Annotated in this window: 103 protein-coding genes, 3 tRNA genes and 2 pseudogenes (1 of these 108 only partly in view); 36 read left to right on the forward strand and 72 right to left on the reverse strand. The window is 30.3% G+C overall.

The features are described from left to right. Positions 1-105: the final stretch of a GTPase ObgE gene (gene obgE / locus Q0L44_RS10615; RefSeq protein ID WP_296638296.1), read on the forward strand. It extends 885 nt beyond the left edge of the window; only the last 105 of its 990 coding nucleotides appear in the window; the start codon falls outside the window, past its left edge; its stop codon occupies positions 103-105. Position 106: 1 nt separating this feature from the next. Here the strand turns inward: obgE and Q0L44_RS10620 are convergent, their stop codons facing one another. The 5 genes and pseudogenes from Q0L44_RS10620 to ade all read right to left on the reverse strand — a co-directional run bounded on the left by Q0L44_RS10620 (position 107) and on the right by ade (position 4,023). Beyond that, on the reverse strand, positions 107-577 hold the full coding sequence (locus Q0L44_RS10620; RefSeq protein ID WP_296638298.1) for a hypothetical protein: 471 nt from the start codon (positions 575-577) through the stop codon (positions 107-109). A 58-nt stretch (positions 578-635) separates the two neighbouring features. Then, entirely contained in the window at positions 636-968 is a 333-nt protein-coding gene (locus Q0L44_RS10625) for an energy transducer TonB (RefSeq protein WP_366085438.1), read from the reverse strand. Between the two features lie 75 nt (positions 969-1,043). Then, positions 1,044-1,355, reverse strand: a pseudogene (locus Q0L44_RS10630) (BlaI/MecI/CopY family transcriptional regulator); the annotation flags it as partial. 158 nt (positions 1,356-1,513) lie between these two features. Next, on the reverse strand, positions 1,514-2,104 hold the full coding sequence (locus Q0L44_RS10635; RefSeq protein ID WP_296638299.1) for an alkylphosphonate utilization protein: 591 nt from the start codon (positions 2,102-2,104) through the stop codon (positions 1,514-1,516). Positions 2,105-2,400: 296 nt separating this feature from the next. Next, positions 2,401-4,023 carry an adenine deaminase gene (gene ade / locus Q0L44_RS10640; protein ID WP_296638301.1) on the reverse strand — a complete coding sequence of 541 codons (1,623 nt, stop codon included), beginning with the start codon at positions 4,021-4,023 and terminating at the stop codon, positions 2,401-2,403. Between the two features lie 79 nt (positions 4,024-4,102). On the opposite strand from ade, the gene Q0L44_RS10645 reads away from it, so the two are divergent. Next, complete coding sequence (locus Q0L44_RS10645) at positions 4,103-4,816, forward strand: peptidoglycan DD-metalloendopeptidase family protein (RefSeq protein ID WP_296638303.1); 714 nt, start codon at positions 4,103-4,105, stop codon at positions 4,814-4,816. A 9-nt stretch (positions 4,817-4,825) separates the two neighbouring features. Here the strand turns inward: Q0L44_RS10645 and Q0L44_RS10650 are convergent, their stop codons facing one another. After that, complete coding sequence (locus tag Q0L44_RS10650) at positions 4,826-5,374, reverse strand: 5-formyltetrahydrofolate cyclo-ligase (protein WP_296638306.1); 549 nt, start codon at positions 5,372-5,374, stop codon at positions 4,826-4,828. Between the two features lies 1 nt (position 5,375). Next, entirely contained in the window at positions 5,376-5,744 is a 369-nt protein-coding gene (locus Q0L44_RS10655) for an MmcQ/YjbR family DNA-binding protein (protein WP_296638308.1), read from the reverse strand. Positions 5,745-5,791: 47 nt separating this feature from the next. On the opposite strand from Q0L44_RS10655, the gene Q0L44_RS10660 reads away from it, so the two are divergent. Then, positions 5,792-6,772, forward strand: a complete 981-nt coding sequence (locus Q0L44_RS10660; RefSeq protein ID WP_296638311.1) for a CorA family divalent cation transporter — start codon at positions 5,792-5,794, stop codon at positions 6,770-6,772. 57 nt (positions 6,773-6,829) lie between these two features. Here Q0L44_RS10660 and Q0L44_RS10665 read toward each other — a convergent pair whose 3' ends face one another. From Q0L44_RS10665 to Q0L44_RS10690, 6 genes are all read right to left on the reverse strand, one after another. After that, a complete protein-coding gene (locus Q0L44_RS10665) occupies positions 6,830-7,774 on the reverse strand; it encodes an alpha/beta hydrolase (protein WP_296638313.1) in 945 nt (314 codons plus the stop codon). Next, positions 7,775-8,524 carry a cyclase family protein gene (locus Q0L44_RS10670; RefSeq protein WP_296638316.1) on the reverse strand — a complete coding sequence of 250 codons (750 nt, stop codon included), beginning with the start codon at positions 8,522-8,524 and terminating at the stop codon, positions 7,775-7,777. Between the two features lie 37 nt (positions 8,525-8,561). Then, a complete protein-coding gene (hemW, locus tag Q0L44_RS10675; protein ID WP_296638319.1) occupies positions 8,562-9,695 on the reverse strand; it encodes a radical SAM family heme chaperone HemW in 1,134 nt (377 codons plus the stop codon). Then, positions 9,692-10,246: a crossover junction endodeoxyribonuclease RuvC gene (gene ruvC / locus Q0L44_RS10680; RefSeq protein WP_053973234.1), complete on the reverse strand. Its 555-nt coding sequence runs from the start codon at positions 10,244-10,246 to the stop codon at positions 9,692-9,694. The genes hemW and ruvC overlap by 4 nt, the downstream gene beginning before the upstream one ends. A gap of 146 nt (positions 10,247-10,392) precedes the next feature. Then, positions 10,393-11,064: a tRNA (5-methylaminomethyl-2-thiouridine)(34)-methyltransferase MnmD gene (gene mnmD / locus Q0L44_RS10685; protein ID WP_296638324.1), complete on the reverse strand. Its 672-nt coding sequence runs from the start codon at positions 11,062-11,064 to the stop codon at positions 10,393-10,395. A gap of 6 nt (positions 11,065-11,070) precedes the next feature. Continuing rightward, positions 11,071-11,580 (reverse strand): DUF4920 domain-containing protein, encoded by a 510-nt coding sequence (locus tag Q0L44_RS10690; protein WP_296638327.1) that lies wholly within the window; start codon positions 11,578-11,580, stop codon positions 11,071-11,073. Between the two features lie 118 nt (positions 11,581-11,698). On the opposite strand from Q0L44_RS10690, the gene Q0L44_RS10695 reads away from it, so the two are divergent. Then, on the forward strand, positions 11,699-12,754 hold the full coding sequence (locus tag Q0L44_RS10695; RefSeq protein WP_296638329.1) for a branched-chain amino acid aminotransferase: 1,056 nt from the start codon (positions 11,699-11,701) through the stop codon (positions 12,752-12,754). 78 nt (positions 12,755-12,832) lie between these two features. Here Q0L44_RS10695 and Q0L44_RS10700 read toward each other — a convergent pair whose 3' ends face one another. Beyond that, a complete protein-coding gene (locus Q0L44_RS10700) occupies positions 12,833-13,225 on the reverse strand; it encodes a nucleoside triphosphate pyrophosphohydrolase family protein (RefSeq protein WP_296638332.1) in 393 nt (130 codons plus the stop codon). A gap of 156 nt (positions 13,226-13,381) precedes the next feature. On the opposite strand from Q0L44_RS10700, the gene Q0L44_RS10705 reads away from it, so the two are divergent. Then, positions 13,382-13,588, forward strand: a complete 207-nt coding sequence (locus Q0L44_RS10705) for a hypothetical protein (RefSeq protein ID WP_053973240.1) — start codon at positions 13,382-13,384, stop codon at positions 13,586-13,588. Here Q0L44_RS10705 and Q0L44_RS10710 read toward each other — a convergent pair. Beyond that, positions 13,585-14,160, reverse strand: a complete 576-nt coding sequence (locus tag Q0L44_RS10710) for a hypothetical protein (protein ID WP_296638336.1) — start codon at positions 14,158-14,160, stop codon at positions 13,585-13,587. The genes Q0L44_RS10705 and Q0L44_RS10710 overlap by 4 nt on opposite strands. 178 nt (positions 14,161-14,338) lie before the next feature. Further along, the gene (locus Q0L44_RS10715) at positions 14,339-14,896 is read right to left on the reverse strand and encodes a DNA-3-methyladenine glycosylase I (protein WP_296638339.1); all 558 of its coding nucleotides are present in this window, start codon (positions 14,894-14,896) and stop codon (positions 14,339-14,341) included. 87 nt (positions 14,897-14,983) lie between these two features. On the opposite strand from Q0L44_RS10715, the gene Q0L44_RS10720 reads away from it, so the two are divergent. Next, complete coding sequence (locus Q0L44_RS10720; RefSeq protein WP_296638341.1) at positions 14,984-15,421, forward strand: DUF6146 family protein; 438 nt, start codon at positions 14,984-14,986, stop codon at positions 15,419-15,421. Here the strand turns inward: Q0L44_RS10720 and Q0L44_RS10725 are convergent. From Q0L44_RS10725 to Q0L44_RS10755, 7 genes are all read right to left on the reverse strand, one after another. Continuing rightward, a complete protein-coding gene (locus Q0L44_RS10725) occupies positions 15,414-15,908 on the reverse strand; it encodes a dihydrofolate reductase (protein ID WP_296638344.1) in 495 nt (164 codons plus the stop codon). The two genes, Q0L44_RS10720 and Q0L44_RS10725, sit on opposite strands and share 8 nt — an antisense overlap. Positions 15,909-15,990: 82 nt before the next feature. Beyond that, entirely contained in the window at positions 15,991-16,815 is an 825-nt protein-coding gene (locus Q0L44_RS10730; protein WP_296638346.1) for a thymidylate synthase, read from the reverse strand. A gap of 138 nt (positions 16,816-16,953) precedes the next feature. Next, positions 16,954-18,357, reverse strand: a complete 1,404-nt coding sequence (locus Q0L44_RS10735) for a nucleoside transporter C-terminal domain-containing protein (RefSeq protein ID WP_296638348.1) — start codon at positions 18,355-18,357, stop codon at positions 16,954-16,956. Positions 18,358-18,377: 20 nt separating this feature from the next. Next, entirely contained in the window at positions 18,378-18,986 is a 609-nt protein-coding gene (locus Q0L44_RS10740; protein WP_296638563.1) for a bifunctional nuclease family protein, read from the reverse strand. Between the two features lie 158 nt (positions 18,987-19,144). Beyond that, positions 19,145-20,104, reverse strand: a complete 960-nt coding sequence (locus Q0L44_RS10745; protein ID WP_296638351.1) for an electron transfer flavoprotein subunit alpha/FixB family protein — start codon at positions 20,102-20,104, stop codon at positions 19,145-19,147. 98 nt (positions 20,105-20,202) lie between these two features. Further along, positions 20,203-20,949: an electron transfer flavoprotein subunit beta/FixA family protein gene (locus tag Q0L44_RS10750; RefSeq protein ID WP_296638354.1), complete on the reverse strand. Its 747-nt coding sequence runs from the start codon at positions 20,947-20,949 to the stop codon at positions 20,203-20,205. A gap of 146 nt (positions 20,950-21,095) precedes the next feature. Beyond that, positions 21,096-21,632 (reverse strand): polysaccharide lyase family 7 protein, encoded by a 537-nt coding sequence (locus Q0L44_RS10755; RefSeq protein WP_296638356.1) that lies wholly within the window; start codon positions 21,630-21,632, stop codon positions 21,096-21,098. Between the two features lie 447 nt (positions 21,633-22,079). Between Q0L44_RS10755 and Q0L44_RS10760 the strand changes: the two genes are divergently transcribed. From Q0L44_RS10760 to Q0L44_RS10770, 3 genes are all read left to right on the forward strand, one after another. Continuing rightward, a complete protein-coding gene (locus tag Q0L44_RS10760) occupies positions 22,080-23,057 on the forward strand; it encodes a pyruvate dehydrogenase complex E1 component subunit beta (RefSeq protein WP_296638358.1) in 978 nt (325 codons plus the stop codon). A gap of 175 nt (positions 23,058-23,232) precedes the next feature. Continuing rightward, entirely contained in the window at positions 23,233-23,766 is a 534-nt protein-coding gene (locus Q0L44_RS10765; protein ID WP_296638361.1) for an inorganic diphosphatase, read from the forward strand. A 262-nt stretch (positions 23,767-24,028) separates the two neighbouring features. Then, entirely contained in the window at positions 24,029-26,416 is a 2,388-nt protein-coding gene (locus tag Q0L44_RS10770) for a sodium-translocating pyrophosphatase (protein WP_296638363.1), read from the forward strand. A gap of 47 nt (positions 26,417-26,463) precedes the next feature. Here the strand turns inward: Q0L44_RS10770 and Q0L44_RS10775 are convergent, their stop codons facing one another. From Q0L44_RS10775 to Q0L44_RS10800, 6 genes are all read right to left on the reverse strand, one after another. Beyond that, complete coding sequence (locus Q0L44_RS10775; RefSeq protein WP_296638365.1) at positions 26,464-27,312, reverse strand: biotin-dependent carboxyltransferase family protein; 849 nt, start codon at positions 27,310-27,312, stop codon at positions 26,464-26,466. Continuing rightward, positions 27,305-28,036 (reverse strand): 5-oxoprolinase subunit PxpB, encoded by a 732-nt coding sequence (gene pxpB, locus Q0L44_RS10780; RefSeq protein ID WP_296638367.1) that lies wholly within the window; start codon positions 28,034-28,036, stop codon positions 27,305-27,307. The genes Q0L44_RS10775 and pxpB overlap by 8 nt, the downstream gene beginning before the upstream one ends. Further along, complete coding sequence (gene pxpA / locus Q0L44_RS10785; protein WP_296638371.1) at positions 28,029-28,760, reverse strand: 5-oxoprolinase subunit PxpA; 732 nt, start codon at positions 28,758-28,760, stop codon at positions 28,029-28,031. Before pxpA ends, pxpB begins: the two co-directional genes overlap by 8 nt. A gap of 1 nt (position 28,761) precedes the next feature. Further along, positions 28,762-29,988, reverse strand: coding sequence for an Nramp family divalent metal transporter (locus Q0L44_RS10790; protein WP_296638375.1), 1,227 nt, complete (start codon positions 29,986-29,988; stop codon positions 28,762-28,764). A gap of 96 nt (positions 29,989-30,084) precedes the next feature. Next, the gene (gene pckA, locus Q0L44_RS10795) at positions 30,085-31,695 is read right to left on the reverse strand and encodes a phosphoenolpyruvate carboxykinase (ATP) (protein WP_296638378.1); all 1,611 of its coding nucleotides are present in this window, start codon (positions 31,693-31,695) and stop codon (positions 30,085-30,087) included. An 84-nt stretch (positions 31,696-31,779) separates the two neighbouring features. Then, entirely contained in the window at positions 31,780-32,160 is a 381-nt protein-coding gene (locus Q0L44_RS10800) for a DUF423 domain-containing protein (RefSeq protein ID WP_296638381.1), read from the reverse strand. A gap of 72 nt (positions 32,161-32,232) precedes the next feature. Between Q0L44_RS10800 and Q0L44_RS10805 the strand changes: the two genes are divergently transcribed. Beyond that, entirely contained in the window at positions 32,233-33,600 is a 1,368-nt protein-coding gene (locus tag Q0L44_RS10805) for a saccharopine dehydrogenase C-terminal domain-containing protein (RefSeq protein ID WP_296638382.1), read from the forward strand. On the opposite strand, the gene Q0L44_RS10810 is transcribed toward Q0L44_RS10805, so the two are convergent. The 3 genes from Q0L44_RS10810 to Q0L44_RS10820 all read right to left on the reverse strand — a co-directional run bounded on the left by Q0L44_RS10810 (position 33,601) and on the right by Q0L44_RS10820 (position 35,544). After that, positions 33,601-34,326: a methyltransferase gene (locus Q0L44_RS10810; RefSeq protein ID WP_296638384.1), complete on the reverse strand. Its 726-nt coding sequence runs from the start codon at positions 34,324-34,326 to the stop codon at positions 33,601-33,603. Between the two features lie 127 nt (positions 34,327-34,453). Continuing rightward, positions 34,454-34,984: a ribosome maturation factor RimM gene (rimM, locus tag Q0L44_RS10815; RefSeq protein ID WP_296638386.1), complete on the reverse strand. Its 531-nt coding sequence runs from the start codon at positions 34,982-34,984 to the stop codon at positions 34,454-34,456. Positions 34,985-34,998: 14 nt separating this feature from the next. After that, positions 34,999-35,544 carry a 30S ribosomal protein S16 gene (locus tag Q0L44_RS10820; protein WP_296638388.1) on the reverse strand — a complete coding sequence of 182 codons (546 nt, stop codon included), beginning with the start codon at positions 35,542-35,544 and terminating at the stop codon, positions 34,999-35,001. Between the two features lie 310 nt (positions 35,545-35,854). Between Q0L44_RS10820 and dnaE the strand changes: the two genes are divergently transcribed. The 3 genes from dnaE (at position 35,855) to Q0L44_RS10835 (ending at position 42,321) form a co-directional block, all read left to right on the forward strand. Next, on the forward strand, positions 35,855-40,192 hold the full coding sequence (dnaE, locus tag Q0L44_RS10825) for a DNA polymerase III subunit alpha (RefSeq protein ID WP_296638391.1): 4,338 nt from the start codon (positions 35,855-35,857) through the stop codon (positions 40,190-40,192). Between the two features lie 154 nt (positions 40,193-40,346). Beyond that, positions 40,347-41,675 (forward strand): D-arabinono-1,4-lactone oxidase, encoded by a 1,329-nt coding sequence (locus Q0L44_RS10830; protein WP_296638393.1) that lies wholly within the window; start codon positions 40,347-40,349, stop codon positions 41,673-41,675. Then, positions 41,662-42,321 carry an HAD family phosphatase gene (locus tag Q0L44_RS10835; RefSeq protein ID WP_296638396.1) on the forward strand — a complete coding sequence of 220 codons (660 nt, stop codon included), beginning with the start codon at positions 41,662-41,664 and terminating at the stop codon, positions 42,319-42,321. The genes Q0L44_RS10830 and Q0L44_RS10835 overlap by 14 nt, the downstream gene beginning before the upstream one ends. Here Q0L44_RS10835 and gldA read toward each other — a convergent pair. From gldA to Q0L44_RS10860, 5 genes are all read right to left on the reverse strand, one after another. Then, positions 42,311-43,201 (reverse strand): gliding motility-associated ABC transporter ATP-binding subunit GldA, encoded by an 891-nt coding sequence (gene gldA, locus Q0L44_RS10840; RefSeq protein WP_296638398.1) that lies wholly within the window; start codon positions 43,199-43,201, stop codon positions 42,311-42,313. The two genes, Q0L44_RS10835 and gldA, sit on opposite strands and share 11 nt — an antisense overlap. Positions 43,202-43,248: 47 nt before the next feature. Next, positions 43,249-44,010 (reverse strand): hypothetical protein, encoded by a 762-nt coding sequence (locus Q0L44_RS10845; protein WP_296638400.1) that lies wholly within the window; start codon positions 44,008-44,010, stop codon positions 43,249-43,251. Positions 44,011-44,072: 62 nt separating this feature from the next. Continuing rightward, positions 44,073-46,823, reverse strand: coding sequence for a TonB-dependent receptor (locus tag Q0L44_RS10850; protein WP_296638401.1), 2,751 nt, complete (start codon positions 46,821-46,823; stop codon positions 44,073-44,075). A 45-nt stretch (positions 46,824-46,868) separates the two neighbouring features. After that, the gene (locus Q0L44_RS10855) at positions 46,869-47,699 is read right to left on the reverse strand and encodes a GLPGLI family protein (protein WP_296638404.1); all 831 of its coding nucleotides are present in this window, start codon (positions 47,697-47,699) and stop codon (positions 46,869-46,871) included. Between the two features lie 98 nt (positions 47,700-47,797). After that, entirely contained in the window at positions 47,798-48,640 is an 843-nt protein-coding gene (locus Q0L44_RS10860; protein WP_296638407.1) for a GLPGLI family protein, read from the reverse strand. 244 nt (positions 48,641-48,884) lie between these two features. Between Q0L44_RS10860 and Q0L44_RS10865 the strand changes: the two genes are divergently transcribed. The 5 genes from Q0L44_RS10865 (at position 48,885) to Q0L44_RS10885 (ending at position 54,279) form a co-directional block, all read left to right on the forward strand. Continuing rightward, complete coding sequence (locus Q0L44_RS10865) at positions 48,885-49,499, forward strand: deoxynucleoside kinase (protein ID WP_296638411.1); 615 nt, start codon at positions 48,885-48,887, stop codon at positions 49,497-49,499. Positions 49,500-49,895: 396 nt separating this feature from the next. Then, the gene (locus Q0L44_RS10870) at positions 49,896-50,759 is read left to right on the forward strand and encodes a sigma-70 family RNA polymerase sigma factor (RefSeq protein WP_296638414.1); all 864 of its coding nucleotides are present in this window, start codon (positions 49,896-49,898) and stop codon (positions 50,757-50,759) included. A gap of 216 nt (positions 50,760-50,975) precedes the next feature. Then, complete coding sequence (gene rpe, locus Q0L44_RS10875) at positions 50,976-51,632, forward strand: ribulose-phosphate 3-epimerase (RefSeq protein ID WP_296638417.1); 657 nt, start codon at positions 50,976-50,978, stop codon at positions 51,630-51,632. Then, positions 51,633-53,018, forward strand: coding sequence for an exonuclease domain-containing protein (locus tag Q0L44_RS10880; RefSeq protein WP_296638419.1), 1,386 nt, complete (start codon positions 51,633-51,635; stop codon positions 53,016-53,018). Next, positions 52,999-54,279: an FAD-dependent oxidoreductase gene (locus Q0L44_RS10885; RefSeq protein ID WP_296638420.1), complete on the forward strand. Its 1,281-nt coding sequence runs from the start codon at positions 52,999-53,001 to the stop codon at positions 54,277-54,279. Before Q0L44_RS10880 ends, Q0L44_RS10885 begins: the two co-directional genes overlap by 20 nt. 151 nt (positions 54,280-54,430) lie before the next feature. Here the strand turns inward: Q0L44_RS10885 and Q0L44_RS10890 are convergent. The 3 genes from Q0L44_RS10890 to Q0L44_RS10900 all read right to left on the reverse strand — a co-directional run bounded on the left by Q0L44_RS10890 (position 54,431) and on the right by Q0L44_RS10900 (position 55,452). Continuing rightward, positions 54,431-54,504 (reverse strand) — tRNA-Arg (locus tag Q0L44_RS10890). Positions 54,505-54,541: 37 nt separating this feature from the next. Next, positions 54,542-54,991, reverse strand: a complete 450-nt coding sequence (locus tag Q0L44_RS10895) for a GatB/YqeY domain-containing protein (RefSeq protein ID WP_296638422.1) — start codon at positions 54,989-54,991, stop codon at positions 54,542-54,544. Next, a complete protein-coding gene (locus Q0L44_RS10900; protein ID WP_296638423.1) occupies positions 54,988-55,452 on the reverse strand; it encodes a retropepsin-like aspartic protease in 465 nt (154 codons plus the stop codon). Before Q0L44_RS10900 ends, Q0L44_RS10895 begins: the two co-directional genes overlap by 4 nt. A 140-nt stretch (positions 55,453-55,592) precedes the next feature. Between Q0L44_RS10900 and Q0L44_RS10905 the strand changes: the two genes are divergently transcribed. Further along, positions 55,593-56,069 carry a Na(+)-translocating NADH-quinone reductase subunit F gene (locus Q0L44_RS10905; protein WP_296638426.1) on the forward strand — a complete coding sequence of 159 codons (477 nt, stop codon included), beginning with the start codon at positions 55,593-55,595 and terminating at the stop codon, positions 56,067-56,069. Between the two features lie 71 nt (positions 56,070-56,140). Here the strand turns inward: Q0L44_RS10905 and nqrF are convergent, their stop codons facing one another. Genes nqrF through Q0L44_RS10935 form a run of 6 tightly spaced genes read right to left on the reverse strand, consistent with a single transcriptional unit; the run spans position 56,141 to position 62,177 of the window. After that, positions 56,141-57,448 carry an NADH:ubiquinone reductase (Na(+)-transporting) subunit F gene (gene nqrF / locus Q0L44_RS10910; protein ID WP_296638429.1) on the reverse strand — a complete coding sequence of 436 codons (1,308 nt, stop codon included), beginning with the start codon at positions 57,446-57,448 and terminating at the stop codon, positions 56,141-56,143. Between the two features lies 1 nt (position 57,449). Beyond that, positions 57,450-58,184 carry an NADH:ubiquinone reductase (Na(+)-transporting) subunit E gene (gene nqrE / locus Q0L44_RS10915; RefSeq protein WP_296638432.1) on the reverse strand — a complete coding sequence of 245 codons (735 nt, stop codon included), beginning with the start codon at positions 58,182-58,184 and terminating at the stop codon, positions 57,450-57,452. A 45-nt stretch (positions 58,185-58,229) separates the two neighbouring features. Continuing rightward, positions 58,230-58,877, reverse strand: a complete 648-nt coding sequence (locus Q0L44_RS10920) for an NADH:ubiquinone reductase (Na(+)-transporting) subunit D (protein ID WP_296638433.1) — start codon at positions 58,875-58,877, stop codon at positions 58,230-58,232. 3 nt (positions 58,878-58,880) lie between these two features. Further along, positions 58,881-59,627 carry a Na(+)-translocating NADH-quinone reductase subunit C gene (locus Q0L44_RS10925; RefSeq protein ID WP_296638436.1) on the reverse strand — a complete coding sequence of 249 codons (747 nt, stop codon included), beginning with the start codon at positions 59,625-59,627 and terminating at the stop codon, positions 58,881-58,883. A 2-nt stretch (positions 59,628-59,629) separates the two neighbouring features. Continuing rightward, positions 59,630-60,829, reverse strand: a complete 1,200-nt coding sequence (locus tag Q0L44_RS10930; protein WP_296638439.1) for an NADH:ubiquinone reductase (Na(+)-transporting) subunit B — start codon at positions 60,827-60,829, stop codon at positions 59,630-59,632. 4 nt (positions 60,830-60,833) lie between these two features. Continuing rightward, the gene (locus Q0L44_RS10935; RefSeq protein WP_296638441.1) at positions 60,834-62,177 is read right to left on the reverse strand and encodes a Na(+)-translocating NADH-quinone reductase subunit A; all 1,344 of its coding nucleotides are present in this window, start codon (positions 62,175-62,177) and stop codon (positions 60,834-60,836) included. A gap of 182 nt (positions 62,178-62,359) precedes the next feature. On the opposite strand from Q0L44_RS10935, the gene Q0L44_RS10940 reads away from it, so the two are divergent. The 4 genes and pseudogenes from Q0L44_RS10940 (at position 62,360) to Q0L44_RS10950 (ending at position 65,165) form a co-directional block, all read left to right on the forward strand. Then, positions 62,360-63,577 (forward strand): DUF5103 domain-containing protein, encoded by a 1,218-nt coding sequence (locus Q0L44_RS10940; protein ID WP_296638444.1) that lies wholly within the window; start codon positions 62,360-62,362, stop codon positions 63,575-63,577. A gap of 50 nt (positions 63,578-63,627) precedes the next feature. Then, complete coding sequence (apaG, locus tag Q0L44_RS10945) at positions 63,628-64,014, forward strand: Co2+/Mg2+ efflux protein ApaG (protein WP_296638445.1); 387 nt, start codon at positions 63,628-63,630, stop codon at positions 64,012-64,014. A 146-nt stretch (positions 64,015-64,160) separates the two neighbouring features. Then, positions 64,161-64,307, forward strand: a pseudogene (locus Q0L44_RS11595) (DUF3667 domain-containing protein); the annotation flags it as partial. A 171-nt stretch (positions 64,308-64,478) separates the two neighbouring features. Next, a complete protein-coding gene (locus Q0L44_RS10950; RefSeq protein ID WP_296638449.1) occupies positions 64,479-65,165 on the forward strand; it encodes a hypothetical protein in 687 nt (228 codons plus the stop codon). A 21-nt stretch (positions 65,166-65,186) separates the two neighbouring features. Here the strand turns inward: Q0L44_RS10950 and Q0L44_RS10955 are convergent, their stop codons facing one another. The 3 genes from Q0L44_RS10955 to Q0L44_RS10965 all read right to left on the reverse strand — a co-directional run bounded on the left by Q0L44_RS10955 (position 65,187) and on the right by Q0L44_RS10965 (position 68,731). Beyond that, entirely contained in the window at positions 65,187-67,151 is a 1,965-nt protein-coding gene (locus Q0L44_RS10955) for a YgiQ family radical SAM protein (protein WP_296638452.1), read from the reverse strand. A 172-nt stretch (positions 67,152-67,323) separates the two neighbouring features. Next, entirely contained in the window at positions 67,324-68,148 is an 825-nt protein-coding gene (folP, locus tag Q0L44_RS10960; protein WP_296638455.1) for a dihydropteroate synthase, read from the reverse strand. A gap of 1 nt (position 68,149) precedes the next feature. Next, the gene (locus Q0L44_RS10965) at positions 68,150-68,731 is read right to left on the reverse strand and encodes a TIGR00730 family Rossman fold protein (RefSeq protein WP_296638457.1); all 582 of its coding nucleotides are present in this window, start codon (positions 68,729-68,731) and stop codon (positions 68,150-68,152) included. A gap of 82 nt (positions 68,732-68,813) precedes the next feature. Here Q0L44_RS10965 and Q0L44_RS10970 point away from each other — a divergent pair, with 82 nt between their 5' ends. Genes Q0L44_RS10970 through Q0L44_RS10985 form a run of 4 tightly spaced genes read left to right on the forward strand, consistent with a single transcriptional unit; the run spans position 68,814 to position 71,425 of the window. Then, positions 68,814-69,347, forward strand: a complete 534-nt coding sequence (locus tag Q0L44_RS10970; protein ID WP_296638460.1) for a DUF1599 domain-containing protein — start codon at positions 68,814-68,816, stop codon at positions 69,345-69,347. A gap of 34 nt (positions 69,348-69,381) precedes the next feature. Next, entirely contained in the window at positions 69,382-70,344 is a 963-nt protein-coding gene (locus Q0L44_RS10975) for a DoxX family protein (protein ID WP_296638464.1), read from the forward strand. After that, complete coding sequence (crcB, locus tag Q0L44_RS10980; RefSeq protein WP_296638467.1) at positions 70,344-70,709, forward strand: fluoride efflux transporter CrcB; 366 nt, start codon at positions 70,344-70,346, stop codon at positions 70,707-70,709. Before Q0L44_RS10975 ends, crcB begins: the two co-directional genes overlap by 1 nt. 14 nt (positions 70,710-70,723) lie before the next feature. Beyond that, the gene (locus tag Q0L44_RS10985) at positions 70,724-71,425 is read left to right on the forward strand and encodes a crotonase/enoyl-CoA hydratase family protein (protein WP_296638470.1); all 702 of its coding nucleotides are present in this window, start codon (positions 70,724-70,726) and stop codon (positions 71,423-71,425) included. Here Q0L44_RS10985 and Q0L44_RS10990 read toward each other — a convergent pair. Then, on the reverse strand, positions 71,422-72,036 hold the full coding sequence (locus Q0L44_RS10990; RefSeq protein ID WP_296638475.1) for a DUF1684 domain-containing protein: 615 nt from the start codon (positions 72,034-72,036) through the stop codon (positions 71,422-71,424). The two genes, Q0L44_RS10985 and Q0L44_RS10990, sit on opposite strands and share 4 nt — an antisense overlap. 10 nt (positions 72,037-72,046) lie before the next feature. Further along, a complete protein-coding gene (locus tag Q0L44_RS10995) occupies positions 72,047-72,979 on the reverse strand; it encodes a calcium/sodium antiporter (protein WP_296638477.1) in 933 nt (310 codons plus the stop codon). A gap of 187 nt (positions 72,980-73,166) precedes the next feature. On the opposite strand from Q0L44_RS10995, the gene Q0L44_RS11000 reads away from it, so the two are divergent. From Q0L44_RS11000 to Q0L44_RS11010, 3 genes are all read left to right on the forward strand, one after another. After that, positions 73,167-73,319, forward strand: a complete 153-nt coding sequence (locus tag Q0L44_RS11000; RefSeq protein ID WP_296638480.1) for an SsrA-binding protein — start codon at positions 73,167-73,169, stop codon at positions 73,317-73,319. Positions 73,320-73,325: 6 nt separating this feature from the next. Then, positions 73,326-73,556 carry a DUF2007 domain-containing protein gene (locus Q0L44_RS11005; protein ID WP_296638482.1) on the forward strand — a complete coding sequence of 77 codons (231 nt, stop codon included), beginning with the start codon at positions 73,326-73,328 and terminating at the stop codon, positions 73,554-73,556. 58 nt (positions 73,557-73,614) lie between these two features. Continuing rightward, positions 73,615-73,688: transfer RNA gene (locus Q0L44_RS11010), tRNA-Arg, on the forward strand. A 452-nt stretch (positions 73,689-74,140) separates the two neighbouring features. On the opposite strand, the gene Q0L44_RS11015 is transcribed toward Q0L44_RS11010, so the two are convergent. From Q0L44_RS11015 to Q0L44_RS11045, 7 genes are all read right to left on the reverse strand, one after another. Beyond that, positions 74,141-74,509 carry a hypothetical protein gene (locus Q0L44_RS11015; RefSeq protein WP_296638485.1) on the reverse strand — a complete coding sequence of 123 codons (369 nt, stop codon included), beginning with the start codon at positions 74,507-74,509 and terminating at the stop codon, positions 74,141-74,143. A 275-nt stretch (positions 74,510-74,784) separates the two neighbouring features. After that, positions 74,785-75,102, reverse strand: coding sequence for a T9SS type A sorting domain-containing protein (locus Q0L44_RS11020; protein WP_296638487.1), 318 nt, complete (start codon positions 75,100-75,102; stop codon positions 74,785-74,787). A 424-nt stretch (positions 75,103-75,526) separates the two neighbouring features. Next, complete coding sequence (locus Q0L44_RS11025) at positions 75,527-75,799, reverse strand: hypothetical protein (RefSeq protein ID WP_296638490.1); 273 nt, start codon at positions 75,797-75,799, stop codon at positions 75,527-75,529. 2 nt (positions 75,800-75,801) lie between these two features. Next, positions 75,802-76,077: an ATP-dependent Clp protease adaptor ClpS gene (locus Q0L44_RS11030; protein WP_296638492.1), complete on the reverse strand. Its 276-nt coding sequence runs from the start codon at positions 76,075-76,077 to the stop codon at positions 75,802-75,804. 10 nt (positions 76,078-76,087) lie between these two features. Further along, the gene (prmA, locus tag Q0L44_RS11035) at positions 76,088-76,924 is read right to left on the reverse strand and encodes a 50S ribosomal protein L11 methyltransferase (protein ID WP_296638493.1); all 837 of its coding nucleotides are present in this window, start codon (positions 76,922-76,924) and stop codon (positions 76,088-76,090) included. A gap of 75 nt (positions 76,925-76,999) precedes the next feature. Next, positions 77,000-77,758 (reverse strand): triose-phosphate isomerase, encoded by a 759-nt coding sequence (tpiA, locus tag Q0L44_RS11040; RefSeq protein ID WP_296638498.1) that lies wholly within the window; start codon positions 77,756-77,758, stop codon positions 77,000-77,002. 86 nt (positions 77,759-77,844) lie between these two features. Beyond that, on the reverse strand, positions 77,845-78,336 hold the full coding sequence (locus tag Q0L44_RS11045; RefSeq protein ID WP_296638500.1) for a TlpA disulfide reductase family protein: 492 nt from the start codon (positions 78,334-78,336) through the stop codon (positions 77,845-77,847). An 82-nt stretch (positions 78,337-78,418) separates the two neighbouring features. Between Q0L44_RS11045 and pyrF the strand changes: the two genes are divergently transcribed. Continuing rightward, entirely contained in the window at positions 78,419-79,231 is an 813-nt protein-coding gene (gene pyrF / locus Q0L44_RS11050) for an orotidine-5'-phosphate decarboxylase (RefSeq protein ID WP_296638502.1), read from the forward strand. Positions 79,232-79,419: 188 nt separating this feature from the next. Here the strand turns inward: pyrF and Q0L44_RS11055 are convergent, their stop codons facing one another. The 4 genes from Q0L44_RS11055 to Q0L44_RS11070 all read right to left on the reverse strand — a co-directional run bounded on the left by Q0L44_RS11055 (position 79,420) and on the right by Q0L44_RS11070 (position 83,595). Further along, a complete protein-coding gene (locus tag Q0L44_RS11055; RefSeq protein ID WP_296638504.1) occupies positions 79,420-79,608 on the reverse strand; it encodes a Lacal_2735 family protein in 189 nt (62 codons plus the stop codon). Positions 79,609-79,693: 85 nt separating this feature from the next. Further along, on the reverse strand, positions 79,694-81,322 hold the full coding sequence (locus Q0L44_RS11060; protein WP_296638506.1) for a family 16 glycosylhydrolase: 1,629 nt from the start codon (positions 81,320-81,322) through the stop codon (positions 79,694-79,696). Positions 81,323-81,462: 140 nt separating this feature from the next. After that, a complete protein-coding gene (locus Q0L44_RS11065) occupies positions 81,463-81,627 on the reverse strand; it encodes a DUF5522 domain-containing protein (RefSeq protein ID WP_296638508.1) in 165 nt (54 codons plus the stop codon). Positions 81,628-81,684: 57 nt separating this feature from the next. After that, complete coding sequence (locus tag Q0L44_RS11070; protein ID WP_296638510.1) at positions 81,685-83,595, reverse strand: CocE/NonD family hydrolase; 1,911 nt, start codon at positions 83,593-83,595, stop codon at positions 81,685-81,687. Between the two features lie 173 nt (positions 83,596-83,768). Between Q0L44_RS11070 and Q0L44_RS11075 the strand changes: the two genes are divergently transcribed. Both Q0L44_RS11075 and cdaA read left to right on the forward strand, forming a co-directional pair. Next, the gene (locus Q0L44_RS11075) at positions 83,769-84,122 is read left to right on the forward strand and encodes a dihydroorotase (protein WP_296638512.1); all 354 of its coding nucleotides are present in this window, start codon (positions 83,769-83,771) and stop codon (positions 84,120-84,122) included. Between the two features lie 84 nt (positions 84,123-84,206). Continuing rightward, positions 84,207-84,983, forward strand: a complete 777-nt coding sequence (gene cdaA, locus Q0L44_RS11080; protein ID WP_296638513.1) for a diadenylate cyclase CdaA — start codon at positions 84,207-84,209, stop codon at positions 84,981-84,983. Here the strand turns inward: cdaA and Q0L44_RS11085 are convergent, their stop codons facing one another. Beyond that, positions 84,984-86,750 (reverse strand): ABC transporter ATP-binding protein, encoded by a 1,767-nt coding sequence (locus Q0L44_RS11085; RefSeq protein ID WP_296638515.1) that lies wholly within the window; start codon positions 86,748-86,750, stop codon positions 84,984-84,986. Between the two features lie 3 nt (positions 86,751-86,753). Then, on the reverse strand, positions 86,754-87,479 hold the full coding sequence (gene truA / locus Q0L44_RS11090; protein ID WP_296638518.1) for a tRNA pseudouridine(38-40) synthase TruA: 726 nt from the start codon (positions 87,477-87,479) through the stop codon (positions 86,754-86,756). Between the two features lie 100 nt (positions 87,480-87,579). Between truA and Q0L44_RS11095 the strand changes: the two genes are divergently transcribed. Further along, the gene (locus tag Q0L44_RS11095) at positions 87,580-88,080 is read left to right on the forward strand and encodes a metallophosphoesterase family protein (RefSeq protein WP_296638521.1); all 501 of its coding nucleotides are present in this window, start codon (positions 87,580-87,582) and stop codon (positions 88,078-88,080) included. 85 nt (positions 88,081-88,165) lie between these two features. Here Q0L44_RS11095 and Q0L44_RS11100 read toward each other — a convergent pair whose 3' ends face one another. Next, entirely contained in the window at positions 88,166-88,597 is a 432-nt protein-coding gene (locus Q0L44_RS11100; protein ID WP_296638524.1) for a DUF4293 family protein, read from the reverse strand. A 198-nt stretch (positions 88,598-88,795) separates the two neighbouring features. Between Q0L44_RS11100 and rho the strand changes: the two genes are divergently transcribed. Then, complete coding sequence (gene rho / locus Q0L44_RS11105; protein ID WP_296638525.1) at positions 88,796-90,460, forward strand: transcription termination factor Rho; 1,665 nt, start codon at positions 88,796-88,798, stop codon at positions 90,458-90,460. Positions 90,461-90,610: 150 nt separating this feature from the next. On the opposite strand, the gene Q0L44_RS11110 is transcribed toward rho, so the two are convergent. From Q0L44_RS11110 to Q0L44_RS11140, 7 genes are all read right to left on the reverse strand, one after another. Beyond that, positions 90,611-92,698 carry a peptidylprolyl isomerase gene (locus Q0L44_RS11110; RefSeq protein WP_296638528.1) on the reverse strand — a complete coding sequence of 696 codons (2,088 nt, stop codon included), beginning with the start codon at positions 92,696-92,698 and terminating at the stop codon, positions 90,611-90,613. Positions 92,699-92,818: 120 nt separating this feature from the next. Next, positions 92,819-94,081: a hemolysin family protein gene (locus Q0L44_RS11115; protein ID WP_296638530.1), complete on the reverse strand. Its 1,263-nt coding sequence runs from the start codon at positions 94,079-94,081 to the stop codon at positions 92,819-92,821. 15 nt (positions 94,082-94,096) lie between these two features. Continuing rightward, positions 94,097-94,297 carry a hypothetical protein gene (locus Q0L44_RS11120; protein ID WP_296638533.1) on the reverse strand — a complete coding sequence of 67 codons (201 nt, stop codon included), beginning with the start codon at positions 94,295-94,297 and terminating at the stop codon, positions 94,097-94,099. 3 nt (positions 94,298-94,300) lie between these two features. Further along, a complete protein-coding gene (lptC, locus tag Q0L44_RS11125; RefSeq protein ID WP_296638535.1) occupies positions 94,301-94,867 on the reverse strand; it encodes an LPS export ABC transporter periplasmic protein LptC in 567 nt (188 codons plus the stop codon). 2 nt (positions 94,868-94,869) lie between these two features. After that, the gene (locus tag Q0L44_RS11130) at positions 94,870-96,195 is read right to left on the reverse strand and encodes a hypothetical protein (RefSeq protein WP_296638538.1); all 1,326 of its coding nucleotides are present in this window, start codon (positions 96,193-96,195) and stop codon (positions 94,870-94,872) included. Positions 96,196-96,211: 16 nt separating this feature from the next. Beyond that, positions 96,212-97,498, reverse strand: a complete 1,287-nt coding sequence (locus tag Q0L44_RS11135) for a hypothetical protein (protein ID WP_296638540.1) — start codon at positions 97,496-97,498, stop codon at positions 96,212-96,214. Further along, entirely contained in the window at positions 97,495-98,223 is a 729-nt protein-coding gene (locus tag Q0L44_RS11140) for a type III pantothenate kinase (RefSeq protein ID WP_296638543.1), read from the reverse strand. The genes Q0L44_RS11135 and Q0L44_RS11140 overlap by 4 nt, the downstream gene beginning before the upstream one ends. A 99-nt stretch (positions 98,224-98,322) precedes the next feature. Between Q0L44_RS11140 and Q0L44_RS11145 the strand changes: the two genes are divergently transcribed. Beyond that, positions 98,323-98,395, forward strand: a tRNA-Phe gene (locus tag Q0L44_RS11145). The last annotated feature ends 532 nt before the right edge of the window (positions 98,396-98,927 follow it).

The following is a 98,927-nucleotide window of genomic DNA, read 5'->3' on the forward strand; positions in this document are numbered from 1 at the left end:
ATTAAAGCTGATTTACCAAAAGGTGTAAATGCTTTATTTATTTCTTCTGTAGCTCAAAAAGGCTTGCAAGAGCTAAAAGACAAACTTTGGAAAATGCTAAACTAATTCAGTTTTTTAACTGAATTTTTATAGGCAACTGATATCTTGTAGTAACTGGTATACCTCTTTTTATGGCAGGATAAACTTTGCTTAATTTATTTACAGAAGCTTGTACTAGACTATCAAATTTAGGTAACTCTTTTTTTAATAAATTTGAAGCTTGCAAACTTTGATAGTTTATAACACCGTTTTTATCTATTAGTAAATCTACCAAAACAGTTTCATTTATAGAATCTTTAATAATAAAGGTGTGTTTTTTTAGCTCCTCTCCTATTTTGGTATATATTGAAGTTCTAAAGCAATTTTGTTTGTTAATCTTCTGTATGATTGAATCACAATTTGTAAATGAAGGATAAGTATCTACTGAAGTAAAATCTACTATAGTATCTAAGCCTTTTATGTTACTATCTGAAGTAAGCGCAATTTTATTGCAAGAAGTAATAAAAAACAGAAATATCAAAAAAATAAAAACACGCATATATAGCTCTCTAAATGTAGTGTGAATTTACTAAAAATTACTGAACTTTATTTTAAATTTATTCTACAAACAAAGTAAAAGGTATAGAATATTTAACACTAACTTTTTTACCTTTATTCTCACCTGGCTGTATTTTAGGTAAAGTTTCCATTACTCGAATAACTTCTTTCTCAATCTCAGGATGTGGAGCTCTAGAAATTACATCTACTACATCACCTTCTTTATCTATTTTAAAACCAATAAAAACACGCTTTTTACCAGGGCTTAATCCTAAAGTTTTTGGTATTTTACTATCGAAATTTTTAACAAAATGTTTCTGAACCATTCTAGAAAAACAGGCTTTATCTCCATCTTCACAGCCAGGAAAAACAGGGACTTTATCAATAGTCATAAAAGATACAGTTTCTGTCCCTACAACTGTTCTTTCGTTAATTCTATTTAAGAAACCTTTTTTTCGTAAAACCTTTATCTCATTTTCTTTTACAAAAAACGAAACCATACTTTTAAATGATCCTTGAAAATACCAATTCATTAACTTGTGTAAACTTTCATTGCTATAGGTATCTTTATCAATTATTGGATAATAAACATACCCTCTACCTTCTTCTTTGTGTGCAACAAATTCTTTTGTTTCTAAAATTCTAATTATTGTAGAAACTGTGTTGTATGCAGGTTTTGGTTCTGGTAACTTTTCGATAACTTCTTTAACAGAGGTTTCTTCTAAATCCCATAAAACTTGCATTATTTGTTCTTCTGCTTTTGTTAATTGTTTTGCCATAATTTTCAACTAATATTTTAGTTCAACAAAACAAATACAACTAAATATTTAGTTTAAACTAATTTTTTAGTTGAAAAATCTAATAATACTTGTAGTTCAAAATCAAAAAAGCCTTTAATCATAAGGATTAAAGGCTTCTTATTATAATTTAAAAAATACTATTCTTTATCAGCGATTTTTTTTACGTAATCTGTTATAATCACTATTTGTGTTGGACCAACTTTACCTTCTATGTATTTTGCATTTTCATGATCTAAAGAAATTCTACGAACTGCTGTGCCTTGCTTTGCCACCATACTAGAACCTTTAACTTTTAAGTCTTTAATCAGTACTACATTATCTCCTGCTTGTAATATTGTACCATTAACATCTCTATGAATTATTTTTTCACTTTCAGATAAGTGATCTCCAGATTCTTTAGCATAAGCCAATTCAGTATCTTCCATATACATCATGCCTAATAAATCTGTAGGCCAATCCTCATTTTTTAAACGATGTAACATTCTCCAAACAACAACTTTTACTGGGGTAAACTCAGACCACATTGCATCATTTAAACAACGCCAATGATTTACGTTTACCTCTTCTGGGTTTTCAATTTGATTAATACAAGTTTCGCAAGCTAGAATACTGCCGTCAAAACCACCTGTAGAAATTGGTTTTACCTCATAAATAGATAAATTCTGCTTTGCTGCACATAATTCACATTGATTCCCACTTCTCTTTTCTAAATCTTGCTGTAAATTCATTATTGTTTTTTGGTTGCTGATGGCAAATTTAGGATTTTATTTGAAGCTATTTCCTGCTTTTCGCACTCGCTTTTTTATTCTGAAAAAGAATAAAAAGAGCTCAAACAACTGCTACAAAAAGGGCTAAACTCGTTTGCTTAATTTCTAATTCTATTTTTATAATGTCAGTTTTGTCATTCCTATATAAAGAATACCTCTAATTTTACTAGCTAAAACATCTACATAATATTGGTGTATGTTTTTCAAATCTACTATTAAATTATGGATTCTCACTTTCGTTGGAATAACAAAAGTGGTTACTCAACCTCCAAAGATGTAAATTCAAAATTTGCCCCATCAAACAATCCTTTGTCAGATAGTTTTAAAGATGGTATTACTAGTAACGCCATAAAAGACAAACTCATGTAAGGTGCTTTTAATTGGCTACCCATTTCTTTAGCCATTTTATCTAATGATACATAAGCAACTCCAATTTCTTTTGCTGGTTTATCAGACATAATCCCTGCGACTGGTAAAGATACTATTTTTTGTTGGGTTGATGTTACAGCACAAACTCCACCTCTATTTTCGATAATTAAATTTACAGCTTTACATATCATTTCGTCAGAGACTCCAATTGCGATGATATTATGAGAATCATGACCAACAGAGCTTGCAATTGCACCTTCTTTTAGTCCGAAATTTTTAATAAATCCTATTGACGGTTCAGCGTTTTTATAACGATTAACAACAGTCATCTTTAAAATATCAGTATCAATATTCGAAACTAAATTTCCATTTTCAATTAAAGAATCTACTTCTATTTTATTGGTAACTAACTCCCCATCTAAAGCTTTAATTACTTTAATTTTTGCTGATGAAGATTCAAATTTAAAATCTTCTATTTTCTTTTTATCAGTATTAAAATTATTCAATACTTCAAAACTCACATCTCTTACAAATGATTTACGATCCTTAGCAACCAATTCACCATTAATATAGGTTTCTAAAACATTGAATTTCTCTAGATTATCAATAACAATAAAATCAGCAAAATCATCTTTTTGCAATAAACCAACATCCAAATCATAATGCTTTACAGCATTGATACAGGCTGCTTGTAACACTTTAAAAACATCTATTCCTTTTGCAACTGCCCTTTCACACAATTGATTAATGTGGCCCAACAATAAATCATCTGGATGTTTATCATCAGAACAAAACATCATGTTTTCGAAATTATCTGGCAAAAGCTCAATTAAAGCTTCAAAATTTTTGGCAGCAGAACCTTCTCTAATAATTACTTTCATTCCTTTTTGTAATTTCTCTTTGGCTTCATCAAAAGAGAAACATTCGTGATCTGTAGAAATACCTGCTGCAATATATTTGGTAATCTCGTTACTTCTTAAACCTGGCGCATGCCCATCAATAGGTTTGTTGTTGTTTTTTGCATGCTGTATTTTTGCTAAAACTTCTGTATCATCAAAGAGAACTCCAGGATAATTCATCATTTCTGCTAAATATTTAATATCTGGACTTTCCATCATTCTTTTAATATCACCAGCATTAATAATTGCTCCTGCACTTTCAAAAGAAGTTGCTGGCACACAACTTGGCGCTCCAAAATTGAATTTCAATGGAACTTTCTTCCCATTTTCTATCATAAAATCTACACCTGCCAACCCTAAAACATTCGCAATTTCGTGAGGATCTGAAACGGTTGCAACTGTACCATGGGTTACTGCAATTTTTGCAAACTCAGAAGGCACTAACATAGAACTTTCAATATGGATGTGTGCATCTACAAACCCTGGTAAAATGAAAGTTTCTATAGAATGATTAGATTCACGGATTTCTACAATTTTCTCACCTCTAACCTCAACTTCTCCTTTAGAAATAGTACGATTTTGTATGTCTACTATATTTCCCTGAATTATCATTTTTATTGCTTTTACACAAAACTACAAATAATAGAAAGAGGATTTCTTAAAATGTAAATAGAATATTCTATTTTTGAATATGGATAGAAAAATACAGTATAAAGAATTTAAGAACTGGGCAGAAAAACACCAATTCTCTCTTAACGATTTGTTTCCAACTATTAGGAAAACTAAGGTATATCATATAGATTTAAGTAAAGAAAATACCACTGTAAGAACTGAAGCTGAATTTAATAACCCTGTATCTTTTAAAGGTAAATTAGCTGAAATTCAAGAAAAAAATGCGGATACTATTATTACTGGTGGTTATTTAGAAAAACGATCATTATATACTTCAGATATTTACAATTCAGAGAACTCTACAGAGAAGAGAAATATACATTTAGGGATAGATTTTTGGTTGGCAGGAGGTACTGCAATTCATGCTTTTTTAGAAGGGGAAGTAGTGTGTGCTGTTCATCAAAAATCTCATAAAGGTTATGGAGGTTTTATGATTTTAAAACATAAAATTGATAATCTAGAATTTTATACTTTATATGGCCATCTTTCTGAAGAAAGTATAAATAAATGTACTGTTGGCAATCCATTAAAAAAAGGGGATAAAATTGGTATTCTTGGCACCTATGAAGAAAATGGGTCTTGGGTACCTCATTTACATTTTCAAATAATGCTTTCTTTATTAGATTATAAAGATGATTTTCCAGGCGTGGCATTAGAAAGTGAAATTGATTTTTGGAGAGAAATGTGCCCTAATCCTAATTACCTCATTAAAAGCAAAGCTTTGAACCAATAGCATAATTTATTATTTAGGATAAAGAACTAGATCTAACGAAATATCAAATTGATTTTTATCTGCTATATGTCTTATAGGTGTAAAAAAATTAAGGCCTATTTTTTTGCAATCTTTTCTACAATTAGATAAAAATCGATCATAAAAACCCTTGCCATAACCAACTCTGTAGTTGTTTTTATCTGAAATTAAAAGCGGAACAAAAACTATATCTAAATCTATCTCTTTTGCTTGAACTGCATTTTTAGGTTCTGGAATTCCATATTTATTCAATTCAATCTGAGTGTCGTTTTCTAAATAAAAATGAGTTAAAGTGTTGTTTATAAAATTACTTTTAGACACTACGATTTGAATATTTTTACTTCTAAAATAATCGATAATTGGTTTTGTATCAATCTCTTTAAATTTTTCTAATGTTAAAAAAACATGAATGATTTTAACGCTTGATATATCTAAATCATAAATTTGCTGATAAATATTTTGTTGCAAATTCTGAGTGTCAGAAAAAGATAAATCTTGCCTTTTTTGTTTGAATATTTTTCGAAGTTCTGTTTTTAGCATCTTACAAACTTTCTAATTCAGTTTTTGCTTTTTTAGTAAGACCTTTTACAACTAAATCATAAGAATGATTTATCAATTGATAAACCATTTCAGTAGAAACATCAGCATTGTTTATAATAACAGAGTTCCAATGTTTTTTATTCATATGATATCCCGCTGAAATACCATCATATTCAGACCTTAAATTTATTGCTTTTTCTGGATCACATTTTAAGCCGATAGCAAATTCTCCTTTTTCCCAAGCATTTAGGTTTACAACAGCAAATATTTTTTGCTTTACTTTAAAAACCAAAGTAACATCATCGAAAGGAAAATGTTCTGTAACTCCTTTCTTACTAATGCAAGAATCTCTTAATTGCGCTATGTTCATTTTTAATAATGTATCTTTATAATACCAAATTTACAATTATTTTGCACATGAAAAGTGAATTTTTAAAGCAGACTTCGTTGATCAGCTATTCTAAAAAAAACTATGAAAAATTAAGCTACATAGCTATTTCTGATATTATTCTTAGTAATACAACACCATTTACTGAATGGCTAAATACCTATGGAATAACATATAGAGAAGATTATAAAAAAGTAATAACTAATAATAAATTAGATGATTTTTTAATAAAGTTATTTATGGATAAAGAACATTCTAATAAAGTAATTTTATTGAATGATTTGGTTTTTATAAGTACAAGAGTTTTAAAAACGGAAAGCAGAGCATTAGATTCTGAACAAATGTTCTTTATTATATCTTCTGGTTTTTTGTGGAGTATTCAAGAAAAAGAAGGTGACTATTTTAATTGGATTCGCGAAAGAATTGAGAGCAATAGTGGCATTGTTCGTAGAAAAAAAGCAGATTATTTGTTGTTTTTAATTTTAGAATCTATTGTTGACAATTACGAAGAAACCTATCAAAAAAATGCAGAACTAAGTACTTCTATTTTAGAAGCAGAAAATATAAAACCAACACCAGATTTTACAGCTAAAGTTGAAAAAAGAAAACAGGAATTATTTAATTTTAAAAAAGCTACTTTAAGTCTAAAAGACACAATTATTAAACTAGAAAAAATAAAAATTAACAATTTTGATATTAAATATTTTAGCGAACTAAAAGAGCAAACAAATAATTTGATCTCTAATATCGATTTTGAATTGCAAGAGCTCGAAAGCAAAATAAATTTGATTTTTAGCATACAAGGCCATCGTTTAAATGAAGTAATGAAAACGCTTACAATATTATCTGTAATATTTATTCCGCTTACTTTTTTAGCAGGAATTTACGGAATGAATTTCGAACACATTCCAGAGCTTAAATTTAAATATGGTTATTTTATGTTACTTGGAATTATGGTCTTAGTAACCATTATTTCTATTTGGTATTTTAAGCGTAAAAAGTGGTTTTAAATTTTATGGGTATATAATTTCAAAGAATTTAATAAATTAAGAGAATAGCTTTTATTTCTAGTTACTTAAAAAAGATCTTAAAACATCCAAACTCTCTTTTGGATTTTCTTCCATAGGCACATGACCAGAATTTTCTAATACTACTAATTTAGAGTTTTGCATTATACTATCCATACGTTTTCCATTATATAAAGGAATCCAATTATCTTGTGCACCCCAAATTAATAATGTTGGTGTTTGCACATTTTTTAGTTTCTCAAAATTTGCTTTTGAGCCTTGTTTAAAATCCATTCTTGCTCTATCTATAAAGGCTTGTCGGTTTCCTTCTCTTAAAGCCATTTTATGGTATCTACTAACTAAATTATCTGTGATTTTTTTGTAATCTGCATAAACCTCTTGCATATTTTTATTGATAAAAAACTTTGGAGTTATGTGTAAAAATAAGTTACTTAAAACTGGCATTTTTGCCATTTTAAAAACAGCTGGCTGTGGCTTATTTGTTGGCAAGCCACTAGAGGCTACCAAAATTAATTTATTAACTTTAATGGGATGTTCTGCTGCATAATTCCAAGCAATATTACCTCCTAAAGAATTACCTGCCAAATGAAAACTATCAATAGCTATTTCGTTTAAAAATTGATCTAAAAAGGTTGTGTATGTGTTTATGGAATAATCTGCAGTTTCATTTGGACCTGTTAAACCAAAAGCAGGCAAATCCATTCTAATTATAGTGTTGGTTTTCTTTAATTCTTTAGTCCAATCATCCCAAGTATGCAAAGAAGATGCTGTTCCATGAATTAAAACAATTGGAAAACCTTCTCCTTCAATTCTGTAATGCACTTGCATACCATCAACTTCTATAAACTTAGAGTATTGATTAGCATATTCTACCTTTAAATCATCAACAGAAATATCTGAATATACTATACTATTTATTGCTAAAATTAAAGCAATTAGAATCGTATATAACCAATATTTTCTTTTAGACGATTTGGATTTCATTTACTTATTAATTTTATACAAAATAGGTTTACTTGGTGTAGCATCATTCTCAAAAGGTGCAACCATTAAGTTTAATAAATACTCACCATCTGTAACATCATTTGGTACGTAAATGAATTCTGTAATTGTAGCATCCATTCTTAAAGGTCCATTAGTATTCCAAAAGGCATTATGTGCTAATAACTTTCCTTCATCTTTTTCTTTATCTACAGAAGGAAGGTCTACCAATAAATGCTTTATGTTTTTCTGTTTTAAAAATTCAGCGGTTTCCTCTAATAAATACGTAGGGTTTGTATTTGAGTACTGCATGCTTTTTTTATCGGATAAATTTGGTAATGTTCTAATAATCACAGCATCTCTTTTCTTATTTCTTAAGGCCATTTTTAGCTGTTTTGTTGCTATAACCATATCACCATCAACCTCTATAGGTGCAATTGTAATTAACTCTGCTAAATGAAAGTAATGCTTTAGATTTTGATTTACAGAATGTACTTTCTTTGTGATATGACCAACACATTCTGTGTGTGTTATATGAGAATGAGGGTTAAAATGTATAGAGTTGAAATTAACAACTGCACCATTTTCTACAGAAATATTTTCGCCTTCAGACTCTTCAGGAAAAATCTTTGGCTCTTTTAAATACCAAGCATTTACATTTTGCTTAGTAGCATTTATTGCAATTGAAATATCTATAGGTTTAGAAACATCTATTTCTATTTTTCTTGAATTGTATTCTATTATTGCTTTCATAATTACTGCTTGTAATTCTGTATTTTTTAATTGATAATTATTTTAAGTTTAGCATAAATAAATCTGAAGCCAAACCATCTGATAAAAATTTACCTTTTCTAGTTGTTTTTAAAACATCATTTTCAATACACAGCAATTCTTGATCTATATATTTCTGTACTTGCATTTTAAGGTATTTTGCATAATTACCTCCAAAATCTGATTCAATTTTAGAAAAAGAAACACCCCAAATTGTGCGCAAACCAGTCATAACATATTCGTTATACCTATCTATAACGGAGAGTGTTTCTCTTTGAATTGGTAATTTATTTTCTACAATATCTTTAATGTATTTTGTATTATTCTGAACATTCCAACTACGTTGTATACCATCAAAAGAATGAGCTGCTGGACCAATACCTAAATATGATTTACCTAACCAATATGCTGAATTATTCTTACTAAAAAAATTCTCTTTACCAAAGTTAGAAAGTTCATAATGTATAAAACCAGCTGCATTTAATTCGTCTGTAAGAATTAGAAATTGTTCTTCTGCTTTATCATCGTCTACATTTTTAATGACACCTTTATCTATAAAACGTTCTAGAGCTGTATTTGGCTCTACAGTTAGTGCATAACTAGATATATGAGGCACACCAAAACTAAGTGCTGTTAAAATATTACTTGTCCACTGCTCATTAGAACAATCAGGTATTCCGTAAATTAAATCTACAGAAATATTAGAAAAATATTGAGTAGCAATTTGCAGACATTTTTTAGATTCCTCTGCATTGTGTGCTCTATTCATTAGCTTTAAATCTCTCTCAAAAAAAGACTGCACACCAATACTTAATCTATTAATTTTTGATGCTGCTAATTCTTTTATTTTTTCTTCTGATAAGTCATCAGGATTGGCTTCTAACGTAATTTCAGGATACTCAACAACATCGAAACTACTGTAAACAGCTTCAATTAACCTATTTATCTCTTCAGTTGATAAAATACTAGGAGTTCCACCTCCAAAATAAATGGTTTCTACAACATCATTATTCAATTCAGATTTACGCAACTCAATTTCTTTAACCAAACAATCTAAAAGTTCTTTTTTCTTTTTTAAGGATGTAGAAAAATAAAAGTTGCAGTAATAACAAGCTTGTTTACAAAATGGGATATGTATGTATATTCCAATCATTTTTTTACCCTTTTTTCATTCTGTTTTACAAAGCTTGCCCAGCCAGAATAATTTTTACCACCAACTACTTTACCTGAATTATAATAGTGACAAACTGCTGCTGCTAAACCATCTGTTGCATCTAAATTTTTGGGCAATGTTTTAAGGTTTAAAAGAGATTTTAGCATTAAAGCCACTTGCTCTTTACTAGCATTACCATTCCCTGTAATTGCCATTTTAATTTTTTTGGGCAGATATTCTGTTATTGGCACTTCTCTAGATAAACCAGCAGCCATTGCTACACCTTGTGCTCTACCTAACTTTAACATAGATTGCACATTCTTACCAAAAAAAGGCGCTTCAATTGCAATCTCGTCTGGATGATAGGTATCTATAAGTTCTATAGTTCTTTCAAATATTAATTTCAGCTTTAAATAATGATCATCGTACTTTTTTAGAATTAATTCGTTCATTTGAATAAATTCCATTTTTTTACCCACAATTTTTATGAGACCAAATCCCATAATTGTTGTTCCTGGATCAATACCTAAAATAATTTTTTCAGTTGCCAAATATTAATTGAATAATGAATTTAAAAGAGATTCTGCATTAAACCATAAAAATAGAATGACAGCTAATAATAATACTAAAAACAATCCTTTTTTAGGTTTCGATTCTTTTTTTCTACCAAATTTTCTTTTAAACTCCATTGTTTTATTTAGCTTTTAGTTGCTCTAAGCATTTCTCTTTTTCCTGGTGGCCCTTCTAATCTTTCTACTGTAAAACCTACAACTTGCATAGCTCTTCTAACACTGCCCTTTGCAGAATAAGTAGTTAAAATTCCGCCTTTTTTTAAAGCAATATACATTTTCTTAAAAATGCTTTCAGTCCATAATTCTGGTTGATTTTTAGCACCAAAAGCATCAAAATAAATTAAGTTAAATACATCTACGTCATTAATATGCTCAAAAAACTGCTTTCTCTTTAAAAGTTGAAAGTTGGAAGAAATTGTATGTTTTTCTTCCCAAGCAACTTCATGCATTTGTTTAAAATCTTTTTTAAAAGCTAAGGCATTTAATTCAGACACATAATTTAAACTTTCTATTTCGTTTTCAGATACAGGATAGGCTTCTACCCCAACATATGAAACAGATATATTTTTCTTCTTAGTCTCTAAATACGTTATAAATGAATTTAAACCAGTACCAAAACCAATTTCTAAAATTGATAATTGCTTTTCTGATTTTTCTAAATATTTATACAAACCCGTTTTTATAAAAACGTGTTTTGCCTCTTGTATTGCACCATGTTTGGAATGATATTGTTCATCCCAATCTGGAAGGTGAATACTAGTTGAACCATCAGATGTTATAAAAACTTCTCTCTTCAATAGTAATTATTTCTTCATTAAAACACCATTTGCTTCAAAAGCAAATTCATTTTTTGGCTCTGTAATTAATGCAATTTCTTCTTCAGTTTTACCTGCATCCTCTGCATAATGTCTTAATTCATCTACAGAAGTTTCTTTTACAAATGCTTTACCAGCTACTATAACTTCTTTCTCTTTTGAATCTAAAGGTATGAAAAATCCGTAATCTTTAAAACGAACCATAGTTTCAGTTTCTGAATCTAAAGGTAACTTCATCCAACACCCTTTTTTAGAACAAACTTCATTAATTTTTGATGCAAATTTTGCGTCAATAGTGTCTCCAACATTCATGTTTTCGAACTTAGCTAACATCTCATCAGAAGTCATTACTGCATCATCACTTATTTTATCACCAAAAGAATTGTAACTTTCTGCGATAACCTCTACATTTTTTGTTTCAGATTTATCTGTTTTTTCACTCTTACAAGCAGTTGCTACCAACAAAAAAACAACACATAATTGAATTATATTTTTCATATTATAATTATTTAACATATTTATTACAAAAGTAATAAATTTAACAACAAAACTAGGTCTTTGTATAAGAATTGGATAAATAAATTATGTACATTTGCAGTCTAAAATTCAACTTAAAATGACTTCAAATATAGAAATTCAACGTGTAAAAAAATCAAAGATTGACGCTGTTGATTTTAACAACTTACCTTTTGGAAGTGTATATTCTGATCATATGTTAACCTGTGATTTTGTGGATGGTAGATGGCAAACTCCAAAAGTTGAGCCTTTTGCCCCAATTTCATTAGATCCTTCAGCCAAGATTTTTCATTATGGACAATCTATTTTTGAGGGAATGAAAGCCTACAAAGATGCTGATGGAAACATGATGCTTTTTAGACCTTTAGAAAACTGCAAGCGTTTAAATAAATCTGCTGAACGTTTGGTTATACCTCAAATTCCTGAGGATATTTTCATGGATGGTTTAAAGAAACTTTTAGAAATAGATAGTGCTTGGATACCTACATACGAAGGTAGTTCATTATATATTAGACCATTCATGTTTGCAACTGGTAATGGTTTTCATGCATCTCCTGCAGATGCTTACAAGTTTGTTATTTGTACTGCACCTTCTGGTGCTTATTTTGCTGGTAAAGTAAAAGTATTAATTGAAGAAAAATATGCTAGAGCTGCAAATGGTGGTGTTGGTTATGCTAAAGCAGGTGGTAACTATGCTGCACAATTTTATCCAACTCAATTAGCAATAGAAAAAGGATACAACCAAGTAATTTGGACAGATGATAACACACACCAATTTATAGAAGAAGCTGGTGCAATGAACATTTTTATCAGAATAAATGACACTTTAATTACCAGCCCAACTAGTGATAGAATATTAGATGGTATTACTCGTAAAAGTATTTTACAGATTGCAGAAGATAATGGTATACAAACAGAGGTAAGAAAAATTTCTGTTGGTGAAGTTGTGGATGCTGCTAAAAATGGTAACTTAAAAGAAATGTTCGGTGCAGGAACTGCTGCTGTTATTTCACCAATTGCTGGTTTTGGATATCAAGAAAATGATTTTGATTTACCTGAATTAGAAAATCCTTATGCACAACAGCTAAAAAAATTAATTACAGATATTCAAACTAACAAAACTGAAGATCCTTATGGATGGAGAATTATGGTTTAAGATAATTTGATTTATAAAAAAAGCATCACTTAAGTGATGCTTTTTTTATGATTTAAAATGGTTTTTATTCAGTAAAAACTAAGTATTAGAATTTAAAATTTTTTCGATATTGGGTTTAAAATAGTTTGGTCCTTTTAACACTTTACCATCTTCTCTGTAAATTGGTTCTCCATCTTCACCCAATTTACTCATGTTTGAGTTTTGTATTTCGTTAAAAACCTCTTCAATTTTATTTTGCATTCCATGCTCTATAATTGTACCACATAAGATATAAAGCATATCTCCTAAAGCATCTGCAACCTCTACCAAATCGTTATTTTTAGCAGCCTCTAAGTACTCTTCATTTTCTTCTTTCATTAATTCATATCGCAATTGTTTTCTATCATCAGAAATACCTACAGTTGGTGAATTTTGAATATTTAATTTAAATGCACTATGAAATGCGTGTACAGCAGCTATTTTATTTTTCATTTTAGTAGTTTTTTTTAAAGTTCTGTATCCTTAAAAGATTAGAATTGGTATATAATTTTGTAATTTTGCAATTTTGCAATTAACAATATAGAAATTCTTCTTATATAAGAAACTCTAAATTATTTATTATTTACAAAACTTATAAAGATAAACCTCATGATTTTTAATGCTTACTTTACTACTGGCAGAATTATGTTTATGGTATTTTTTGTGTTAGCTTTTGGTATTTTAATTTACCTAAGCTACAAGAAAGATACAGGAAACCACAATCGTTATTATAAAGGTGCAGGGAAAAAAGTATTAATATATGGAGGTCTTATCATCGCTATTTTTACTGCAATAAGATTAATTTTCGGAAACTAATTTTTACGAAATATTTTTAAACGATTCCAAACTTTTTTATTTATTTGAGTGTAAATAAAGAAACAGCTTATGTCTAACAAAAAATAAAACAAACTTATTCCACTTGGAGGATTGTTACTAGGCAAAAAATCAAAAAAACCAAATGCAGTTTCTGGCCATTTCCAGCAACTAAATGCAGTACCTCCTATTTCTAAAATAGCCACTAAAATATACATAGCGTAAAAGAACAATCTATCTTTAGGCCTTTTTAGAAGCAACAGAAATACACAAATTGTCATTACAAAACCAAAGAGATCTGTAAAAAAGGCCAGGTAAATAGTTGCAAAAATACCAATTGCAATTGCAAACAATTGTTCTATAGCTTTATGATGTTTTCTTACCACTGATTCTTTACTAAACATAAATATTCTACCGTATAAAGCTGCATGACCAATAGGGACATATAAAGGCACATTCTCTAGTCTGTAAGTATACATTCCTAAAAACCTCGAGAAAAAATATTCACCTAAAAAACCTAGTATTACTGCATAAATCATTAATTCTTTTACTTTTGGTATAGATCTAAAATACATTTTAAAAAAACCAGCAAGCATCAAAATATTTATCCAAATTTGAGAATCTGAAATATTTTCAGCAAAATAAATACTATCAAAAAAAATACAAAAACAAAAAATATAAATCGACCAATTTCTCTATTAAAGATTGCTACAATCTCTTTTAAATCTTGTTTAGGTATTTGGAATATTTGCATTAATTGGAATATTTAAAACAATTTCTGGTATGATCATTAACCATACCTATTGCCTGCATAAAAGCATACACAACTGTTGATCCTACAAATTTAAAACCTTTTTTCTTTAAATCTTTAGAAATTATATCTGATAATTCTGTAGTTGCAGGCACCTCTTTTTTACTGTGAAACTTATTTAAGATAGGTTTGTGATTTACAAAGCTCCATATATACTTAGAGAACGAACCATACTCTTTTTTAATTTCAATAAATAATTGAGCGTTTATAATAGCACTTCTAATCTTTAGTTTATTTCTAATAATACTAGCATTTTTAAGCAACTCATTATACTTAGTTTCTGAATATTTTGAAATTTCATAATAGTCAAATCCATCAAAAGCGGCCCTAAAATTCTCTCTTTTGTTAAGAATAGTAATCCAACTTAAACCAGCTTGAAAAGTTTCTAAAAGTAAAAACTCAAACAGAGTCTCATCATCATAAACTGGAACACCCCATTCAAAATCATGATAATCTTCATACAATTTGCTATCTGTAACCCAAAAACAACGCTGTTCCATGTATTTTAATTTAGCTAAGAAGTGCTATATTTTGCACTAAAAAAGTTTATTTTAAAATCAATATATAAATTAATATCTTTATAATGTATGAAAATCTTTAAACACCTCTTATTACTAACTATTTTCAGTTTATGCTATTACAATTGTAAATCATTACCTTACAACAATAAAGTTAAAACTTTAGAAGAAAAACCTGTTGTAATTGAAAACGATAGCTTAGCCTATGAGATTATAATTATAGAACCTGGCTTTACAAACTTTTTAAATAATATTGCACAACCTGAAGGGTTTTACTCTCAAAAGTATCTTGAATCTAGAAACAGAACCTGGGTAATAACTTGGAATGAAAGAGCTAGAAATCCTCTTCGATTCAATCCTTCTATTTATGAAAACAGTATCGATTTTCAACCAACTATAAATTATGGGTATGATGTGAATTATAAACTATTTAATTATTTTTTATTTGCACAAAAAAAATACAGAATGAATTTAGGTGGTGGATTTAGAACCAATAGAATTAATTAGTTATTTTTTTATACTTAATAAAGCTATAGCTATATTTATTTTTTTCATCTGGTTCAAAATCTTCTTGCGTTACTTTTTTCCAAATTAAAGGATCAATTTTAGGGAAATAAACATCAGCTTCGAATTTTTCGTGAACAAAAGTTATGTCTAAAACATCGGCTAATTGTTGTTTAACAGCGTATTCATAAATTTGAGCACCTCCTATAATAAATATTTGCTCATCTTCTTTAGCCATTTCTAGAGCTTGCTCTAAACTATTTGCGACTAAACATCCTTCTTTTTGATAATCAGTATTTCTAGTTACAATTACTGAAGTTCTGTTTGGTAAAGGTTTTCCTATAGAATCATAAGTGTTTCTTCCCATAATGATATGGTGCCCTGTAGTAACTTGCTTAAACCTTTTTAGGTCTGCAGGCAAATACCAAATTAAATCGTTGTCTCTGCCCAGTTCATTATTTTTTGCAAATGCTGCTATAATTGTAATCATGTAATATAATCGATTAAAATGAAGTAAGCATAGTTAATGTATGTACTTCATAGACAAATTAGTTTATAATTTATACCATTTCTTAAATAGCGACTTTCCCTTTTATATGAGGATGTGGATTATAATCCAACAATTCAAAATCATCAAAAGTAAAATCTTCAATGTTTGTAATTGCAGAATTTAACTTCATTTTTGGCAAGGGTCTAATATCTCTAGATAATTGCAATTCCAGTTGCTCTATATGATTATTATAGATATGAGCATCTCCAAAAGTATGAATAAATTCACCTGCCTCATAACCACAAACCTGAGCCATCATCATAGTGAATAAAGCGTAAGAAGCTATATTAAAAGGTACTCCTAAAAATATATCAGCACTTCTTTGGTATAATTGACATGATAATTTACCGTCAGAAAAATAAAACTGAAAAAATGCATGACAAGGAGGTAATGCAGCTTTTCCGTTTGCAACATTTTCTGAGAAAGTTTTACTTGTATCTGGCAAAACAGAGGGGTTCCAAGCAGAAACCAACATTCTTCTTGAATTAGGGTTGGTTTTTAAAGTTGCGATAACTTCTTTTAACTGGTCTACCTCATCACTATTCCAATTACGCCATTGATGTCCATAAACGGGTCCTAAATCTCCATTTTCGTCTGCCCATTCATTCCAAATTCTAACTCCATTTTCTTGCAAATAATTTATGTTAGTATCTCCTTTTATAAACCATAATAATTCATGAACAATACTTTTTAAATGCAACTTTTTAGTAGTTACCATCGGAAAACCTTCACTTAAATCAAATCGCATTTGATATCCAAAAACACTTTTAGTTCCTGTTCCAGTTCTGTCTTCCTTTTCATTTCCGTTTTGTAAAACATGTTTTACTAAATCGTGGTATTGTTTCATAATTAAAATTCACTTTTTGTAAAAATAAAAAAGCTTCCACTAAATAAGTTGAAGCTTTTTAAAAATTGTATAAAAGTTATTAACGAATTGAAGATAAAATATATAATCTAATTAATACTTATGATTTTATTCTTGTTGTTATCCAATAATCATCCCTGCAATTGCAGCAGACATCAAAGATGCAATTGTCCCTCCAATTAAGGCTTTTACTCCAAATTCAGACAAAGTTTTTCGTTGGCTTGGCGCTAAAGAACCTATACCACCAATTTGAATACCAATAGAGGCAAAGTTTGCAAAACCGCACAACATATAGGTAGCCATAATAATAGATTTGTTAAATGATAAATGTGTAGCACTTGTAATATCTTTTAGCTCTGCTAGTTGTATATACCCAACAAATTCACTTGCAGCTAATTTAATACCTAATAATTGCCCCATTAAAGCCATATCTTCTGCAGCAACTCCAATTAACCACATTAAAGGCGCAAATAAATAACCTAAAATGGCTTCTAAAGAAAAACTATTATATTCAGTATTTGCTGCCATCCAAGAGTTTAAGGTTGTTATATCTCCTACCCAACCTAAAATCCCGTTAATCATTGCAATTACAGCAACAAATACAAGCAACATAGCTCCTACATTTACTGCAAGTCTTAGCCCCTCTGTTGTTCCATTTGCAATTGCATCTAAAATATTAGATCCTATTTTTTCTTGTGAAACTGATACATCTGTATTTACTGCTTCTGTTTGCGGATATAAAATTTTTGAAATTACAATTGCACCAGGTGCTGCCATAACTGAAGCTGCAAGTAAATGCTTTGCAAAAATTAATTCTAACGTTTTATCACCACCACCTAAAAAACCAATATAAGCTGCTAACACAGCACCAGCAACTGTAGCCATACCTCCTATCATTACTAACAGCATCTCAGACCTATTCATCTTATCTAAATAAGCCTTAATTAGTAATGGAGCTTCTGTTTGACCTAAAAATATATTACCTGCTACAGATAAACTTTCTGTTCCTGAAATACCTAAAACTTTACTTAAAGCTATAGCTAGAAGCTTCACAACTTTTTGAATAATACCTAAATAAAATAATAATGATGTTAAGGCCGAAAAGAAGATTATCGTTGGTAAAACTTGAAAAGCAAAAATATACCCAAAAGTATTTACATCACCTACCATACCTGAAAACAGAAACTCGCTTCCTGCTTTGGTATATTCTAAAATTTCGATAAAAATTCCGCCTATAAATTCAAAAACCTTCTGAATAAAAGCAATTTTTAGCACACCAATTGCAATTAATAATTGAATTGATAAACCTATACCTACTTTTTTCCAATCAATAGCTTTTTTATTACTACTAAATAAAAATGCAATTATAATTAAAGAGCACATTCCTAAGACACCCCTCCATAAACTATTAAAAGAAAAACCTTGGCTCGGTAAAATCTTACTCGCTGTTTGCACAACCTCTGTATCTTGAGAAAAAATAGACAAAGAAAAGATACAGAAAAATACGATAAGTATTTTTTTCATAATTATAATATAAATAAGTTTTAAGAGCGTTTGCTTATTTCGTCTCTAATATTTGCTGCCAGTTCGTAATTTTCATTGGCAACAGCAAGATCTAACTGTTTATTTAATTCTTTCAAGGATAACGAAGTATAGTCTTTTTTTATTGATGAAGAATCATTCTTAGAAACCATATCCTCTTTTTGATTTAAATTATTTTGTATTTCTAACTCCTCTTCTACTTTAAGATAAACACCTGCTTTATCCAAAATATTTTCATAAGTATAAATAGGAGCATCAAATCGAACTGCAATAGCAATTGCGTCTGAAGTTCTAGTATCTATGACTTCTTTTTTGCCATCTTTTTCGCAAACTAAACTTGAAAAAAACACACCATCAACTAATTTATGGATAATAACTTCTTTTATATTAATAGAAAAAGTAGCAGAAAATGTTTTAAATAAATCGTGTGTTAGTGGTCTTGGAGGCCTAATTTCTGTTTCTAAGGCAATAGCAATAGATTGTGCTTCAAAAGCTCCAATAATAATAGGTAAAGTTCTTGTTCCTTCTATCTCGCTCAAAACCAAAGCATAAGCACCAGTTTGTGTTTGACTATAAGAAATCCCTTTGATGGTTAATAATGTTAAACTCATAGACAAATCTACATAATTAAAAAGCAAATAAACTTTTTTTAAGAGGGCACAATTTAATAAAAATAATAGATTGAGAACTTTTATTTCGTGAGTTTTTTAAAAAGTAAAAACCTACTAAAAGAATAGTAGGTTTTTTTTTAATCTTCTTTTTTAAAAAATTAAGAAGCTTGTTTAAAAGCTTTTAATTTTTCTATTAAGGTTGGCACAACTTCAAAAGCGTCACCAACAATACCATAATCTGCAGCTTTAAAGAAAGGTGCCTCAGGATCAGTGTTAATAACTACTTTTACTTTTGATGCATTAATACCTGCTAAATGCTGTATCGCTCCAGAAATACCTATTGCTATGTATAAATTAGATGCAACAGGCTTACCTGTTTGACCTACGTGTTCTCCATGAGGCCTCCATCCTAAATCAGAAACTGGCTTAGAACATGCAGTAGCTGCTCCTAAAACATCAGCTAAATCTTCAACCATATTCCAATTTTCTGGCCCTTTTAAACCTCTACCTGCAGAAACTACAACTTCTGCATCTGCAATAGTAACTTTACCTGTTACTCTTTCTAGTTTTTCTGAAGTAACTCCAGAATCTACTACTGCAGCATCAAAATTTTCTGTTGATCCTGAAACTGCATTCTCATGCACACCATAAGAATTTTTAGCTACCCCAATAATTTTATTATCTGTAGTAATTACTGTATTACTAAAACCTTTATTTGAGAACGCTTTTCTTTTTACTCTAAAAGGAGCTGTTGAACTTGGTAATTCTACTACATTTGATGCATAGCCTGCATCTAAAGCTACTGCTAATAATGGTGCTGCATGTAAAGTATCAATACTTGAATCTAAAACAACCACTGATGCTCCAACAGATGAAGCTGCCTGCTCAATAACAGAGGCATACTTTTTTGCATTAAAAGTTGATAATGAATCATTAGTAACTGAAAGTACTTTTTCTGCACCATAAGTATACAGCTCTTCATTATTATTAGCGTTTATTGTTATAGCTACAAGATTGCTACCTAATTGCTCAGCAACTTTTTTGGCATAAGAAACAACTTCAAATGCACTTTTCTTAAATTTTCCTTCTGTTGAATCTGCGAAAACTAAAACTGACATATATTTTAAGTTTTATATGTTGATTTTTTATCAAACTAAAAAAACAACAAGATTATTTTTTATTTGTTCCGATTTTAAAACTTCGGATAATTTTATGTTTAAATTACTTTAGCTTCATTGTGCAACAAGTTAATTAACTCATCTACATTATCTGCATCAATCAATTTAACTGCACCCTTTGGCGCTGGTTTTTCAAAAGATTCAATAGATGTTGCATCCTCTGCTAAAATAGGTTCTAAAACATTTAAAGGTTTTTTACGAGCCATCATAATTCCACGCATATTAGGTATACGCAAATCTTTCTCTTCTACAATTCCTTTTTGACCACCAATTACTAATGGTAATGAGGTACTTAAAGTTTCATTTCCTCCATCAATTTCTCTAACTGCTGTTACTAAAGTACCATCTACTTCTATACCCACACAACCATTTACAAAATTGAAATCTACTAATGCAGCTAACATTCCAGGAACCATACCACCATTATAGTCAATTGATTCTCTACCTGCTAAAACTAAATCATACCCACCGCTTTTAACAACCTCTGCTAACTGTTTTGCAACAGACAAACCATCTGCAGCATCTACATTTACACGAATAGCATCATCTGCACCAATTGCTAAGGCTTTACGTAATGTTGGTTCTGTAGTTGCATTACCAACATTAACAACAGTTACACTTGCACCATGCTTTTCTTTAAACCACATTGCTCTTGTTAAACTGAACTCATCATAAGGATTGATTACAAATTGTACTCCATTAGTATCGAATTTTGTATCTCCTTCTGTAAAATTAATCTTAGAAGTAGTATCTGGAACGTGACTTATACAAACCAATATTTTCATAAAATTCTATTTTTCGTTTATTAATCGATAACAAAATTAATGATTTTTTTTAAAAAATACTATGCATGCATAATAAATTTTTTGTTAAAAAATTGATATGATAAGTTTCTGAGTTTTATTTTAAATAATTCTAAAAAACAGCTGGATTATTTATAAATGAACTTAAATTTCTCATAAGACACTTTTGTTTTTGGCCCTGCTACTTGAGTATAAGCCCCTGCTTTAAAGAAAAAATTACCATCCATTGTTTTCCATAAATCACTAAGATTATACGAAATAACTCTTGCTTCATTTTTAGTCAGGTTTTTAATTTCTACGGCTAACTCATCTCCATCGCCAAGAATTTTAATAATACATTCTATCCTATCTTTTTCATCAAATGAGGTAAAAAAATCGTTTTCTACATCTCCTTCGTTTTTTAAATAACTTTCTGTAACTACAACTCTTATATCATTTCCTCCTGCAATTTCCACTCTCAATAAAGGCCTTTTTACTCCTTTTGCATCATTATGTATTTGACCAATGGTAACTCCTTTATTAGGGCTAGCATCTGGTACATCTTCAAAGGAGGCAATAAAATGCATAGCACTCTTAGCACTTAAATATAAATCTTTCTCTTGTCTAATTTCGATTCTATCACTTTTTTGACCTGGAGAAATTAAAATCATTTTTCCATCTAACACATAGAAATAATCTTTGAAACAAAGTTCTTCTGCTTTTTTTAAATCTAACTTTGTTTTACCTTGATTTGTATAATAATGGAGTTTCGCATCAACTAAAGCTTATTAAGTTTTTCAATATCACCAGGCTTTATATTACAATTTACTGTGTTCTTCTGACAGTAACCTAAAGTTAGGTTAAAGAGTGCATACACAACAAAAAATATATAATTTAAATTGATAAAATTAAGTTTAATAAACTTTTTAATATTTTGTTAATATAATCTATTATATAAACAATTTAAAGATACTAATTTTTTCAAAAAATTATTCCATAATTTATGAAGGATGATGTTAATAAATTCAATTTGTTGCGTTGTTATAATTCTAAAGATATCAATAAAAGTTATGATTTGTTTAGATCAAAATTCACTACTTTTGTTTTTTATTTTTAATATACGATAATAACAAATGAAAACAGTTCAATTTAGAGAAGCTATTTGCGAAGCAATGAGCGAAGAAATGCGCAGAGATGAAAGCATTTATTTAATGGGTGAAGAAGTTGCTGAATATAATGGTGCTTATAAGGCTAGTAAAGGAATGCTAGATGAGTTCGGTGAAAAAAGAGTTATTGATACTCCTATTGCTGAACTTGGTTTTGCAGGAATAGCAATCGGTTCTGCTATGAATGGTAACAGACCAATTGTAGAATATATGACATTTAATTTCTCTTTAGTTGGAATTGATCAAATTATAAACAATGCTGCAAAAATTAGACAAATGTCTGGAGGTCAGTTCAACTGTCCTATTGTTTTTAGGGGACCTACAGCTTCTGCTGGTCAACTAGGTGCAACTCACTCTCAGGCTTTTGAAAACTGGTTTGCAAACACACCTGGTTTAAAAGTTATTGTGCCTTCAAATCCTTATGACGCAAAAGGTTTATTAAAAGCTGCAATTAGAGATGATGATCCAGTAATTTTTATGGAATCTGAACAAATGTATGGTGATAAAATGGAAATTCCTGAAGGAGAGTACATTATACCTATTGGAGTTGCAGATATTAAAAGAGAAGGAACTGATGTAACTATAGTTTCTTTTGGTAAAATTATCAAAGAAGCATACAAAGCTGCTGAAGAATTAGCCAAAGAAAATATTTCTGTAGAAATTATCGATTTAAGAACGGTAAGACCAATGGACCATGATGCTATTTTAACTTCTGTAAAGAAAACAAATCGTTTGGTAATTCTAGAAGAAGCATGGCCGTTCGCAAGTGTTGCTTCAGAAATCACATATAGAATACAAGACAAAGCATTTGATTATTTAGATGCCCCTATCAAAAGAATAACAACTGCAGATACTCCAGCTCCTTATTCTCCAGTATTACTTGAGAAATGGATTCCAAATCATAATGATGTTGTGAAAGCTGTAAAAGAAGTTTTATATTTATAAAGATTTTCACTTTAAAAATTATAAAAAATCCTTTTTTCTCAATTGAAAAAAGGATTTTTTATTGATATCATAATATTCAATTTATGCGAAATTCATTGCGTAAATTTACTCTTTAAATTTCTCTGAAGATTAAGCTTTCACTATTTTTGCTGCAAAATAATTCAGTAAAAAAATAATGAGCAAAGAACAAAAAAAACAAGTAACATTTGACGTACTTATAGAAATACCTAAAGGGAGTAGAAACAAATACGAATATGACTTTACTCTCCATAAAATACGTTTTGATAGAATGTTATTCTCTTCTATGATGTACCCTGGAGATTATGGGTTTATACCAGAAACTCTAGCATTAGATTCAGATCCATTAGATGTTTTAGTATTAGGTCACCAACCTACTTATCCAATGGTAGTTATGGAAGTAAGACCAATTGGAGTATTCTATATGACTGATGAAAAAGGGCCAGATGAAAAAGTTATTTGTGTACCTGTTTCTGATCCAATTTGGAGTAAAAAATCAGATATTACAGATTTAAACCCACATAGACTAAAAGAAATTGAACACTTTTTTCAAGTTTATAAAGACTTAGAAAAGAAAAAAGTTGACACTGGAGGATGGGGAAATGCAGAAGCAGCTATAAAAATTTATAACGAATGTGTAGCACGATATGACAATAGTGAACACAAGAAAAAAAGAACTTTTACTATTTAATTAGTCAAAAAAGAATACACAAAACATCTTAATTTATTAAGATGTTTTTTTGTGCATAAAATTATTTTTTAGCTTCATTATATAATACAAAAACATAAAAGAAATACAATCAAATCTTCATTAATTTATAAAAGTGAAAATATAATAATTTAAGAGTTAAATAAATAAATAATCTTTAATTTCTATAGTCTTTTTTTATCAATTTAATTTTATTACTTTTGGCCTCGTTTTAAAATTCAATAATTTAAATTAACTAACAAATATGGAATTATTAGTAAACTATTTATGGGCTTTTGGTCTTTTAGCCCTTGCTTTCGTTTTTATTAAAAGTGCTTGGGTTTCTAAGCAAGATGAAGGTGAAGACAGAATGAAAAGAATTGCAAAAAATATTGCTGATGGAGCAATGTCTTTTCTAAAAGCTGAGTACAAAGTACTTGCAATTTTTGTGGTAGCAGTAGCTATCCTATTATACTTTAAAGGAAGTGCAGAAGTAGGGTCTAGTGGAGTTGTGGCAATATCTTTTATTATAGGGGCAATTTGTTCTGCTTTAGCAGGATTTATTGGAATGAAAGTAGCAACAAAAGCCAATGTAAGAACTACACAAGCTGCAAGAACATCTTTAGGAAGAGCATTAGAGGTTGCCTTTGCAGGTGGAGCTGTAATGGGACTTGGTGTTGTTGGTCTTGGTGTATTAGGATTGAGTGGTTTATTCATGATTTATCAAAATATATGGCCAGGTGCTGAAAACTTAACACTAGTATTAAACGTTCTTTCTGGTTTCTCATTAGGTGCTTCTTCAATTGCTTTATTTGCAAGAGTTGGTGGTGGTATTTACACAAAGGCAGCTGATGTTGGTGCTGATTTAGTTGGTAAAGTAGAAGCTGGAATTCCTGAAGATCATCCATTAAATCCTGCAACAATTGCAGATAACGTTGGTGATAATGTAGGTGATGTTGCTGGAATGGGAGCAGATTTATTTGAATCTTATGTAGGTTCAATTATTGGTACTATGGTTTTAGGTGCTTTTATTATTACACCTGACTTAAATGGATTAGGTGCTGTTTACTTACCATTAGTATTAGCTGCTGTTGGAATTGTGATGTCAATTTTAGGGTCATTCTTTGTAAGAGTAAAAGATGGAGGAAATCCTCAAACTGCTTTAAATATTGGTGAATTTGGATCAGCTGGTTTAATGGTTGTTGCATCTTATTTTATAATTAATGCTCTAATTCCTGAAGCTGTAGAAGGTTTACCTTTTGGTGCTATGGGTGTATTTTGGGCAACTATTGCTGGTTTAGTAGCTGGTTTAGCTGTAGGTAAAATAACAGAATATTACACAGCTACAGGAAAAGGACCTGTTAATTCAATTGTTGAACAATCTGAAACTGGATCTGCAACAAATATTATTGCTGGTTTAGGTGTTGGAATGATGTCCACTGCTATACCAATTATTTTAATAGCTGCTGCAATTATTGTTTCACATCATTATGCTGGGTTATATGGTATTGCAATTGCTGCTGTTGGTATGTTAGCAAACACTGGTATTCAATTAGCTGTAGATGCTTATGGTCCCATATGTGATAATGCTGGTGGTATTGCTGAAATGGCAGAATTACCAAGTGAAGTTAGAGAACGTACTGATAAATTAGATGCTGTTGGTAACACAACTGCTGCTGTTGGTAAAGGTTTTGCAATTGCATCTGCTGCTTTAACAGCATTGGCTTTATTTGCTGCTTTTATGAAAACTGCTAATGTTACAGCTATTGATGTTTCTCAGCCTAAAATTATGGCAGGATTATTAGTTGGTGGAATGTTGCCATTCGTTTTTTCTGCATTATCTATGAATGCTGTAGGTAGAGCTGCAATGGCTATGATTGAAGAAGTACGTCGTCAGTTTAGAGATATTCCTCAATTAAAAGCTGCTTTAGAAGTTATGAGAGCAGTAGATTCTGATATGACAAAAGCAACTAAAGAGCAAAGAGCAATTTTTGATGCTGCTGATGGTGTTGCTGAATATGACAAATGTGTTGATATCTCTACAAAGGCATCAATTAAAGAAATGGTTTTACCAGGTTTATTAGCTATTGCTGTTCCTGTTGCTGTTGGTTTTATTGGTGGTTCAGAAATGCTAGGAGGTTTATTAGCTGGTGTAACAACATGTGGTGTTTTAATGGCAATCTTTCAATCAAATGCAGGTGGTGCTTGGGATAATGCTAAGAAGACTATTGAAGAACAAGGAAAAAAAGGAACTGATGCTCATAAAGCAGCAGTTGTAGGAGACACAGTTGGTGATCCTTTTAAAGACACTTCTGGACCTTCTTTAAATATTCTTTTAAAACTAATGTCTGTTGTTGCTTTAGTAATTGCACCAAGTATTGCAATGAATAGTGCAGATGTATCTGATTACAATACTAAGAAAGAAGTAAAAGTAGAGATCAAACAAACTACTGGAGATTTAGCAATGGCTACAATTACAACAACAAAAACTATTGATGGAGTTGTTACTGAAGATATTCAAAAAATTGAGGGAACTGTTGAAGAAATAGAAAAAAAAGCAAAAGAAGCTGGAGAAATAGCTTCTGTAAATGTTTCTAAAAATAAAAAAGAAGTAACAAAAAAAATTGAAGTTATTGTTGAGAAACAAGAGTAAATTCAATTTAAATTATTTAAAAAAGCATCCAAAATTGGATGCTTTTTTTATGGAATTAATTTAAACTTAAATTTGTTATTAGTTGTCTTTTGAGCTAATATATTTATTGAATTTTCTGTTAATTGTATTATTCTTGGATATCCTCCAGTAACTTGACAATCTCTCATTAATACAATTAATTTACCTGAAGGCGTTATCTGAACAGTACCTGGAATAACAGCTGATGTTAGAATTTGTTCAAAATTATTTTCTACTATTTCATTCAGTTTAAAACCCATTCTATTATTATCTATAGATAATGAAAAAGATTTCTCAAATAATATATTTTGTTGTTCTTTATTTAATAAATCAAATTCAGGTCCTTTAAAACATTCTATTATTTCTGATTCAAAATGATTTTTACTTATTTTTATTAATGAATTTGAATCTCTTAAATCTTGATCAAATGTATTATAATTTATAATATCGTTTTTTTTGAGAAGAAAATTTTTTGTGACATTTCGATAAAAACTTCTACTACCTAATTTTATTTCTGATAAAAAACCTCCTTTTACAGCAATGTAACAACGGACACCATACTTCACTTTTCCAAAGGATAAAACGTCATGTTTTTCGACTATAATTCTTTGATTTATTGAAATAGGTTTATCGTTAATAGTAGGTGAAAAATTTCCACCAGAAATTGCAATCTCAGTATTTTCTAAAAATAAAAATTTACAAGCTCCTAGTGTTATTTCAATAACAGCAGCATCTAGAGAATTATTTAAAATATGATTTGTTAAATCAGATGAAAAAAAATCCATAACTCCAGAAACAGGTACTCCAATTGATGCAAAACCAACTCTTCCTTTATCCTGTATAGATGTAAAAAAACCTGCTTTTAAAACTTTAAGCATCAGTGGAAATTTTTATTAGTTGATACTTATTTTTTAAAATTTCATTTTCAATATGATAAAATTCTTCTAAAGAAATAGATTTGAATTTTATAAAATCACCTGCTTTTGCAAAACAAGTTACCTCTTTTTCCAAATCAAAAAAGTGTATTGGTGTTTTCCCAATAATATTCCAACCACCAGCAGATACATTAGGGTAGACACCAGTTTGCATACCTCCTATTCCAACTGCCCCCTTAACAACATTCAATCTTGGATTGGGTTTTCTATCAAAATAGAGTCGTTCATTTAAACCTCCTAGATAAAGAAAACCTGGTAAAAAACCTATAAAGTAAATTTTGTAAACTACCTCTGAATGTAGGTTTATAATTTCTTGAATATCTAAATTTGATTTTTGTGATATTTCTTTAAGATCTATTCCAAATTCTAAATCATAACAAACAGGAATTTCCCATTGATAATATTTTTGTTCTTTTATATTTTGTGTTGATTTATATTCTGTTTTTAGAATAGATACTTGTTTTTTAAAGTCATTAATATAACTTCTAAAAATGACCGTTAAAGAATTATACCCTTGAATTAAATCTATAAAATCAACATTTTTATTTACTAGAAGTTTTTCTTTATAAATCAAAATATCATTCAAAATGAAATCATCAATTACTGACTTCCATTCTATCAAAATTGCCTTTTCCCCAAATCGCTTATATGTTAGATTTTCAGCCAATTGTATATTCTTCTTTTTTTAAATTTTGATATAAAAATTTTAAAATTTCTAGTGCATTTTCAGTATCACTATGCACACAAAACGTATCTACTTTTATTTCTTTTTCTAAACCAGAAACAGTTTTCACCTTATTTCTTTTAACCATATTAAAAACATGTTTAAAAACTTTTTTTTCATTAACCAATAATGCGTTTTTTTCTTTTCTAGAAAGCAAGGTTAAATTATCAGTATAGTTTCTGTCAGCAAAAACTTCATATTTTATTTTTATGTTATTTGCTATAGCAACTCTCTCTATTACAGATTGATAAGGAACATACAAATATGAATATTTTAGATAATCTTTAATGATTTCAATAAAAATATTTGCTAATTTTTCATCAATAGCTACTGCATTGTACAATGCTCCATGAGGTTTTATATGATGAAATTCTGCTCCAAAATAAGACAATCGAGTTAAAAAAAAATCAAGCTGATTTTGAATACTAATTTTTAATTCTTCACTTGAAATTTTTATCAATTTTCTACCGAAATTCACTTTATCAGGAAAAGATGGATGTGCACCAATCTTAACATTATTTTCTATAGCTAATTTTATAGTTTTATCAATTGAATGTTGATCACCAAAGTGTCCTCCACAAGCTATATTACAAGATGAAATATATGACATTATTAAATGTTCATTTAATACTCCTTCTCCAACATCACAATTAATATCAATCTTCATTTTATAATAAATTAAACACTTTCAAAATTCCTTTTGCCCCTAAAAAGACAGTAATAGCTATAATGATAAACCCTAAAACATTTTGTTTTTTTGTATTTACAAAACTTCCTAAGACATTCTTTTTATTCATAATCCATAATAAAATTCCAGCAATTAATGGTAAAAGCATTCCATTAGCAACTTGAGCAAATTTTATAATTTCAATAGGTTTAATACCAATTGAAGAAAATAAAACACCTAAAAATAAAATAACCATCCAAACTGCTCTAAAAGATTTTGATTGCATGTTACCTTTAAAACCCAAACAACCCTTAGCTACATAAGCAGCAGCTAAAGGTGCAGTAATAGCAGAAGTAATTCCTGCTGCAAATAAACCTAAAGCTAAAAAGTATTTTGCAAATTCACCATATAAAGGAGCTAATCCTTCCGCTAAATCTGCTACATTTAAAATATCTTTTGATGGAATAGATGCAGCAGAAACAATTATAGCCATGGAAACTAATCCTCCTAAAACAATAGAAACAATGGTATCTTTTTTAGCTAATAAAACATCTTCTTTTTTCTTCCATCTTTCTTTTACCAAAGAAGCATGTAAAAACAAATTATAGGGAACCACTGTAGTTCCAATTAAACCAATTATAGTTAGTAAACTTTTCTCAGGAAATTTAGGAACAAACATTCCTTTTAAAATTTGTAAAATACTTGGTTTAGTAACAACTGCTGTAATTAAAAACGAAAAACTCATCAATAACACTAAAGTGACTAATGCTTTTTCTAAAAATTTATAATTACCAATATATAAGAGAACAAAAGCAATAAGCCCTATAATGATACTCATAAAGTTGATAGAAAAGTTACCAAAAATGAATTTGAATTCTCCAAAAACAGTTTCTAATCCTAAAATTCCTCCACTAATATTTCCTGCTTCATAAGAAGCGTTTCCAATTACAATTGCTGATAAAATTAAAATAGTAATAAACTGTTTTAAAAAAGGAATTCTTATTTCTTCTCTTATAACTTCTGATAATCCTTTTTGGGAAATAATACCTAATCTTGCTGCCATCTCTTGTAAAATAATGGTCGCAATTATAGACAATAACATTGCCCATAATAAATTAAATCCAAAATTGACACCAGCTAAAGTACATAATGTAACTGTTCCTGGGCCAATAAATGCTGCTGCAACTAAAGTTCCTGGGCCAACATTTCGAATCCATTTTATTATCATAAAAAGTCTATTTAATTTTCTGAATAAATATACTTTTTTAAAAAGAAAAACACCTCAAAATTGAGGTGTTTATATTATTTAAAAAACTTTTATATATTAATAAGCATATCTTTGAGGACCACCTCTTCTAATTTCTTCACTTGCAAATTCTTCAAACTGTTTAAAGTTATTTCTAAATGCATTCGATAATTTAAAGGCAGTTTCGTAATAAGCATCATCATTATTCCAAGTTGCTCTCGGACTTAATAATTCTGTTGGCACTCCAGGGCAAGATCTTGGTTGTGCAACACCAAATACTGAGTGAATATGGTAATCTTCATAAGTATAATCTTTTAAATCTCCATTTAACACAGCAGTAATCATTGCTCTAGTATATTTTAATGGCATTCTTCTACCTACACCATATTTACCTCCAGACCATCCTGTGTTTACCAACCAAACGTTTACGCCAGCCTCTGTCATTTTTTTACTTAGCATTTCTGCATACTTAGTAGGATGTAAAGGCATAAATGGCGCTCCAAAACAAGCTGAAAAACTTGGTACTGGTTCTGTTACACCTGCTTCTGTACCTGCTACTTTTGCTGTATAACCAGAGATAAAGTGATACGCTGCTTGACTAGGTGTTAATTTAGATATTGGAGGTAGTACACCAAATGCATCTGCTGTTAAAAAGAAGATGTTTTTCGGGTTTTTACCAATAGATGGTTTCTGAATATTATTTATATGATAAATAGGGTAACTAACTCTTGTATTTTGGGTAATTGAAGTGTCTGAAAAATCGACAGCTCCGTTATCATCCATAATTACATTCTCTAAAATTGCACCTTTCTTAATTGCAGAAAAGATTTCTGGTTCTTGTTCTTGTGATAAGTTAATCACCTTTGCATAACAACCTCCTTCAAAATTAAAAACGGTGTTTTCTGCTGTCCAGCCATGTTCATCATCTCCAATTAAACTCCTATTTGGGTCTGTAGATAACGTAGTTTTACCAGTACCAGATAAACCAAAGAAAATAGCTGTATCTCCCTCTTTACCTACGTTTGCAGAACAGTGCATAGGTAATATATTCTTATAAACTGGTAATATAAAATTAAGAGCATAAAAAATACCTTTTTTAATTTCACCTGTGTAACCTGTACCACCAATTAAAGCAATCTTCTTAGAAAAGTTTAAAATTGAAAAATTATGCTGACGAGTTCCATCTACAGCAGCATCTGCCATAAAACCTGGGGCATTAATTACTGTCCATTCAGGAGTAAAGTTTTGTAACTCATCTTCTGTTGGCCTTAAGAACATGTTGTAAGCAAACATGTTGCTCCAAGGATATTCATTAACCACTCTAATATTTAATTTGTAATTTTCGTCTACACAAGCATAACTATCTCTTACAAATATTTCTTTTTCCGATAAATAATTGACAACCTTATTATAAAGGCTATCGAATTTATTATCATCAAAAGGTAAATTAATGTTACTCCAATAAACTTCGTCTTTTGTAATTTCATCTTTTACAATAAAACGATCCATAGGTGAACGCCCTGTAAATTCACCTGTATTTATAGCAATTGCGCCTAAAGATGATTCTACTCCTTGTTCTTTCTGTAAAGTTACTTGATGTAATTCGTTAGAAGTTAATTGATAACGAATTGTTGCATTTTTTATTCCTAGACTATTTAACGAAATCGATTTCGTATTTATATCTACCATATCAATATTTTTTTATTTTTATAAGTAACAAAACTAATGAATATTTTAAAACAACGTGATTATTAGAAAATATTTACGTATTTTTTAATTATTTTTTATTTTTTTTACGAATACTATAATTATTAAAAGCCAAGCAATTATAAAAAACAAACCTCCTAAAGGTGTTGTAAACCAAATAGATTTTGCAGTTATAGAGGTTAATTGTATGCAATAGATAGATCCTGAAAACAATATAATACCTGAAAATAAAAGATAACTTATGGTATTTTTTTGCTTTTCTGTAAATCCATCATAAAGGTTAATAATAAGCAGTATTATTACATGATACATCTGATAACGAACTGCAGTTTCAAAACTCTGTAAACTTTCTTGGGTTAAGGTTCCCTTTAAAGCATGTGCTCCAAAAGCACCTAGAATAACAGCGGACAATCCCAAAAAAGAAGCAATAACTATATTTTTAAACATTTTTATTTGTTTTTGTTATATTTTAAACAATTATATTATCTTCGTTTATATATCAAAAATACGTTTTATTTCATGAAAAAAATTTTGATTATTGGTTCTGGAAAATCGAGTTCATCTCTTATTAAATACTTATTAGACAAAGCTGACAAAGAAAATCTGTTTTTAACGATTGGAGATTTAGACATTAAGAATGCTAAGAAATTGGTTAATAATCATAAAAAAACCAATGTTATTCAGTTTGATGTATTTAACGATAATCAAAGACAGCATGAAATTAAAAATTCTGATTTAGTAATTTCTATGTTGCCTGCAAGATTCCACATAGAAGTAGCAAAAGATTGTATTACATTTAAAAAACACATGGTTACTGCATCTTATATTTCTAAAGAGATTCAAGCATTAAATGAACAAGCCAAAGAAAATAATCTCATTTTTATGAATGAGATAGGCTTAGATCCTGGTTTAGATCATATGAGTGCCATTAAAGTGATCGATTCTATCAGAGAAAGAAGTGGAAAACTATTATTATTTGAATCTTTTTGTGGAGGATTGGTTGCTCCAGAAAGTGATACTAATCTATGGAATTATAAATTTACTTGGAATCCTAGAAATGTGGTTTTAGCAGGTCAAGGAGGAGCAGCTATGTTTATTCAAGAAAGTACTTATAAATACATTCCTTATCATAAATTATTTAGAAGAACTGAATTCTTAAAAATAGAAGATAAAAGGTATGAAGCATATGCTAATAGAGATTCGTTAAAATATAGAAATATGTATGGTTTAGATAATATACCAACCATGTATAGAGGCACTATTAGAAAGATTGGATTTTCTAGAGCATGGAACATTTTTATTCAATTAGGTATGACAGATGATTCTTACACAATAGAAGGTTCTGAAAACATGAGTTATCGTGATTTTGTAAACTTATTCTTGGCTTATTCGCCTTCTGATTCTGTAGAGCTAAAATTGCGCTCTTACTTAAAGATTGATCAAGATGATATTATGTGGGAAAAATTAGTAGAATTGGGTTTATTTAATCCAAAGAAAAAAGTGAAACTCAAAAATGCAACTCCTGCTCAAATCCTACAAAAAATATTAGAAGATTCTTGGACCCTAAAAAGTGATGACAAAGACATGATTGTTATGCAGCATTTATTTGGATACGAATTAAATAATAATAAAAAACAGATAGAAAGCAGCTTGGTTGTTAAAGGAGAAAATCAAACCTATACTGCAATGGCTAAAACAGTAGGTTTACCTGTTGCTATTGCTGCTTTAAAAATATTAAAAGGAGAAATAAAAACTCCTGGGGTTCAATTGCCAATTCGTAAAGAGGTCTACGAGCCAATTTTAAAAGAACTTGAAAATTATGGCATCACTTTTAAAGAAAAAGAAGTTCCTTATTTAGGATATAACCCTAATCATGTTAGAGGATAATTACATTTTTAAATAAAACTCTTTCGTTAAAGATACATAGGCTTCTGTGTATTTATGTCTTTCAGTTTCAATAATTAGTTCTTGAATATCAATGGCACTTTGGTGAAAAGAAAACTCTAGTAAACTGCGCTTAACAGTGGATGTCTTATTGCCCTTTACATGACAGATTCGATTAACGTACAAACCTTGTTTTTTTGCTAATTCTATAAATGTGACCTCCTCTTTTCTAGGAATTATAGTAGAGAAACATCCATCATCATTCAATATCATTGCAACACCTTTTAATAAATCTTCAAATGACAAAGAAGATGTAAATCTTGCTTTATTTCTAGAATCGTTACCTGTTTCAAAATCATCTGAATAAAAAGGAGGATTAGATACAACTAAACCATAACTTTCCTCTTCCTCTTCAATTTCGGTAGCAAAATCAGTAAAATCAGAATGATAACAAAATAAGCGATCACTCCAGTCTGAACCTTCAAAATTCTCTACAGTTTGCTCATAAGCATCAACATCAAGTTCTACTGCGTCAATTGTAAAAGCTTCAGAACGTTGAGCCATAATTAAACTAATAACTCCTGTACCTGTACCAATATCGAGTATAGATTCTATATCATTAGTAACAGAACACCAAGCACCCAAAAGAACTCCATCAGTTCCAATTTTCATTGCGGTTTTATTTTGGTGAACCGTAAACTCTTTAAAATGAAAAGGCTTGCTACTCATAGACTTTTAATTTCAACAAAATTAAGCTATTCAAAAAAAATGCTCCTAAAAAGAAAAATGGAAATGCAAATAAGTTTGCAAAGATTCACTTTAATTTTAGAATTCCTTAGTAATTATAAGAATTTCTTTATGAATTTAGATATAGATCGATTAAACCGGTTGGTGTCTCTACTTCTATTTTTTTATGAATTCTGTCTACTTTTTTAATAAAGTTATCAATCATAGGTATAAAGATTTCTTTCTCGTCTTTATTTATTTCAAATAAAGGCTGAGCAGCTTTATCATTTATATGAACTATGACACCAACATAACCAAAATTTATATCGATTACCTGAAAACCAATAACTTCATGATAATAAAACTTATCTCCTGAGAGTTTCGGCAATAAGTCTAAAGGCAAATAAATTCCACATTTTAAAATAGAATCGGCCTCTTCTTCAGAATAAATGTCTTCGAATTGTACACGTAATTGATTCCCTTTATGAAGAGAGCTTTTTTCAATAAAAAATGGAACCAGGTTTGTGCCAAATTCGACATAAACTGATTCCATATTTTTATACAACTCGGGCTCGTCTGTATCTAGTTTGATAACAACTTCACCCTTAAAACTATATTTTGTTACGATTCTGCCTAAATAAAAACACTCTTCTTTACGCATACCGTATAAAAGTTTTATTCAGCTGATTTTTCTTCCTCAGAAGTAGCTACTTCTTCAGTTTCTGTAGTTTCTTCAGTAGCAGCTTCTGCTTCTTCAGTTACTTCTTCTACTTCTGGTAATGCAGCAGCAATTCTTGCTTCGTTAACTGCTTTTTCAGCTTCTAAAGCTTTTGCTTTAGCATCAGCTTCTACTTTTGCTAACTTTTCTTCTTTGCTAGAAACTTTACTTGTCTTCTCTTCTACCCAAGCATTAAACTTTTCTTCTGCTTGTTCTTCAGTTAAAGCACCTTTTCTTACACCACCAACTAAATGGTTTTTTAGCATTGCACCTTTGTAAGATAATATTGCTTTTGCAGTGTCAGTTGGCTGAGCTCCACTCTGTAACCATTTTACAGCACCATCAACATCTAAGTTAATTTCTGCTGGGTTTACATTCGGATTATAGGTACCTATTTTTTCTAAATAACGACCATCTCTTTTTGAACGTGAATCTGCAGCAACTATCCAATAAAATGGTTTGCCTTTTTTACCATGTCTTTGTAATCTAATTTTTACTGGCATTCTTATTAATTTTTTAAGGTTCTCGACCTTGGTTATTAAAAATCTTATTATCTCGTAATAAGCGAGCGCAAATTTACAATTTTCTTTTTAATAAAAACCAATTATAATACATATAATATATTCATTATCAGCATTCACTCTCATAAAAAAAATAGAACTTGAATATATTGAAGGTTATAGAGTAATAAAGCTTCTATAAAAATTTACTAAAATTCTTTTATTGTTGATAAGTCTAAACAACTTATATCAGTAAAATTTAAGTTGTTTTTGTACATTTAATATTCCTTAATTATACTAGATAAAATCGTTTATGTACTTAATTTTTGATACTGAAACTACAGGGTTACCAAAAAGTTGGAATGCCCCTATTACAGATACAGATAATTGGCCAAGATGTATACAAATTGCTTGGCAGTTGCATGATGAAATGGGTAATGTTTTAGAGCATAATGATTTTTTAATTAAACCTAATGGGTTTAACATTCCTTATGATGCAGAAAGAATTCACGGGATTTCTACAGAATTAGCAGAAAAAGAAGGAATTTCCTTAGAGGAGGGTTTGCAGTTATTTAATGAGGTTTTACAGAAAACCACATTTGTTGTTGGTCAAAATGTAGAGTTCGATTTAAATATTATGGGTTGCGAATTCCATAGACGAGCAACAGAAACAACTTTAAATAAGTTGCCTGTCTTAGATACTTGTACAGAAAAGACAGCATTACTTTGTCAAATTCCAGGTGGTAGAGGAGGTAAATTTAAACTTCCTACGCTAACAGAGTTACACAAATATTTATTTGGAATTGATTTTACAGAGGCACATAATGCAACTGCAGATGTAGAGGCTACAACTCGTTGTTTCTTAGAATTAATTAGAATTAGAGAATTTACGAAAGAACAACTAGACGTAGATTCAGATTACTTTAAAAACTTTTCTGAAGCAAATCCAAAACCAATTCAATTAATTGGTTTAAAACACATCAACTTAAAAAAAGAAAGTGATAAAATTAGGAGAAAGCTAGAGAAACAAAAAGATTCGGCATCAACCTTGTCTACCTCTGAAGGCCTTTTAGAATTAAAAGATGTTTCTTTCGCACACTTACACAATCATACACAATTCTCTGTACTACAATCTACCATGCAAATTGGTAATATTGTAGCTGCAGCTGCAAAAGACAATATGCCTGCTGTTGCAATGACAGACACTGCAAACATGATGGCCTCATTTCATTTTGTTAGTGCTGTTTTAAGTCATAATAAAACTGCAGACACACCAATGAAGCCAATTATTGGGTGCGAATTTAATATTTGTGAAGATCATAAAAACAAATCTCAAAAAGACAATGGTTACCAAGTAGTTTTACTAGCTAAAAACAAAAATGGCTATCATAATTTAGCTAAAATGTCTTCTATCGCTTTTGTTGATGGCTTTTATTATGTACCAAGAATTGATAAAGAAATCATCAAAAAATATAAGGAAGATATTATTGTTTTAACAGGTAACTTGTATGGAGAAGTACCAAGTAAAATTCTAAATCTTGGTGAAAAACAGGCTGAAGAAGCTTTACTTTGGTGGAAAGAAGAATTTAAAGATGATTTTTACATTGAGTTAATGAGGCATAATCAACAAGATGAAACTATCGTAAATGAAACTTTATTAAAATTCTCTAAAAACCACAAAATAAAAATTGTTGCAACTAACAACACCTTTTATTTAGAAAAAAAAGACGCCAATGCACATGACATTCTATTATGTGTTAAAGATGGTGAAAAACAAGCTACTCCAAAGGGAAAAGGACGAGGTTACAGATATGGCTTGCCTAACGAAGAATATTACTTTAAGTCAACAGAAGAGATGAAAACGCTTTTTGCAGATTTGCCAGAAGCAATTATCAATATTCAAGAAGTTGTAGATAAGATAGAAATATTCACGTTAGCTAGAGATGTTTTATTACCAGCTTTCGATATTCCTGAGGAATTTAAAGATGTAAAAGATGACGAAGACGGAGGAAAAAGAGGGGAAAATAATTTCTTAAAACACTTAACTTTTGAAGGTGCTAAAATTAGATATGGAGAAATTGCTCCAGAAATTAAAGAACGTTTAGATTTTGAATTAGAAGTAATTGAAAAAACAGGGTACCCTGGTTATTTTTTAATTGTAGAAGATTTTATCAGGGAAGCCAGGAAAATGGATGTTGCAGTAGGTCCTGGTCGTGGTTCTGCAGCTGGTTCTGTAGTTGCTTATTGCCTTTGGATTACAAACATAGATCCGATTAAATACGATTTACTTTTTGAGCGTTTCTTAAATCCTGAGCGTGTTTCCATGCCAGATATCGATATCGATTTTGATGACGAAGGTCGAGGGAGAGTTATGGATTATGTAATTCAAAAATATGGCGCTAACCAAGTTGCACAAATTATTACCTATGGTACTATGGCTGCAAAATCTTCTATAAGAGATACGGCTAGAGTACTAGACTTACCTCTTTTTGAAGCAGACCGAATTGCAAAATTAATTCCTGGTGTTAAGCTTAAAAATATTTTTGGTGAAGATGCAAAAAGTAAAGGTAAAATTGCAGGATTAAGGGCTGAGGAGAAGGTAATGGTAGAGGAACTTCAAAAGCTTGCATTAGGTGCTGACTTAGCCTCAGAAACCGTAAACAAAGCGACTATCTTAGAGGGTTCTGTTAGAAATACGGGAATACATGCATGTGGTGTTATTATTACTCCTAGCGACATTACCAATTACGTTCCTGTTGCTTTAGCAAAGGATTCTGATATGTATGTTACTCAATTTGACAACTCTGTAGTAGAATCTGCAGGTTTGTTAAAAATGGATTTCTTAGGATTAAAAACACTAACTTTAATTAAGGACACTGTAAAAATTGTAAAAGCAAAACACAATGTTGATTTAGATCCTGAGAATTTTCCTTTAGATGATGAAAAAACATACGAGCTCTTTCAAAGAGGAGAAACTGTTGGTATTTTTCAGTATGAATCTCCAGGAATGCAAAAACACATGCGTTCTTTAAAACCAACTGTTTTTGCTGATTTAATTGCAATGAATGCTTTGTACAGACCTGGACCAATGGAATATATTCCGAGCTTTATTAACAGAAAGCACGGAACGGAAGATATTGAGTACGATTTGCCGGCAATGGAAGAGTATTTGGCAGAAACTTACGGAATTACAGTTTACCAAGAACAGGTAATGTTACTCTCGCAAAAACTGGCAGATTTCACCAAAGGTGAAGCCGATGTTTTACGTAAAGCAATGGGTAAAAAGCAAATAGCGGTTCTTGACAAAATGAAACCAAAATTCATTGAGCAAGCAGGTAAAAATGGTCATGATGAAGAAAAACTAGAAAAAATATGGAAAGATTGGGAAGCCTTTGCAAGTTATGCCTTTAACAAATCTCACTCTACTTGTTATGCCTGGATTGCTTATCAAACTGCTTATTTAAAAGCACATTATCCTGCAGAATATATGGCTTCTGTACTTTCTAACAATATGAAAGATATTAAAGCTGTTTCTTTCTTTATGGAAGAATGTAAACGAATGGGATTAGAGGTTTTAGGACCAGATATTAATGAATCTTATTTAAAATTTTCAGTAAATCAAGAAGGTGCTGTTCGTTTTGGAATGGCTGCTGTTAAAGGTGTTGGTGCTGCAGCTGTAAGAGCTATTATTGCAGAACGTAAAGAAAATGGTAATTACACTTCTATTTTTGATTTAGCAAAACGTGTAGATTTAAGAGCTGCCAATAAAAAATCTTTTGATAGTTTAATTAAAGCAGGTGCTTTTGATTCTTTTTCTGATACACATAGAGCACAATATTTTGCTACAGATGAAAAAGGAATTACCTTTTTAGAAAGAGTTATGAAATTTGGTAGCAAATACCAAGAAAATGAGAATTCTGCACAGGTTTCTATGTTTGGTGAAACCTCTACAGTTCAGTTTCCTGAACCAGATATTCCTGAATGTGAAACTTGGGGAACAATGGAACTTTTATCACAAGAAAAAGAAGTCATTGGTATTTATATTTCTGCACATCCTTTAGATGATTTTAAAAACGAAATGATTTTTTGCAACGCAAGATTAAGAGATTTTAAAGGAGATCTGAAAGAGATTGTAGGGAACAACTTGTCATTTGCAGGTATTATAACAGAGGTACAACATAGAGTATCTAAAGCAGGAAAAGGCTGGGCCTCTTTTTTTATTGAAGATTATGGAGACAATCATGAATTTAGAGTATTTGGTGAAGATTACCTTAAGTTTAAACATTTCTTAGTACCAAATTCTTTTTTATTTGTGAGAGCTACCATCCAAGCTGGCTGGACAAATAAAGAGGGTGTAGAAGGTGAACCTCGGATAAAGTTTACAGAGTTTAAACTACTCCATGATATTATGGACACGCTTTGTAAAAAAATAACCATTAAAATGTCTATCAATGATGTAAGTGAAGAAAATATTTTAAATCTAGAAAGTATTCTTAGAAATAATAATGGAAAACAAAATTTACACTTTACTATTTGGGATGCTCAAGAAAAAATTGAACTTAGTTTACCGAGTAGAAATACAAAAATTAAGATTTCCTCAACACTTTTAGCAAATCTAGATCAGCAACATATTAGATATAAACTGAATTAAAATACGAAATCCAATAACTAAACCTCTATTTTTTGTGATCTCGTTATAAAATGCTGATTTTTTTATGAATCCCTGATTTTTGTTTTTATTAACATTTAAAAAACAAACAGTGACCCTATTATTTTATAGTTTTGTTTAACAAAATAAAAAAATAATGAAACAAAATAAAAATGGAACTTGGGTTAGTTGGAATGAAAATTTAAAACACAACTACAAAACGATGTATAGCATTACTAAAGAAGAAGAACTTCAAGAAGTAATCGCTAACAGTGAAAAGATTCGTTTTTTTGGTAGCAAACAATCTTCAGCAGATATCGCTACAGGTTCAGACGCAATAATAAACATGACTACCTATAATAAAATTGTTTCTTATGATTATACAAAGAAAACAATTACTGTTCAATCTGGTCTTCTTTTAAGTGATCTTCTTGAAGCTATAGAATCTGTAGGTTGGTGCATTCCTTGTTTACCGGATATTAATACTATAACAATTGGAGGAGCTTTAGCAACAGGAACTCATGGTACAAGCGGAAAGCTTTTATCTGAATATATGAGTGAGTGTAACTTAATCCTTGCGGATGGGAGTTTAAAAACAATTACAGAAGATGATGAAGATCTAATAAACGCTGTAAGAGTCTCTTTAGGAATGTTGGGAGTTATGTCTACCATTACATTTCAATGCGAGCCAATATATACTTTACATGTAAAGGAAAAACCAGAAAGTGATAGCGAATGGTTACCAAAAATAAAAAGTAGGTTAAAGGAACATGACTTCTTAAGAATATTATGGCTTCCTCACACCAATAAAGGCTATGTGATTACTGGAGATAAAATAGATGCCAATACAGAAGTAATCGAAAATAAAGGTCCAAAATATTTAAAACATAGAAGGAATGCTTCAAAAATATTATACAAATACTCTCACAAGTTTCCATGGATTACAGCAATAGCAAATAAAATATTAGCTAAAGCTTTTTTTAGTTCAAAAAAAGAACACAAAGGCAGTTTGTACCAAGCAACAGTAACCAAATCTAGAGGATCTACTCTAGAATTGGCAGAATGGACCATTGGTTTAGATAAATTCCCACAAGTATTTGAGGAGATTAAAAGCGAAATTAATAAATGGAGTAATAAATCATTCATTCATATTCCTATGGATGTAAGATTTGTTTATAAAGATAAAAGTTGGTTAAGCTACGCATATGGACAAGATACAGTAACCATGGGCTGTGTTTCTAGAAATGCTGCAACTGCAGATACTTATGAAGCCTTTAAAAGTGTAGAAAAGATTTTCTTAAAACATGGAGGTAGACCTCATTGGGGAAAACGATTTGCTGCTAAAGATGCAAAATTATCAAAAGTATATCCAAAATGGGAAAACTTTAAAGAACTTAGAAATCAATTAGATCCGACTAATAAGTTTTTAAATCCATATTTAACAGAACTGGTTAATGCTAAAGCTTTAGTGTATGAAAATGCCTAAAGGTTTTTTGTTTGACTTTGATGGGGTTGTTGTAAATAGCTTTAAAAGTCATCATGCTGCTTGGGCATCTGCCTTTTACGAATTATTTAAAAGAGAAATACCGCAATTTCCATTGGAAATGGCAGGTAAATCTCCAATGAGGATTGCAAACTACTATTGTAGTACGATTGACAGAGAAGACTACACAAAAAAACTTTACGATTTAAAAGATCTTCATTTAGACAAACATTTTATAACCCCTAGATTATTGCCAGGAATTTTAGAAATCACCTCATTTTTAAGAACAGAAAATATTCCATATGGAATAGCTAGTAATGCAACTAAACAATTTCTTAAAAATAGTGTTACTGCACTAAATTTAAGTTTTACAAAGGTATTTGGAGTAGAAGATTATGAACATCCAAAACCAGCACCAGAAGCTTATATTACATTAGCAAAAGCAATAGGTTTTACAGCTAAAGATTTTAAAGAACTTTGGGTTTTTGAAGATAGCTTAACTGGAATTACTGCGGCTAAATCTGCAGGAATGAACCCTATAGGTATTCTTACACAATATAGTGAAGAGGCATTATCAAAGGCTGGAAGTAGTCTTGTTTTTCAAACAATATTGGAAGCGTATCATTATCTTATAAAAACTAACCCGTAATTTCTCTAAATAATGTTTCTAAATTTTTTTGTTGAGTAGATAATTCTAGAATTTTAAGCTCTTTCTCTTTAGCAAAGTCAAAAAGTTTAGGTCTCATATCTTCTTTGGCATCAAAAGTAAGAATCCAAGATTCATTTTCTTTTTGAATAGAAGTAAGATTAAAAAGCGGTTTAAAATCATTGTCAGAAATTATTTTATCGAACAATACTACAATAACTTGTAAGTTACTATTTTTGAGAATACTTAATGATTGATCTTTAAGTATTCTCCCTTTTTTAATGATAAGTACTCTATCGCAAATTGCCTCTACTTCTTGCATAATGTGAGTAGATAATAGTACTGTTTTCTGTTTACCTAAATCTTTAATCAATTTTCTAATTTCAACCAATTGATTCGGATCTAAACCAGTAGTTGGTTCATCTAAAATTAAGACTGATGGATTGTGTAAGATAGCTGCTGCAATGCCAACTCTCTGCTGATATCCTTTAGAAAGTTGGTATATCTTTTTATGGGCTTCATCTGTTAACCCAACTTTTTCTATACAGCTTTCAATTTGTTTTTTATCAACCTTAAAAATTTGGGCTCTAAATTGTAAATATTCTCTTACATACATTTCTGCATATAAAGGATTGTGTTCTGGCAAATAACCTATGGTTTTCTGAGCCTCAATTGGGTTTTGTAGCACATCTATTTCATCAACCAAAACATCACCAAAATTTGGTGTTATAAAACCTGTTAAGATTTTCATCATGGTAGATTTACCTGCACCGTTTGGACCTAAAAAGCCAATAATTTCTCCTTTCTTGGCTGAAAAAGAAATGCCATTTAAAGCTTTTTGCTCTTTATATAATTTAGAAACTGATGTTACTTGTATAGACATGATTTTCTTTTTGTTACACTAAAACTGTAAACGTAATAATATTACTTTTAGTTTTTGATTGCCAATCTTATTTTTCGAATATTTTTCATTCTTTGCCAAGCTTCTCTGTGCCTTTGTTTGTAAAACCATAAAGTACCTAAATCTAATAAAAAATAAAACAAACTAATTCCACTTGGTGGATTTGCACTTGGTAAAAATGGCACTACATTCCAGGCTTTACTTGGCCAAAACCAACATTTATAATAGGTACCTACCAACTCTAAAACAACTACAGATGCATACATGGTTAAGTAAAACAAACGCTCTTTTGATTTATTTCGTAAGATGAATAAAGTTGCAACTGTCATTACAAAACCAAAAACATCATTCTTAAGTACCAAAAACAAGGTCGAATAAATAATGATAGCTATAATCAAAAAGGTTTCAATTTGTTTTCTTCTACCTTTTATTGATGCTGCTTTCGAAAAACACAAAACTGCTATGTATACAAATGCATGACCAAAAGGAATGTAATGTGGTACATTTTCTAATCTATAGGTATACATACCCAATAAAACAGAAAATAAATACTCACCAAAAAAACCAATAAGAACAGCAGAAACCATTTGTTCTTTTAATCTTGGTGTTACTTTAAAAAATGTAATAAAAAATACAATGAGCATTAAAGCATTTGCATAAACCTGTGCGTTTTCAGTAATTTTTACAATGTAAAAACTATCTAAAAACAAGCCTACAACAAAAAAAAGATAAAGTAAACCTAACGTTTTAAAAGTTGTGTAAATAGGCGATTTTGATGCTAATAAACTCATTTAACAAAAATAAAAAAATGGCTCAAGAATGAGCCATTTTATATTTAAAGATTTTAGATGAATTATAATTGATAACGAACTCTAAAACTTATGAATCTTGGTAAAATAAATCTCTCATTTAATGTAAATGCAAATACACTCTGACTAACTGAGGCTTGTGAACCAGTTGCTAATAAGTTATTACCTACTACTTCATATTCCCATTTTGCATCACTATCTTTTCTATAAGCTAATTTTGCATTCCATAAACTAAATGAGTTAGCAGAAACACCATTTTGTCTTTGATCTGTAAATGAATAATCTGAAGTTAATGTTACAGATTTCCAAATGTAAGCATCAAAGTTTATAGAAGGTGTATGTCTAACTGTTTTAACAATATCTCGTCTTGCACTGTTTTCTTGGTTGCTAAAACTAATGTTATACCTTAAAGTAATATTTGGTGCTTTTCTAAAGTTAGTACCAATTCTTGTATTAAAACCATAACTTGTATTCTCATTAGTATTCTCTAAAGAATTGATGAATTGATAACTTTTATTAAAATTATAATTACCTCCTAAACGTGTTTGAATTTTTCCAAAAGTTTTTCCTGCAGATAATATGGCTGTAAAGTTTTCATTATCTAAAAGAGAGTTGATAGAATTACTAATAGAAACTACAGAACCTGGTTCTAAAATTGTATTTCTGTTTACTTGATCTATGGTTTTAGTGTAATTAACTCTAGCAAACACATTACTGTTGTTAAACAAATTAAAACTTCGATAATTTAAACTTACATTATGAAAACTTGCATTAATTAATTCTGAATTTCCAAAAAAGAAAGAATCGTAACTATTGGCAACAATACCTCTAGCAATCTGATTAACATCTGTAAAATTTACTTGTGGTCTGTATGTGAAATTTAAACTCTCACTTTGCTTAAACTGTGCAATAACATTAAACTCAGGTAAGAATTTAAAGAATATATCTTCAAAAGTTTCAGTACCATATTGTGTATTATTTGAGTTGTAAGAATGTAATGTAAAACCAGGTGTAAATGTAAAAATACCTGATCTTAATCTATATCTTAAACCTGCATAAATATCAGTAAAATTATACTCAGTATCATTGGTTGTTTGAGGATCTACAATACCAGGTATTGTTGGATTAGGATCTAATTCTGCACCATTGTCTAAAATTTGGAAAAAACGAGAATCAAAATTTTGTTGACTTAATATAGTACCAGCAACAAAGTTTAAGTTACTTTTTTGATTTAGAATATAGTAGTAATCTAATTTTGCATCTAATTGATTCGATTTTACTTTTCTGTCTTGCTCTAATGTATAAAACATGTTAGACCTGTCTAAACCTAAAGTTTCTGCAGCATCATCAAAACCATCATTATCTACATCATCATTATTATTTGGATCATTTTCTAAAGAAGCTACATAAAAAGGATCTTCATCTTGTAATAAATGTTTTACCTCTAAAGCAAAAATACTTTTTTCGCTTGCAGTATAGAAATAACTAAAATCTTGATTTATAGTGTATGGTGTTGCACTTTCGAACTGATTAATATCACTTAACACTCTAGAATCTACAGACTCATTGCTAAACTCGTTAGAAAAACGTCCAGAAATATTATAATTTAACTGGTTGTTAAAATCTTTCTTATAAACAGTACTAAAACGAAATAAACCTGTGTTACTTGTTTGGTCTGTTTTAGTATCTCTAAATTCATCTGGAATTCTAGGATCTACATAATCAATATCATTAATATTTCGCTGTCCGTTACTATTCCCAGACCAAATTAAAAATCCACTTAAATCTAATTTAGGGTTTGGGGAATAACTAAAATTTAACGCAGAAAGCCTTGTTTCTATTCTGTTTGCATTTCTTGCACCAGCATTTAAAAAGCCAATACCAGCATCTCCTAAACTAATATTTGTTCCATTAGAAGGACTTTGACTTTGGAAACTTCCTCCAAAACTTCTAGCATCTCTTCTACTGATAACAACATCACCAAGATTATTTACATCACCAATAATGTTGATGGTATATTTTGGTGTGTAATAAAATAATTTTGGCTGAAACAAATACAAGGTTTCATCTTGAGATTGACCTCCACCTGCAGAAATATCACCAAACCAAAAGTTCTTTTTACCTTCTTTTAATTTAATGTTGATAGCAACCCTATCTTGATTGTTTTGTACACCACTTAATTGGCTTACATTCGAGTAGTTTCTTAAAACCTGTATTTTATCTACAGCATTAGATGGTATGTTTTCTGTAGCTAATTTAGTATCTCCACTAAAAAACTCTTTACCATCAACCATTATTTTTTCGACAGCTTTACCTTCTACTTCAATTTGGCCTTCATCATTTATTTCTACACCTGGTAATTTTTCCAATACATCTTTTAGTTTCCTTTCAGAACCATTTTTAAAGGAATCTGCATTATAAATAATAGTATCTCCTTTAACAGTTACAGGCATCTTTGCTACTATGTTAATCCCTTCTAACATATTGTCTTCATACATAGTGTAGTTTTTAGACATGTCTGTAGCACCAGTTTTTATGTTTTCGCTAATTTCTTTAAAACCAACATAACTTATTTTTATATTGTAAACTGTATTTTTTGCCAAATCTAGTTTAAAAACACCTTTAGCATCTGTAAAACCATAAGAAGCAATTCGTTTAGCAACAGTATCTAAAGCAATAACGTTTGCCATTTCTAATGGCTCACCTATAGAATCTTTAACAACTCCTGAGTATTTTATTTGACCACTAGCTGATAAAGACACCATAAAAATGGCGATAAGTAGTAATTTTTTCATTTGTAAATTAATTTAATTGAATAGCAATTTTAAGAAAGAGTCATTTTAGTAACCTCTTCTACCTCCACCACGTCTGTTTTGAAAACGTTCTTTTAATTCTTCGGTCTTTTGTTTTATAATTTTGTTGTATTTCTCTCTCGTTACTTTTGTACCTTTTTTTGGTTTTTCTATAGTAATCGGTTCAGAAGGATTGATTACAATCTCAGTACACAACATGGTTGTTCTATCTGCATTTAATTCTAAAATTAACCCTGGCAATCCCCAATAAGATTCAGGACCAGAACTAACAGGAATTTGTGGTGTGTACCAAGCAGTAACATTAAGTATTTTTTCAGCAGCTTTATCTTCTGTTTTTGTAGAATCATTTTCTTGATTTCTTCTTCCTCTTCTAAAAATACCTCCCCAATCAATTTTAGTATCTACAGTAGTCATAGTTGCTTTATAAGCGGTATACTGACCAATTTTTTTACTCTCTGTACCTAACTCCCATTTTGGTTGTTCCATTGGCTCAACAACTAAAAAACGTTTGCTAAATTGCTCTACGTCTTCAATCATTTCACGATCCTTTAAGTTTTTATAAATAGAACCCTGACCATTACTTGCACCCCATCGTGAACCTGAAGTTCCTGGAGCATCTAATTTTACTTCTTCCTTGAAAGAAGATTCATTTTTATTAAAGCTTAATATGTATGTTTTCTCTAAAAAATTTTTCATACGAGCCATCATTTGCTTTTTTTGTTGCTCGCTCATTTGATTACCAAACCTACTCATATCCATCGTAGTTTTAGACATATAGGTAGCTTTACCTTCAAAGTTTTTTTGTGCAAAAGTTGCCATTGTAATTAATGACAGAAAGAGTGATAATAATGATTTCATGTTTATTTTTAAAAATTTTAATCAAAAGTAATTGTATAATGTTCACTAAGACTTAAAAAAAGCTTAAAAGTTTAAACATGTTAGGAAAACTTTAACAGTTAATCTCCCATTTTAATCTGAATTCCGTTGCCTAATTCCACCCCTTTTCTAGATTTCATTTTCTCCATCATTTCATCATTCTTTTTCTTTTGAATTTTTATAAATTTCTTTTTAGAAACTATTTTTCCTTTTTCTGGTTCAATAATCTTAATTTCTTTTTCTGGATTCAGTTCAATTTCAGTACAGACAATTAAACTTTTACCATCATTTATTTCTAAAATTAATCCTGGTAATCCTTGATAGTCTTTTGGACCATTACTTATAGGAATCTGAGTAGTGTACCAAGCTGTTGTTGTAACAGATTCTTTGGTTTTAGTCTCTTTAGATTCTCCATTAACCATGCTAAAACTTATATTTTCTGCTTCTTTTGTAAAACTAGCTTTATAACAGGTATACATTCCGATGTTTTTAGTTTCTGAAGATAATTCCCAATTGTACAATTCTAGTTTATCTTTTACTAAAAACGGTTTTCCCATAATTTGAGTTTTATTAGAAAATGTTTGATCTTTTATATTTTTATAATAAATATCTGTACTTCCAGACCCTCCGAAAGACATTACCATAACTCCACCTCTACCTGCCATAGGATTTGGATTGTCTAATTTTACATCTTCCTTATAAATAGATGTTGTTTTATCAAACTCGAGAATAAAGGTCTTTTGACTCATTTTTTGCATTCTTTTCTTGAGCTCTTCCTGCATTTTATCTGTTATTCCTGGCTGATTTTCCCCATAAGAAATTGTAGATTTTCTACTCGTTTTATAGGTTGCTTTTCCCGTAAAATTTTGTGCGTTTATTGTATTCACAACTAATATTAATATCAAAAAATGTAATGCTCTCATGTGTTTGTTTCTCTTTAATATATCTAATTAATAAAGTGAAAATAAACATTTAAAAATAAAATTTCAAGAATGCAGTAATTTTGCTTCATAAAAATTAAAAATTTATGATTTTATTTAAAAATTCATTAAAAAACGCTCTAGATAAAAAAAAGTTAATTGAAAGATTTTTATAAATTAAATCATTACCCCATTTTACTTTATTATTTTTAGTAATTTAGCCCTTCTTAACTTATAGAATAAAAAAATGCACGTTGCAATAGCAGGAAATATTGGCGCAGGTAAAACTACGTTAACCAAATTACTAGCCAAACATTACAAATGGAAACCTCATTATGAGGCTGTGGACGAGAACCCTTATTTAGATGATTTTTATGGAGAAATGGAACGCTGGTCATTTAATTTACAGGTATACTTTTTAAATAGTCGTTTTCGCCAAATTTTAGAATTGAGAGAAACAGGTAAAAACATTATACAAGATAGAACCATATATGAGGATGCACATATTTTTGCGCCTAACTTACATGCAATGGGTTTAATGACAAATAGAGATTATAGTAATTACAGTTCTCTTTTTGAGTTAATGGAAAAATTAGTTTCTCCTCCAGACCTATTAATTTATTTAAGAGCAGACATATCTACCCTAGTAGGACAAATTCATAAAAGAGGAAGGGAATATGAAAACTCTATAAGTATAGATTATTTAAGCAGATTAAATGAGCGCTATGAAGCTTGGATTTCTACCTATACCAAAGGAAAGTTATTAGTAATAGATGTAGATAGTTTAGACTTTGTGACAAATCCAGAAGATTTGGGATATATTATAGATCGTATAGATTCACAAATAAATGGTTTATTTTAAAAATCATTAAATTAGTGATTTATAAAAATAGAAAGAGACCGTAAAAACGATCTCTTTTTTTTGTGATAAAATTATCACTAATGATAGATAGTCCCCCAACTCTCTATCAAGTTTTTATTGAAATAAGTCAATACTTGATAATTTCTAAAAAAATTAAAACAACGTAATTTGTAGATAGTTTACAAAAGTGTATTTTAATTTCGAAAAAAAGATACTTTATATTTTGCGGAATTATGAAAAAAAATAACATAATTATGAAAATGCAAAAATAAACCCTATAAGAGCTTTGGGCATTGAAAAAAAATAAACATAACTTTTTTGTAACATTTATTTAAAAACAAACGTATAATACTATAGAGATAGTAAATATCTTTTTTTAAAAGCATTTAGAAATTCATGAGACAACTTAAAATTACCAAGCAGGTTACGAATAGAGAAACTGCTTCCCTAGACAAATACTTACAAGAAATTGGTAAAGTAGATTTAATTACTGCAGATGAAGAGGTAGAATTGGCTCAGCTTATTAAAGCAGGAGATCAAAGAGCCTTAGAAAAATTAACAAAGGCCAATTTACGTTTTGTAGTTTCTGTAGCAAAACAATATCAAAATCAAGGTTTAACATTACCAGATTTAATTAATGAAGGTAACTTAGGTCTAATTAAAGCAGCAAAACGTTTTGATGAAACTCGTGGTTTTAAATTTATCTCTTATGCAGTTTGGTGGATTCGTCAATCTATTTTACAAGCGTTAGCAGAGCAATCTAGAATTGTACGTTTACCTTTAAATAAAATTGGTTCTATTAATAAAATCAATAAAATGTATGCGTTTTTAGAGCAAGAAAATGAAAGACCTCCAAGTCCTGAAGAAATTGCAAAAAAACTAGACATGACTGTTAATGACGTTAAAGAATCTATGAAAAATTCAGGACGTCATGTATCTATGGATGCTCCTTTAATTGAAGGTGAAGACTCAAACTTATACGACGTTTTAAATTCTGGCGAATCTCCAAACCCAGATAGAGTTTTATTACACGAATCTTTACGTATAGAAATAGACAGAGCTTTAGAAACTCTTACTCCTAGAGAAGCAGATGTTGTAAAATTATACTTTGGTTTAGGAGAACACCAACCAATGACTTTAGAAGAAATAGGTGAAACTTTCGATTTAACAAGAGAGCGTGTGCGTCAAATTAAAGAAAAAGCAATTCGTAGATTAAAACACACATCTAGATCTAAAATTTTAATGACCTATTTAGGATAAACTAAATTCTCAATAAAAAATAAAAAACTCTCAAATTCATTTTTGAGAGTTTTTTTATTTAAAGCTATTTCCTGCTTTGTATTATATCTTTTTTTTTAATCTTTAAAAAAGTATGCCACTTCAATTAGGGCTAAACTTCTTAAAAAAGAATTTAATTTAATTCAAACTAAGTTCATTAACTAATTAATTATCTTTGCATAAAACAATGTTAAAATAATGAGTAACTTAATAGCACCTTCAATACTAGCAGCAGATTTTGCTAACTTACAAAGAGATATAGAAATGGTAAATAATAGTGAAGCAGATTGGTTTCATATAGATATTATGGATGGCGTTTTTGTGCCAAACATCTCTTTTGGAATGCCAGTATTAAAAGCAATTAAACAACATGCAACCAAAACTATTGATGTGCATTTAATGATTGTAAATCCAGATCAATATATACAAACATTTGCAGATTTAGGTGCAGACATTTTAACGGTTCATTATGAGACGTGTACACACTTACACAGAACAATACAAGCTATAAAAGCTGCAGGCATGAAAGCAGGTGTTGCTTTAAATCCTCATACGCCCATTGCAGTTTTAGAAGATATTATAGCAGATTTAGATATGGTTTGCTTAATGAGTGTTAATCCTGGTTTTGGAGGGCAATCATTCATAGAAAACACCTATAAGAAAGTTAACCAACTAAAACACTTAATTGAGTTTACAGAAGCTGACTGCCAAATAGAAATTGACGGTGGAGTTACCGATAAAAATGCAAATGCTTTAATTGAAGCAGGCGCAAATGTATTGGTTGCAGGTAGCTATGTTTTTAAGAGTGAAAACCCTACAGAAACCATTGCAGACTTAAAAAATATAATTACCTAATTGTATACAGTAGTAGACATAGAAACCACAGGTAACGGCAATAAAGGTCAAAAAATTACTGAGATTTCTATTATTGTTTTTGATGGTAAAAAAATCATAGACGAGTTTACATCACTTGTAAACCCTGAGCAAAATATACCTCCATTTATTACCAATTTAACTGGGATTACAAATGCTATGGTTAGGTATGCACCTAAATTTCATGAAATTGCAAAAAAGGTAGAAGAGCTTACTAGAGACACTATTTTTGTTGCACATAACGTAAACTTCGATTACAACATCATCAAAGATGAATTTAAGAGTTTAGGTTTCGATTTTAGACGCAAAAAACTCTGTACAGTTCGTTTATCAAGAAAAATAATTCCTGGATTGCAATCTTATAGTTTAGGTAATATTTGTATTGGTGAAAATATACCAATTAATGGCAGACATAGAGCAAAAGGAGATGCAGAAGCCACCACAGAATTGTTTAAACGATTACTAGAAAGAGATGATCATTTTATTATTAATTCATTTTTAAATCCGCGTTCACGTCAAGCAACATTACCTCCTTTATTAGATAAAAAAGTAGTAGATGAATTACCAGAAACTTTTGGAGTTTATTATTTTAAAAATAGCGCTAAAGAAATTATTTATGTTGGTAAAGCTAATAATATAAAGCAACGAGTAATTAGCCATTTTTACGACAAAAAAAAGAAAGAAAGAGAAATGTGCCAAGAAACTGCACACCTTTCTTATACTGAAACTGGTAGTGAATTGCTTGCGCTTTTATTGGAATCATCAGAAATAAAAACAAAGTTTCCAAAGTTTAATAAATCTCAAAAAAATAGCAATACTGCGAACGGCTTGTTTTCTTATGAAGATCAAAAAGGAATTTTACATTTGGCTTTTAATAAACTAAAATTGACTCCTAACCCAATACTAACCTTTTACTCAATAGCTGAATGCAGAGCATTCTTAGAGAGTTTGTGCAACGAGTATGAACTTTGCCCAAAATATTGTCATTTACAAACTAATGTAAAAGATTGTTTTAACTATCATTTACAAAACTGCAAAGGGGTATGTAATCAAAAAGAAGAAATAGCGATTTATAATAAGAGAGTACATAAAGCAATAACCTCTATAGGTTTTAAGGCTAAAAATTTAGTTATTAAAGAAACTGGAAGAAATAATGCTGAAATTGGCTTTACTCTAATTTTAGAAGGCACTTACAAGGGTTTTGGCTATATAGATAAAACTCAAGCAGAACAGTTAGAGCAACCAGAAGATTATCAATTCTTTTTACAACCAAAAAGAGACAATAGAGATGTACAACGAATTTTAACTGCTTATTTAAAAAAGGATTCGAAAGAAAAACAGCAAAAAAATGGAAAAATCAGCATATAAGATACATATAATTGGTGCAGGTGTTAGTGGTTTAATCGCTGCTCAGATTTTAGAGAATTATGGCTATCATCCAACAATTATAGAGGCTACAGATAGAGTTGGTGGTAGAGTAAAATCTGATAGTTATAAGGGATACACTCTAGATCATGGTTTTCAAGTTTTACTTACTTCTTACCCTGCAGCAAAAAAATATTTAGATTATAAAGCATTAGAATTACAAGAGTTTTTACCTGGAGCTACCATTTTTAAAAATGGAAATCAGCAAACCATTGGAGATCCTTTAAGAAAGTTAACATTACTATTTCCAACCTTATTATCTTCAATAGGTAATTTTTCTGATAAGCTGAAAGTATTAAAATTAAACACAATCTTAAAGAAAAAGGAAGTTTCAGCTATTTTTAAAGAGGAAGAAAAAACTACCTTACAATACTTGCAAGATTTCGGTTTTTCAGAAACAATCATAACCGATTTTTTTAAGCCTTTTTTCTCTGGAATATTTTTAGAACCAAATTTGGATACCTCTAGCAGAATGTTTGAGTTTGTATACAAAATGTTTGGTGATGGTTTAGCTGTATTACCAAAAAAAGGGATTCAAGCAATATCAGATCAACTTAAAAGCAAATTAAACAACACTACTTTTCTATTCAACAGTGCTGTTAAAGAGGTTAAAGACAATACTATTTTATTACAAGATCATTCAGAAATAAAAAGTCACATTACAATAATTGCAACAGAGGCAAATACTTTAGTTTCTAATCTTAAAAACCAAGAAACAGAATGGAAAAGTTGTGATACTTTATATTTTGAAACAGAAAAAAGAGTTATTCAAAAACCAATAATTGGATTAATAGCTAATAAAAGTTCTTTGGTAAACAACATATTTTATCATACCAGTGTTCATACAAATAATACAAGTGATAAAGAATTATTATCTGTTAATATCGTGAATAACCATCAATTAAATGAAGCTCAATTAATTAACAAAGTACAGCAAGAATTGAAAGAGCATTGTAAAATTGAAGGACTTCATTTCTTAAAAAGATTTCAAATAAAGAAAGCGTTACCTAACCTTACAAATTTACAATATGAAATTTCTAGTACAGAAACTAAGCTAAAATCTACCTTATTTTTAGCTGGAGATCAATTATTAAACGGTTCTTTAAATGCAGCAATGATTGCTGGAGAAAGAGCAGCTTTAGGCGTTATTCAAACCTTAGAAGATGGTTTAATTGTAGATGAACTGACTTCTGAATATTCGTAAAAAACTCAAAGTAAAATTTACTTTGAGTTTTTTTGTGACTCCAGCAGGATTATCAAAGATGATCCTAACAAAACTCCGTTTTGAAAAAAGAGTTAGAAACTTTAATACATTAAACAAGTTTAACTTTTATATTTTCTAACTCTTCTTATTGTGACTCCAGCAGGATTCAAACCTGCAACCCTCAGAGCCGAAATCTGATATTCTATTCAGTTGAACTATGGAGCCTTTTGTAATTATTTATAAGTTGGCAATTAAGATACTATTATCCTAAATTTTTCTTGACTAATATCGAAATAGTTTTTCCATCTGCTTGTCCAGAAAGTTTTTTAGAAACAACACCCATTACTTTACCCATATCTTTCATTCCTGCTGCATTTAATTCTGTTATGGTTGTCAATACAACTTTTTCAATTTCCTCTTCAGATAGTGCCTCTGGTAAAAACTGCTCTAAGACTGCAATCTCTGCCAATTCAGGTGCTGCTAAATCTTCTCTTCCTTGCTTTAAGAAAATAGCTGCACTATCTTTTCGCTGTTTTACTTGCTTCTGAATAATTTTTAATTCTTGTTCTTCTGAAATTTCTTCTTGAGCTCCAGACTCAGTTTTAGCTAATAAAAAAGCAGATTTCACAGCTCTTAAAGCTTGTAAGGCAACAGTATCTTTTGCTTTCATTGCCTCTTTCATTTTGGTCATTACCTGTTTTTGTAAACTCATCTTAATTGTTTTTTATTTCTCTTCTTTTTTAAATATAGTACTTTACTCTTATAATCAATAAAAGCTTTTCCTTTTTCTAGAACATCTGCTCCAATAATTCCATGTACTTTATCTGCATTATGTTCTTGTAACGCTGAATTTACATGTGCTAGATTGAATAATACCAAATGAAATTTATTGGTATGCCAGTTCCCAATAGTAAGGCTATTCTTTTTAGATAACTTTGTTTCCATACCTGTTGCTCCTGCTCCAGAAGCTTTTGTTTTACAATCCTCTGCAGTAAGCTTAAAAAAAGATATTAAATCTAAACCTACACAAGAATTAGAAGCTCCTGTATCTAAAATGAACTTTCCTGGAACTCCATTAATATTTGCCTTTAACTCTAAATGATTTGTAGCAATTTTATGAAGTTTAACTTTTACATAATTTTTATGTAATAAAATAGCATCAATACTTTTCATAAGGCATATTCATAAACCAAAAATACAATTTATAAAGTATAGAAAAAATTACAAGAAGTTATTTTAGATAGATTATTTAACAATAGGGATTTGAAATTATTTTGAAAATTCTATATCTTTAGATAGTAAAACTATTTCTTATGAAGACTCCGAAAAGATTAGAAAAAGCCTTAGTTAAATTATACAATGCTTACCATAATAATACTTTAAATCCAGAAGATTGTGCAGCATGTGCAGTAGGCAACATACTAGATAATCATGATAGTTGGAAACACTTATCTAATGATCACGGATCTTTAGAACTAAGTTATGTTGGTAGAGTTCATCAGAACTTAGGCAGAAAATTTAATGGTTACACACCCATAGAAATTTTGAAAATAGAGAAAGTGTTTTTAGAAGCTTGTGGTTTTAAAACGCCTTTATGTCATTATAATATAAAGCCAGATAACCCTACAGCTAATGATATACTTTTTAATGGACTTTCTGCAGTTGTAAATCTCTTATGCGAATTAGATAATATAGAAAATATAATGAACCTTTCTAAATTATTTAAGCAAGAAAATGGAGAACCTGTATACCATCTAGAAACATTTTTAAGAGAAAAGGCAATAGCTTAATAAATAATTATAAGAAACAAAAAAACCAACGTTATTATCGTTGGTTTTTTTGTTTCTATAATTTTGAATGACTATCCTCCAAAGTCATCAAATCTGATGTGTTCATCTGGAATACCAAAGTCTTCACCCATTTTCTGAACAGCTTTGTTCATTAACGGTGGTCCACAGAAATATAATTCTATATCTTCTGGAGACTCATGATGGCTTAAGTAATTATCAATTACACAATTGTGTATAAAACCAACAAACCCATCACCTTCGGCATCTATATTCTCTTTTACTTTCCAATTATCCTCTTCCATTGGTTCAGATAAAGCTAAGTAAAATTTAAAGTTTGGAAAATCTCTTTCTAATTCTTTAAAATGATCTAGATAGAATAATTCTCTCTTAGAACGACCTCCATACCAATACGTAACTTTTCTACCCGTTTTTAGGGTTTTGAATAGGTGATATAAATGAGAACGCATTGGAGCCATTCCTGCACCTCCACCAACATATAACATTTCTGAATCAGATTCATTGATAAAAAATTCTCCATAAGGACCAGAAATCACACACTTATCACCTTTCTTTAAGTTAAAGATATACGATGAAGCAACACCTGGATTAACATCCATCCAATCGCCTTTTGCTCTGTCAAAAGGAGGAGTTGCTATACGTACGTTTAACATAATTTCTCTACCCTCTGCAGGGTAAGAAGCCATTGAATAAGCTCTTTCTACAGTATCCGTATTTTTCATTACTAAAGGCCAAAGCTTAAACTTATCCCATTCAGCCTGAAACTTGTCTGGAGTATCGTGCTCCTCTGGGTGCGCAGTAATATCCATATCAGAAAACTTAACTTCACATGGAGGTATTTCGATTTGAATATAACCACCTGCCTTATACCCCATATCTTCAGGAATTTCTACTACAAATTCCTTAATAAATGAAGCTACGTTATAGTTTCTTACAACAACAGCATCCCACTTTTTAATTCCAAATACTTCTTCTGGAATCGTAATGTTCATGTCTTGTTTCACTTTAACTTGACAAGCTAAACGAATACCAGACTTTAATTCTTTCTTTGTGAAATGTGGTACTTCAGTTGGTAAAGCTTCTCCTCCACCCTCTAAAACGTGACACTCACATTGTACACAAGAACCTCCACCACCACAAGCTGATGGTAAAAATATTTTTTCATTACCTAAAGTTGTAAGTAGTGTACTACCTGAACCAACTTCAATTTTCTTTTCTCCATTAATGGTAATAGTTACTGGACCAGAAGGCGATAACTTCTGCTTCACAAACAACAATAAAGCAACTAATATTAAAGTAATTAGTAAAAAAGCTGCTACTGTTGCAATAACTGTACCTGTTGTACCTGCTGCTAATATCATTCTAATTGTTATTTAAGTTTGTGTTTTCTGCTACTATTTTAGCATCCTCTTCTTTATTCAATTCTTTTTGAACCTCTACTTTAGCTTCCTCTGTTTTTGGCTCTTCTTTCTTTTCATCACCTCCAGTTAACATACCTCCAAAGCTCATAAAACCAATGGCCATTAAACCAGTAATAATAAAAGTAATTCCCAAACCTCTTAAAGCTGGTGGAACACTCGAATATCTAATTTTTTCACGAATTGCAGCAATAGCTAAAATGGCTAAAAACCATCCAATTCCTGAACCAACTCCATATGTTAATGCTAATCCTAAAGATGGTATTTCTCTAGATTGCATAAATAAACTTCCTCCAAGAATTGCACAGTTTACAGCAATTAAAGGTAAAAATATACCCAAAGAATTATATAGTGATGGAGAAAATTTCTCGACAATAATTTCTACCAACTGTACCATTGTTGCAATAGTTGCAATAAACATGATAAATGACAAAAAACTTAAATCGTATTGAGCATAGTCTTCACCCAACCAAGAAAGTGCTCCTTCTTGTAAAATATATTGATCTAACAACCAGTTTAAAGGAACAGTAACTGCCAGTACAAAAATAACAGCAGCACCTAAACCTACAGCAGTAGATACTTTTTTAGATACGGCTAGGTAAGAACACATCCCTAAGAATGTTGCAAAAACCATGTTATCTATAAAAATCGATTTGAAAAATAATTCTATATGTTCCATATTTTTATTTTTAATTCTGAAACTAGCTCAGAAAATGCTTAATGTCTAATTTTCTTCGATTAATGATGTATTCTTAGTTCTTTGAATCCAAATAATGATTCCAACAACTATTAAGGCCATTGGTGATAATAACATAAATCCATTATTTTCATAACCAATTGCGTATAAACCTGTTTTTTCTATTGGATCTCCTAACACTTTAAAACCTAATAAAGTTCCAGAACCTAATAACTCTCTAAAGAAACCTACAGCAATCAAAATTACTGCATAACCTACAGCATTCCCAATACCGTCTAAGAAAGACCTCCAAGGACCATTACCTAAAGCAAATGCCTCAAAACGACCCATAATTATACAATTTGTAATAATTAAACCAACAAATACTGATAGTGTTTTACTCAGTTCGTAAGCAAAAGCTTTAAGAACCAAATCAACAATAATTACCAATGTTGCAACTACGATTAACTGTACAATAATTCTAATTTTTGATGGAATAATGTTTCTCATCAATGAAATCACAACATTCCCTAATCCTAAAACAAATAATACTGAAACAGACATTACAATAGAAGCTTTAAGCTCAGCTGTAATTGCTAATGCAGAACAAATTCCTAATACTTGTATAGTAATTGGATTGTTATCTAAGAAAGGATCTTTTATTAAGGCTGCGTCTTTTTTTGATATAAGTGCCATAAATTATGGTTTTAATGATTTAAAATAAGGTACGTATAATGATAAGTCTGACTTAATCATTGCAGAAACACCGTCTCCTGTAATGGTTGCACCAGCAATTGCATCTACCTCGTAATCTGTTTTATCGTCGTTTTTTGGATCGTTATTACCTTTTGCAACAGTTATTCCCTTAAAATCTCCTGATTCAGTTAATAAATGCTCTCCATTAAAATCATCCATAAAGTAACGTTGCTTTATGTTAGCTCCTAAACCTGGAGTTTCTCCTTTATGATCAAAATATGCTCCTTGTACAACCATATTCTCATCCATAGAAACATAACCCCAAATAGCGTCCCATAAACCTTTACCATAAATAGGTGCTACATAAAATGTTTTACCATCTTTTTCACCAACAAACAAAGGCAACTTTCTTGTTTTGCCATTTTTAGCATTGGCTTGCTGCTTTTTTATATCAATTAAATAAGCATCTTCACTTTCAGTAATTTGATCTCCTTCAATTACCAATTGCTTTTTAATGTATTTTTTGAATTCTTCTCCTGCTACAGAAGTAGAAACAAAAGTTGCACTAGATTCATCATTCTCGTTTACACCCATGGCATAAAGAATGTTCTGTTGCTTTTCTATTCTTTGATTTTCTTTAATATTTGGCTTTAAAGACGAAGCCATAAAAGCCAATAAAGAACCAACGACTAACACCATAACAACGGCGAAAATCATTGTATATCCATTACTATCTGTTTTCTTACTCATAACTAGGCAGTTTTAACGGTAACACGTTTTAATCTCTTTTTTACGTTTCCTTGTACAACGTAATGATCTATTGTTGGTGCAAATACATTCATTAATAGAATGGCTAAGAAAACTCCTTCTGGATATGCAGGGTTAAATACACGTATCATAATAGATATAAACCCAATTAAGAATCCATAAATCCATTTTCCCTTATTGGTTTGCGAACCTGTTACAGGATCTGTAGCCATGTAAACAGCTCCAAATGCCAAACCACCAATCATTAAATGCTCCCACCAATTTGTGCTCATTAAGCCATAAAATTTGCTAGAATCTGTAATAATATCAGCATTTACAATTCCATTAAAAATTAAGCCCATTACAGAAGCACCTATAAAAGTGGATACAATAATTCTCCAACTTCCAATCTTAGTAAAGATTAGAAAAGCTGCACCTAATAATATTAAAAATGTAGAAGTCTCACCGACTGAACCTGGAATAAAACCAAAGAACTTATCCCAATTTGAATAAATTACTTCTTGATTTTGTGCGTAACTACCCAAAATAGTTTCTCCAGAAATAGCATCTGCTGTGCCTGTTCTGTTTACAGCATCGTAAACCCAGACTTTATCTCCAGACATCCAAGTTGGATATGCAAAGAATAAGAATGCTCTAATTGTTAATGCAGGGTTTAATATATTCATACCTGTACCTCCAAAAACTTCTTTACCAATGACTACACCAAATACAACTGCAACAGCTAACATCCAAAGTGGAGTATCAATTGGTACAATTAATGGCACTAACATACCTGTAACTAAGTACCCTTCCTCTACTTCATGTCCTTTAATAACTGCAAAAATAAATTCTACAATTAAACCAACTCCATAAGAAACAATTACTAATGGTAATACTTTAATAATACCAATCCATAAATTATCCCAAGTAAAAAAGTTAGCTATTACGTTATCTCTTAAAGAACCGTCTATAGCTGCATAATGCTGGTAACCTGCGTTAAACATTCCAAATAACAAACATGGAATTAAAGCCATAATTACAATATTCATTGTACGCTTTAAATCATCTGCTGCTTTAATATGAGTTCCTCCATGAGTAACCTCATTTGGTAAATATAAAAACGTATGGATTGCATTAAATGCGGGCGCCATTTTGGTTCCTCTATACTTTTCTTTTAAATTATGTAAATTTTCTTTTAAGCTCATAATCTTATCCTAATTCTTGTCTCATTAAATCTAACCCTTCACGAATTATTTTTTGATGTGGCTGTTTAGACACACAAATAAATTCTGTTAAAGCAAAGTCTTCTGGCGCTACTTCGTAACCCCCTAAAGCTTCCATTTCATCTAGATCTTGGATCATAAATGCTTTTAACAATTGCATTGGATAAATATCTAGAGGAAATACATTTTCGTAAGAACCTGTAACAACAAATGCCCTATGTTCTCCGTTTGTATTCGTATTTAAATCGTACTTTTTATTTGGCGTTAACCAAGAAAAAGTTAAAGCTCTTGATGGAGAAATTTTATCGAATACTGGTTTATTCCAACCAAAAAATTCATAATCATCTCCTTCTGGTATTGCCGTAATTTGATTATCATAATAACCTAAGAACCCATCAATTTCTAATTGCTTTCCAGAAAGCACATTTCCGCTAATAACTCTTGTATTATCATTATTTAAATTATTAGCAGTTACATCTGAAATAGATGCACCAGCAATTGCTGTAATATATTGAGGTTTCTCGAACTGAGAACCTGTTAACGCAATAGTTCTTTGTAAATTCAATTTACCAGTTAATAACAACTCTCCAATAACAACTAAGTCTTGTGGAGTTACCACCCATACAACTTCACCTTTATTAATAGGGTCTATCGCTGCAATTTGAGTTCCTACATTTCCTGACGGATGAGGACCAGAAACCTTGTGAATCTCTAAACCAGATAAGTTTTCAAACATAGAGTTAGCACCTACAGAAACATGTACCTTTCCTTCTGTTAATTTAGAAATTGCAGTAATTGCAGTCTGTAACTCTGCGTCTTTACCTGCTAATGTATATTCTAAATCTGCAGCTAAAGGCGCTGTTGCGTATGCTGAAATAAAAATTGCTTTTGGAGCTTGGTCAGGATTTGCAACAACATCGTAAGGACGTTGTTTAATAAAAGGCCAGCAACCTGAAGAAAATAAATGATTCTTTACTTCTTCTGCAGACATTTTACTAGCATCCTTTATGCCGAAATCTTTATGGATTTGTGTTGTATCAGCCGCTATCTTTACAGCCATTACTCTTCTTCTTGCCCCACGAATTACATCAGTTACTTTACCAGAAACAGGACTAGAAAATAAAATGCGTTCGTCACTTTTTTCATAAAAAAGTGTATCTCCTGCTTTTACCTCTGCACCCTCTTTGGCAACAAGTTTTGGTGTAATTCCATGGAAATCTTCTGGTTGCACTGAGTAAACACTACTTAAAGAACTATTTGTAGTGGTTTTTTCTGCAACACCAATAAGCTTAATATCTAAGCCTTTTTTAATACGAATGTCTTTTGACATAGTAAATCTGGAATTTTAGTTAACTAAAAAAATCATGCAAATTTACGGCTTTTACGAATTATTTTAAACATAAAAAACAGGTTAAATTACTTATTTATATTTATTCTAAATAATTTTATTGTAATGTTTTTTTTAACTAACACTTTGAGTACTTTTAGGAATGTTTTAATATTTTTGTAACTATGATTAAATCCTTAATTTCTTTGTATTTTGCATTTTTCAGTTGCATTCTTTATAGTCAAGAAATAAAATCAATTCTTTTAAGACCACTAGCAAAAAACACCTACACTACAATAGTACCTTTAGGTACAGTTTTAGAATTATCTTTTGACGATTTAGAGGCCGATGGAAAAGATTATCGCTATAAGATTGAGCACATGAACCATGATTGGAAGAAAAGCAGACTTCTATCTAGTCAATTTATTAACGGCTTTAACGAGAACAGTATAATTAATGTAACAAATTCTTTTAATACTCTTCAAAGTTATACGCATTACGAAGTTCAATTTCCAAATAGAAATACAGTAATAACAAAAAGTGGTAACTACTTAGTATCTGTATTAGACGACTACGACACTGTACTTTTTTCAAGACGATTTGTATTGTGCGAAAATTTGGCAACCATAGGATTACAAGTTAGTAGAAGCAGAGATACTAAAAATTTAAATACACAACAAACATTAGAGTTTAGTATAAACTACCCAGGTCTGAGAATTAACAACCCTCTACAAGAAGTGAATGTTACCTTGATTAAAAATGACAATTGGAACGAAACCATTAACAACTTACAACCAACGTTCTTTAAACCAAAACAGCTAAAATACACCTACACCAACAAAACAAACTTTTGGGGCGGAAATGAATACTTAAATTTTGACAGTAAACTATTAAGAAATAAAAGTATTAATATTACAAAAGTAGAGAAAGGGACTACTTTTAATCATTATGTATACCCCTACCAATATAAAACAAACTTAACATATAGCTATAACCCAGACATTAACGGACAATTTGTTTTTAGAAGTTTAGAAGAAAATGATGCAAAAACAGAAGCAGATTATGTACGCATGCATTTTACACTTCAAACAGAAAGTACTTTTCCTAATAAGAAAATACACGTTTATGGCGCTTTTAATAATTTTGAAATCGAAAAAGAAACCGAACTTTTTTATGACTATAAAACAAAATCATACACAGGTAATTTTTTACTAAAACAAGGTTTTTACAACTATACTTATGCAACAGTAAACCAATACAATCAAGTAGACATTAATGAAATAAACGGGACATTTTTCCAGACTGAAAATCAATATGCAGTAATTGTATATTTTAGACCTTTTGGAAGTTTATACGATAGAGTTATTGGTGTTGGCACCTATAATTTTAACCAAAATAGATAAACCTACAATACACTTGTGTTCATTTATAAAAAAAACTACTTTTACTACGTATGGTTCAGCAAGTAACAAAAGGAATTAAAATATCTGTTAAAACAAAGTTTAACGGAGTAAGCTATAGAGATACTAAGCTTTATTATGTTTTTGCATATCACATAACGATTGAAAATAATTCTTCAGAGACAGTTGAGCTTACGTCTCGTTTTTGGAAAATATACGATTCTTTAAATAAGATAGAAATTGTAGCCGGTAAAGGTGTTGTTGGTCAAACACCTGTCTTACAACCCAAAGAACATTACGCCTACAGCTCTGGTTGTTTTCTGATATCTACTATTGGTGCAATGACCGGTTATTTCACCATGCAAAACACCAATACCTTAGAAGAATTTAAAGTATTAATACCAACATTTCAACTAATAACGCCACTCTCATCAAACTAACAAAAGAAAAAAATAAAGTAAGTAAGATTAAAGATGCTGCATGTTTAAATTGTGGATACCCGTTTTATGGTAGCGAAAACTTTTGTCCTGAATGCGGACAAGCTAACAAGGGTAACAAAATCACTTTTTTAATCTTCGTAAAAGACATTTTTAACGGACTCTTTAACCTTGAAGCTAAATTCTGGAATACTCTTATTTCTCTTCTTATTAAACCCGGACAAGTTTCTAAAGAATATATTCAAGGTAAAAGGCAACGTTACTCAAATCCATTTCGATTCTATTTAACTGTTTCTATCGTTTTTTTCTTACTCATAGGTTTATACAAAACAGTTCAAAAATATGAAGCTTTAGCTAGCAATGAAACAGAAGAAATTGCTATTAAAAAAATACCAAAGAAAAAAAACAAGGCTAAAGAACTTACACAAAAAGAAATCGACTCTATAAAAACTGAAGTGAATACTGAAATGAAAAATTTCATGATTCCTATTCCAGAAAAGATGCGAGAAAATATTCTAATCGAAATAGAAAATGAAGTAAAAAAAGACACTGATTTAGACAGTATAAAAAAAGAGGTTAAAAATAAAAAGCGTACTATAGATACTGACTTAGGCACTAAACTAGAGATCTTCATGGAGTATGTTAAAAAAAATCCAGAGGCTAACATTAACAAAGCACTAGATACTTTAGGATATCAAAAGAACTTTACCAATCGATTTTTATTTACAAGAGCAGAAAGCATAAATGCTTTTTCAGAAAACAAAGAAACGAGAGCTCAATTTTTTAACCAAATCTTATCTTATGGGTCAATTGCTTTATTTATATTCCTACCCATTTTTACACTATTCTTAAAGCTTTATTACATTAGAAGAAAATATACCTATGTAGATCACCTCATCTTTGTATTTCACGTACAAACTGTGTTTTTTATGTTATTTGCCTTTTACTTTATTTTTATGATACTAAAACTTTCTCCTCTACTTTGGATATTTTTAGCATTATTCTTAGTCTATTTGTATCTAGCAATGAAAAAATTTTATGAGCAAGGATATTTTAAAACGTTCCTCAAGTTTTTATTATTAAATGCAAGTTTTAGCTTTATTGCTTCCATTGGAGTTATCATAGTATTTCTAATATCATTCGCTTTTTTTTAAACCAATAAAATTTTTAAAATACTATCTCCTTCTTTTTTTTGAAGAAGTACGGGTTACTTTCTTTTTTCTTCTGTTAAAAGGTACAGCGTCATCAAAAGTATTTTTAGCTGCTTTTGCCTTTTTATTTTTTTGCCAAGACTTGTTTTCAGGCAACAATACATTCAATAAATCTTGTCTACCAACTTTATTAAGTGTCTTTTTAATCCAATCTTTATTTTCTTTTTTGTACCAAAAGAAAAATTTATGCTGGTCTTCTTTTTCCTTTTTTGTTTTAGGTGTTCTTGTTGGCTTTAATGTATACGGATGATAACCCGAATAATAAATTACAGTTGCTACTGTCATTGGAGTAGGTGTAAACCCCTGAACTTGCTCTAACTGAAAACCCATATCTTTAGTTTCGGCAGCTAAATTTGCCATATCTTCTACTTCGCTTGCTGGGTGACTAGATATAAAGTAGGGAATTAATTGTAGGTTTAATTTTCTCTTGATGTTGATTTTATCAAAACGTTCTTTAAACTTATGGAAATAAGTAAAAGATGGTTTACGCATCAACTTTAAAACAGGGTCTGAGGTATGTTCTGGAGCTACTTTTAAACGTCCAGAGACATGCTTTGTCATTACCTCCTCTGTATAAGTATCTAACTCTTTTGGATCTGCATTTTTGTTAAATTCTGGCACTAACATATCGTGTCGAATTCCACTACCTATAAAAGATTTTTTTACTTTTGAGTGCTTGTCTACTGCTTGGTATAAATCGGTTAATGGCTTATGAGAAGTATCTAAATTAGAACAAATAACAGGCGATATACAACTAGGTGCAACACATTTATCGCAAATAGATTGAACTTTACCTTTCATTTGATACATATTTGCAGAAGGGCCTCCAATGTCTGACAAATAACCTTTAAAGTCTGGCATATTTGCAACCTTATCTACTTCTTTTAAAACAGATTCTTGGCTTCTACTAGCAATAAACTTTCCTTGATGCGCAGAAATTGTACAAAAGCTACAACCACCAAAACAACCTCTATGGATGTTAATCGAAAATTTAATCATTTCAAAAGCTGGTATTGGACCACGTTTGTCATATTTAGGATGTGGTAATCTTGTATAAGGCAAATCAAAAGAACCATCTATTTCCTTTTCTGTCATTGTAGGAAAAGGCGGATTTATCAACAATGTTCTTCCTTTTACATCTTGTAAAATTCTTCTTGCTTTTAATTTATTTGACTCTTGTTCTATCACTTTAAAATTAGAAGCAAAGGTCTTTTTATCTTTTAAACAAGCCTCATGAGAATTGATTGTTATATCTTCGCAATCATTAATTACAGGTAATTTTTCTGCTTTCTGATCTACTAAAACTGCTGTTTGTTTTATATTCTTTAAACTAGAAAATGGCACTCCTTTTTGTAATAAAGTTACAATTTCTCGTAAAGGTTGCTCACCCATTCCATAAACTAACATATCTGCTTTAGAGGTCTCTAAAATAGTAGGCATTAACTCGTCTGACCAGTAATCATAATGAGTTACTCGTCTTAAAGAGGCTTCTATACCTCCAATTAATAAGGGTACGTCTGGGAATTTATCTTTTAATATGTTGGAATAAACAGAAGTTGCATAATCTGGTCTGAACCCTTTATCACCATTTGGAGTATATGCGTCTTTATCTCTTCTTTTTTTACTTGCTGTGTAGTTAGAAACCATTGGATCCATACAACCCCCTGTACATCCAAAAAATAATCTTGGCTTTCCAAGTTTTTCGAAATCTTGTAAATTATCATTCACATTGGGTTGTGGAACAATAGCTACTCGTAAACCATAACTTTCTAAAATACGTCCAATAACTGCAGGACCAAAAGAGGGATGATCTACATAGGCATCTCCACTGAATAAAATAACATCTAATTGCTCCCATCCACGAATTTTAACTTCCCTGTTTGTGGTTGGTAACCAATCTGTTAATTGATGTTTTTTTGTTTCTTGCATAGTTTACAAAAATACATAGAAAATTTGTGATCAAAAACTTATTTACAAATGTCTTTTGGCTAATTTTTTAGAGCTATTTCCTGCTTTCACTTCTCGCTTTTTTCGTTCCTCAAAAGAGCTCAGACAAATCGTTCAATAAGGCTAAACATACTTATTCAGTGAAGTTCTAATATTAGCCAATTACCTGTTCAACAATCTTAACAGCTTCTACAGCTTCTTTTACATCATGCACTCGTAAAATATTTGCACCATTTAATAATGCAATTGTATTTGCAGAAGTTGTTGCATTCAAGGCTTCTTGAGCGGAAATATCTAACGTTTTGTACAACATCGATTTTCTTGAAACTCCTGCTAAAATTGGAGCATCTAAACTTTTAAAAAGTTCTAAGTTCTTTAAAATTTCGAAATTATGCGCTATTGTTTTACCAAATCCAAATCCAACATCTATTAACACATCATTTACTTTTAGTTGATGTAACTTGAATATTTTCGCAGCAAAAAAAGAAATGATTTCTTTAGTCACATCTTCATAAACAGGATTTTGTTGCATATTTTGTGGAGTTCCTAACATGTGCATTAAAATGTAAGGAACTTGTAATTCTGAAACCGTGTTAAACATATTTGCATCCATATTGCCTCCAGAAATATCGTTAATTATAGCAGCTCCATGCTGTATACCTTCTTTTGCTATTCTACTTCTAAACGTATCTACAGAGATAATAATTTGAGGAAATTCTTTTAATAACAAACCCATCACAGGCATAATTCTACTTAGCTCTTCTTCTTCAGACACATGATCTGCTCCTGGCCTAGATGAATAAGCGCCTACATCAATAAAAGTAGCTCCTTCTACTAGCATTTTTTCTACCTGCCTTAAAATTGCTGTCTCGTTTTTGTACTTTCCTCCGTCAAAAAAAGAATCTGGAGTAATATTTAAAACACCCATTACTTTAGGTGTGCTTAAATCTGTTAAATTTCCTTTGCAATTTATAGTCATGTTATTGAACAACCTTTTGAATTACATTTCTTTTTTTTGGTGCCTTATATTGTTGCATTTTCTGCATTAACTCTTCTATTGAATCTGCGACTAACAATAATTTTTTATTTTCAGGTTTTATATAACCTTCTGCAATCATATGATCTATCTGTGCTAAAATAGCATTAAAAAAACCATTACTATTTAAAAGTCCGATTGGTTTTTGCTCAATTTGCAATTGACTTAAAGTCAACACTTCAAACAATTCATCTAAAGTTCCAAAACCACCAGGAAGCGTAATATAACCATCTGCTAACTGACTCATAAGCACCTTACGCTTACTCATTGTTTTACAAACAATCATCTCCTCTACATTAGGGTGTATTACTTCTTCTTTTTCTAAAAGCTTTGGAATTACTCCTATTACCTCTCCTTGTTGTGCTAAAATAGTATCTGCCAAAACACCCATCATTCCTATTTTTCCTCCACCGTAAACTAAACCTATTTCGTGCTTTGCAAAATAATACCCAAGAGCTATAGCTGCATCTTTATATGACGATTTATACCCAAGACTAGAACCACAAAAAACAACAACTCTTTTCATCAAATCAGAAATAATTTCATGGTAAAAATAAATGAAATAGCCCTAAGATTTACTACATTTGATAAATTCTTTTATTAAAATAATGCAAGAGACCTCAAAACAATATGACGCTGTAGTTGAAGAATGCAGGAATTTATTTATTAAAAAAATGTCTGATTACGGAAGTGCTTGGCGCATTTTACGTTTACCTTCATTAACAGATCAGATTTATATAAAATCACAACGAATTCGACAATTACAAGAAAACGAAGTTCGTAAGGTAGATGAAGGTATTAAACCAGAATTTATTGGTATAATAAACTACTCAATTATGGCTTTAGTACAATTAGAAAAAGGAGTGGTTGAAAACCCAGATTTATCTACAGAAGCAGCAACTCTATTGTATGACAAGCATCTAAAAATCACTAAAGATTTAATGCTAAACAAAAATCATGATTATGGAGAAGCTTGGAGAGATATGCGTGTATCTAGTTTAACAGATTTAATTTTACAGAAATTATTACGCGTAAAACAAATTGAGGATAACAAAGGGAAAACCATAGTATCTGAAGGCATTGATGCTAACTACCAGGATATGATTAACTATGCTATTTTTGCAATGATTCACTTGGCATAATACCTGATATGTTTTACCTTTTAAATTAAAATTTATGAAAATACTTGTTCAAATTGCTAGGGTACTTGTTGGTGGTCTTTTTATATTTTCGGGATTCGTAAAATTAGTAGACCCTATTGGCTCCCAGTACAAATTTGAAGAGTATTTTTCTGAAGGTGTATTGAATTTAGAGTTCTTAATTCCGTATGCTTTACCTTTTGCCATCTTTTTAATTATTGCAGAGATTGTTTTAGGGTTTGCGCTATTAGTGGGTTGGAAAGTAAAGTTTACCGTAAACAGTTTAAAACTAATAATTCTTTTCTTCCTCTTTTTAACCTGGTATTCTGCGTATTACAACAAGGTAACCGACTGTGGTTGTTTTGGAGATGCTATTAAACTCTCTCCTTGGGAAACATTTTGGAAAGATGTAATTCTTACTATCTTAATATTTTTTATAGGTTTCAAGATAAAGTTTATCAATCGTGTTTTTGTTAGAAACAACAATGGGTTTGTTGTTTTTTTATCTTTAATAGTGTCTGCTACAATTACCTGGTATGTGCTGGTAAACTTGCCTATAATTGACTTTAGAGCCTATGCTGTAGGTAAAAACATCCCAAAGGGAATGGAATATAAAAATGATGGAAGTATACCTCCTATTCATGATTTCTTTTTGGAAGATGCTCAAAACGATTTAGCACCTGAAATCTTGAAAATGGACAAAGTGCTACTCATTATTATGCCTAGTTTAGAAAAATCTGATTTTAAAGCATTTCCAAATATCATAGAAACTGTAATGCAAGCAAAACAAAAAGGATATAAGGTTTACGGAGTATCTGCATCTTTTGCTGACATTATAGAACTTACCAAAAAACGCTATAAACTAGATTTCGAATTTCTATTTTGCGATGAAACAACTTTAAAAACAATGATTAGAGCTAATCCTGGAATTATGATTTTAAATAAAGGGACCATTGTTACCAAAAAGAATTGGAGAAATATTGATGAATTAGAGCTGTAATGAAAAACCTACTTTTTGTTTTTATTGGTGGTGGCTTTGGTAGCGTTCTTCGCTATTGTATTAGTAAATGGCTAAACAATACAGAAACAGGTATACCTTATGGTACATTTGCAGTTAACATTTTAGGAAGCTTTCTAATTGGACTAATTTTAGGTTATGCTGCAAAAACCGATACTATTTCTGATAATCACACTTTGCTCTTAGCAACTGGTTTTTGTGGTGGCTTTACTACCTTTTCTACGTTTGCCTACGAAAACCACGTGTTTTTAAAATCAGGAGATTTTAGCTCTTTTGCTTTTTATACCATAGCAAGTTTTGCAATTGGTTTTTTAGCTGTATTTGCTGGCGTGTATGTTATCAAATAAATCCAAATTTTAAAATGAATAAACTTGTAACTTATCAATCACAAGAAAATTACGCTGTTATAACTATTAACAATGGTAAGGCAAATGCAATTTCTCATGAGGTAATTTCTGGAATACACGAAGGGTTACATATAGCCGAAAAGGAAAGTAAAGTGGTTATTTTAACAGGAACTGAGGGTGTTTTTTCAGGTGGATTTGATTTAAGTATCATGAAAAAGTCACCTAAAGACGCTATAGATTTAGTGACTGAAGGCTCTAAGCTCTCGCTACGAATGTTACAATTTCCACTTCCTATTATAATAGCATGTAATGGCCATGCTATTGCCAAAGGTGCTTTTTTATTACTTTCTTCAGATTATAGAATTGGTGTGCAAGGCAATTTTAAAATAGGCTTGAATGAGGTGGCAATAGGAATGACAATGCATAATGCAGGCGTGGCCATTGCTAGAGCTAGACTCTCAGAAGTATATTTAAATAGAAGTGTTATTAATGCAGAAATATATACTCCTGCAGTAGCAATAACTGCTGGGTTTCTAGATGCCATTGTACAACCAGAAGAACTTTTAAATACCGCTATTTCTACAGCTAAATTATTTGGTGAATTAAACATGGCAGCTCATGCTAAAACCAAATTAAAAATTAGAAAACCTCACTTAAAGGCCTTGGAAAATGGTATTTTGCTAGATAAAAAAAATAGTATTAGACTTAATCCCTAATATTTTTTAAACGTTTTAATACCAGCTTTTACTTCAATATCTAAATGATTCTTTCTAGGAGTTAATGGACAAGAATACTTTGCATTATAGGCACAATAGGGGTTATATGTATTGTTAAAATTTAAAATAATAGTATTGTGTTTAATAAGATCTCCAAGCATAATATCCATATAACGACCTGCACCATAAGATTCAGACCCAGAGGTATTGTCTGTAAAAGGTAAAAAAAGGTAGTCTTTGTATTTCTCGTCTTTTAAATCATCTTGACTTTGATATATCGTAAGCGCTAATGGTTTATTTTGTAATGTGAAATTTACAACTCCAAACTCCTTGTATAAAGGAGCTCTTTCTGTTGTGGTTAGCATTTCAAAAATTGGTGCATTTTTAATTGGCGTAAACGTCGCTTTTACAATAAAAGAACTATCCACAGGAAAAAAATCGAGTCCTTTAAAATTTTTTAAATCTTTTGGAAGTAAAGGAGATGTTGTGGCATCTTTAAAACTTGCATTCAACTGCTGTTGATAGGTTGTTTTACCAATTAAAGGTCGCTTATCTTTAGAATTACAAGAAACTACAAAAAGAGTTAAAAAGAGAATTAAATATTTATTCATTAATATAAAATTATAATGTAAAAACCACAAACAGTATATAGCTTAACAACAACACAGCACCATGCATCCAATTAAGTATATTTTTTTTAGGAATAAGAACCATTGGGAGTAAAACAATAACAATAGCTAACATCCAGAAAATATCGCTAGTTAAAAGTTTTTGATCTGATAATGAAATGGGTGTAATCATTGCAGTAATTCCAATAACTGCTAAAATATTAAATATATTAGACCCAATTAAATTCCCTAAAGAAATGGCTTTTTCTTTTTTTAGTACTGCAATAATAGAAGCTGCTAATTCAGGCACACTGGTTCCAATAGACACCAGTGTTACCCCTATAACACGTTCTGTAACGCCAAATTCTAACGCTAATGCAGTTGCGCCTTTTATCAATAATTCAGAGCCAAGCCATAACCCAAAACATCCAAGGCTAAAAAAAACAAAAATCTTACTATTAGATAACTGATTTTCATCCTCTAACACAATTTCTGAATGCTTATTTTTTTGTGTTTTTAAAAGATATACAATAAAAGAAATTAATAAAGTAAATAGAAGTAAACCCTCTGGTTGATCAATTACTCGGTCATTTTCTAAAAAAACATAAAGTAGTACAGATGCAATGAGCATTACGGGCCAATTTACTTTGTAAAAATCTTTGTGAACGTGTAAGGTGCATAATAGTAAAGTTACCCCTAAAACCAAACCTAAATTTGCGATATTAGAACCTATTACATTACCCAATGTCAGGTCTGACGCTCCTGTTAAAGCAGCATTTATACTAACAATAAGTTCAGGAGCAGAGGTTGCAAAAGAAACCACTGTCATTCCAATTACAACTTTAGATATTTTTAATTTAAGAGATAAAGCAACTGCTGATTTTAATAACCAATCACCTCCAAAAATCAACAATACTAAACCTAGACCAATCCATAAAAAATTCATCAAAAAAGTTTTTGCAAAGATACAAGATTGCACTATTATATAAATTGATTCTTTTATAAAACCCATTTTAGTTTTAATAATAAATGAGATAAAAAAAGCTCTAAAAAGTTGGTTAATTTCTTACGAAGAAGAAAAATCACGGAAAATGGTTAATTTTACTTAAATTTAACGACAAAGGGAATAACAAATGCAACAAAAAGCTTTTAAAATACTAGCCAAACTAAATAAGTTAGTATTGCCTTCATTTACTAAAAAAAAATTGGATATCTCTAAAGCCTCAAAGATGCAATTGGCAATTATTGGTTGGAGAGCCTTAGTAACAATGAAATCTTTAGATTAAAAAAATATGAAAAATCAGCACATTACCGTATTTTCTGGTTCATCCATTCTCGTAAAGGGATTGCAAAACAGATTAGAGGACCACAACATAAGCGCTTTAATTAAAGACAGAGTGGAATCTGCAAGATTAGGCGGTTTTGGAGAGCATAGAACTGCGATTGAGTTACAAGTTTTAGATGTAGATATAGAAAAAGCTAAACCCATTGTAGCAGCTTATGAAAAAGAAATTAATTCTTAAAAACTCATTCTAAGATTTCTTAGTTTAAAAAAAACAGCTATATTTGCACCCGCAAAAAGGCCATGTGGCGCAACTGAATAGCGCACTTGATTACGGCTCAAGAGGTTCTAGGTTTGAATCCTAGCATGGTCACAAATTCAAAATCAATGAGTTACATTAATTTGTAACTCTTTTTTTATGCTTAAATTTTGAAAAAGGGCGCAGTACAGGGCGCAGTATCGCTCTTTTTAGTTAATTTTTATTTCAAAATTCGCACACCTTATCATGAACCACTAATCACAAATATTAGCAATAGAATCATCTATATTATCACATTTAATATAATAAAAAACACCTATATTTCTATAAGTGCCTTTTAAATGCTAATTAATTTTCTTTTTCAATATATCTTAATATTATTAAAAAATTTATCAATCCAAAAATATATTATTATTTAGACTTTTTTAGTAACATAAGTTACATTAAAATACACACGCACAATCGAGTTGTAGATTTGTACAATGAGGTGGTTTAATGGTAGGTACTTTTTTGCTTTTGGACGTTATTCGAGATGTTCCCTAATGTAGTAATCAGCATAGATAAATTCATCCAATACCCAAATAGTTGAAACTCTTTTTACTTAGAAAGCTTCCTGTTTCTTTTAGTTTCTTTCTACATTTTGATTCCCTTTGTTTCATCAAAACCCCAAACCTTAATACATTTAAAGAGTCTATGATACCGTAATGCCTTTTACGACCAATATTTCTAATTTCTTTCTTTGTTAATTTGTTTTTTTTCTTTACAATTAGTTTAAATTTCTGTCTCATAACTTCCAACTCTTCACAATCAGCATTCCTAATCTGCTCTTTTATAATATTTGGGATGTTGTAACGCTTTGTATTAAGCCAAAATTCAGAAGACCCACCACAAGAGAATAATAAAATAGTTAAAGATAGTAAGAGTAGTTTTTTCATAACAAATAGTTTTTCTCAAATATAAATATATATGACCAAACAAAAGAGAGCTATCAGACATTCTTTAATTTAACCTATTTACGAGGTTTAGAAATATCAGAATTAAAAGAGGAAGATATGCCTATGGTTTATTAGTTATATTTCATAATCTCAGCCTATCATACAATTCAACAATATTCATTCTACGTTAACCACTTACATAATAATTGCAGACTTAATAAAGCATAAAAAACCACTACATTTCTGTAAGGGTTGTATTTTAAAGTATGTCTTATTTAATTCTTTACGACCTTATAGGAATTTGTCTCTTTTGTCATTTTATCTAATGTCTTGACTATGTAAATAGCACTTGATAAAACGGATAAATCAATAGTATTGCCACTTGTTTCCATTACTTTATTTCCAGTCATATCAAATATTTCAATTTCATAATCTTTATTAGAATTTAAAGCAATTTTGGAGGTTGTTGGATTTGGAAAAAGTATTACTTTATTTAAAGGCGCTGGATTTATAGATGAAAGAGATTCATTAAAAGATGCGATATCATATTCAATAGCATTAATAAGTCCCCTTGATTGATAAGCATCGTTCAAGTCAATTACACCGTCTCCATTAGTGTCCTCGGCTTCAGATTCATCAACTATACCATCTCCATTTTGGTCTTCTCCAGAATAATAGGCTATTGCAGTAAGTGAGATTTCAGTACCTCCAGGAATTACAAACTGATATCCAGAAGTTGGGTCGTATAGAGAACTTTCGGTCTGACGAAGAACATACCAGAACTTACCTTCAGGAACTGATATATTGGTGCTTACATTATCAATATCTGTTTCAAAAATAACTGTACCATTTTTAAATGAATTATATAAAACTCCATTTCAGGCCCTTAAGTTTATTGAATTGCAATGTATAGACTTTTAAAATTTTTATTCTCCTGTATTCGATAAAATAAAAAGAAATCATCTTCTTGTAATGGTGTACGTCAACTTTTTTTGTAAAAAAATTTATAAAATAGACTTACTTTAAGTATTGTGTAATTGCAAGTCTGTGGGCAGGTATACTTTTATCATAATTTTCTACCAAAATTTCTAATATCTCAGGCTTTTCTTTACCTATTTGGCTTTTAGAGGAGTATTTAGAAACATATAAATTATATTGATGTTTTTCTTTTTCAAAAATTAAATAATGAGTTTCATTCAACTCAGTATATGCAATCTCATTATTTGAAAAAGCTTCTGAATTGTCTTTTATGAACTCTGAAAACTCATAATATTTTAGAACATTTTCCATACTTATACCAATTCTGCAGATAAACCTAATTGTAACAATTTAGAACACCTAGGTTCTAAATCTTTAAACTCGCCAGATTTTACAGTGCATTTTCCTTTGTAGTGAACTAGCATTGCACACTGCTCTGCTTGTTCTAAGTTATGATCGCATACACTAATTAAAGATTCAATTACGTGATCGAACGTGTTTACATCATCATTATGCAATACAATTTCATGCTGAAAAACCTCTTTTTCTAAGACTTCTACTTCTTCTTGAATTTTTTCTTTTGTACTCATAAATTCAAAATTACAATTTATTGTATTTTAAAGCAACCCAATTATTTCTTTCTATCGTTTTTTCTAAATTTAAATTAAATTTAGAAACTTCAGTATCTATAGTACTAATATCTTCTTTATAAAAACCACTTAATAGTAAAATACCGTTTTTATTTAAGCAATTTGTATATACTTCCATATCATTCAATAAAATATTCCTATTGATATTAGCAATAATTACATCGTATTTTTTATCGGTCAACAAAGAAGAATCACCTTCATAAACATTAATATTTGTACAATTATTGCGTTTTACATTCTCAATAGAGTTCTCATAACACCAATTATCTATATCTATAGCATCAATAGGGTTTGCACCTTTCATTTCTGCAAAAATTGCTAAAATTCCAGTTCCACACCCCATATCTAACGTTTTTTTATGCTTTAGATCTAGTGCTAGTAAATGCTGAATCATCATATGGGTAGTTTCATGATGACCAGTTCCAAAACTCATTTTTGGCTCTATAATAATATCATACTCTAAATTTGGATTCTCATGAAAAGGAGCTCTTATGCTTACCAAATCGTTTACTTGAATTGGTGTAAAGTTCTTTTCCCATTCAGCATTCCAATTGGTTTGTGCTACCTCTTTTTCTTTATAAGAAATAGAAAATTCATCTGACTTTAAAATATAAATATCTTCTAAAATATGTGCATTATAATGGTCTTTTTGAATGTAAGCAATTAAACCAGTTTCAGTTTCTACAAAACTCTCAAAACCTACAGCACCTAGCTCTGCTACTAAAATTTCTGAAACTGGTTCTTTTGGTGTTAATGTAAAAGTATATTCAATATATATATTATCCATAATAAAAAATGCATCAAGATTTAATCTTGATGCAAATTTATTGGTTTTATACTAAAGTATGTGTTTTTGCTGTGTTTAAATTGCTTTAATAATGGCTGCAAAATCTGCAGGTTTTAAAGAAGCACCTCCGATTAAACCTCCATCTACATCTTCTTTAGAAAATATTTCGTTGGCGTTTGCAGGTTTTACGCTACCTCCATATAAAATTGATACTGAATCTGCCACTTCTTGATTGTACTTTTCAGCAAGTGTTTTTCTGATGAGAGCATGCATTTCTTGCGCTTGCTCAGGGCTTGCGGTTTCTCCTGTTCCAATAGCCCAAACAGGCTCGTAAGCTAAAACAATATTTTTAAAATCTTTACTCTCTAAATGAAACAGTCCATTTTGCAATTGACTTTTTACTACTTTAAAATGGTTACCAGATTTTCTATCTTCTAATAATTCACCAAAACAAAAAATAGCCTCCATACCATTTTCTAAAACAGCGGATACTTTTTCTGCTAAAATAGCATCAGTTTCCTTAAAATATTCTCTTCTTTCAGAATGTCCTATAATTACAGATTGTACTCCAATAGATTGTAACATGTCTGCAGAAACTTCTCCTGTAAAAGCCCCATTTTTTGCTTGATGCATATTTTGTGCAGCAACTTCCATTATACTTTCTTTAGTTAATGCTAAAGCAGTTGATAAATTTATATGTGAAGGTGAAATAACAACTCGTGTGTTTTGTAATTGAAATGCTTCTATTTCTTGATGAATACCTGCTATTAGTGTTCTAGTCTCATTAACATTTATATTCATTTTCCAGTTTCCTGCTACTATTTTTTTTCTCATGGTTGTGTCTTTAAATCTAATTGTAAAATTAAGAAATGATCATTTAAATATTGTTCGAATTAAAAAATACTTACTACAACGTTTCCTTAGAGTTCTGCCAAAGCTCTCCTAATTTCCTTAGCGGTAGATTTTGTTTCATTAAACACAACAATAGCTCCTTTTTCATCAATCACCATATAGGTTGGTATCCAAGAAAGATTTATAAATTCTACAAAATCTCCTTCATTCATGCCTTTTGGTAAATTGTAATGGTCTCCTTTTAACTGGTATTTTTTTATGGCTCTTTTCCATGCTGGCTTGCTAAAATCTGTTGATAAAAATACATAAGCAACATCTGGGAATTCTTTTTGTAATGTTACTAAATCTGGAAAGCCAACAATACAGTCTTTACACCAAGAAGCCCAAACATCTATCAGAATTTTTTTTCCTTTATGTTTATAAAGAACTTCTCTTAAAGTAATCTTAGTTCCGTCTAAACCAATAAGCATCTCTAAATTTGCAGACTCTGTAAATGAGGTTGGGTATTCTTTTTTACAGCTCATTACAACCAAAAAAAACAAAACAATAATTTTTTTCATTTAAATTTAAGTTTAAAAAACAGGGATCTTTTGAGTGTTACCCATTAAAAATAGTATTTTTGTATCACTTTAAGCAAAACTAATGACAACTTCGCAACTAATAGCACAAATTAATCAAAAAAAATCTTTTTTATGTATCGGTTTAGATGTTGATTTAGAGAAGATTCCAACTCATTTATTAACTTTAGAAGATCCTATTTTTGATTTTAATAAGGCCATTATTGATGCTACACACCATTTATGCGTGGCATATAAACCAAACACCGCTTTTTATGAAGCATATGGTTTAAAAGGATGGAAATCTTTAGAGAAAACAATTCATTACCTGAATAAAAATTACCCAGAAATATATACAATAGCTGATGCTAAAAGAGGTGATATTGGAAATACCTCTACCATGTATGCAAAAGCATTTTTAGAAGATTTAGCTTTTGATTCTGTAACAGTTGCTCCTTATATGGGTAAAGATTCAGTTGAGCCATTTTTAGCTTTTAAAGATAAGCATACAATAATGTTGGCTTTAACTTCTAATGAAGGGGCTTTTGATTTTCAAACTCAAAAAATTGACAATAAAGAGCTTTATAAACAGGTTTTAGAGACCTCTAAAACATGGAAATATTCAGAAAACTTAATGTATGTTGTAGGTGCAACTAAAGCTGAATATTTTGCCGAGATTAGAAAAATAGTTCCTAAAGCCTTTTTATTAGTGCCTGGTGTTGGTGCACAAGGAGGAAACTTACAAGATGTTTGTAAATATGGTTTAACAGAGAATATTGGTTTACTTATCAATTCTTCTCGAGGAATAATTTACGCTTCTAAAAATGAAGATTTTGCAAATGCAGCTGCTTTTAAAGCAAAAGAGCTACAGCAACAAATGGAAGTAATTCTAAAATAGAAATAATGCAATTCAAAGACCAAATGGTACCATTTTTTAATTGCAAAAAACCCCCACTAGAATTGTCTGTTTGGTTCCCAGCCTAACAGAACAACCACAGAGTAATGATTATAAATGGAGCATTTTCTTCTTGGTATGGGTCTCGGTTATTAAAAGCTTTTAATTGTTTTAAAGAAATGTACACTGCACTACACCATTAACTCTCTGTCTAAATAACTAACTTGATTTATTTTTTTTAAAATTTTCATTGCTTTAAATGCAGATAAATCGCTTTTAGCTTCATCTACAAAGCGATAGCTGTTAGATTGCTCTAATAAATTGGCATATCTTTCTTTAAGATGCCTTTTGTAATTTTGGAATTGATTTTGGTAATACATAACAAATTGAGGTTTTTTTAAATCTATGAAAAAAAAACAAACTACACAACAGTTAATATACTTACAATAAATAAATTAGATGATTTTAAGCCTTTATAAGTTTAGTTATAGTAGCATTATCGTTAGTTGACGCTTTTATAAAATAAACTCCTTTTTTTAAAAAAGAGATATCATACGTGTTTATTTGAGTACTCTGAAAAAAAGTATGTACTTTTTTTCCAGTACTTGAGTAAATAATAAATTTACTGCTTAAGATGTCTGTTCCTAATTGAATAGTAAGTTGATTTTTTGTAGGATTAGGATACAGGTTAAATCCCTTTTTTTTTAAAGGAATATTAGTATTACTTAAACTTACTGATTCTTGATATACCCTAACATAATCTACTTCCATAGGGCTCTCAGTAAAATTGGCAGCAATATTTGGTAAAATAGCAACATTTAACAACAAATACTGTGGAGCATCATAAGGCCAATTTTGAATGTTTTTATTCTCAGGTGCATATTCGTAATGTTGAATCCCATCTACACTAAACCTCATCTTTGTTGCTGACCATTCTAAAGTATAGACATGAAATTCTGTAGAAGCATTACTAATACTTCTTCCTCCTTTATTTACAGTTCCTCCAAAACTAGATCTATTATGTAAGGCACTTTGCACAAAATCTTGATTAGCTCCCCAATGTTCTATAATATCTATTTCTCCACAATCTGGCCATCCAGTAGTACCTTTTGTAGCAGCCCAATAACCACCTGTTTCTGTGATATTTTGACCAAGCATCCATAATGCAGGAAAAGTACCTACACCAAATGGCATTTTTGCTCTAATTTCTACCTTACCATAAGTAAAAGCATATTTAGAATTCAATCTTGCAGAAGTATAATTTTTAGTTACTCCATTATTTGAATAGATCTCTTTTTTAGCTAAAATTTTTAAAGTACCGTTACTTACATAAGAATTATCGATACGACCTGTATAATGCTGAATTTCTCCATTTGCCCAAGATTGACCATTAATAATAGGATAGGTTTGTTTAAACCATTTAGAGTTATCTAAATCTGTAACAACACCTGTTTGCCCATCAAATTCATCAGACCAAACTAAATTATCATAAACTGGCTCATCATTATCTACAGCTATAGTTCCGTCATACAAAAAATCATCTATATATGCAGTAACTCTATCAGTATTGTTTTCTCCATTAACCTGTAGAACAACCCTATTAAAATCATTTCTGTTTATGGGTTGTTGGGAATTCGGATCAAAATTACTGTAAACGTCATCTTTAAAGTTAAAGGTTACCGTTTGCCATTGATTCAGTGCTATAGATTTTATAATCTCAGTTTGTGAGGTCCAAGGTTCATTTAACGTATTATTTTGTAATTTAAGAGATACCTGGTTGGTTTGAGAACCAGTAACACTTACTGCTGGAACATAGATTTTAAATGTAAATGTGTACTTTTCTGAAAAGTCAAAATTTTCATCTACATCAAATCTAATATTTGCATATTGTCCGCCAACATCTTTATATTCTAATACTGTATTTGAAGTATTGACACCTTCTTTATAAGGATTATTTAACCTTGCATTAATGTTGGCATTGTCTCCAAACCAAGAAGAAATTGTTCCATTTCCCTCAAAATCATCTTCGACAGTTTGTTGCCCTCTAAGTTGGTAACTAGCTAAAAATAAAATAGTAAAAATTAAAAATCTCATAAAAGTGCTAAGTGTTGCATTATATCGTAAAGTTACAACCAGAAATTTAAATTTAATAAATAAGTTACCTATATAAAAACCATACAAATTAGATGATTATATTTTAAAATACTAATAAACAGGTAGTTAAAAAAATGAAACTATTTAAAGCTATCTGTTTTCTTATCATAACCATAAGGGCAATGTTTACAGCCGCTTTTACAACAATGACCTCTCTTTAAATGAAATTGTGCTGTAAAAACTTTATAACCTTGTTCATTTAAGTAAAAATCGCCTTCCTCTATGGGTATTCTTTTTTTAAACATATTACAAAAATAGCCTATCGAAATGTAAATTGTTACGCTTTTAAAATATTTAAAACTTTACTGTAAAACTGAAAACTCGATACTTGAGTCTGTAAAAACAGTATGAGTTTGAGTTTTAAAATCAGCTTCATCTGCTTTATAGATATTATCTACATAAGTTTGCGGATTTAAATCTATTAGAGGAAACCAAGTACTTTGGACTTGAATTTGTACTTTATGTCTTTTTTTAAACGTATGAAAAACATCCTGTAATTTAATATTTACTGCTGTTTTTTTATTTGGTGTAAATGGCTCTGGATTTTCAAAACTATTTCTAAATCTTCCTCTTAAAACTTCACTTCTTACCATTAAGTGATAGTTACTCATTTTAAGATGGTCTTGTAACGTTTCATTATCTTCTTCTACATCTGAAGGATGAACATCTATAACCTTAACAATCCAATCTGCAGCTGTACCTGTTGTAGCAACTTTTAACTTTGCTAAAACATCACCAGCCAAAGTAAAATCTTCGTCTAAAACATTAGTTTCAAAAACCAAAACATCTGGTCTTCTTGCGGCAAAACGTTGATCATCTGTCATATATTTTCTTGGTGTAAAAACCGTTTTAATATCTTCTGAATAAGGTACAGGTCTTTTAACATCACTAATAAATTTAATTCCTTTAGTTGATTGTTTACTGTTAATTAGTTGTTGATCTTCGGATAAAAACCAGTCTTGTTTTACCACATTTTTAGGTGGCCAAGAATCATAAGACTTCCATTCTTTTATACCCGAATCAAAAACATAAGCTTCTGGCAAACCAGAGTTTTTATCTCCTGAACCTTTTAAGAAATGATTAAAGAATTTAGTTTCTATATCTGATTGATATTTTAAAGAGATAGAGTCTCCAAAATAATAATTACCTACAGTATTTCTTTCTGTATTTCTAGACCATTTTCCATGATCCCAAGGTCCAAAAACCATTGTGTTGTAATTACCTTCTCCATTTTTTTCTATGCCTTTATATGTTTCTAATGGACCATACAAATCTTCTGCATCAAACCATCCACCAACAATCATAGTTGCTACTGTACTAGGTACTTTATCTAAATGCTGAATGATACCTTTACTTTGCCAAACAGAATCGTAATTTGGATGTTCTACAATTTCTTTCCAAAAGAAATCGTCTATTTTATCTTTAGAAACTGTAGCATTTACATCTAATTTATCATATTGAAAATAATCGTTTAAGTTTTTTAATGGTCCTTTGTCTAAGAAAAATTGATATTGGTCTTGAGAATTCATTTTTGGAAAGGAATACCAAGCAGAATCTGTAGGTGTATCTTTATACGTACCAAACAAAGAAATTGCTCTAAAATAACTCAATAAAAAGGCTCCATTATGATGAAAATCGTCAAAAAAGAAATCACCAATACATGCCTGTGGAGAAGCAGCTTTTAAAGCAGGATGTGCATCTATAGTAGAAATTGTTGCATAATGCCCAGGATAAGATATACCCCAAGTACCTACTTTACCATTATTATTTTCTACATTATTAATAAGCCAATCTATAGTATCATAGGTGTCAGAGACTTCATCTGATTGATTTTCTGCTTTATTCGGAATGTAAGCACGCATATTATCGTAAACTCCTTCACTCATCCATCTTCCTCTTACATCTTGATATACAAAAATATAACCATCTTTCATTAAATGTGTATTCGGACCAATTTTACTTTTCATAGCTGTCCCATAAGGTTTAGAACTGTATGGTGTTCTTTGCATTAAAATAGGGTATACTTTAGAGGTGTTTTTAGGAGTATAAATAGTTGTATGCAACTTAATGCCGTCTCTCATAGTAATAGCTACCTCTTGTTTTGTATAATTATTTTGTACATAAGTATCTTTTTCATTTAGTTCTTTCTGATTTATATTACAAGAAGAAAAAAGAAGAAATACTGTAAAATAGAAAAGTAATTTTATTTTCATAATAAGGGATTGAATTGTTTGCTAAAGCTACAAAAAGTAAATGATATGATATAAATTATAATAAGCAATTGATTTTTATTTAACGATACATTAAGAATTATACTTCTATTTTTATTTTTATTACATTTTTAAATTAATTATTTTTGTTTGTATAATTTTTTAAACTTTAAATTATGAAAACTTCAATATTTACTTTGTTTGTGTGTGCTTTTTTATCACTATCTAGTTTTTCTCAAAAAAACAGTGATTCAGTAAAAGTGGGTGATATTTTTACAATTGCGAAAGTTGAAATGAATAATTACAAGCATATTAAATTTCCTAAAGATAATTTTATCATTAAAAAAGGAGGTATTGCAAATTATAAAAATATCGTAAACCAAAAGGTTAAGATTACAGCATTAGAAGAAAAAAAGAACGGAAAAACACAAGCTACAATTCAACTTACCTCAGGTCGTTCTTTTTTTAAAAGTCACAAATACATAAAAGTAGATTTAAAAAAAGCATTATCTAGCAAAGAGCTTATTTAACGCATGCATTAAACATTTAGAGTATACAGTTATCTTGTACTCCTAAAATTAATTAGTACTTTTACTTTAAATGAAAACTTTTAGATGTTAGACTTTATAGACTTCTCTTTTTTAGATGTGCTTGATATTTTATTAGTAGCTACATTACTCTACTATATTTACAAACTTCTAAAAGGTACTGTTGCTATAAATATTTTTATTGGAATTGCATTAATCTTTTTAATCTGGAAAATCACGCAGGCATTAAAAATGGAAATGCTAAGTGGTATTCTTGGATATCTTCTTTCTGGAGGTGTCATTGCACTTATTATTGTTTTTCAGCAAGAAATAAGAAAATTTCTTTTAATGATAGGAACTACAAACTTCTCTACTAAAAGAAACTTTTTTAAACAGTTGAAATTTTTGCAATCAGAAATTACTTCAGAAATTGATACAGATCAAATTTTAAATGCTTGCAATAGTATGTCTAGATCTAAAACTGGGGCACTAATTGTTGTTGAAAGAACAAATAATCTAGACTTTTTAATTAATACTGGTGATGCTATGAATGCGCTTGTAAATGAAGTAATTTTAGAGAGCATCTTCTATAAAAATAGTCCTTTACATGATGGTGCTACTATAATAAGAGATAACTATATAGTTGCTACTAGGGTTATTCTACCCATTTCTGATAGCACAAAAATTCCTTCTCGTTTTGGTTTGAGGCATAGAGCAGCAATTGGAGTTAGCGAAAAAACAGATGCTGTTTGTATTTTAGTTTCTGAAGAAACAGGAGAAATCTCTTATATTAAAGACGGAGAGTTTGTATTATATAATTCTAAAAAAGAATTGAATGAAAAACTTAAAAATGATTTGGCATAATTAAGAAGCCTTATCTACACTAAACTGTTTTTCATAAAGATTTTTATAATACCCAGAGTCTTTTTGTAATAGTACTTCATGCGTGCCTTGCTCTACAATTAAACCCTTGTCCATTACTATTATTTTATCAGCTTGCTTTATTGTTGCTAATCGATGAGCTATAACAATAGACGTTCTTCCTTTGGTAATAGTTTCTGTAGCATACTGAATCATTTGTTCTGAGTGAGAATCTATAGAAGACGTTGCTTCATCTAGGATAAGTATGCTTGGTTTGCTTACGTAAGCTCTTAAAAAAGCAATAAGTTGTCTTTGCCCAGAAGATAACATTGCACCCCTCTCTTTTACATTATAATGATACCCACCTGGAAGCGATTCTATAAACTCGTGAATTCCTATTTTTTTTGCTGCCTCTTTTACGTAATCTAAAGAAATAGAGGTGTTTTTTAGAGTAATATTATTTAAAATAGAATCTGAAAATAAGAAAACATCTTGCAATACAATTGCAACCTGGTCTCTTAAGCTTTCTAAATCATAATTCGAAACAGAAACTTCGTCTACTTCAATGGTTCCTGAATCTATCTCATAAAAACGATTAATTAAGTTTATTATGGTAGATTTACCTGCACCTGTAGCACCTACAATTGCTATGGTTTGTCCACTATTTACCGATAAAGAAATTCCCTTTAGTACTTCTTCACCCTTTATATAAGAGAAATGTACGTTTTTAAAAACAATACTACCTTTTAAATTTTCCGCTAAAAATGTTCCGTTTTTATCTATAGTACTTTGTGTATCTATTACCTTAAAGACACGTTCTCCTGCAACAATACCCATTTGCAACTGGTTAAACTTATCTGCAATTTGACGCAAAGGCCTAAATAACATTTGGGCAAACTGAATAAACCCCATAATCATACCTACAGAAATACCCGTGTTTTTTATAGCTTGTCCACCTCCAAACCAAACAATTAGACCAATACCAATAGAAGATAAAATTTCTGCAATAGGAAAAAACACAGAATAATACCAAATGGCTTTTATATATGCTTTTTTATGTTTTTGGTTAATTTCTTTAAAATTTTGATACTCTATATTCTCTCTGTTAAAAAGCTGTACGATTTTCATACCTGTAACACGCTCTTGAACAAAACCATTTAAATTAGCGACTTGATTCCTAACCTCCTGAAAAGTCTCTTTTATAGCTACTTGAAAAAGTTTAGTGGCATAAATTAATATAGGAAGTATTAATAAAGTTATTGCTGCTAACTTCCAATTTAAGACTAACATGATTATAGTTACAGCAAACATTTTTAAGATATCACTCAGTATTGTGAAAACCCCATTACTAAAAAAAGCGGCTATTGTTTCTATATCAGAAACTACACGAGTAACTAATTTACCAACTGAATTTTTATCGAAATAAGACATTTTAAATTGTAAAATATGTCTAAAGATTTTTGCTCTTATATCTCTTATGATATGTTGTCCTACCCAGTTTGCAAAGTAAATGAATGTAAACTGAAGCATCACTTCTATTAAAAGAACTCCTAACATTAATAAGCTATAATTCAATAAACCTACCTTGTTTTTAGTGAGTATGTATTCATCTACGGTGTTAATTAGAATATAAGGAGACAACACCGAAAATAACGCAAGTAAAATGGTAGAAGAAGACGCAATAAAAAAATATAATTTATAACGTTTTGCAAAAGACATTAGCCTTTTAAAAATCTTCATATCAAAAGCATTCCCTGAATTTTCTGCCAAAATTTAATAATTTATATGTGTTAAAAACAATCCTTTTGCAGGTACTGAAAGCCCGGCATTGCCTCTATTTTTGCTTTCTATAATTTTTTTAAAATCTTGCACTGTAATCTTACCAAACCCTACGTCCAACAATGTTCCTACAATAGCTCTTACCATATTTCTTAGAAAACGATTGGCAGTAATATGAAAAGTAAGTTCATCTCCTTTTTGTTCCCAATAAGCAATAGTTACGTTACAATTATAAGTATGGACGTCTGTTTTTACTTTAGAAAAAGTTTGGAAATCTGTATACTCTAATAACAATTTAGCTGCAGTATTCATTACAACAACATCTGGTTTTTGTGAGTGAATTTGCCAAGCAAAATCTAATAAAAAAGGATTTCTTCCTAACCATATTTTATATTCATAGCTTCTAGAAATCGCATCAAAACGAGCATGTTTGTCATCTGCAACTAGAAACACATTCTTTACAACAATATCTTTAGGTAAAATTGCATTAAACTTAAAGGCAAAATTAGTTTCTAAACGAAAAGTACAATCAAAATGTGCATACATTTCTGAGGCATGAACACCAGTATCAGTTCTTCCAGCACCTACTACTGTAATTTCTTTTTGGAGAATGGTACTTAAAGCTGAATTCAGTTTTTCTTGGACTGAAATTACATCAGGTTGAATTTGCCACCCATGATAGTTTTTTCCATTATAAGAAAGTGCTATAAAATACCTCAAGAATTATCTTTTTTTAGACCTTTCAAAATTACGGAATTTATTTTGTTATCCTTACTTTTGGTTAGGTTTGCCATTTAAATTTTTCTTAAGATGTTACTTCATGAAAAAGATACTATTACTTTCTGACACCCATAGCTACATAGACAACCAAATCCTAAAATTTGTGAAGCAAGCAGATGAAGTCTGGCATGCTGGAGATATTGGCTCTTTAGAAGTAACAGATACACTTAAAACAATAAAACCGCTACGTGCTGTCTTTGGAAATATTGATGATAAAGATGCTAGGTCTGAATTTGATTTAGATTTAAAATTTACTATAGAAGAAGTTAGCGTTTGGATAACTCATATTGGAGGTTACCCCAATAAATACAACCAAAGAATACGTAAAGAAATCAGTCAAAATCCACCAAAAATATTTATTTCAGGGCATTCTCACGTTTTAAAAGTAGTTTATGATAAGAAATTACAATTGTTACACCTTAATCCAGGCGCTGCAGGAAAACATGGATTTCACAAATTAAGAACCATGTTGCGATTTGAATTAGATGCTGGAAATATTAAAAATATGGAAATTATTGAATTGGGAAAACGTGGTATTTAACAGAGTTTAAACACACTACTTAAAATACAAAAAACCGAGAATAAATTCTCGGTTCTTTTCGCACTAAATATACTATCTACTAGAATTATCGTAACCTATCTACAGATTTCACAAGATCTTCATCCTTTTTAATAGCCTTATTTGCCAAAACAATAAGCAATACGACCAAAACTGGTAAGAACATCCCAATACCTTTCTCAGAAACTACTGTTTCTCCAGATAAATTTAGAGATAAATACATCAATAAGCCTAATAAAAAAAGGTTTATCAAAATTATAACACGTCCAATTACAAATTGTAATTTTCTGTTTTTAAATAAAAACAATGCAACAAATGATAGTATTGCAGACGCTAAAAACAATAGAGGAATAACTTTAAAAAACAATGCCTCCTTTAAAAACAAATCTACAACAAATATTTTCTCTTTAATTGTATTCCACAAATTAAATACAAAAATTAGTCCTCCAGAAACAATAGATGCTAACAGTAAATAGATGCTTTGTATTCTTTGAATCATTCTTATTAATTAGTTTACAAAAATAGAATTTCTTTTTAAAAAAAGAAAAACTTAGAAGTGAAAAAAAAAGTATATATTTGTAATATAATACCCACACAAATAAAACTTGTATAGTACTATATATAAGTAAAAACATCTTAAAATAATTTCAAAAATCTTAAAATCTTAAGATATATCATAACCTAATCATCATATTAAATGTTCGAAATTTCTGAACTGAAAGCAAAGACTCTCGCAGATTTGCAAAAAGTTGCCAAGTCTATAGGACTTACTAAAACTAGCCAATTAAAAAAACTAGATCTTGTTTATCAAATATTAGATACTCAAGCTGCAAATCCCGCTGCCGAAAAAAGCACAGAACCAGTTGCAACTGTGGCAAAATCTGAAAAGCCAAAAAGAAAAAGAGTGGTAAAAAAGACAAGCTCTTCTACTCCAAAAACAACAGAAGCTCCAATTTCTGCAGAAGCAAAAAATACAGAGAATATAAGTACTAAGCCAATTCAAAAAGAAGAGGTAAAAGAAGCTCCTGTAAAAGAAAAAAGTGCAACTGTTAAAAATAAACCCGCAGAGCGAAAAATAGATACTAAAGAGAAGGAACAAAAACCTACTCATAAAAATGTATCTCGCAACAATAATCCACAGCGAAATAACAATCAAAAAAATAACAACAAACCAGCTAGAGATAAAAATAACACCAACAGAAATCACAATAAATCTGGGAACAGATATAAAGATCCTGATTTTGAATTTGATGGTATTATAGAAAGTGAAGGAGTGCTAGAAATGATGCCAGATGGATATGGTTTCTTACGCTCTTCTGACTACAATTATTTATCTTCTCCTGATGATATTTATGTATCTCAATCTCAAATTAAATTATTTGGTTTAAAAACTGGAGATACAGTTAGAGGTAATGTAAGGCCTCCTAAAGAGGGCGAAAAATATTTCCCACTAATTAGGGTTTCTAAGATTAATGGTTTAAACCCTAACGTAGTTAGAGATCGTGTTTCTTTTGAGCATTTAACACCTTTATTTCCTCAAGAAAAATTTAACTTAGCTGAGAAAGGAGCTTCGCTATCAACTAGAATTATAGACTTATTTTCTCCTATTGGAAAAGGACAAAGAGGTATGATTGTAGCACAGCCTAAGACAGGTAAAACCATGTTACTAAAAGATGTGGCTAATGCTATTGCTGCCAATCATCCAGAAGTATATCAAATTGTATTATTAATTGATGAACGTCCAGAAGAGGTTACTGACATGCAAAGAAGTGTTCGTGGAGAAGTTGTTGCTTCTACATTTGATGAACCTGCAGATAAACATGTACGTGTAGCAAATATTGTTTTAGAAAAAGCAAAACGTTTGGTAGAGTGTGGGCATGATGTAGTTATATTGTTAGATTCTATTACCCGTTTAGCAAGAGCTTATAATACTGTAGCTCCTGCTTCTGGAAAAATACTTTCTGGAGGTATTGACGCTAACGCATTACATAAGCCAAAACGTTTCTTTGGAGCTGCAAGAAATATAGAAAATGGAGGTTCTTTAACCATTATTGCAACTGCACTTACAGAAACTGGCTCTAAAATGGATGAAGTTATCTTTGAAGAATTTAAAGGAACAGGTAACATGGAACTTCAGCTAGAAAGAAATATATCTAACAGACGTATTTACCCTGCTATAGATCTTATTAAATCGTCTACAAGACGTGATGATTTATTATTGGATGAAAAGACAGTACAAAGAATGTGGGTACTGCGTAAATACCTTGCTGATATGAATCCAATAGAAGCAATGGAATTTATTAATGAAAGAATAAAATTCTCTAAAAATAATGATGAGTTTTTAATCTCTATGAATGGATAAGCTCTTTTAACAAAAACTTAAAAAGCCTTTTTGATGATGTTTTCAAAAAGGTTTTTTTATACACACTATCCAAATTAGATAGCAGAATATACTAGGTACAAAAAAATCCGTTCAATTGATTTGCACGGATTTTTATATTTAGTAGAAATTTTAATTACTATACATGAAAGCTCTATTGTCTTCTACATCAGATGCTTTCTTTATAGCCTCATACATTTTAAATGTTTGTCTTTTTCTTGCCTCAGCGATTCGTTTTCTGTTAGCATCGTAATTAGGAAGAGCTGTTGGGCTTTCTTTGCTTTTTAGTATAAAAGCAAAAACACCTCTATTACCTTCTATTTTGTTGTAAACTTTACCAATTTCAGCGTTATACATAGCTCCTACTACTTTAGGGGCTACCCCAACACCTGAAAGTGTAGGACTTTTTAAGGTAATATTATTTGCTGTTCTTACACTAGATCCTGCAGATTTTGCAATTTCTTCTAAAGCAGCACCATTAAACTTTTCTAAAAGTATTGCTGCTTTTTTCTCATTCATTAAGATTGGTCTTACTTTGCTTGTTGCTTTATTTACAGACATTAATCCTTTTTCTTCTTTGCCTGTTAAGAATGCTACAACGTGGCTACCTTCTAAATCAAAACGTTTAAAGTCATTAACGCTAATTTCATTGCTAAATGTCCAACTTACAATTTGTCTTTCATTTCCAATACCAGGAACATTTTCATCCAAAGCTTTTAAACCAACAGCTGGCCTAGGCTTGTAACTTAATTGTTTTGCTGCGTCAAAGAAATTATCTGCTTTTGAAACTGCTAAGGCAAATTCCTCTGCCTGTCTAAATACAGCGTTTTCAGTTTCTTCAGAAGGAACAATATTTTTAGTATAAGTTGCTAATTTTACAACTTTCTGTTTGTTCTTTTGACCATCAATTTTAATTACATGAAAACCGAATGGGGATTTTACAACACCCATGTCTCCTTTTTTACCTTCAAATGTGAAGTCTCTAAAAGCGGGTGTCATTCTATTATAATTAAACCAATCATATACACCACCTTTTTGCGCAGAGCCTTGATCTGAAGAGAATTCTTTTGCTAAATCGGAAAATTTACTTCTTCTTCTTTTTACAACCGACAATAAACTATCTGCTAACTGCTTCGCTTCTTCCTCTGTTCTTGTAACTTCAGGAGCAACTCTTTGTGCTCCAAGAAAAGGAATTAAAATATGACTTGCTTTTACAGAATCTGGGAATTGTACTACTTCTGTAACTTTAGATAATTTTATTGCCTTTAAATCTTTATACGGCCCTACAATGTCTCCTTTGTTTGCTTCGAAAATAGCATCTGTTATAAGTGCATTTAGATTACTTTTAAACTGATAACCTGTATTTAAATTAGTATCAGAATCGTTTTCAGATAAAAACAAAGCATCATTTTCAGTAACTTTAAAATCTTCTTTTAAACCTGCTATATTATCCATTATTGCTTGCTCGTCTTCTTGTGTGGCTAAAATATCAAATTTAACATAAGAAATATCTCTAGAAGCTTCTACTTGAAACTGATCTTTATGACTTTTAATGTACGCTTCAATATCTGATTTTTTTAATTTTATTAAACTATCTGCTACAGAAGTATAAGGCACATAAACAAACTGGCCATTTAATTTAGTATTATTTACTAAGTATTGCATTTCACCCTCTTTTAAAGAAGCTCCTAAACCTGCAGTAACTAAATTGTTAAAAGTACTAGTCTGCGCATTGTCTCTTAATTGATTCATGTAAGAAGACCACTGGGCCCACAATTGTGCATTGTTTTCTTTTGTATCTGCTAAGAATTGTTTGAACTTATTTTCATCGAACATGCCCACTTCGTTTTGGTATTGTGGATTGTTTTGCACAAAAGGTGCATTTACAATCTCGTTCCAAATATCTGCTTCTCCGATAGTAATACCAGCCTTATCTAACTGATTTTTATATACTTTTTTTCTAACAATATTTTCCCAAACTGTTTTTGCAGCTTGCATTTCAGAAATACTACCTCCTGCTTGTTTCTTGTAACTTTCTAATTCATTTGCAAATTCTTGTCTAGAAATAGCTTCTCCATCTACCTCACCCACTTCATTTACTTTACTAGAATTGAAAAAATCACCAAGAGTTGATGGATCTAATACAAAAGCAAAAAGTGCTAATCCAATAATGATGATTAAGAACATTGATCGTTCTCTAATTTTTGATAAAACTGCCATATGATTTTTAAATTAATTTCAGTGGGCGAATATACATTTTTACTTTTTATATTGCAACCCAATGACTACTTATTAGTAGCTTGTTACATTTTTTACTCCATCTAAAAAGTAAGCAATATATTATGTTTCTTGATCGGAAACCTCTAAAGAGACCTCGTTAATCTTTGCTCCGCTCATTTTTAATATTTTAATTTCAAAATTATCTATTTCCAATACTTCTTTTTCATCAGGAATGTTTTCTGTATGCTCTATAATATATCCTCCTAATGTTTCGTAGGCCTCTGATTTTGGTATATTTAAATCGTACTCCTCATTTAAATAATCAACTTCTAACCTTGCTGAAAAGTTAAACATTTTTTCACTAATTTTTTTTTCTAGGAATTCTTGAGAATCATGTTCGTCTTCTATTTCGCCAAACAACTCCTCTACAATATCTTCTACTGTGATCATACCTGAAGTTCCTCCGTATTCATCAACCACTATAGCTACACTTTTTCTTTTTTTCATTAACGTGTTTAAAATATCGTTAATCATCATAGATTCTGGAACAATTTCTAAAGGAAGTAAAATAGATTTTATAGTTTTTGGTTTTTTAAACAACTCGAAAGCATTTACATAACCTAATACATCATCTAAAGATGTTTTATAAACCAATATTTTAGATAAACCCGTTTCTATAAATAACTTTTTAAGGTTGGGAACAGTTTCATGAATTTCTACAGCAACCATTTCTGTTCTTGGCACCATCACCTCTCTAGCCTTTACATTTTGAAAAATTAAAGCGTTTTGAAAAATTTGTATTTCTGAATCTACTTCTTCATCATTACCTGTTTCTAATTGCTCATTTATATAATTACCTAATTCTTCTTTACTGAATTCCGTTTGCTGTTCGTCTGATTTTGTCTTAAAAAAAACACGTAAAAAAAAGTCTGAGATTAGGGTTATAAATTCTGAAAAAAAATGAAAAATATAGTAAAAAACATAAGCAGGTACAGCAAATATTTTCAGAACTTCATTTGCATATATTCTAAATATAGCCTTAGGTAAAAACTCTGCAGTAATTAATATAATAATTGTAGATACTATAGTTTGCAAAACCAATACAGTAAATTCATTATACCCTTCTAAAGGAAATATCTTAAGAAGTATACTCCCCATATAATAACTATAAATTACCAAAGAAATGTTATTACCTACTAACATTGTAGTAATAAACTTAGATGATTTTTGAGTTATTATAGTTAATATTTTAGGAATAAAACCATCTCTCTTTTTCTCTAATTCGATATGCATTTTATTAGCAGAAACAAATGCAATTTCCATACCTGAAAAAAAAGCAGATAATAAAATAGATACTAAGATGATAATGAGTTCTACCTCCATTATGAAAAATGCGTATTATTTCTGTTGTTTGTTTCTTTTTTCTACTTTTTTTCTAAAATGTCTTTTAAAGAAAAAGACTAATGTAATAAAAATAGAAAAACCTAAAAGTAAATATGCTTTTTCTCTTTCTGAATTAAAACGAACAATCCCCTCTATTAAACATATAATAGCAACAATTAAATATCCGTATTGAAAAAATTTCCAAAGTTTTGTCATTGTTTAGTTTTCTGAAGTTTCTAATTTTCCTGTTATTTTTTTGGCTAAATGTTTAGATAAATTGTCTTTAGACTCAAAACCAACTCCAAAGATAGTATCATTCTCTTTGGTAAGTGTAAAAGGTTTTTCTGATACAAAGTAGCTTGTTTTTTGATCCCAAAATAATTGCTCTGTAACTAATTTAGAGAAATCTGAATGATTTTTTACAACAACATGCCCACGAATTTCTGAAACTGAAGTTTTAGAATAAGTAATTGCATAATCTCCTGTAATAGTTACTGAATCTAGTCCATTATTCTCAAAATTTATAATTTTAATTCCGTCTGGAAACTCGCTATATGGGTGTGCTTTTCTGTTGCTAAAATCTAACATTCTATTGGTTATTAATTTTGAAGTTATAAAACCAGAATCTTTGTAGGTATGGTAAATATTTTTAGCGGTACCAACTGGCAGATTTTTATCGGCTAAAAAATCTCTAGCGGACTTACTGCTGTTAGAACAAGAAAAAAGTACTACTGTTCCTAGACAAACAGCAGTACTTTTTAAAAATAATGTAACAAGTTTTTTCATATCTAGTCGCTTGAAGCAACCTTAACAGTCTCTCCAATCCAACATTTTATGGTATGAGAAGCGCCTATTTGAGCACCTTGCGTAAAAATAACTTTTTTACTTGGCAAATTAGCCTTGTAACTTCTAATATATCTTCTTGCATTTGAAGAAATACTAGGATCTACTCTTGCAGCAACTTGTGCTTGTCTTAAAGCAGCTGCATAAACCATTCTTTTTTCAAACTCATCAGTTCCACAAGTGTTAACGCTAGATTGATATAAGCTTGCTATTAATAAATACGCTCTTCCGTAATTTGGATTAAATTTTAAAGCCTCTCTTGCCAAACTTCTAGCTTTAGATAATTGTCCTCTAGATTTTGCAGCTTGTGCAAATTTTAATTTATACTTTGCCTTTTTAATAGGATCTGTTTCTAAGTTAAATGCTTTCTCTCTCATTTCTGCTGCTCCACTAGCATCACCATTTTTTTCTAAAATACCAGCATAAAAGGTATATGAATCTGGAGATGGAGTAGCTTCTGCATAAGCTTTTGCTAACTTTTCATACATTGGCACTTCTTGACATTCTTTTTCAAACATTCTAGATACTGCTCTACGTAACCAAATTGAGTTTGTTTTATTCGCTTCGAAATCTCTTTCATATAAAGGCACTAATCTTTCGCAAGTTGCTATTTCAGAAATCATATTATCTAAACCTCCTTCAACTTGTCCTAAAGCTTTAGAATTCACAGTATAAGCATAAATTTTCTTTTTATTTCTAATTGTATCTACACTTAGTTTTCTTAATTGAGCAGCATAATTATCTAGCTTCTTGTTTACATTCTCTAACACATCATCATATGTATCAAAAACCTTTTGAGGGTTAGTATCTTTATTTCTATCTGTAACTCCCTGAAAGTAAACATACAAGTTTTTTACTCCCATTTTTGTTGGATCTATAGTATAAGCTTTTTCTAAAATAGAAAAAATCTCATCATCTGTAGACAATTTATTTTTCATTAAATAACTCGCATAATCACTATGTACTTTAGCAGGATTTTTCTTTGGAAAGTACTGCAATCTTTGCTCATAAATTCTTTTTGCTAAAACAGGATCTTTCTTTGCTTTTTCTGCAAGATCAGAACCGTATTTGTAAATATTTACAGATAAATCTTGGCAATTATCTAGTAAATAAGTAAGATTTATTAAAGCATCATCATATTTTTTCGAGTTAAAATCTCCTTTAAAAAGGTTGTATTTAATTTGACACTCTCTTTTTGCATCTTCCTGGGCATTAGTTTTGGCAGCGATAAATATTAAGCTTACTGCTAGTAAAAACGTAATTTTCTTCATTATGATTGTTTTAATTTTAATCTATTCTTCTTTTTATAAACCAAGCGTCAGACAAAGATAAACTTAATCTAAAATTAAAATAATTTTCTTGTATTAAATTATTTTCCAAGGTTCCTCTTTTTCCAAATTCAAATCCAGCATTTACAGTAGATAAACGCTTTAATGGTAAACCTAGGCCAAAAGATATGCCAAAGTCTTTAATTTCTGTAAAATTTGAGTTAGCACCTGTACCATTTACCAATAAACCTGTATTTTCTATTCGTACACCTGCCCTGTAAGTTACTCTCTTCCAGTAACTAGAGATAGAATTTATTTTTGGTAAATAATACCCTCCTACAGATATTCTATTTGAATTTCCGTAGCTATACGCGCTATTTGTATTAGCAAGTAATCCACTGGTTGTAAAAGCATCTTGACTTTCATACTCTAACCCAGCGTACCATTTATCTAATTTCCCAAGACCAATACCAAATGTAGATTTTATTGGCATTACAAATTGACCGTTAATATTTCCAATAGAAATAGTATCTCTTGGTGATTCATTTCCGCCAGAAACAAAAATTAGAGAATATAAATAATCTTTACCTGTAACATTTAAATCGTTTGCTAATTTTACTGTTGCTCCGAGATCTAATGCTAAATTATTTTTAAATTCTTTTTTATACTGTGCTCCAAACTTTACTGCACCACCTCTAATAGCCGTTTGCTCATTGTATTTTGTGGCCAAAGAAACATCATCTCTTTGATTAATAATGTTATTCTCTACATTTCCAAAACTAAAATCTACCTCTACCCCTAGAGATAAATTCTTTACAGGAGTAAATCCAAAAGTACCATACAATCTATTAATACCACCATTCCCATTATACACGGTTATTTCAGAGGTACTTCCGTCTGTGTTTAATACGGCATTGTTTAAAGAATATCCTACAGAAGAAAAAGGTTGTAATCCAATAGAAAAACCTGCCTTCTTACCCATTGGAACTGCTAAGGCAACATAAGAAATACTAGTAGAAGTACTATTTTGACTAGAACCTGACGTCTTTATCGTTAAATCATTATTCAATAGACCAAAACCATAAGTTGTGTATCGTAGGCTTGCAGTAGCAGCTGGATTGGTGAAATTCAAATATTTGTAGTGGTTAAAAGCCACTCCAATGCCTCCCATAGAATTCTGAATTACGGTATTGGTGTTAAATTCTTCACCCACTCCAAAATAAGAATAAGGAGATGAATTAGATCTTTGGGCCATGAAGCTTGATGAAGCAAATAATAAAATAATGGCTACAATCTTTCTAATCATTTGTTATTGTTAAAAATAAGTATTCTATTTAATCCTTCTAGGAGAAAATTTTGATTGGCAAATATGCTACTTTTTAATTGTTTTGACAAGAAATTTGTATCTCCTCCTGTTAAAACAACTGTTAAATCTAAATATTTGTTTTTGTACTGAGAGATAACGCCATCAATTTCCTGTACGACACCATTAACTACTCCAGAATGGATACTTTCTTCTGTACTGTTGCCAATAAATTGATTTGGTGTTGTAACATCTAGTAATGGTAATTTTGAAGTAAAATGATTTAAAGATTTGTATCTCATTTCTACACCTAGAGAAATTGCACCTCCAAGATACTTCTTTTTTTTATCAACAAAATCAAAGGTAATGCATGTGCCTGCATCTATAATAAGTACATTTTGACTCTCATATTGCAAAACTGCACTAAAAACGAGGGCTAACCTATCTAAGCCTAATGTATGAGGAGTAGCATAAGCATTAGTAAATGGTAATTTCATTAAAGAATTTACTCTTGTTAATCTGACAATTTTATTGATTTCTTCTAGAACTTCTTGAGAAACTGATGCTACATTTGCAATTATAGCCTCTTTAATTTTATGCGTTTTGAATATTTTCTTGAGTTTTGTAATTATTTCTTCTCTTTTAAAATATTCAATTACCACAAGCTTATTCTCCTCAAAAACAGCTGTTTTTACCCTTGTATTACCAATATCGATTGCTAAATTCATTCTTGAAATTTAATGAATTTCAAAAATACAACACATTTTTTTCAAATTTATGTAGGAGATGTAAAAAAACATTTTATATTTGCATCCGCTAATGGTACTGGTACCTTAGCTCAGTTGGTAGAGCAAAGGACTGAAAATCCTTGTGTCCCTGGTTCGATTCCTGGAGGTACCACAAAATTACCCCGTAACTCATTTATAAACAATGATTTACGGGTTTTTTGGTTTTTGGGGTTGCTCGAGAGGTTGCTCGGGAGGTATAAAAAGATAATTATAAAGTAGTTATATTGTTTTCTAAAAGTAAAGTTACTGGTTACTTAAGTGAAATATGAAACAAAGAATTAAACATTGTGAAGTTTGCATTTTAGATTTTTCTACTATGTATAGAGTACAATATAAAAACCCGAAAGAATGGGTGTTTGTTTGTAAAGAGTGTCTTAAAGACACAGATTCGATGGTAAACAATTGATGAATGTCTAATTCTCCATCTTTTGTGCATTGATTATTGATATGACCAAATCCTGGGATATCTATAGGGGATTGCACTTCTGAAGTAATACCAGGTTCCTTTGTTTGATTTATTAATCAATCCTTAACCGACCCATTCAAAGATAATTTTTAATGAAATTAAAAATTTAATTCCACCTTTTCATAATCTTCTACATAGCTGATAGAAAAACTAAATGTTTCTAGGTTGGCCTCTAAGT

The organism is Polaribacter sp., from assembly GCF_024639685.1.
Classification (GTDB): domain Bacteria; phylum Bacteroidota; class Bacteroidia; order Flavobacteriales; family Flavobacteriaceae; genus Polaribacter.

Coding starts and splice junctions, on each gene's coding strand:
- Q0L44_RS10715 (WP_296638339.1), bottom strand. CDS start 14,896: ATGGAACAGCGTTGTTTTTGGGTTACAGATAGCAAATTGTATGAAGAT.
- Q0L44_RS10660 (WP_296638311.1), top strand. CDS start 5,792: ATGAAAAGTGAATTTTTAAAGCAGACTTCGTTGATCAGCTATTCTAAA.
- Q0L44_RS10855 (WP_296638404.1), bottom strand. CDS start 47,699: ATGAAATCATTATTATCACTCTTTCTGTCATTAATTACAATGGCAACT.
- Q0L44_RS10940 (WP_296638444.1), top strand. CDS start 62,360: ATGATTAAATCCTTAATTTCTTTGTATTTTGCATTTTTCAGTTGCATT.
- Q0L44_RS10905 (WP_296638426.1), top strand. CDS start 55,593: ATGAAGACTCCGAAAAGATTAGAAAAAGCCTTAGTTAAATTATACAAT.
- Q0L44_RS10690 (WP_296638327.1), bottom strand. CDS start 11,580: ATGAAAAATATAATTCAATTATGTGTTGTTTTTTTGTTGGTAGCAACT.
- Q0L44_RS10990 (WP_296638475.1), bottom strand. CDS start 72,036: ATGAATAAATATTTAATTCTCTTTTTAACTCTTTTTGTAGTTTCTTGT.
- Q0L44_RS10710 (WP_296638336.1), bottom strand. CDS start 14,160: ATGTATTTTAGATCTATACCAAAAGTAAAAGAATTAATGATTTATGCA.
- Q0L44_RS10935 (WP_296638441.1), bottom strand. CDS start 62,177: ATGTCAAAAGACATTCGTATTAAAAAAGGCTTAGATATTAAGCTTATT.
- Q0L44_RS10930 (WP_296638439.1), bottom strand. CDS start 60,829: ATGAGCTTAAAAGAAAATTTACATAATTTAAAAGAAAAGTATAGAGGA.
- Q0L44_RS10670 (WP_296638316.1), bottom strand. CDS start 8,524: ATGAAAGCAATAATAGAATACAATTCAAGAAAAATAGAAATAGATGTT.
- prmA (WP_296638493.1), bottom strand. CDS start 76,924: ATGGATAATATATATATTGAATATACTTTTACATTAACACCAAAAGAA.
- Q0L44_RS10740 (WP_296638563.1), bottom strand. CDS start 18,986: ATGAGTTTAACATTATTAACCATCAAAGGGATTTCTTATAGTCAAACA.
- Q0L44_RS11045 (WP_296638500.1), bottom strand. CDS start 78,336: ATGAAAAAAATTATTGTTTTGTTTTTTTTGGTTGTAATGAGCTGTAAA.
- crcB (WP_296638467.1), top strand. CDS start 70,344: ATGAAAAACCTACTTTTTGTTTTTATTGGTGGTGGCTTTGGTAGCGTT.
- Q0L44_RS10770 (WP_296638363.1), top strand. CDS start 24,029: ATGGAATTATTAGTAAACTATTTATGGGCTTTTGGTCTTTTAGCCCTT.
- Q0L44_RS10635 (WP_296638299.1), bottom strand. CDS start 2,104: ATGAATTTACAGCAAGATTTAGAAAAGAGAAGTGGGAATCAATGTGAA.
- Q0L44_RS11120 (WP_296638533.1), bottom strand. CDS start 94,297: ATGACAAAACTTTGGAAATTTTTTCAATACGGATATTTAATTGTTGCT.
- rimM (WP_296638386.1), bottom strand. CDS start 34,984: ATGCGTAAAGAAGAGTGTTTTTATTTAGGCAGAATCGTAACAAAATAT.
- Q0L44_RS10830 (WP_296638393.1), top strand. CDS start 40,347: ATGAAACAAAATAAAAATGGAACTTGGGTTAGTTGGAATGAAAATTTA.
- Q0L44_RS11115 (WP_296638530.1), bottom strand. CDS start 94,081: ATGGAGGTAGAACTCATTATCATCTTAGTATCTATTTTATTATCTGCT.
- Q0L44_RS10705 (WP_053973240.1), top strand. CDS start 13,382: ATGATTTTTAATGCTTACTTTACTACTGGCAGAATTATGTTTATGGTA.
- pxpA (WP_296638371.1), bottom strand. CDS start 28,760: ATGAAGATTGATATTAATTGTGATGTTGGAGAAGGAGTATTAAATGAA.
- nqrE (WP_296638432.1), bottom strand. CDS start 58,184: ATGGAACATATAGAATTATTTTTCAAATCGATTTTTATAGATAACATG.
- Q0L44_RS10805 (WP_296638382.1), top strand. CDS start 32,233: ATGAAAAAAATTTTGATTATTGGTTCTGGAAAATCGAGTTCATCTCTT.
- Q0L44_RS11005 (WP_296638482.1), top strand. CDS start 73,326: ATGAAAAATCAGCACATTACCGTATTTTCTGGTTCATCCATTCTCGTA.
- Q0L44_RS10920 (WP_296638433.1), bottom strand. CDS start 58,877: ATGGCACTTATATCAAAAAAAGACGCAGCCTTAATAAAAGATCCTTTC.
- hemW (WP_296638319.1), bottom strand. CDS start 9,695: ATGATTGGAATATACATACATATCCCATTTTGTAAACAAGCTTGTTAT.
- gldA (WP_296638398.1), bottom strand. CDS start 43,201: ATGTCTATACAAGTAACATCAGTTTCTAAATTATATAAAGAGCAAAAA.
- nqrF (WP_296638429.1), bottom strand. CDS start 57,448: ATGATATTAGCAGCAGGTACAACAGGTACAGTTATTGCAACAGTAGCA.
- Q0L44_RS10760 (WP_296638358.1), top strand. CDS start 22,080: ATGAAAACAGTTCAATTTAGAGAAGCTATTTGCGAAGCAATGAGCGAA.
- cdaA (WP_296638513.1), top strand. CDS start 84,207: ATGTTAGACTTTATAGACTTCTCTTTTTTAGATGTGCTTGATATTTTA.
- Q0L44_RS11015 (WP_296638485.1), bottom strand. CDS start 74,509: ATGAAAAAACTACTCTTACTATCTTTAACTATTTTATTATTCTCTTGT.
- folP (WP_296638455.1), bottom strand. CDS start 68,148: ATGACTATAAATTGCAAAGGAAATTTAACAGATTTAAGCACACCTAAA.
- ade (WP_296638301.1), bottom strand. CDS start 4,023: ATGATAATTCAGGGAAATATAGTAGACATACAAAATCGTACTATTTCT.
- tpiA (WP_296638498.1), bottom strand. CDS start 77,758: ATGAGAAAAAAAATAGTAGCAGGAAACTGGAAAATGAATATAAATGTT.
- Q0L44_RS10955 (WP_296638452.1), bottom strand. CDS start 67,151: ATGCAAGAAACAAAAAAACATCAATTAACAGATTGGTTACCAACCACA.
- Q0L44_RS10720 (WP_296638341.1), top strand. CDS start 14,984: ATGAAAATCTTTAAACACCTCTTATTACTAACTATTTTCAGTTTATGC.
- Q0L44_RS10985 (WP_296638470.1), top strand. CDS start 70,724: ATGAATAAACTTGTAACTTATCAATCACAAGAAAATTACGCTGTTATA.
- Q0L44_RS10725 (WP_296638344.1), bottom strand. CDS start 15,908: ATGATTACAATTATAGCAGCATTTGCAAAAAATAATGAACTGGGCAGA.
- Q0L44_RS11135 (WP_296638540.1), bottom strand. CDS start 97,498: ATGATTAGAAAGATTGTAGCCATTATTTTATTATTTGCTTCATCAAGC.
- Q0L44_RS10765 (WP_296638361.1), top strand. CDS start 23,233: ATGAGCAAAGAACAAAAAAAACAAGTAACATTTGACGTACTTATAGAA.
- Q0L44_RS10655 (WP_296638308.1), bottom strand. CDS start 5,744: ATGAACATAGCGCAATTAAGAGATTCTTGCATTAGTAAGAAAGGAGTT.
- Q0L44_RS10650 (WP_296638306.1), bottom strand. CDS start 5,374: ATGCTAAAAACAGAACTTCGAAAAATATTCAAACAAAAAAGGCAAGAT.
- Q0L44_RS10995 (WP_296638477.1), bottom strand. CDS start 72,979: ATGAATTTTTTATGGATTGGTCTAGGTTTAGTATTGTTGATTTTTGGA.
- Q0L44_RS10735 (WP_296638348.1), bottom strand. CDS start 18,357: ATGAAAAAAATACTTATCGTATTTTTCTGTATCTTTTCTTTGTCTATT.
- Q0L44_RS10745 (WP_296638351.1), bottom strand. CDS start 20,104: ATGTCAGTTTTAGTTTTCGCAGATTCAACAGAAGGAAAATTTAAGAAA.
- Q0L44_RS10860 (WP_296638407.1), bottom strand. CDS start 48,640: ATGAGAGCATTACATTTTTTGATATTAATATTAGTTGTGAATACAATA.
- Q0L44_RS10865 (WP_296638411.1), top strand. CDS start 48,885: ATGCACGTTGCAATAGCAGGAAATATTGGCGCAGGTAAAACTACGTTA.
- Q0L44_RS11000 (WP_296638480.1), top strand. CDS start 73,167: ATGCAACAAAAAGCTTTTAAAATACTAGCCAAACTAAATAAGTTAGTA.
- Q0L44_RS10625 (WP_366085438.1), bottom strand. CDS start 968: ATGACTATTGATAAAGTCCCTGTTTTTCCTGGCTGTGAAGATGGAGAT.
- Q0L44_RS10950 (WP_296638449.1), top strand. CDS start 64,479: ATGAAAAATTTCATGATTCCTATTCCAGAAAAGATGCGAGAAAATATT.
- Q0L44_RS11130 (WP_296638538.1), bottom strand. CDS start 96,195: ATGAAGAAAATTACGTTTTTACTAGCAGTAAGCTTAATATTTATCGCT.
- Q0L44_RS10895 (WP_296638422.1), bottom strand. CDS start 54,991: ATGAGTTTACAAAAACAGGTAATGACCAAAATGAAAGAGGCAATGAAA.
- Q0L44_RS11110 (WP_296638528.1), bottom strand. CDS start 92,698: ATGGCAGTTTTATCAAAAATTAGAGAACGATCAATGTTCTTAATCATC.
- apaG (WP_296638445.1), top strand. CDS start 63,628: ATGGTTCAGCAAGTAACAAAAGGAATTAAAATATCTGTTAAAACAAAG.
- Q0L44_RS10775 (WP_296638365.1), bottom strand. CDS start 27,312: ATGCTTAAAGTTTTAAAAGCAGGTTTTTTTACATCTATACAGGATAAA.
- Q0L44_RS10700 (WP_296638332.1), bottom strand. CDS start 13,225: ATGAAAAATAAAATAGCTGCTGTACACGCATTTCATAGTGCATTTAAA.
- Q0L44_RS10800 (WP_296638381.1), bottom strand. CDS start 32,160: ATGTTTAAAAATATAGTTATTGCTTCTTTTTTGGGATTGTCCGCTGTT.
- Q0L44_RS10835 (WP_296638396.1), top strand. CDS start 41,662: ATGAAAATGCCTAAAGGTTTTTTGTTTGACTTTGATGGGGTTGTTGTA.
- Q0L44_RS11065 (WP_296638508.1), bottom strand. CDS start 81,627: ATGTTTAAAAAAAGAATACCCATAGAGGAAGGCGATTTTTACTTAAAT.
- Q0L44_RS10925 (WP_296638436.1), bottom strand. CDS start 59,627: ATGAGTAAGAAAACAGATAGTAATGGATATACAATGATTTTCGCCGTT.
- Q0L44_RS11140 (WP_296638543.1), bottom strand. CDS start 98,223: ATGAATTTAGCAATCGATATTGGTAATACAAGGGTAAAAACAGCTGTT.
- Q0L44_RS11025 (WP_296638490.1), bottom strand. CDS start 75,799: ATGGAAAATGTTCTAAAATATTATGAGTTTTCAGAGTTCATAAAAGAC.
- Q0L44_RS11100 (WP_296638524.1), bottom strand. CDS start 88,597: ATGATTCAAAGAATACAAAGCATCTATTTACTGTTAGCATCTATTGTT.
- Q0L44_RS10810 (WP_296638384.1), bottom strand. CDS start 34,326: ATGAGTAGCAAGCCTTTTCATTTTAAAGAGTTTACGGTTCACCAAAAT.
- Q0L44_RS10885 (WP_296638420.1), top strand. CDS start 52,999: ATGGAAAAATCAGCATATAAGATACATATAATTGGTGCAGGTGTTAGT.
- Q0L44_RS10750 (WP_296638354.1), bottom strand. CDS start 20,949: ATGAAAATATTGGTTTGTATAAGTCACGTTCCAGATACTACTTCTAAG.
- rpe (WP_296638417.1), top strand. CDS start 50,976: ATGAGTAACTTAATAGCACCTTCAATACTAGCAGCAGATTTTGCTAAC.
- Q0L44_RS10850 (WP_296638401.1), bottom strand. CDS start 46,823: ATGAAAAAATTACTACTTATCGCCATTTTTATGGTGTCTTTATCAGCT.
- Q0L44_RS10900 (WP_296638423.1), bottom strand. CDS start 55,452: ATGAAAAGTATTGATGCTATTTTATTACATAAAAATTATGTAAAAGTT.
- pckA (WP_296638378.1), bottom strand. CDS start 31,695: ATGGTAGATATAAATACGAAATCGATTTCGTTAAATAGTCTAGGAATA.
- Q0L44_RS10970 (WP_296638460.1), top strand. CDS start 68,814: ATGCAAGAGACCTCAAAACAATATGACGCTGTAGTTGAAGAATGCAGG.
- Q0L44_RS10845 (WP_296638400.1), bottom strand. CDS start 44,010: ATGAGTTTATTAGCATCAAAATCGCCTATTTACACAACTTTTAAAACG.
- pyrF (WP_296638502.1), top strand. CDS start 78,419: ATGACAACTTCGCAACTAATAGCACAAATTAATCAAAAAAAATCTTTT.
- Q0L44_RS10695 (WP_296638329.1), top strand. CDS start 11,699: ATGACTTCAAATATAGAAATTCAACGTGTAAAAAAATCAAAGATTGAC.
- Q0L44_RS10975 (WP_296638464.1), top strand. CDS start 69,382: ATGAAAATACTTGTTCAAATTGCTAGGGTACTTGTTGGTGGTCTTTTT.
- Q0L44_RS10620 (WP_296638298.1), bottom strand. CDS start 577: ATGCGTGTTTTTATTTTTTTGATATTTCTGTTTTTTATTACTTCTTGC.
- Q0L44_RS10870 (WP_296638414.1), top strand. CDS start 49,896: ATGAGACAACTTAAAATTACCAAGCAGGTTACGAATAGAGAAACTGCT.
- lptC (WP_296638535.1), bottom strand. CDS start 94,867: ATGAAAAAACTTGTTACATTATTTTTAAAAAGTACTGCTGTTTGTCTA.
- Q0L44_RS10820 (WP_296638388.1), bottom strand. CDS start 35,544: ATGCCAGTAAAAATTAGATTACAAAGACATGGTAAAAAAGGCAAACCA.
- Q0L44_RS10965 (WP_296638457.1), bottom strand. CDS start 68,731: ATGAAAAGAGTTGTTGTTTTTTGTGGTTCTAGTCTTGGGTATAAATCG.
- Q0L44_RS11030 (WP_296638492.1), bottom strand. CDS start 76,077: ATGAGTACAAAAGAAAAAATTCAAGAAGAAGTAGAAGTCTTAGAAAAA.
- Q0L44_RS10730 (WP_296638346.1), bottom strand. CDS start 16,815: ATGAAACAATACCACGATTTAGTAAAACATGTTTTACAAAACGGAAAT.
- dnaE (WP_296638391.1), top strand. CDS start 35,855: ATGTACTTAATTTTTGATACTGAAACTACAGGGTTACCAAAAAGTTGG.
- Q0L44_RS10665 (WP_296638313.1), bottom strand. CDS start 7,774: ATGAAATCCAAATCGTCTAAAAGAAAATATTGGTTATATACGATTCTA.
- Q0L44_RS11075 (WP_296638512.1), top strand. CDS start 83,769: ATGAAAACTTCAATATTTACTTTGTTTGTGTGTGCTTTTTTATCACTA.
- Q0L44_RS11070 (WP_296638510.1), bottom strand. CDS start 83,595: ATGAAAATAAAATTACTTTTCTATTTTACAGTATTTCTTCTTTTTTCT.
- Q0L44_RS11055 (WP_296638504.1), bottom strand. CDS start 79,608: ATGTATTACCAAAATCAATTCCAAAATTACAAAAGGCATCTTAAAGAA.
- Q0L44_RS10645 (WP_296638303.1), top strand. CDS start 4,103: ATGGATAGAAAAATACAGTATAAAGAATTTAAGAACTGGGCAGAAAAA.
- Q0L44_RS11060 (WP_296638506.1), bottom strand. CDS start 81,322: ATGAGATTTTTAATTTTTACTATTTTATTTTTAGCTAGTTACCAACTT.
- Q0L44_RS11095 (WP_296638521.1), top strand. CDS start 87,580: ATGAAAAAGATACTATTACTTTCTGACACCCATAGCTACATAGACAAC.
- rho (WP_296638525.1), top strand. CDS start 88,796: ATGTTCGAAATTTCTGAACTGAAAGCAAAGACTCTCGCAGATTTGCAA.
- Q0L44_RS10790 (WP_296638375.1), bottom strand. CDS start 29,988: ATGATAATAAAATGGATTCGAAATGTTGGCCCAGGAACTTTAGTTGCA.